Source organism: Pseudoalteromonas sp. SWYJZ19 (assembly GCF_015864375.1).
Taxonomy (GTDB): domain Bacteria; phylum Pseudomonadota; class Gammaproteobacteria; order Enterobacterales; family Alteromonadaceae; genus Pseudoalteromonas; species Pseudoalteromonas arctica.
On sequence record NZ_JADYXI010000016.1, the window covers coordinates 1 to 111,353 of the forward strand.

Sequence of the window (111,353 nt, forward strand, 5' to 3'; positions counted from 1 at the left end):
AAGTAACCAATGACTAAGCATAAAAATACCCTCATAATCAAAAGATGATAAGGGTATTGTGAAGCAACCAAAAGATCGGTCAACCGATCAAAAATACCTTAACTGATCGGTGTTAACTTTTTAAGTGGCTTTATTGTTTTTAATTTTTGTGAATTTACGAATAAGGAAGGCTCACTTGTACGTTTAAGCCGCCCTCTATTTTGTTATGTAAACTTATATGCCCCTGGTGCGCTTCTGCTATTTCTCTGCATAAGGCTAGCCCTAAACCACTCCCCGTACTTTTTGTAGAATAAAAGGGCACTAAAGCATTTGCCATTACTTGCTCGCTCATTCCTTTGCCGCAGTCGCTCACATTTATAACACAAGCTTGGGGTACAAATTCGACCTGAATATGTATTTCATTGGAGTTGGAGCCTGACTCGTGTGAATTTTTTAATAGGTTTATGAGCAGCTGCTCGAGTTGGGCTTGATCAGCTTGTAATTCATTGTGTGAATTTTTTATTTCGTAGCTAAATTGCCAGTGATTTTTTAAATTATTGAGTGTGTTTTGCCAGTTAATCCGTGTTTTTTGTGGCTGAGGTAATTTAGCAAACTTGCCATAGCCTTGTACAAATTCAGTTAAATGACTAATTCGCTCATCAATAGTTGCAAATACACGGGCAAGGCGGGGCTCATCAACTTTATTTGCGAGCAATTGTGCGCTGTGTAACATGGACGACATAGGGCCGAGTGAATTATTCAATTCGTGGCTGATAATGCGTATTACCTTTTTCCACACGGCAACTTCTTGGCGACTAAGCTCACGGGTTAATTGTTTAAATATATATAAATGATGCTTTTGGTTATTGAGTAAAAACTCCCCGGTGGCTAAATGCCAAGTTTGCGAGTCTTGATTCTCTATTTCTATATTAAAGAGGCCATCAACACCGTGCTCTATAGCTGCTATTAATTGCAGGGGCGAATTTTCGAGCAATTTACTTAGCTGCATACCTTCAAGGCGGGTTGCGCTATTAAATAAACTACGGCTAATTAAATTACTAAATACCACCGTATTATTATCATTGACCAGTAATAACGCTTGCGGCGAGCTTTGCAATACTTTATCAAGCATTAACTCGCGCTGGTAAATCCATTGTTTTTCTTGGCGAAGCTGTTTAGCGGTTTGATTATAAAGTCGGCATAGTTTTCCAAGTTCATCATTACTTTTATACGCTAGTAAGCTGGAGAGCTCACCATCTTTAAAATTAAGCAACCCGGTTTCGAGCGATTGCATGCCAAGCTTTATTGGTTTGGTGAGAGCTCTTGAAAGCAAGGTGCTAAATGCAAGCGTTAGTAATATTAAAAACAGAGTGTAGTACATATCAAAACCACTAAGTGCGGCAATAATAAAAACAGGCAGTGCGCTACAAAGTGCGCAAATTAACACAACCTTTTGGCTTAGGGTAAAGTGGCTAATAATGTTTGGCATTAATAATCAATACCCATTTTTTGTAATCGACGATAAAGAGCTTGTCGGCTTAAACCAAATTCACGGGCCACTTTGGCTATAACACCTTGATGAGCGCGCATTGCGTGTTCTATTTCCTGTTTGGTCGGTTCTGCTTTTGCTTCTTGTTGAGCAGTAACCGATGACGAAAGTGCAAAGTCATCGACTGTAAGCGCACCTGTTGGTTTTAGCACCGCTACACGTTTACAAGCATTTTCTAGCTCTCGAACGTTACCTGGCCATTTATAATGTTGAAGTGCTTGCTCTGTGTTTATAGTCAGCTCTCGGTGAGGTAAAAAATGGCTAATAAGTGCTAAAACATCATCTTGCCTTTCGCTAAGGGCAGGCACATTGAGTTCAATTACATTAAGGCGATAATATAAGTCTTCCCTAAATCGACCTTGTTCAATTGCTTGTAGTAAGTTTTCGTTAGTAGCCGATATTACTCGCACATTTACTTTTTGTGTTTGTGTTGAGCCTAAACGTTCAAACTCGCCGGTTTGTACTACGCGTAGTAATTTTATTTGTCCTGAGAGTGGTAAATTACCAATTTCATCTAAAAATAACGTACCGCCATCAGCTGCTTCAAATCGACCAATACGTTGTTTAGTTATCCCCGTGTATGCGCCAGCTTCAGCGCCAAAAAGTTCGGCTTCTATAAGTTCTTGTGGTAGTGCGCCTGCGTTTACCTTAATAAAAGGTTGCGATACAAGTGGGGAGTTTTTTTGAATGATATGCGCAATGCACTCTTTACCACTTCCATTAGGGCCTGTAATTAATGCAGATATATCAGATTTAGCTACTTGTAGCGCCATAGTGACCAGTCGTTCCATAGCCGTGCTTTTAAATATTAGCCCGGCAAGGTCTGCGCTTTTAAATGTACCTTCACGCTCTTGTTGATGGCGATTATGTGTCGCCACTATTTTTTTAGCACTGCCTAGCTCTATTAAGTTACTGATACAAACTAGTAGTTTTGCATCATCCCAGGGTTTTGGTAAGTAATCGGCAGCACCGGCTTTTACAAGCTCAATAGCGGTAGCAAGTTCGGTCCAGGCTGTAATAAGTATAATAGGGAGGTGTGGGTTTATTTCTCGTAGTTCATAAAACAACGTTTTACCTTCTTCGCCAGAGGTTGTGTCGCTGGTAAAGTTCATGTCTTGAATTACAAGCTCAATTCGCTGATAGCGAACTATTTGCAGAGCATCAAACGGGTTTGTTGCAGTCACTACCGAAAAGTCGTGGATCTCGAGCAACAATGAAAGTGCATCGAGTACTGCTTGGTTATCATCAACAATGAGTATTTTATGAGTCATAGGTTATTTTTATAATTTTTTAATGGCTACACTGCCTTACTAATCAGTGTAGCATAGTGATTTTTACATGATTTAGTAACCTAAACTCTGGATAATAAATCTACCTCAAGCGGATTCTAGGTTAAATTGTGCGAGTTGCGATACTGGGCGAAATATTAGCAGCGCGTTTAGCCGGCCCTAATACCGCAAGTAAGCTCATTAATAATACGACAATGGCGGTAACGGCTATATAGCTTGGCGGTAGTGCGGCTACAGAAAAATACTGCATTAACATTTTCCCAAGTAGTATTGCTGTTACCACACCTAAGGCTAAACCTAGGCTACAAATTAATGCATTTTCTACTAAAAAGTAGCTAACAATAGCTGACTTTCTTGCACCAAGTGCTCTGCGTGTGCCAATTTGCTTAGTACGTTTGCTAATATTAAATAAGGTTAAGCCAAAAATACCGAGAGCGGTTATAAGCACTAAAATAGTGATTAATACTATGAGCATGCGCATCATGAGGCGGTCTTTAGCGGTATACTCATTTTTTAATTCATCAAGTCCTTTAATGTTATTAATAACGCGTTTGCTGTAATTTTCGAGCATGGCATTTTCTATTTCTTTCATTACAGCTGCTCGCTGACCAGGCTCTGTACGAACGGCAACTTGTGCATAACTTGCTGCTTTAATATAAGGAATAAACGCAAGATTATCGGGTTTACTGTCTTTGAGCCACGGGCCTTTCATGTTTCCGATCACGCCAATAACTTTAAGTGGTAGGTCACCAAAATAAACTATTTTTCCTAAACCATCTCCATCAGGGTAGAGCTCATCAAGTAAGGCTTTAGTGACTATAGTGACGTTGGTGCGCTTTTGTGTAATTTCGTTTGTAACTAGCACTTCATCTTCGGTAAAGTTTCGCCCTGCAATTAAGTTAACGCCGTAGGTATTAATTGCGTGGTCATCTATAAAAAAATAAGCAGTTCTTACACTTAGGCCTTCTTGTGGAGCGGGTTGTAAATTAAAGCTCGAAGCGCTGCCACTGCCTGATAGCGGGATACTACTGCTTAATGCGGCATCAACTACGCCTGGCATTTTTCTAAGCATGCTTTCATCAAGCTCAAACTGCTGGCTTAAGTTAATATCAGTACCAAAGGTCATTACATTAAACTTAAATATATCTTGCTCAGGGTAGCCCGTTTCTTGATTTAAATAGCTAATTCTGTCTTGAATGATAAATGCAGCATTACTGACTATAGCTGTGGTAATTGCAATTTGAATTAGCAGTAATACAGCGCCCACCTTTGAGCGGCATAAGGCGTTAAATATAGGTTTTATTTCTAACATTGTTAAATTCCTTATTGGCTCTTAAGATAAATAGCAGGATTGGTTTTACACACTAACCAAGCTGGGTACAAACCAGCCAAAATGCAGGTTGTAATTGCAATCAATGGGGCGCTCAATAGCATGGTCAAATCCATTGTTGCTAAGTTTTCATAGTAGTCGTAGCTTTGCACTACGCCCATTAAGCCAAGTTGTGCTAGTACAATTCCTAGCATGCCACCTATAAAGCCAAGCATGGCGACCTCAACTAAGTGCTGTAAAAATATTTGCCTTTTACTAGCGCCTAATGCGCGTCTTACACCTACTTCTGGCGCTCTGCGTAAAAACTTGGCTAAAAGTAAACCTAAAATATTGGCTAAGCAGACACCTAAGAACATAAAGCTCAGGCCCACTAAAATTTTATTGTCTTCGGTGACGACGTTGTTGTATTGCATCCATTGGTTTACATCGCGAAGTTTATACTCAAGTTCTTTACGATTAAATCGACCACGTTTTTGTTGTTCTTGCATATAGGCTAATAAGTAATTTTGATAGGCTTGTTTTTGTTCAAGCGTATTTAGCTCTGCCCAAAACTGGATCCATACTTGCTCAGATTGCAGTTTATCTGCAAAGGTTGGTGTGTTTTCGTGTTTCCATCCATTGCTATTGCCCCAACTTACGAGCTCTTTTGCCTTTATTAAGCTAAAGGGCATAAATAATTCTTCTACTTGATTAAATGCACCGTTATTTAAATCATAATATTTAATATTGAGAGGCCAATGGTTAATAACACCAACTACTTGATAGCTTGCATCATCTAAGTAAATCAGTTCTCCGACGGAGTTTTGTCCTGCAAATAGTTTATCGTTTATCTCTTGGGTAATAACAACCACAGGTGCGGCTGAGTTTTCTTGCTCTTTGCTCCAAGCCCCTCCGTATAGAAATGACAAATTAAACATGCTAAAAAAGTCAGGCGTTGTCATGCGAGCATTACCTATAAAAGGTTTTATTTTGTCGGAGTCTAAATAAACTGAAAAGCCGGTACGCATCATAGCCACTTTTTTCTCTGACGTGGGTGCGTTTAATAAGTTCTCTGCATCTTGATAGGTCAATTGCAGTGGCATGTTATCTTCTGTCCACCACGTACTACCATCGTCCATTGTTTGTAATTGCACACTGTAAAGTTGGCTGCTTTTTTCTGGAATAGGATCGGCCGACATCATGTGATAAACACTAAGGCTGGTCATTGTTATGCCTATACCTATCGCAATGGCAAGTACCATTAAAAAGCTAACCAATGGGGTGCGCTTGAAGCTGCGCCAACTTAAATCTAAATAATGAATAAACATTAGTTAAACCCCCGATGCTGTTTTTATAGTTTGCGCGCCCTGATAAAGCGTAAAGTCGGCAAGTTGTCCATCAACTACTTGAATATTACGCGGAGCACGGCGGGCTAATTCGCTATCATGAGTTACCATTACAATAGTGGCACCGTCGCGATTGATTTGTTCAAGTAACTCCATAACTTGGCGAGCCATTAAGCTGTCAAGGTTACCTGTTGGCTCATCGGCAAGTAAAAAACGAGGTTCACCAGCAAGCGCACGGGCTATTGCCACACGTTGTTGCTGGCCACCAGAGAGTTGTTGAGGTAAGTGTTTAGCGCGAGATGCTAAGCCAACTTGTTCAAGGCATTGCTCAATTCGACGTTTTCGCTCATTTGCTTTAATCCCTCTGTAGCGAAGAGGAACTTCTATGTTTTCATATAAATTTAAATCGGGGATCAAATTAAAGCCTTGGAATATAAAGCCAATTTTTTGATTACGTAAATCAGCACGTTGGTTATCGTTTAGGCTGCCAACATTAACGCCATCCAGCAGGTATTCACCTTCGTTAAAAGGCTCGAGCATACCTGCAATATTTAAAAAGGTTGTTTTTCCTGAGCCGCTAGGACCAGTAACAGCAATAAATTCGCCTTCGTTTACTTGCAGATTAAAATCTCGAAGCGCATGGGTTTGTACCATTTCTGTTTGGTATACTTTACTTACATTGTTCATTTGTAACATCGTTGTTCCTAATTATTTTTAGCGTTGGTTGAGAACGTCTGTTTAATTTAATAAAATCGTGTTGGCTTGCTTAAAGTCGCTGTAGCTTGAAATAATAATTTCATCGTTTTCTTTTAGTCCACTTAAAAGCTCAACCGCATTAATGCTGGTGGCGCCTATTGTAATAGGTATACGCTTTGCGATATTGCCATCGACTTTATAAGCTATAATTCCGCCTTGCTGCATAAATGCACCACGCTTTACTTGCATTACACCTTCTCGGTTGTCGAGTAAAATACGTGCAGTTAAGCGTTGGTTCTGACGAATGTTGTTAGTAACACCTTTAAACCGGACGCGTGCTGTTACTTCACGATTATTAACTTCTGGTGATATGGCGGATAAATTCCCCATCACTGTTTCATTGCCTAACTTAAGCTCTACTTCCATACCGAGCCCTAATTCGTTTGCGTAACTTTCAGGAACTTGGAGTTCGGCTTCAAAATTACTTAAGTCGACGAGAGTCATAAGAGGTTGGCTTTGCGTCACTGCGGCTTTTTGTTGCACTAATAGGTTACCCACGATCCCTGTAACGGTAGCCTTAATAGATAGGTTGCTTACTTTTCGGATTAAGTCATCAACAATAAGTTGTTGGCGGGTCACATCACTTTTAGCAGCTTGTAGTTCAAAAGCGAGCGTGTCTTTGGCAAGCAATACCTCTTGCTGCGCATGCTTATAGGAGAGCTTAGCTCGGGATAAATCATCAACTGCTTTTTCTAGATCAATTTGGCTAATTAAGTGCTTTTGTATTGATAACTGTGCGCGACGATTTTCGCGCTCAGCGGCGTTAAGCTCAACCTCTGCCATATCGAGTGTTTTATTTAAAGTGAGTGTTTGGCGTCTTGCTTGCAAATGCTGCCTTTGCTGCTCGCCTTCAAGTCTTTTAAGTACAGATTCCTGTTGCTTTAATTCATTAGTTAACTCAGGGCTTTGCAGCAGGGCAAGTGTGTTGCCTTGCTTTACTGTATCGCCGGCCTTTACTTTTAAATCTATAAATCCCCGTTCTGGACTGTAGATTTTAGGAGCATTAGCAGCAACAATTTTACCACTGGCGGCAATGTCTCGAATGAGCGCTTTAACATGTACTTTTGCAATCTGTACTTTTGAGCGGCTAATAGAGCTTTTAGCGCTATGGCTCGTTAAAAAAATATAAGCAATTGCAGAGACCACAATGAAAACAATCGCAGTGATTATCGCGTATTTTTTATAGCTTATAGGTGCCTTTACTTTTATGTCTTGTGCGCTGGTATCTTTAATCATTTAATTTCCCCTAAATTGCTTTTATGTATTTTTCGCACAGCAGTAATAAAGCTGCTGTGCAAATAGCGGCAATAGGAGAGAGTAAAAATAAGCTTAGAGTAAACATAGTAATTCCAATTAGCGATTATATATAAAGCTATACGATTAATATGCCAACTATTATCTTATTGATATTTAAGTGATTTTATTTTTTTGTTATTGAAATTCATGTCCGCGGACAGTTTATGTGTCCGCATCGGACATAGTTTTAAATAAAAATTCACTATTAACGTACAAAAAATGACATGAACTTTCATAACTATACTAATGAGCAGCAATAATCGGGGATGTTAAGCCATTAAAGTAATGAAATAGCATAAAACTATCTAAATGTTAACTGAATAGCCCCTCTAGTGCTGAATACTTATTCACTTTCGGTTACCTTTACGTTTACGTAAGCTGGCGCGCTGAAGGCTCGTGTTTTTTACAATATGTTAAACTTGACACCAGTGTCATGAAAAAATAGTGGTTAAAATAACGCTAAATGTTAAAAATAATGATAAAAAGAAATCTTGCTATGAAGTGAGAAATATTCAAGAATGTGAATATGTATTCAAAGTGCTATTGACTCTATTTAAGATAGAGGCTAGTTTTGTCCGTCTGTTAGCAAATCGTCGAGCAGTTCATCCACGCTAACAGTGCAGCAAGGGGAGGGGTCTATGTTATACGACTCAAAGTTAGAAAAAGAAAATTGTGGCTTTGGCTTAATAGCTCAAGTTAATGGTCAAGCTAGTCATAGGCTTATTCGTACTGCTATTACGGGGCTTGATCGCATGCAGCACCGTGGTGGTATATCTGCCGATGGTAAAACAGGTGATGGCTGTGGTTTATTATTACAAAAACCAGATAGCTTTTTCCGTGCTATTGCTAGTGAACATAACTGGCACTTAGGCAAAAACTACGCAGTGGGTATGATATTTTTAAATTCAGACCCTGTTTTAGCACAAGCTGCAAAACAAATACTTAGCGAAGAATTAGAAAAAGAAACGTTAAATATTTTAGGTTGGCGCGTTGTGCCAACTGACCCATCTATGTTGGGTCCTATTGCTGTACAGCAATTACCAGGTTTTGAACAAATTTTTGTTAGCGCGCCAGAAGGTTGGCGTTCTAAAGACTTAGAGCGTCGCTTATATGTAGCACGCCGCCGCGCTGAAAAGCGCATTGTTGATGACGAAGCTTTCTATATCGCAAGTCTATCTGGTTTGGTAACTATCTATAAAGGCTTAATGATGCCTGCAGATTTACCAAATTTTTACCTAGATTTAGCTGATATTCGTATGACGAGTGCGATTTGTGTTTTCCATCAGCGCTTTTCTACTAATACTCAGCCGCGTTGGCCTTTAGCTCAACCTTTCCGCTATTTAGCACACAATGGTGAAATTAATACTATTGAAGGTAACCGCCAGTGGGCACGCGCACGTTCATACAAGTTTGCGTCACCGCTTATTCCTGATTTACAAAGCGCAGCGCCGTTTGTAAACGAAACCGGTTCTGATTCATCAAGCCTAGATAATATGCTTGAGCTATTTTTAGCTGGTGGCATGGATTTATTCCGCGCTATGCGTATGCTCGTGCCACCTGCATGGCAGAAAAACCGTGCAATGGACGACGATTTACGTGCATTTTACGACTTTAACTCTATGCATATGGAACCATGGGATGGCCCGGCAGGTATTGTTATGTCGGATGGTCGTTTTGCGGCTTGTAACCTTGACCGTAATGGACTTCGCCCAGCGCGTTATGTAATTACACAAGATGGCTTTATTACGCTTGCATCAGAAGTGGGTATTTGGGATTACACTGCCGATGAAGTAGTTGAAAAAGGCCGTGTTGGTCCAGGTGAATTATTAGTTATTGATACTAAGCTTGGCAAAATTTGGCACTCAGATGAAATCGATCAAGATTTAAAGTCTCGCCATCCTTACAAGTCATGGCTTGAGGAGAACGTTAAGCGTTTAGTCCCATTTGAAGAGCTGACTGAACAAGACGCGGGTAATCGCTCATTTGATGACGAAACGCTAGCTAAATATCAAAAAATGTTTGGTTATACCAACGAAGAGCTTGATAGTGTTATTCGTGTAATGGGTGAAAACGGCCAAGAAGCAACCGGCTCAATGGGTGATGACACGCCATTTGCAGTGCTTAGTGAAGGGCATCGTTCGCTTTATGATTACTTCCGCCAAAAATTTGCGCAAGTAACAAACCCACCTATCGATCCACTGCGTGAAAACCATGTAATGTCGCTTGCGACATGTATTGGTAGTGAGCAAAACGTATTTAACGAAACAACAGGCCACGCTAAGCGCCTACAGTTTGATACGCCAATTTTAATGTACGCAGACATGCAGCAGCTATTAAATGCTGATGAAGCGCATTACAGCTACTGTAAAATTGATATTACCTACACAGTTGAAGAAGGTTTAGAAAATGCGGTAACGCGTATTTGTGACCAAGCACAAGAAAAAGCAGCCGCTGGTTGTATCATGCTTATTTTAACTGACCGTAACTTTGATGAAGCAAATTTGCCGATTCCAGCAGCTATGGCTGTAGGTGCGGTACAAAAACGATTAGTTGATAACAATCTTCGCTGTGAATCAAACATTATCATTGAAACCGGTAGCGTGCGTGATGCGCATCAGTTTGCTGTGTTATTAGGCTTTGGTGCTACGGCAATTTATCCATACCTTGCGTATGAATCGTTAGTTGCGATGAGCGACAGCAAAATTATTAATAAGTCGTATTGCGAAGTAACTCTTGCTTACCGTAAAGCCATTAACAAGGGCTTATACAAAATCATGTCTAAAATGGGCATAAGTACGGTTGCGTCATATCGCTGCTCAATGTTGTTTGAAGCGGTTGGTTTATCTGACGCTATTGTACAAATGTGCTTTAAAGGTGTGGCAAGTCGCATACAGGGCGCATGCTTTACCGACTTTGATGACGATCAGCAAGGCTTACACAAACTCGCTCTAAGTAAGCGTAAATTATTAAGCCACGGCGGCTTGTTTAAGTACGTACATGGCGGCGAGTATCATGCTTATAATCCTGATGTAATCCAAACCCTGCAAAAAGCAGTTCGTTCTGGTGAATATAGTGATTACAGTGAATATGCAAAACTTGTTAATACGCGTCCTATTGCCACTTTACGTGACATGCTTGCGCTTAAAATTCCAGAGCAAGGCATTAGCATCGATGATGTAGAGCCTGCAGAAAACCTATACAAGCGTTTCGATTCAGCAGCAATGAGTATTGGTGCATTATCGCCAGAAGCGCATGAGGCTCTAGCAATTGCAATGAACCGCTTAGGCGGTTGTTCAAACTCTGGTGAAGGCGGCGAAGATAAGCTGCGTTATGGTACCGAGAAAAACTCGCGTATTAAACAAGTTGCTTCAGGTCGATTTGGCGTAACGCCGCATTATTTACGCAGTGCTGACGTTATTCAAATTAAAGTAGCGCAAGGTGCAAAACCAGGCGAAGGCGGTCAATTACCGGGTGAAAAAGTAACTCCATACATTGCTAAACTTCGTTATTCGGTTCCCGGTGTTACGTTAATTTCGCCACCACCACATCACGATATTTATTCAATTGAAGATTTAGCGCAGCTAATTTTCGATTTGAAACAAGTAAACCCTAAAGCGCTAATTTCTGTAAAACTGGTTTCAGAACCAGGCGTAGGAACCATTGCAACGGGTGTTGCTAAAGCGTATGCCGATTTAATTACTATTTCTGGCTATGATGGTGGTACAGGCGCAAGCCCACTTACTTCAGTTAAATATGCAGGTAGCCCATGGGAGCTAGGACTTGCAGAAACGCAGCAAGCTCTTGTTGAAAATGGACTGCGTCATCGTATTCGCTTGCAAACAGATGGTGGCTTAAAAACGGGTTTAGATATAATTAAAGCGGCAATTTTAGGTGCAGAAAGTTTTGGCTTTGGTACCGGCCCAATGGTTGCGCTTGGTTGTAAATACTTACGAATTTGCCATTTAAACAACTGTGCGACCGGTGTTGCAACACAAGACGAAACACTTCGTCAAAAGCATTACCACGGCTTACCAGAAATGGCGATGAACTACTTTAAGTTTATAGCGCAAGAAGCACGTGAAATCATGGCAAGCTTGGGTGTTGTAAACTTAACTGATTTAATCGGTCGTTTAGATTTGCTTGAAGCAATTGAAGGCAAAACAGCAAAACAGAAGAAAATTGATTTATCTTCAGTAATTGCTCAGCCTAATAACCCAACTGGCGAAACGCTTTATTGTAGTGCGCCTAATAGCTCACATTATTTAGGAAAACTTAATGAGAGCCTACTTGCTAAGGCGCAAGACGCAATTGATGCTTCAAGCGGTATTTCACTAGTAAGTCGTATTTGTAATACGGACAGATCGGTAGGTGCAATGCTTTCTGGCTATATTGCTGATAAATATGGCAACCAAGGTATGGCGGCAGATCCTGTAGCAATTGAGCTACATGGTACTGCGGGTCAATCATTTGGTGTTTGGAATGCCGGTGGCCTTGAAATGACACTGGTTGGCGATGCAAACGATTACGTAGGTAAAGGCATGGCGGGTGGCAAGTTAGTTATTCGTCCACCACTTGGCTCGTCGTTCGAAAGTCACAAAGCCACAATTGCAGGCAACACATGTTTATACGGTGCAACAGGCGGCAAACTGTTTGCTGCAGGTTGTGCAGGCGAGCGCTTTGCAGTTCGTAACTCAGGTGTGCAAGCGGTTGTTGAAGGTGTAGGTGACAACTGTTGTGAATACATGACGGGCGGCGTTGTATGTGTACTGGGCAATGTAGGTGTTAACTTTGGTGCGGGTATGACAGGTGGTTTTGCTTATATTTTAGATGAGCGAAATGATTTTGAAAAACGCATTAATCCAGAGCTTGTCGAAATAGTAACACTAGACGAATTAACGTCGCATCAAGAACATTTACGCGGCTTAATTGCTGAGCATTTAGAGCTTACGGGTTCGTGCAGAGCAGAAAGTATTTTGGCTAACTTTGAATTGTACTTACCTATGTTCAAATTAGTAAAACCAATATCAAGTGACGTAAAAAGTTTACTCGGGCATCGCGCTCGCAGTAGTGCCGAACTACGTGTTCAGGCGCAATAAGGGGGCAGTATGAGCGAAAATGTATATCAATTTATAGACGTGCAGCGTGTAGACCCACGCAAAAAACCAATCTCGTCACGTAAAAAATCTTTCGTAGAAATTTACGAACCCTTTTCAGAGAATCAGGTTAACTCACAAGCTGACCGTTGTTTAGATTGTGGTAACCCATACTGTGAGTGGAAATGTCCAGTACATAACTACATTCCACAATGGCTAAAGTTAATACGCACAGGCCGTATTATAGAGGCGGCAGAGCTTTCTCATCGTACAAATAGCTTACCAGAGGTTTGTGGGCGTGTTTGCCCACAAGACCGCTTGTGTGAAGGCTCGTGTACGCTCGATGAAGAGTTTGGTGCGGTTACAATTGGTAATATTGAAAAATACATTACTGATGAGGCATTTAAAATGGGCTGGAAGCCTGATATGTCTTATGTAACATGGACTGACAAAAAAGTAGCCATTATTGGTGCGGGCCCTGCAGGTTTAGGGTGTGCTGATATTTTAGTGCGTAACGGTGTTAAACCAGTGGTGTTTGATCGTCACCCAGAAATAGGTGGACTACTCACATTTGGTATTCCTTCTTTTAAACTTGAAAAATCAGTAATGCAAAAGCGCCGTGAAATTTTCACTGAAATGGGCGTAGAATTTAAGTTAAATGTTGAAGTAGGTGTTGATATTACACTTGACCAAATTTTAGCTGATTACGACGCTGTGTTTTTAGGGGTTGGTACGTATCAGAGTATGCGTGCAGGTCTTGAAAATGAAGATGCAGCGGGTGTTCACGATGCATTGCCGTTTTTGATTGGTAACACGAACCGTGTAATGGGCTACGACGAGACAAAACAACCGTGTATTGATATGGCTAATCAAAAAGTAGTTGTACTTGGCGGTGGTGATACAGCGATGGACTGTGTGCGTACGTCTATTCGACAAAATGCTGCAAAAGTAACGTGTGCTTATCGTCGTGATAAAGAAAATATGCCAGGCTCTAAACGTGAAGTTAAAAACGCGAAAGAAGAAGGCGTTATATTTACGTATAACGTTCAGCCTAAAGGCATTGTACTGAACGATAAAGGTAAAGTGACCGGCGTTAAAATGGTTAAAACTAAATTAGGTGAACCTGACGCAAAAGGCAGAAGCCGTGCTGAAGAAGTACCTGGTTCAGAACATGTTATTGAAGCTGATCAAGTTATTATGGCGTTTGGTTTCCAGCCTCACAAAATGGATTGGTTAGAAAAATACGATGTAGAAATAAACAACTGGGGCGGTATTAACGCACCAGAACAAGGTGAGTTTACACATCAAACTACTAACCCTAAAATATTTGCTGGTGGCGACATTGTACGTGGTTCAGATTTAGTGGTAACTGCTATTTTTGAAGGACGTAACGCTGCAGAAGGTATTATGGATTACTTAAAAGTTTAATTTTTCGTGTTAAAATAACGATATTTAAAGCAAGCCAAGTGGCTTGCTTTTTTATTTGTTTTATCCAAATGTAATGTCAACATAATTAGTGACAAATGGGGCTATATTTATACCACCTTTTGTATGGCTTTCTTGAACAACACCTTTTGTTAGTAACTTCATGTAGAAACCTTATATAGTAACTTTCAAAGAAACTGCTTTGCCATTATGGGTTGTTCTTTATAAGCCAAATGCGATTTCTTTAGGTATCTACTAAGCGGCTTTCAGGACTCGTTTCATATATATAAACGTTATCGACACTTCTTTCTTCTATGTCGTTTATATACTCTAATACCAATTCGCTTAATTAAGTGATCTATTTTGAGATAACAAAATTATGTCGATAATGAGGCTAAAGTTTCGCTACTTAGGTGTTCTCGGCAATTACCTCTACATTGCTTTGTATTCATGCAGTCGTATCTCGAAAGTTTTAACGCAGTTAGCGCCAAGTTCAATCCTTGAAATTGATTGAGTATTATCGCGGATTTGTATAGTGCGTGTATTTTTTGTAGCGGCACTTTTATTGATTAATGTGTTGTTGACTCGGTCCAGGCACAATTCATAGAATAGTTACTACCATCTTTAACTGTGCAGGTTTATATTATTTTTTGACTACCAGTCAGTTCGATTATTGCAGGAATAAAAGGGCGTACTTATATAATTTAGCAAATGGTATTAGTGCCAAGCAATTTAATATCGTAAAAATGTACTTACCTGAGATAAATGCAAGAGGCTAAAAATATGTGCACAATTGTCAGTGCTAATTACTAACCTTAATAGTTGATTTAAATATAAAGTAGGTTCATTATTGCACGCTGTTTACGGTTTGCTTACTTTATATCTATAAGTTTGCTTTTATACATTAATAAATAAATAGAAATTATGTACGAATATTCAAACAATTTAGAAAGGAAGCTCATTGTTCGGTTCTTTTCCTCAATAGGCTTTATAGCAACGTTTTCGATGGCTAGCTTAGCATTTATTAACAGCAGCTATTTATTAGCATTTACTTTGGTTGTTTCTTCGTTTGTTTACTTATCTGCGTTTAATATAGGTAGAGGTGTAGAGAAGTCTGCAACTGTAATTTTATATAACCTGTATGCACTTATGTTTTATCTTGTACTTACAGGAGGAGCACAAGGTACAGGGCCTATATGGATATTTATAGTGTCTCCTGTTACTTATTCAATTCGAGGGCTTAAACGAGGGACGTTTGATATTGTTTTATTTTTATCGGCAATTGTTCTCGGTTTCTATTGCGCTGATACATTTAATATATATGACTACAATCCTGAGCAGTTTCCAGTCAGAATCATACTCGCTTTTATAATTGTTGCATCGCTGAGTGGTTATTACGAATTTTCAAGAGAAAAATACAGCAGTAAATTAATTGCTTTAAGCCAAAAAAATGAATTTTTAGCAACTATAGATCCACTCACTAATCTGCCAAACCGTCGTTTCACTATGAATAAGCTTATAGCTTTTAAAAATGAGCTTAAAAATAATAATATTCCGTTTGTAATATTATTAGCTGATGTAGATAATTTTAAAAAAATTAATGATCAATTCGGCCATGATTTTGGCGATGAAGCTCTTATCCATTTAGCCAAAACATTTGAAAATAATATTCCGCAAAATGCGATTGCTTCACGTTGGGGCGGTGAGGAGTTTTTAATTGTGATTCCAAATGTAACCGTTGATGATGGCGAGCTCGTTGCAGAAAAAATCCATAATGCCCTTAAAGCTTCAGCTGTAAGCTTATTTTCAGATAGTGTAAATATAACGCTAAGCATTGGCATCACAGCTGCAAACGCTGAACGCTCAATTGACCTAGATATTAAGCATGCTGATGAACTACTTTATAAAGCAAAAGAGCAAGGTAAAAACAGAACGTGCTCTTTTTAAATGTTTATTTACTTTAATCCATTGAAAACGAATCAAGGGATGGCCTTATTTTAGCCTTTCTACGTTTTAAGCTCATGTAGCATATTACAATACACGCAATCTGCATTGTAATTAAAACCCAATAACTAACACCTAAATCACTTAGTCCATTTATTTTTTCGCTAGTAAAGTAATAGGCCACAACGATTAGTTGAAAAACTAAAAAGCTATTTAAAAACTTAAATAAACGTTGTTTAAAACAAGTATGTTTATATTTACTAAATATAATTAAACAGGTGCTTAGTACTAATAACAACCAACTTAAAATTATACAAAAATCAACTAAAGTACTGTGCATTATTTAATCCTTGAAGACGTTATTTACTAACACATTAGGCGTGAGCCATTATTAGTTCTTTAGCATTTGCTTTAGCTGTTTTGCTTATGTTATCGCCGCCAAGTAAACGGGCTATTTCATTAATACGGCCATCTTTATTTAAAGGCAGCATATGAGTAAACGTTTCGCCTTGTGCTATTTCTTTAGCTACAAAAAATTGCTGATGTGCACTACTGGCAACTTGCGGTAAATGAGTAACACAAATTACTTGAGTTGATTTACCTAATTGGCGTAATAACTTACCTACAGCAGATGCCGTTGGGCCAGAAATACCTACATCAACTTCATCAAAAATAAGCGTTGGGGTTGTTACTTTTTGGGCAATAATTACCTGTATAGCAAGACTTATACGAGAAAGCTCACCACCTGATGCTACTTTAGCTAATGGTTGAAGTGGTTGTCCCGGATTAGTTGATACTAAAAACGAGACATTATCAAAGCCTAGGCTGTTTGGTGTACGATTACTCTCTTGAGTTAAGGCTATTTCAAAAACACCGTTTTCCATTGATAAGTTAGCCATGCTTTCACTTATTAGTGTGTTAAGTGTATTAGCATACTCGCAGCGGCTTTTACTTAATTCATCAGCAGTTTGCTTGTAACTAAGTAACGCGCTTTCTATTTCTGACTCAAGCTGCTCCAGACGATTACTATTATTACTTATTGACTCAAGTTCTTGAGCAATCGATTGATGAAACTCAACTAACTGCTGTGGTTTTATATGATGCTTACGCGCTAAATCCATCGCTCCACTTAGCCTATTTTCTACTTCAACTAAGCGTGCCGGGTCTAAATCTGCTTGCTCAGTGTAATTGCGCACTTCGCGGCTTGCTTCTTCAACTTGTACAGCGGCTTCGCTAAGCATAGCAGCTACGCTTGCTAAACTTTCGTCATATTGAGCCAGTTCGGTAAATTGTTGAGCGCTGTGCTGTAGTAATGAGCAAGCGTTTTGCTCATCACTTTCATATAAGTGTTGTAACTCACGTTGGCACGATTCTAATATTGTTTGGCTATTGCTTAGTTTGTAATGCTCAGCCTCAATTAAATCAAACTCATTTTCTTGTAATGCAAATTCATCAAGCTCGGCAACTTGATACTCTAACAATTGTTTTTGCGCTGCTTGTTGCTGCTGTTGTTGTTCTAAGTGTTTAAATTCTTTTTGTAAGTTAGCAAACTGTTTATAGTTTTTATTTACTGAGTTTACTAAGTGGTGATGCCCTGCATAGGCATCTAAAAGCTGTAACTGATGCTCAGCTTTTAATAAATATTGGTGGGCATGTTGTCCATGAATAGATATTAAATATTGACCAAGTTCTTTTAATTGTGATGCGGTAACTGCACTACCATTAATATAGCTTTTACTACGGCCATTTTTACAAACAACACGACGTAATAAGCACTCGTTGTCAGAAGTGCTTAGCATATGTTGCTCTAAAAATGCTTGAGCAAGCGGTAGAACTGTTAAGTCAAATTGTGCACATACTTCTGCTTTATCAGAGCTTGGGCGAACTGCTGATGCTTCAGCGCGCTCACCTAAGCATAGCGATAAGGCATCAATAGCAATAGATTTACCAGCACCTGTCTCACCTGTGATCGCAGTCATACCGCTGCGCCATTCTGTGCTTAAATTACTTACGATTGCAAAATTTTTAACTTCTAAACCAATTAACATACTGTTTATCCATCCAGTCAATTAACTGTTAATTTATACAGTGTTTTGGTTTTTTGCAAATTAATTTTTTATTATTTAAGCAACACTTACATCTTGAGTAAACTGTGTATCGGAAGTTTGGGAAGATGCATCAATTTGATCATCAACAATATCAGTAGGTTGTATACTCTCTTCGGTTTTAAGCAGAGCAATGAGGGGAGGTAATGTATTAATATAAAAACTCTTATTGTATAAAATGCCTTGCTGGGGCAACTCAGATACAAAGTACTGTATATTATCAATCAATGGTTGAATTATATTTGTTTGATTGATTTTAATTAACTCGTTGGACAACGTATTAATTAGTAGGTCGGCGGTATCTTCAAGCTGTTGCAAGTTCTCGTCTGTATGTGATTGAACAACAAAAAAATTATTTACAATAGCTTGAATGCGAGGAACGTATTTTGGGCGAATTATTTTAGCATCAAGTAGATCATTAAGCTTTGCTTTAAGGCGCGTATTTACATGCGAAACACGTTCATTAAATAGCTTTTTTCTAGCTTCTATCGCTTTTTTACGGTTACTCTCAATTTTGAGGTAACTGTATAAAAGTGTAATTAATAGCAGTAAAGCAAAGAATACTACATAAGTCATTGCTACTCGTTCCTAAATTAGTTGATTATTATTTTAAGTCGCCATTTTGCTTTATAGTACCAAATTTGGCAATAAGAATAGGGCGTGTTGACCTTTCAGGATTAAGATTTGTTCAATCTAGGGGCGATTTAATCGCGGCGAGAGGTTTGAAACCTAGTGGGCTAAGTAAAAACCGAACAACAAAGAGTCAATCGCCCCTAGAAAGAACCCTTAGGGCAGCGCATGTTTGGCCTTTATGCTGTGTTATCGCCTATTTATGGGGAATAACCACACTACATAGGCTCTGCCTTGCCTAAATACCAAATATACAGCTGCAAATTTAACCTCGAAAGATAAACAGGTCCTAGTACAAACGACTACCCCAATTCAGTTTTGTACGTAAAACGTTGTAGTAAGAGTAATTTTTTGGATGAATTAAGCGCAATTGTTTATCGGCTTTTTTAATTACTACCTCATCGCCGGGTAATACGGCTAGCACTACGTGGCTGTCGCAGCTTACCTGTAGGCTATCTGTATTTTCTAGGCTTAGCTTTAAACGAACTTCATTATCGGCATCTACCACTAAAGGTCTGCTAGATAAGGTATGAGGAAACATAGGTACTAACGATATAGCATTTAGTTCTGGCGTTAATATTGGACCGCCACCTGAAAGTGAATACGCCGTAGAGCCTGTCGGGGTTGATACTATTAAACCATCGGAGCGCTGAGAAAACACAAAGTCATTATTTATAAAAGCTTCAAATTCAATCATGTGCGCTACTTTATCGGCATGAAGTACCGCTTCGTTAACGGCTGAGTTTGCACTTTTTAATTCGTTGTGGCGATATACTTCTACTTCTAATAAAAAACGTTTTTCTTCAAGATACTCACCACTGAGTACTTGCTCTAAGCTCGCTTCAAACCCTTCGGGGTTTAAATCAGTTAAAAAGCCAAGGTTGCCTCTATTTACACCAATTACAGCAATGTTAAAGCGCGCAAGTACGCGAGCTGCGCCAAGCATGTTACCGTCACCGCCTACAACAATGGCTAAATCGGCTTGTTCACCTAAGTCGACTAACTTAACAAGTTTGTCATGCGGAATATCGTCTAACTGACTCCCTGTGCGTTTTTCTACTATTACCTCAAAGCCAAGCGCAAGTAAAAAGGTATGTAAACGCTGCAGAGTAGCCGCTGCTCCCGGATGATTAGGTTTGCCAATTAGGCCTATGGTGTTAAAAGGAGAGTCCATAATGTACGCACAAAGAGATTTAATAATTGTAGAGTAACTCAAAACAGAAGTGTTTGAAAATACAGATTATAGCAATATTATAAACCATCAGTTTTATTCACTGTGAGTTAGCCGCACGACTTGAAAAAGAACTAAACGCCCCGATATCTCTTTCATGCAACAAGATGTAGATACCATGAAACTAAACCCACGAGATCAGCAAATTTTTTCAGCTGTTATGAACATGTACTGTAATGGTGAAGGCTTGCCTGTTCCATCAACAAAAATTGCCAAGCTCAAAGGCATGGCTGTGTGTTCGGCTACGGTTCGTAATGCTATGGCTCGCTTAGAAAAAGTGGGCTTATTGTATTCACCTCATACATCCGCAGGGCGAGTGCCGACAAATGAAGGGTTTGATTATTGGTTTGACGAATTTTTTGTGCTTGCTGATATTGCTAATTATTGGCAACCACAGCAGTCACAACTCGTTGAGCTAGCGCATGGTTTGAGCCAAAAATACCAAGTATGTTGTTGTGTTGGTTTACCTCAAGCCAGTTCACAGCAAGTGTTTAGAGTAGAAGTGCTTGATTTTGATTCTACCGACTGGCTTATTTTATTAATAGATAGGGCAGGGCAGAGTCACAATATTTGTATTGATAAACCTCATGATTCGTCAGACTCTGTTCGTTATCAATTTGCCACTTGGTTGAACACTGTATTTAGCCAACAAACCTTAATGGAAGGTTTGTACCGTATGCAAGCTATGGCAAATACAGCGCCTCGAAATTGTCATGATTCGCTTAATCAATGGACGCGACAACTAAGCCAAAAATTAGGCTCAGATAATAGTATTGTTGTTGGTGAAAATTACCTCTACAAACAAATCGATTGCGAACAAAGTTTAAATATTGGTGTTTCGTTTTTAAATTATGTAGAAGATAAGCTTGCTTTTAAAAATGGTGTATCGGTACTTAATAGCGAAAAATTACCTTTTACTGAGTGCGATGAATTAATTGTAATAAGCGTGCCGTACTTTAAAAATCAAGAATATCAAAGCCGTTTTTGTATAATTTGTCCTAAATCAGCGCAGATTGAAGAAATAATTCAAGAATTTAAATTAATTGAGGCATCTAACTCTTGAATCTTTTTATTCAATCCCCATAATTACCGCAGTTGTAAAGAATTGGAGCACGTATTTTATGTCTGAGCAGACACAAAACCCTGAGCAAGAAGTAGAATTAAACGAAGAAATTTCTAAAATGCAGGCTGATGTAGAAGCAGCAGTAGAAGCCGCTGATCAGCATGCAGAACAAGAACAAAGCCCTGAAGCAGAAATTGCGATGTTATATGCAGAGCTTGAAGCTGCAAAGCAAACAATTGCTGATCAAAAAGACGGTGTTGTTCGTGCCGCAGCAGATGTAGATAATATTCGTCGTCGTGCAGCACAAGATGTAGAAAAAGCGCATAAATTTGCACTAGAAAAATTTGCTAACGAATTACTACCTGTAATTGATAACCTTGAACGTGCTATTGAATTTTCTGATAAAGAAAATGAGACACTAAAGCCGTTGCTTGAAGGTATCGATATGACGGTTAAGAGCTTTAATGACGCTGTTTCTAAATTTGGTGTTGAAATTGTAAACCCACAAGGTGAGCAGTTTAATCCAGATTTTCATCAAGCAATGTCAATCCAACCAAGTAACGATGTAACACCTAATACAGTACTTGCTGTTATGCAAAAAGGTTACACATTGAATGGTCGTTTATTACGCCCTGCAATGGTTATGGTTTCTAAAGCTGCTGACGCTTAATTAATTTAAGGTTATTAGCTTTGATAAAAATGCCTCATATTGAGGCATTTTTTTTGTCTTTTTTATAGTGAATTAGCTGTACGAGCATAGTGAGTAATACAGCACTAAACATTAAACTTGAAAATGGCACTGCGCTTTTTGCGTGCATAATGGCGAGTAGCGGGCCAACTAATGCACCACTACCAAAACGAAGTGTGCCAATTACGGCCGTTGCTGTACCTGTGTTTCTTTCAAACTTCATTAATATTAGCGAATCAGCATTACTTGCAGTGACACCTAAACTCATCATTAATGGCGCAATAGCAGCCACAATATAATAAAGTGATAAGTGCAATAAGCTAAATGTTAACAGCGCAAGCCCCGATACAAACCCACATACAAGCCCAATATAGAGCATTTTTCGAGAGCCCAGCCTTGGTACAATTCGCGTATTTAAAAAGTTACCAAACATAAGCGCCATTACATTAAACGCAAATAACACACCAAATAACTGTTCTGATACTTCATATAAATCTAAATAAATAAATGGTACTGAGGTCAAAAAGCAAAAAAATCCAAACGATACAAACATAGAACTGAGTATATCCGCACGTGCGTCTTTATTACTCAGTACTGTTTTATAGCTATCAAAAAATAGAGCGAGGCCTTTTTTCTCATTTTTATGAATAGGTATATCTATTAAATACACTTGTACAAACGCTAATATTAAAAAGCTATATCCAGCAAGAACCAAAAATATGGTTGACCAAACAGAAAATCCTAAAATAAACGAACCAACAGAGGGGGCTACTAACGGTGCTACCATCATGATCATCGACACATACGACATTCCCTTAGCTGTATTTTGCTGATAAATATGGCGAATAATACCCGGTACGACTACGGTTGCTGCCGCTCCGGTAAATGCTTGCACTGCTCTAAGAGTCCAAAACGCATGGATTTCGGTTGTAAATGCGAGTGCAAGTGAGCTTGCGCCAAATAGGGTTAAGCCAATACGTGCGAGCTTACGGCGGCCAATTTGATCGGCAATAGGGCCAAAAAATAACATCCCCAATGAATAACCCGCTAAGTAAATACTCAACGATATTTGTACATTTGGCATATTAGTTTGTAAATCGCTTGCAATTACCAGCATGGCGGGCAAATACATATCAATAGCCAAAGGAGTAATCGCCACGATACTGGCTAATAAAGGCAATAAAATACGGGTATTAAAAGACGAGGCTGAGGCGTCCATGTGTAAACTCAACAATCACTAAAAACAAGGGCTATAGTGTAACAGGGCATTGTATTTGGATAAACTTAGTTTGCCTGCTAAGTTTATCGTCTTATCGCATCCTTTTAATATAAAGGTATATAAAGCAAATATTTTAAATTGGTACTGTGTTTGCTATTCTACAAGCAATAAAAAATTCATTACTTAAGAGAATTATCATGAAAAAACTAGTACTTGCAGTATTAGCGACAGCCGTTTTAGTCGGTTGTAAAACGTCACCAACAGGACGCACTCAAATAGCGCTTTACTCAGATCAACAAATGAGTGAAATGGGCACTGCTAGTTTTGCAGATATGAAAAAAAGCCAACCAATTAATAAAGATGCAAAAACAAATGCATATGTAAATTGCATTGCTGAAAAAGTAGTGGCTGTATTACCAAAAGAATACGCGTCGCAAAATTGGGAAGTAGTTGTATTTGAAGATGAATCTGCTAATGCATTTGCACTACCTGGTGGTTACATTGGGGTGCATACAGGCTTATTAAAAATAGCCACCAATCAAGACCAACTAGCAACAGTGCTAGGGCACGAAGTAGGGCACGTAATTGCTGAGCATTCTAATGAACGTGTTTCACAAAGCTCTATTTTAGATACCGGTATGCAACTTGGTAGTGCAGCACTTGAAATGGGTAACATTCAATACCGTAATGAAATTATGCAGGGTCTAGGCTTAGGCGCACAGTATGGTGTTGTTTTGCCATTTAGCCGTTCGCACGAGTCAGAAGCTGATGAAATTGGCTTAGATTTAATGGCTGAAGCAGGCTTTAATCCACAAGAATCAGTAACCCTTTGGCAAAATATGAGTGCAGCAGGTAGTGGTACAACACCTGAGTTTTTATCAACTCACCCAGCGCCAAGCAGTCGTATTAAAGACTTACAAGCACAAATGAGTAAAGCACTTAGTGAGCAAAGTACAGCTAAAGCACAGGGTAAAAACCCACAATGTAAGCTGTAATACCAACCTGCATAAATCTTTGATCAATTTAACGAATTAAATTGCACTATAATGTCGTTAAAAATTTTTTATTTAGAACAACTAGATACAAAAATTTTTGCCTAGTTCTAGCGTAATTTTCTTAACGTTAAATAGACCCCATATATAAGCAGATTGGTATAATTTAGTTTAATTACTAAATAAAAACCCCTGTGAGTAATTACTTACAGGGGTTTTTGTATTCAGTACTCACCTTTATTTAGTTGTAAGCGCTTTTTGTAATACATTTTTAAAGCGTTCAAAATCTTCAATGTGCGGCAGGTGCCCTAAGTTATCTAGTTCGAATAATTGTGCGTCAGGAATAAGTGATGCAGCATGTTTACCTAACTTATCGTATCGACCAAGCTCGTAATCAACATCCTCTTTTTTCCAGTTACGGCCTGGACCGGTTCTATCGCGTGTACCAATAATTAATTTAACCGGCACAGTTAAATCTTTAAATTCGGTTATTACAGGTTGAGTGAAAATCATATCGTATGTTTTTGCATTCACCCATGCCATTTGTTCTTTATCTGGGCCTTGTATTTGCCCTGTTATAAAGTCAGTTAAGGCTGAATATGTTGTATTCCACTTACCATCGTAGTAATTTTTTTGCTGATATTTTTTTACACCTTCCGGTGTTTTTGAAAGCTCGTTTTTATAGAAAAAATTAGTATCTTTATAATCAACATACTGCAAGTAGTTTTCAAGCCCAATAGGGTTTAATAAAATTAGCTTTTTAGTGGCGTTTGGGTACATTAATACAAAACGACTCGCTAGCATCCCGCCCATAGAGTGCCCAAGTACAATCGACTCTTTAATATTAAGTGAATCTATTAACGCGTGAGTATGATGAGCAAGCGTCGCAAACGAATACTGGTAATTAGTTGGCTTAGACGACTTGCCAAAACCAATTTGATCAGGGATTAATACCCCATAACCTAAAGATTGCAGGTATTGCGCAGTTGTAGTCCAGTAGTCGGCGTTAAAATTTTTGCCATGCATAAGTGTAACTGTAGGCATATCGGCTTTAGTTGGCTTTAAGTAAATATAAGCCATTTTTAATGATTGTTTTTGCGACTCAAGTGCAAAGTAATTTACCTTAAAATCGTATTCGTAATTGCTTAATAGTGCATCATAAGAAAGGGCGGATGTATCTTGAGAAGGGCCAGCTAAGGCATTGTTTGTTAGTACTAATAAAGTAGAGAAACAAATAACTTTAATCGACGACATTCAGTAACTCCTATTAAAGGCGAGCGCTTGGCTTAAAAGTTGGCTTAAAAAGAAGTACAACAATAACTAAGTATTTAAACCTGTTCAATTGAATGTTTTAGGTTAACCAAAAAAGCGGAGCTAAAAGTATAGCTCCGCTTAAAATTCATATTATTTAAAATGGATACGAGGTGTTTAAAAAGTCCACTCAACATGTATTTGCGGAACCGATTCAGTGACTTCAGTACCTAGTTTATTGTGCCAGTACTGAAGCTCCATACCCAATAGGAGTGTGTTTTCTTTCATTTGAAGAGAGTGGCCCATATCCCACACTAAAATAGGCTGTGCGAGTATCCAAGCTTCTACATCGTTGCCAAACTCATCTTCACGCTCAGCAATGTACTCAGCGTGGCCTTTAAAGCTAAACTTTTGCGAGCCAATGGTAAAAGGGTATTCAAACGCTACATCAAGCATCCAGCTATTTGTTTCAATAGGTGCGCCGCCTTTAGCCACACCTTCACTGTCATCAATGTAGGCAGTTACTAAAGTTTGAAAAAAGTTAAACCCAGGTACATCCCAGCTTAATTTTACACCTGGTAGATACTTCATTACTTTTGCATCACCAGCAACGTTAATACCGCCCGTTAAGCCAACATCTAATAATGCGCCAGAGCCAATTTGCTTACCAGTAATGGCAGACAAGCTAACGGTTGAGTACCACTCCCCATAAAAGTCACTATCTTGGTAGCCATCAGTTGTATCGTCTTTACTGTAATCAATAAAAAAGAAGTTATCGCCGTAGTCATGACCAGAGGCATGTTGGATTGAATACACAGTAGTATCAGACTCTTGCTTAGAAAATGGATTTTTTTGGCTACCATTATTTATATGTACTGCTGTACTGCTCCAATTGGCAGCAAAAGCAGATGATGATAAAGCAAGAGAAGTAAGGGTAATAAAAGGGAGTAATTTTTTAAATTTCATAACTGTTTAATAACTATAATTTTAGTGACACGCGGAAGCGAAGATTATAGCAGAAGAGATTGATTAGTTGATCGCTAATTTAACACATGTTGCAGCCTACTTAATAAGCTGCAACATGCACTAAATCAATTTATTATGCTTTATTACGACGTAAACAAATAATAGCAATTGCAGTAAAGGCTAAAATAAAGCAGTAATAAGAAGACGTTGATACTTCCCACGGACTAATTTTAAAGGTTGCACCTAACAATAGTGCTTGAGCGCCATAAGGCAGTGAGCCTTGCGTTACACAAGCAAAAATATCAAGTAAACTTGCAGAGCGTTTTCCGGTTATTTCACCGTCGTCGGCAAGCTTTTTAGCAATAGGGCCAGCAACAATAATAGATACGGTGTTATTAGCAATACACATATTACTTGTCATAACGAGTGCGGCAATACCTAATTGGTCGGCCACTTTACGATGCCATTTTGCAATGATTTTAGTAATTGCTTGAATTTTTTGAGCAATGTAATCAAGGCCACCATTAATACGAATGAATTCAGATAAGCCACCAATAAACATTGATAGTAAAAATATTTCCTGCATATCGGTAAAGCCTTTGTAAATATCTTTTACAAAGCTTGCGCCTTCATAGCTTCCTGTAAAGCCCATTAATGCAGCAAAAATAATACCGCTAAACAACACCACAAATACGTTTAGGCCAGCAACTGCTAACACTAAAATAAAGGCATACGGAAGTACTAACCAAATATCGTAATCCTTGGTTTCAACAACTTGCGCTGCGGGTGTTAAATAAAACAACAAGCCAATAGTTAGTATTGCAGCAGGGACTGCAATTTTAAGATTTTCTTTAAACTTATCTTTCATTTCACAGCCCTGTGTACGTGTGGCTGCAATAGTCGTGTCTGAAATAATTGATAAGTTATCGCCAAACATAGCGCCTGATACAATCGTACCTGCCATTAATGCTGGATCTATACCTGTTTTAATAGACACCGCATAAGCAATAGGGCCAATAGCACCAATTGTTCCCATGGAGGTGCCCATAGCTGTAGATACTACAGCAGCAATTAAAAATAATCCTGGGAGCAACAAAGCGGGAGGAATAAGTGATAAACCTGCATTTACTACCGCATCAACACCACCGGTTGCACTAGCCACGGCTGAAAACGCACCTGCAAGTAGGTAGATTAAACACATGGTTATAATATTATTGTGCCCAGCACCTTTAATAAAAGTATCAACGCATTCGTTTACCGTGCCCTTGTTTAAAATAAACGCAAGCATAATGGCGGGTAGTATAGCTACGGGAGCAGGAAGTTGATAAAAAGCGTAATCAACCCCTTGCGATTGCAAGTACAAACCAGAGCCTAAAAATAGTGCTACAAAGGTCAGTAGGGGAAGTAAAGAAAGTATAGCTTTGTTTTTATTAAATGATGGCTGCATCATATTCCTCGTAAACAGTTTAGTAATACAACAGCCAAAAACTCCTCTTTTAGCTGAATTTAGCGAGTCACTCTTATTTTATTAATTAAGAAGACCGCAGCGCCCGCAAGCCAAAGACCAAATCGACGCGAAAGAGAAGTTTAAATGTATAGATGGCTAAAGTAAACTGGTATTGTTATTATTATTAAATTAAAAGGTCACCTGACTATTGCATGACTTTTAGATAATATCTACAAAGTAACGCTATTTTCAGCGATTAATATTTGTCCAACTGCATAAAAATGCCCAAGCGCGTATTTGCAATGCTTCGGATATATACTCAGATTAGTAAAAAATGGATTTAAATTAAATTAGGTAAAAACAATGACTACAAATCGAATAGGCGTTTTTGGTGCTAATGGCAGAATGGGCTTAGCTCTATTAGAAGCAGCGACAATTAAAGAGCAAACACAACTTACAGGTGCATACGTTCGTGGTAGTTCATCGTTATTAGGCATTAATGTAAATCAAGTAAATAGCGCAGCCGACAACAGTGTTAGCTTTAGCGAAGAAACCACAATAGATAATGTAGATGTTTTAATCGACTTTACGCTTCCTGCAGGTATGAAAAATCATTTAAAAACCGCTGTAGCACAAAAAATTCCTATGGTTATTGGTACAACGGGTTTAACAACCGAGGATATGGTGCTACTGCACGATGCAGCCAAACATATTCCAATTGTATTTGCCCGAAACTACAGTGTTGGCGTAAATGTACTATTAAACCTAGTACAAACAGCGGCAACTAAGTTTGGTGACGACTTAGATATCGAAATATTTGAAGCGCATCATCGTCATAAAATAGATGCACCATCAGGCACAGCACTCGCCATTGGTGAATCAATTGCACAAGCTAAAGGCTGGGATCACGACGAAGTTGCTGTATACAACCGCAGCCAAGTGGAAACAGCTAAATCGCAAAATGAGATTGGTTATTCGGTACTAAGAGGGGGCGATATAGTAGGTGAACACACTGCATACTTCGCTACAATGGGCGAAAGGCTTGAATTAACCCACAAAGCAAGTTCAAGAATGACGTTCGCTCTAGGTGCTGTAAGGGCTGCAAGCTGGTTGAGAAACAAACCTGCAGGACTTTATGATATGCAAGATGTGCTAGATCTTAAGTAGTTTAGTTACTTTTTTAACTGTTTGGGTCTAATTTCACCTACAGTGACTTGTTTGTAACAATTTACTAAAAAGTGTTAGACCTAAATAGCAACTTCATGTAATATGCAGCCAATTTGCCAAAAATTACTAAATGCGTGTTTCCAATTATACCCAAATGGCTAGTAAATCCTGGGTTTCAGTGGGAATAAAAATAGTTTTAGGCAAGAAAAAATGATTGAAGGTTTAGCGTTTTATATCGGCATCATTTAAGACTGCGTAAAACTATTTAAGCTCACAAAAATCTAGTTTTGACGATCCCTCTGGGTATTGGCGGGGTGTTAAGCAATTGCTTACTCCCGTTTTTTACTGTTAGGAGGTTTAACTTGACTAAATCCGCTCTGTTAGTCCTAGAAGACGGCACAGTGTTTCGCGGTACTGCAATCGGCGCTGACGGCATGTCAGTCGGTGAAGTAGTATTCAATACGTCTATGACTGGTTATCAAGAAATTTTGACTGATCCATCATACGCGGAACAAATCGTAACTTTGACGTACCCACATATCGGTAATACGGGTACCAACAGCGAAGACGAAGAAGCGAATCAAATTTGGGCTAAAGGCCTAGTGATCCGTGATTTGCCACTGCTAGCAAGTAATTTTCGTAACGAGCAATCGTTAGATGATTACTTAAAAGAACGTAATATTTTAGGTATTGCGGACATCGACACCAGAAAGTTAACTCGAATTTTGCGTGATAAAGGCGCACAAAACGGGTGTATTATTGCTGGCGACGAGCTAGACGAAAGTAAAGCGCTACAAGCCGCGCAAGCCTTCCCAGGCTTAAAAGGTATGGATTTAGCAAAAGTTGTCTCAACCAAGGAAAATTTTGAGTGGCGCGAATCAAGCTGGACATTAGGCGAAGGATTTAAAACTCTTGATGCTGCTGATGAAAAGTTTCATGTTGTTACCTACGACTTCGGTGTAAAGCGTAATATTTTACGTATGCTTGTAGACCGTGGTTGTAAACTTACAGTAGTACCAGCGCAAACCTCTGCCGCTGACGTACTGGCTTTAAACCCTGATGGTATCTTCCTATCTAATGGCCCTGGCGATCCTGAGCCATGTACTTACGCTATTGATGCAATTAAAACCTTTTTAGAAACCGACACACCAATTTTTGGTATCTGTTTAGGTCATCAGTTATTAGCCCTTGCCTCAGGTGCTAAAACAGAAAAAATGAAATTTGGCCACCACGGCGCTAACCACCCAGTTAAAGACCTAGACCGCGATGTAGTTATGATCACAGCTCAAAACCATGGTTTTGCAGCGCAAGAGTCAAGCCTGCCAAGTACGCTTCGTGCCACGCACAAATCGTTATTTGACGGAACGCTTCAAGGTATTCATCGTACAGATAAACCTGCGTTTAGCTTCCAGGGTCACCCTGAAGCAAGCCCTGGTCCGCACGATGCAGCCCCATTATTTGACCACTTCATCGATTTGATGCAAGCGCGTAAACACTAATTTAACTGGAGTAATAATGCCAAAACGTACCGACATAAAAAGCATTCTTATCTTAGGCGCAGGCCCAATTGTAATTGGTCAAGCTTGTGAATTTGACTACTCTGGTGCTCAAGCGTGTAAAGCACTTAGAGAAGAAGGCTACAGAGTTATATTAGTTAACTCAAACCCTGCAACTATCATGACCGACCCTGATATGGCCGATGCAACATACATCGAACCAATTCACTGGGAAGTGGTAGAAAAAATTATTGAAAAAGAAAAGCCAGATGCAGTACTGCCTACAATGGGTGGTCAAACGGCATTAAACTGTGCGCTTGAACTAGACAAGCACGGTGTATTGGCTAAACATGGTGTTGAACTAATTGGTGCAACGGCTGATGCAATCGACAAAGCAGAAAACCGTGAACGCTTTGACGTAGCAATGAAAAATATTGGTCTTGAATGTCCTCGTGCTGAGATTGCTCACTCTATGGATGAAGCCAAAGACATCATAACGCGCATTGGTTTACCATGTATTATCAGGCCTTCTTTTACTATGGGCGGCACCGGTGGCGGTGTAGCGTATAACTTAGAAGAGTTTGAAGAAATTTGTGAACGTGGCTTAGATTTATCGCCAACGAACGAATTACTAATTGATGAATCACTGATTGGTTGGAAAGAGTACGAAACAGAAGTTGTACGTGATAAAAACGACAACTGTATTATTGTTTGTACCATTGAAAACTTTGACCCTATGGGTGTTCACACTGGCGATTCAATCACCGTTGCACCAGCGCAAACGCTAACCGACAAAGAATACCAAATTATGCGTAACGCCTCTATGGCAGTATTACGTGAAATTGGTGTAGAAACTGGCGGTTCTAACGTGCAGTTTGGTATTAATCCTGAAGATGGCCGTATGGTTATCATTGAGATGAACCCACGTGTATCACGTTCATCTGCATTAGCATCAAAAGCAACGGGTTTCCCAATTGCTAAAATTGCAGCAAAACTAGCAGTAGGTTATACGCTTGACGAGCTTCAAAACGACATTACTGGTGGCAAAACTCCCGCGTCTTTTGAGCCTTCAATCGATTACGTTGTTACAAAAATTCCTCGCTTTAACTTTGAAAAATTTGCCGGTGCAAACGACCGTTTAACTACGCAAATGAAATCAGTTGGCGAAGTAATGGCGATTGGTCGTAATCAACAAGAGTCATTACACAAAGCATTACGCGGTCTTGAAGTGGGCGCTACGGGATTTAACCCAATAGTGGCGCTTGATGACCCTAAAGCAAAAGAAAAAATCATCCGCGAACTACGCGAGCCAGGCGCTGAGCGTATTTGGTACATTGCCGATGCAATGCGCCATGGCATGAGCGTTGATGATGTTTACGAACTGACTAAAGTTAACCGTTGGTTCTTAGTACAAATAGAAGACATTTTAAAAGACGAAGCAAAAATAGCGAAAGTAGGCATGGCGGGTTTAAATGCTGACTTCCTACGTAAGCTTAAACGTAAAGGCTTTGCAGATCCGCGTATAGCAGAAATTGCAGGTGTATCTGAAGCTGAAATTCGTAAAAAGCGTCATTTATTAAATATTGTACCAGTATACAAACGTGTTGATACGTGTGCAGCTGAATTTAGCTCAGACACGGCTTACATGTATTCAACTTACGATGAAGAGTGTGAAGCTAACCCAACTGATCGTGATAAAATCATGGTTATTGGTGGCGGTCCTAACCGTATCGGTCAAGGTATTGAGTTTGATTACTGTTGTGTACATGCCTCGCTTGCGCTTCGCGAAGACGGCTATGAAACCATCATGGTTAACTGTAACCCTGAAACGGTTTCTACTGATTACGATACTTCGGATCGTTTATACTTCGAACCAATTACACTTGAAGACGTACTTGAGATTGTACGTGTTGAAAAGCCAAAAGGCGTTATCGTACAGTACGGTGGCCAAACACCACTTAAGCTAGCGCGAGAGCTTGAAGCGAATGGTGTACCAGTGATTGGTACTTCACCTGATGCGATTGACCGTGCAGAAGACCGCGAACGTTTCCAACAACTTGTTGAGCGTTTAAACTTACTTCAGCCAGAAAATGCAACAGTAACTTCAACCGAAGAAGCCTTACTTAAATCAGTTGAAATTGGCTTTCCATTAGTTGTACGCCCGTCGTACGTACTAGGTGGTCGTGCAATGGAAATTGTATACGACGAAGATGATTTACGTCGCTACATGACCGAAGCTGTACAAGCATCAAACGAAGCACCTGTATTACTGGACCGTTTCTTAGATAACGCGATTGAAGTTGACGTTGACGCAATTTGTGACGGCGAGCAAGTAATTATCGGCGGTATTATGGAGCACATTGAGCAAGCGGGTGTTCACTCGGGTGACTCAGCCTGTTCATTACCAGCACATTCTTTATCACAAGAAGTGCAAGATGTAATGCGCAAGCAAGTAACCGACATGGCGCTTGAACTTGGTGTTGTTGGCTTGATGAATACACAGTTTGCAGTAAAAGAAGACAAAGTGTACTTAATCGAAGTTAACCCGCGTGCTGCACGTACTGTACCGTTTGTATCAAAAGCAACCGGTGTGGCGCTTGCAAAAGTAGCTGCACGTTGTATGGCTGGTCAGTCTTTAGCAAGCCAAGGTATTACTAAAGAAGTGATCCCTCCTTACTACAGCGTTAAAGAAGTTGTTTTACCATTTGCTAAGTTTCAGGGTGTGGATCCAATCCGTGGTCCTGAGATGCGTTCAACAGGTGAAGTGATGGGTGTTGGTGATACTTTCGCCGAAGCATTCGCAAAAGCACAATTAGGTGCAAGCAACACTTTACCACGCGGTGGTCGCGCGCTATTATCTGTTCGTAATAGCGATAAGCCACGTATTGTTGAATTAGCCAAAATCATGACCGACTTAGGTTTTGAACTTGACGCAACTGGTGGCACGGCACAAGCTCTTGAAGAAGCTGGCATTGAAGTACGACGTGTAAACAAAGTATATGAAGGCCGCCCGCATATTCTTGATTATATCAAGAATAAAGAGTACAGCTATATCGTTAATACCACCGAAGGTCGCCAAGCGATCGAAGATTCGAAGGTGTTACGTCGTGGTGCATTGCAAAATAAAACCAACTATACGACAACCTTGAACGCGGCATTCGCTAACTGTACTGCTAATAAAGCAGATGACCGCAGCAAAGTGACGTCAGTTCAAGAGCTACATCTGCGATTGAACTAAGGAAATGTGCCAAGGCCAACTAGGGCCTTGGTGTTAAGTGAGAAAAGTATGCAATCAATTCCGATGACAGTTCGTGGCGCAGATTTACTGCGTAAAGAGCTTAACGAATTAAAAACAGTTACCCGTCCTAAAATCGTAAGTGATATTGCGGTTGCACGTGAACATGGTGACTTAAAAGAAAACGCTGAATACCACGCTGCGCGTGAGCAACAGGGTTTTTGTGAAGGGCGTATTCAAGAAATTGAAGCTAAACTTTCAAATGTTCAAATTATCGACGTAACTAAAATGCCAAATACCGGTAGAGTTATTTTTGGCACTACGGTAACTATTGTAAATATAGAAACCGATGCTGAAGTAAAATACCGTATTGTGGGCGATGACGAAGCAAATATTAAAAACAACTTAATATCTGTTAACTCACCGATTGCACGTGGCTTAATTGGTAAACAAATGGACGACGCAGTGTCTATTCAAACGCCAAAAGGTATTGTTGAGTTCGAAATCATTGAAGTTGAGTATCTTTAACGCATAACTCACTTTAACGTTTTTAAATAAAAACCGATGTAATTACATCGGTTTTTTTATGTCTGTAATTTAGCCTTTAATGGTAGGCGCGTTTGTACAGTATTCATATTATATAAATATGGTCTATGTTGGTATAGTAGGTACTTATATCAATTTATTAAAAACATGAGTATTTAGCGCATCAAATAACTCGCTGATTTAATGTAATTGGTATTAACGTATTCTCTAAAAAGGAAAATATATGGCTAATATACTTTACCCAGCGCCTTTAAAAGTAGGATCAAAAATAGCAATTTGTTCACTTTCATCAGGCCTTAAAGAAAAGTACCATGCACGGTTAGACATTGTTATTAATGGATTAAAACATCGAGGATATGATGTTGTTGAAGGAGAGTTTTTACGCCAAAGCAAACCGCATGGACAGCTTAACGCTAAAGCGCACGCACAGCAGTTAATGGGTTTTTTATTAGATGATGAGATAGATGCAATTATGCCTCCATTTGGTGGCGAGCTTGCAATGGAAATACTGCCCCTACTTGATTTTAATGCAATTAAAGAAGCAAAGCCTAAATGGTTAGTTGGGTTCTCTGATGTAAGCACCATTGCATGCGCACTCACGGCAAAATGCCAATGGGCAACACTACACAGCGCTAATCTTATGCAGTTACATCCTGACGAAAAAAGTCCTTATTGCCTGCAAATATTTGAAACACTAAGTTATGAAGCAGGTAGCAAATTTGAGCAAGCCCCGTCATCGCATTATCAAAAAAATAGACCTGATTACGTACAAAACCCAAATGCATTGTTTGAACACACAGAAGTTACTCAGTGGCAGTGTTTAAATTACTTTGATGCACGCACTATTGAAATGTCGGGTCGCTTATTTGGTGGCTGTTTAGATACAGTCGGCTTATTACTCGACTCTCCATTTTTGGCACTACATGAATTTAAAAAACACAGTGCACCCGAAGGGCTTATTTTATACCTAGAAAACTCAGAGTTGACGCCAACAACCGTTGCACGGTTTTTACTTTCATTAAAATTAGCAGGTATATTTGACGATATAAACGGTATTATTATTGGTCGCAGCGTGATCACTCAAGGTCAAGATGCTTCTTTTGATTACCGTCACGCGCTTGATGTTGCACTAGGTGGGTGTTTATTTCCTGTGATTATTGATGCCGATATTGGTCATGCTCCACCTAACTTAAATTTAGTAAACGGCGCTACTTGTACAATCACCGCTGACATAAATGAAGGTAAAGTAGTCAAAGCCTCATTAAATACCGAGCTTTGTTAGAAGTTTATTCACTTACCTTTGATAAGTAATTAAGTTAAAGGGTATAATAAGCCCGCTTTTATAGCGCTTTAGCTATAAAAGTACATTCTCAGGGCGGGGCGAAATTCCCCACCGGCGGTATGTCTAATGTTATTTATAACTTAGACGAGCCCGCGAGCGCTTTATTTAACCTAGGTTAAGTAAAGGTCAAGCAGATCTGGTGAGATGCCAGAGCCGACGGTTACAGTCCGGATGAAAGAGAATATGGCTTATTATACTAATACCAATTTTATTAAAGACACGATCATTGTATCGCGTTAAGTGAGCTATTTTTTAGCGCTATAATAGGTTACTAATTTAATGCCGTTGGTATAACAGTGTGCGCTGCTTTTTGCTGCGTGCTTTTTGTTATTTTATTTAAGCTATTTTGGTAGTGATCGTTTTAAATTTAAAGCGATATATTACTGATCCTTTCACAGTCCTGAATCTATTATTTTTTTATTTGGAATATAATGATGATTCAGTCTCTACTTACTCAATTCGGCGAAAGCCATATCCGCGTACAAAGCGCAATTGCTGCACTACAGCAAGGGCAAGGCGTACTTGTTGTTGATGATGAAAACCGTGAAAATGAAGGCGACTTTGTATTTTCAGCTGAGCATTTAACGACTTCTCAAATGGCCGAAATGATCCGCGAAGGCAGCGGTATTGTTTGCTTATGCATGGGGGAGGAGCGCATTAAACAGCTCGACTTACCGCAAATGGTAACCCACAACACCAGTCAAAATAACACCGCTTATACAGTCACTATTGAAGCTAAGCATGGCGTTACAACAGGCGTGTCTGCTGCTGATAGAGTGACTACTATTAAAGCTGCTACAGCCGATAATGCAAAACCAAGTGATTTATCGCGCCCTGGGCATGTATTTGGTTTAAAAGCACAAACGGGCGGAGTATTAGTTCGTCGTGGTCATACCGAAGCATCCGTTGATTTAATGCAGCTTGCCGGCTTAAAACCATTTGGCGTAATTTGCGAACTAACAAATCCAGATGGTTCAATGGCGCGCTTACCTGAGGTGAGTGATTATGCTAATAAACATAATATGACCGTGGTTTCTATTGAAGATTTAGTGCAATACATTCAGGCTGCGCAGCTTCAAGTAAGTTAAACTGCTTTAAAGCAAAAAACCACTTATTTAAATAAGTGGTTTTTTAATATTGTTATCATTTAAGTTTATAACGTATTACTTATAAAACCTGAATAACTTGCTCTTTTGCTAAGCGAGATTTAGGTAATTTAGCATTATAATCCTCAGCGCTATCGTGATAGCCAAGTACTAATGCCACGTCGCATACGTAACCATCAAGTTCTTTTTCAAAAACTTCGCCAATCAGCTCGGCATCTACGCCTTCCATTGGAGTAGAGTCAACACCTAAGCGTGCAGCTGCATGCATAGTGTTACCCAGTGCAATGTAAGTTTGTGCTTTAGTCCACTCTTCATTACCGCCTTGCTCATCAGTATTCATATCAACAAACGCGTAAGCACCAAAAGCTTGTTCGCGATTTTCTGCTTTAGTACGACCATTTTTAATATCTGCATCAATTACTTGTGCGTAATCATCGCGGGTATATTTAGGGTTGTGAGCAAATAATATTATATGCGAAGCTGTTTTAATGTGTGGCTGGTTAAATGCAAATTTATTAGCAAATGTACTATGCATACGCTCTTTAGCCTCATCTGATTCAATTACGATGAATTTCCAAGGCTGCGAGTTAATAGATGAAGGAGACAGGCGCATAGCTTCGTAAATAACGGCTAAATCGTCTTGAGATACACGTTTCGTTGCATCATAACGTTTTGCTGTGTAGCGCTTTTCTAAGTCATTAATAATAGGGTGAGTCATTAGTTTTTCCATTGAGTAGGTGTTTTACCAGTATTTACTATGTTGAGTCAGTTTTAGTAAAAACAAACCCTTTTAAAAATTTATTACAAAAATAATATCGTGCTTTTAAATCACTCTACTTACTTAATACAATCGATATATCTACGTAACGTAAGGCTTATCAATATAGCTATGTGCGGATAGTAGAGGATTATTACAATATGATAAACAGGTATATGGTTGAATCATTATCAAATATTATTAGGTAATAGTTTCTTTAATAAATATAAATACAGCAAAAGCCACCCCGAAATATTGGCTGGAGACGCCAATTGCATTGGCGCCTTTAATCAATTCAGGTATAAATAAGGCGTGTAATATTTATAGAATTAAAAACCTTCCAACACTATTTTGCCAATAGAGCGACCTTCTTCAAGTTCTGTGTGTGCAATACGCAGGTTAGCCGCATTTATAGTGCCTAAATTTTTACCAATCGTGGTTTGAATGTAGCCTTGGTCAATCAAATCGGCAACATGATTTAATAACTTACTTTGCTCAATTAAATCTTTGGCATTAAACATTGAGCGGGCAAACATAAATTCCCAATGTAGAGATAAACTCTTCATTTTTAATTTGCTAACATCTAATGACTCAGGATCGTCAATCATTGCAATTTTACCAAATGGTGCAAGTACCTCTGTATACGCTTCAAAGTAAGTATCAGTACTATGCAGGCTTGCTACATGTGTTACCGAGCCAATGTTTAATGCGTCAATTTGAGCAGGTAATGGTTTTGTATGGTCAACGACATAATCTGCGCCTAGTTTTTTAACCCATGCTTGAGAGCTTTCGCGCGATGCAGTGGTAATCACCGTTGCGCCAGTAATCGCTTTAGCAAGTTGAATAAAAATAGAGCCAACGCCGCCTGCGGCACCTGTTACTAAAATAACCTCTTCTGATTTTGTTGTTGCATCAGCAGCTTGTTTTACAATGTTTAAATGCTCAAATAATAATTCGTACGCTGTTATTGCAGTAAGGGGTAATGCAGCCGCTTCAGCATCGTTTAAGCTCTGCGGTTTAAATCCTACAATGCGCTCATCCACTAATTGAAATTCTGCATTACTACCTGGGCGAGTAATGTCACCTGCGTAATAAACCGCATCACCGAGTTTAAATGCCGTTACAGCATCGCCGATTGCAACAACTTCACCAACTGCATCCCAACCAATAACTTTTACTTCACCATCAGCAGGGGGCATAGATGCACGCACTTTGTAATCTGCTGGGTTAACTGCAATTGCTTTAACTTTAATTAATAAGTCGCGACCTGTTGCAACTGGCTGTGGTAATTCAACATCAATTAACGATTCAGGATTAGAAACAGGAAGAGATTTTTTATAACCAATGGCTTTCATAATAAATGTCCTAATTTGTTTACGTATAAGGTGCAAGCCATGCTTTGGCTAGCTGATGGATATATAATAGACCTTGCTTTAATGTAGATAAACCGCATAATCGTTGAATCATTATCAAATATAAATAGATAATATGAACATAGAAGATTTAAAACTTATTTTAAAAGTAGCTGAGTTTAGAAGTATTACGCTCGCAGCGGCTAAGTTAGATATGCGTACAGCCACAGCAAGCGCCGCTATTAAACGCGTGGAGTCAGCGCTTGGTAGCGAGCTGTTTGTTCGTACCACACGTCATTTAAGGTTGTCGGCTGCTGGGGAGCGCTACATACCACAATGTGAACAGGCTTTGGCAGTGCTTGAGCTCGCAAAGCAAAACCTTAAAGGTGAACACGACGAAATAGAAGGCGAATTGCGTGTTGCACTTTCATCTGACTTAGGGCGTAACTTGGTGATCCCATGGATTGATGAACTCATGGACACTTATCCAAAGCTAAGTTTAAGAACCCATATAAGTGATAGCAATATCGACTTTTACCGTGACTCAGTTGATATAGCGCTTCGTTATGGCTCGCCTAATGATGCAAGCGTTTATGGTTTTAAAATTTGTAACGTACCGCGCTTGTTGTGTGCTAGCGAAGAATACCTGCTACAAAATGGAAGCCCTGTGCATCCCGATGATTTAGCGTCGCATCAAGGTTTGTTTTATCAGTTGCAGGATATTATAAATAATACGTGGGAATTCAGTGATGGTGAGTCAAAATATAAAGTTAAAATGGATGGCAGGCGCGCCTCAAACGATGGCGATTTAGTCAGGCGCTGGTGCGTTGCGGGTAAGGGCTTAGCTGTAAAGTCGGCACTTGATATAGCTGACGATTTACTTAATGACAGGGTAGTTACTGTTATGCCAAATTATCAATATGTTAATGGTGAACTTTGGCTTATTTGCCCAAGTAGGCAGTCAATAACCCCAGCGGTGCGTTTACTACGTGATGCATGCAGAGCAAAATCCCAAGCTATTTTGCAACAGTTGGTAAATAAAGGAATTATTAATAAAAGCGTACTGAGCTAATTAAGGAAGAGTTATGCAAGTTGATGATATTAGAATTTTTATTCCCTGTAAAAATTATGGACAATCTCAGCGCTTTTATAAAGCGCTTGGATTTAAGATTGAAGATGCCTCAAATGATTTATGTGTGTGCCTTTGGCGAATGTACGTTCTTTTTACAGCGTTATTATAATAAAACGTTTGCTGAAAACTTAATGCTGCAACTTTGTGTGTTAAATATAGATGAAGCATACGAACTCATTAGTAACCTAAACGGTTTTGATATCCGCTTTGAGGGTATAAAAAAAGAACCTTGGGGTAGCGTTATTTACTTATGGGGACCATCGGGTGAGCTTTGGCACGTAACTGAATTAAATTAAAAATAAAAAGGAATAAATGTGAGATTTAATAAATATATAATCATTTTTATGGCGACCTTACTGGCTTCTTGTAGTTCGTTTGTGAGCAACAATACAGGTAAAAATACGCAATCTAGTAGCTTAATGGATTTCTTATATCCTGATCAACAAAGTCGCTCTACCTATAAACCTGAAATACCTGTTTTAAAACTCCCTGTTACTGTTGGAATTGCATTTGTACCGTCTAAAAACTGGCAGCCAGACGGGTTAGAGACCCAAAACCAAGTTGAGTTACTCGAAAAAGTAAAAAAGTCATTTCTACAATATGATTACATTGACCGCATTGAAGTTATACCAAGTACCTATTTAAAAGGAGGTGAAGGCTTTGCAACACTCGAGCAAGTCGGGAGGCTTTACGATGTAGATGTAATGGCACTGGTTTCATATGATCAAGTTACGCAATCTTATGAAAATAATGCAGCCTTACTTTATTGGACAATAGTGGGTATGTACGTTATTCCAGGTAATGAAAATACAATTCAAACCTTTGTGGATACAGCTGTTTTTGATATTAAAAGTAGAAAAATGCTATTTAGAGCACCAGGTATAAGTAAACTTGAAAAAAGAACAACAGCAATAGGTATTGATGAAACGTTATCTGAAAAGTCGGCTGAAGGTTTTAATCTAGCGGTTAGTGATATGAGTACTAATTTAGATGCAGAACTAGCAAGGTTTAAAACACGTGTTAAAGAAGAAAAAATTGCAAAAGTCGAAAATAAAGATGGCTCTAGTAGCGGTGGCTCTTTGAGTATTTATTTACTCGTTTTGTTGTCGTTATTAGTTATGCGTAGCAAAAAAATTTAAAGTTGATAAAAAACTAAGTATTTTTAATAATGCCACCGGCTTAGAGCTGGTGGCATTATTTTTTATTCGCTAACTTAGCTTAACTTTTTATCAAAAAACTCAACGGTACGTTGCCATGCAAGCTCGGCATTGTCTTTATCATAACGACCTGTAGAGTCGTTATGAAATCCATGATTTGCCCCTTTGTACATATGCATAGTGTATTCAACATTATTAGCTTTTAAGTCTTGTTCGTACTGTGGCCACGACGCGTTTACACGTTTATCTAGCTCGCCTAATTGAATCATTAATGGTGCTTTAATATTTTTACGTAAACTTTCGCTGGCAGGAGTGCCGTAAAAAGGTACGCCGGCACTGAGTAAGTTGCTATCTACTGCCGCTAAGTAATTAACAATGTAGCCACCAAAACAAAAACCGACAGCGCCTAACTTACCGTTACTGTTAGCATGCGATTTTAAAAAGTGCGCTGCGGCAACAAAATCGTTTTGAATTTTAGCGCGATCCATTGTTTTTTGCATAGCACGACCCTCATCGTCGTTACCAGGATAGCCACCTAGTGGAAATAACGCATCGGGTGCAAACGCAATAAAGCCTACCTTAGCTAAGCGCCTTGCTACATCTTTTACGTAAGGGTTTAATCCACGGTTTTCGTGTACCACAAGTACAACAGGGAGCTTACCTTCTACGTTTTTAGGTACGGCTAAATATCCCTTGCCCTTACCATATCCGTCTGGTGAATCGAATTCTTCGTACGTTGCCGTAATATCGTCATCATTAAACGAGACTTGCTCAGCAAGCGCGTAATTAGGTAATAGCGCTGATGTAAGTACAGCCATCGAAAAACCAAGCGCAGCTAAACCACCGAGTTTTTTCATAAACGTACGTCGGTCCATTAAACCGTGTGCGTATTCGTCATACCAATCAAAGGCTTCTTGAGGGATGTGATCTGATTGCGAGGTATTCATGGCTGTTCCTTAATTTTATTATGTTTATTTATTATTTAAATACCATAACGTATTAGGGATAAAAAACGAGCAATATTTCTCTCAATTATTAGGACTTTTGATGGAGTCTATGTGCTAAAAAATAAGTAATAGAAGGAAATAGGTGAATATCATTTTTAAGATAAAAATAAAAAGCTCGGCATAGAGTATGCCGAGCTTTTTTGGTTGGGATATTACTTAATTTAGCTATTAGTAGGCGCTGGTTGGGCATCTACAAGTGGCGGCTTGCCACGCATTTTACGTACTAATCGCTTAGCATCTTCTAGCGCAACGTACTGGCACGGTATAAGTATCAGTGTAATTACGGTGGCAAATAACACACCAAAGGCAAGTGATACGGCCATTGGGATAACTATTTTAGCTTGTAAACTCGTTTCAAAAATAATTGGCATTACCCCAATAAAGGTTGTGATTGAAGTCAGTAGTATCGCTCTAAAGCGACGTGCACCGGCTTGCATTACAGCGTCTTTAGTTGCGACACCTTCGGCGCGTGCTTTGTTTACAAAATCAACCATAACGAGGGAGTCATTTACAACCACACCCGCTACAGCAATAATCCCAAACATCGATAAGCTACTCATGGTCATACCTAAAATCATATGCCCAAACATAGCGCCAACTACACCAAACGGAATAACCGACATAATAATAAGTGGCTGCGAGTAAGAACGAAGTGGAATCGCTAATAACGCAAATATAATCATCATTGATATACCAAAATCACGAAGCTGCTCTGAGGCGCTGTCCATCTCTTCTTGAATGCGCCCAGCTACATCACTCGTAACCCCAGGGTAGCTTTTAAGTAGTGTAGGTAAGTATTCATCACGAATTTCTTCTGCAATAGCAAAGGGTTCGGCTTGGTCGGTATTTACCGCAGCCCATACGTTTACAGTACGTTTAGAGTTTTCGCGGCGAATACGGTTTACACCGTCAACTAGTTTAACTTCGGCTACTTCACTTAGCGGAACTTCAGCGCCAGTAGGTGTAATAATACGCACACTTGCAATGTCACTTATTGAGTTACGTTCGTCTTCTGGGTAGCGGATCATGACTTTAATTTCTTCGCCTTCACGCAATATTCGCTGCGCTTCTAAGCCGTAGTAACTAAAGCTTACTTGCGATGCGACATCAGCAAGCGTTAAACCCATGCTGTAAGCGAGTGGTTTTAAATCAAGTTGTACTTCGTCAGTGGCGCTTTGCATTGAGTCGTTTACGTCGCCAACACCTTCGATTGTTTGTAATTTGGCTTTTAATTTACCTGCCACTTCTTTTAGTTCGTCAGCATTTTTGCCTTCAAGTTTAAAGCTAACGTCGCCATCATCTCGACCGCCATTCATTATACTGTCTTGAATGGTCATGGTCTTAACGCCAGGTAAAGCGGGCATTTGTTCGCGCCATAATGCACTTAGGGCAAAGGTGTCGATAGGACGCAAATCAGGCTCTACTAAAATGGCCATAATGTTTGCTTGCGTTCTGCCGCGCAGACTTACCGATAAATCGCGGATCATCGGTTTACCGTATTGCTCTTGTAATTGTTGATCGACCTTTAACAAAACGCCTTCTATTTTACGTGCGGTTTCAAGCGTTGCTTGCTCAGACGAAGCAAGGTTCATTTCTATATCAATACGCGGAAAGTCGTGCGGTATTTTAGGGTTTGGTACAAATTTAACTAAACCACCTGCAAACATACCTGCGCTTACAATAAGCAAACACATAAAGCCAACAATTACGGTATAGCGATAGTGAATACAGCGGCCAACAAAAGGAAGGTAGTAGTTGTTCACAAAGCCTTTTAAGCCACTATCAATCACCATACGTAAGCGGTGTAATAGATTTTTAGGATTTGGTTTACGTGGGTTCATTGCTGCAATGTGCGCAGGTAAAATAAGCTTTGATTCTATGAGTGAAAAAATCAAACATAAAATAATAACGCCACCAATTGCCTTAGAAAAAGCAGCGCCAGGGCCTGTTGCCATTGTTTGTGGTAAAAATGCCGCAATGGTCGTTAGTACACCAAAGGTTGCTGGCATCGCAACACGTTTAACACCACGTACAACATTATCAAGAGTGTGGCCGTACTTTTCAATTTCGGCGCTGGCTGACTCGCCCACAACTATGGCGTCATCAACAACAATCCCGAGTACAAGTATAAAGGCAAAAAGAGAGGCTAGGTTAATAGTTACGTCTAAAAAGCCAATAGGCATAAACAAAAAGGCGCCTAAAAACGAAACCGGTAAGCCCATCATTACCCAAAATGCTAAGCGTAGCGGTAAAAATAGTGCCAGCACTATCATTACTAACAAGCCACCCCAAATCATGTTATCGACCATCATATCGAGTCGACCTTCAAGGTAGTAGGTTAAATCAACAATAGGGGAGAGCTTAACGCCTGCAGGTAAAAGTGGCTCTTTAGTGGCCATGTAGCTTTTAAGGACTTTTGCTACATCGGTAATGTCTTGATCTTTTGATGCGTTAACTTCAAACGAGAGTGAATTTTTACCATTGTATTTTGAATACTGTAAGCCTTCTTCAAAGCCATCATTAATAGTTGCAACATCGCCTAAGTAAATTTGTGCGCCATCAGCAAGGGTAATAAGTGGGAGCCTTTCAAACTCAAAGCCACGGTAGGCTTGTTTTTCTACACGCATCGAAATATAACCGTTTTCAGAGCGTATTTGCCCCGCCGACATATTTGCCGAAAAGCTTTGCACAGCGCCTGCAATATCTCTAAATGTTAAGCCATATTCGCGCAGTTTATCTGGGCTGACTTCTATACCAATTTCGTACTCTAAACCGCCGTTAAAATTAACCAGGTTAACGTGAGGCAGCGCTTGTAACTCATCTTTTATATCGTTGCCAAGCTCTTTTAACTGGTAGTTACTCATGTCGCCATAAAGCGCGAGTATCATTACCTCTTGCTCAAACTTATCACGGCGAACAACAGGGCGTTCCATTCCTGCAGGAAAGGTATTTATTGAATCAACTTGTACTTTAATTTCATCAAGTACTTCTTGTGGATTGTATTGCTCTTCTATTTCAATCCACGCTTGAGAAAAACCACGATTAGAGTAGGTAATTAGGCGTTTAATGCCTTCAAGACCTTCAAGGTTTTCTTCAACTTTAATCGTAATTCCTTCTTCAACCTCTTGCGGGGCAGCCCCAGGATAAACTGCTTGTACGCTTATCCAGTTGCTTTCAAATTGTGGGAACATTTGTTTGCGAATGGTCATCGCCATTAAAAGACCGCCCACTAATATAAATATCATTAGTAGGTTGGCAGCAACGGGATTTCGGGCAAACCATGCTATTAACCCTGTTTCACGAGTGTTCATGATTATTCCTCTTTCAGCGCAAGTTGAGTTACATCAGTTTTATCAGGCGCAATATCTTCAACTTTTACTGCCATACCTTCAGTTGGATACTCAAGCGCTGAGGTAACAATTTGCTCGCCATTTTTTAGCCCTTGGCTGGCTATAATCATGCCGTTTTGTTCGCGTATAATATTGAGAGTTTTAAACGATAATGTTAAATCGTCATTTAAAATTACAATTTTATTATCTTTAACTAAGTGGTGCGCAACAATAATTGCGTTATCAAGCGGGCGACCTTCAATGGTAGCATTAATGTACGAACCAAAACGAAGAGGGCGCGTTTTATCGCCGTAAGGTGTTGCCAGTTGTGCTACCAAATAGCTCATGCGGCTTGTTTGATCAACCACACCTTCGGTGCGAATTACTTTGGCTTGCCACATTGTTTGCTTACCCGCGTATTCTGCGTTAAATGTAACATTTGAGCCTACGCCGCCATTTTTTAAATATTGCAGTTCTTGGTCGGCAACGGGTAAACGTACCTCTGCAACTGAGGTTGCACTCAATGCACCAAAACTATTACCTGGGTTTACTACTGAACCTAAGCTAATTGTGCGCTCGTTAATAATGGCATCGTACGGGGCTTTAATATAAGTACGTTCAAGGTTGCGGCTTGCACGTTTAACACTTGCTTGAGCAGAGCGGTAACGCGCGAGCTTTTCGGCCAGTTGTGGTTTACGTAAATAAAGCTCTGATGCAATAGCATCGCTAGAGTCGGATTTAATACGTTCCCATTCTGCTTTCGCTACATGCGCTTGTGCGCGTTCTATTTCAAGTGCTGAGCTTGCTTGAGCTAAACCTGCTTGCGCTTCGATAAAGTCAGCCTCGTAATCATTTGCATCAATTCGTGCTAAAATATCGCCTTGCTTTACAAACGCGCCTTCAACAAATTGATCTGACACCAAAATAACTTGCCCACTTACTTGTGCTATTAATTCGGTACGATCTTTTGGTTTTACTATGCCGTACGATTTAACATCGAGCGTTATAGAATCTAAGAGTATGCTTTGGGTCGCAACTAAAGGTCGAATGTCTTGCTCAGGCTTTTCTTCTGGTGGCTTTTTCATGGCCATAAAGGCGAAAGCTAAAGCAATACCGCCTGCTAAAACTGCAATTGGGAGTATTATTTGTTTTGTAGTAGCCACAAGGCATTCCTTCATAATTGGTGGTGACAGAGCAATAATACGCAATAAAGTGTTTACAAGGCGTTTTAAGATGTAACAAAGCATTACATATGTGTATTGCAACTTAGCGTGTGGCTAATTACGTTCTTAAAAAGGAATAAAAGTAAGTGTTTTTTATACAGAGGATATTATGAAAACAGAATCAATGACTTGCAGATTAGGCTGCGGTGCATGCTGTATTGCGCCAAGTATTAGCTCCCCAATACCAGGAATGCCAAACGGTAAAAAGGCCGGAGAGCGCTGTATTCAGCTAGATGAACGTAATTTATGTAAGTTATTTGGTGATTCAAGCCGACCTAAAGTATGTAGTGATTTTAGCGCCACGCTTGATGTGTGCGGGTCAACAAATGCACAAGCTCTAGCGCTTATTACAGAGCTTGAAGAGCTAACTTAATCCTCGTTTTTAATACACATCTATTTACAATATATTATTAATAAAAATCTTCATAAGGTTATTAAAAGCAGTCGTTAATTTATTTAATGGCGAAATATTAGACATATTTAATTTTGTTGCTAATATAGGAAATTGTAAGATACTTTTTATAAATCTCATTTATAGGTGATTTCGTTCAATCTTAATTTTTAAAAGGAAAGAAAAATGAAAAATTTACTTACAGCATTTACATTAGGTGTGACTTTATTAGGTTGTTCAAACTTACCCATTAAAACCGATATTAAAGAAGGCCACTTTAGACTCGAAAACTTTAAAAGAGAGCAGGGAGTAGATCTAGAATATGTCCACTTGATGTGCTTTAACAAAAAACCTACACAATGGGCTGAACCAAAGCAGTATATCAGTGGTGAGCATGATTTATGGGTAAAGGCGAGTGTTTCAAACCCTGATGTTTTAAATAGTCAAAAAGAAGCTTTTGTTAATTTTAACGTTAATTTAGATTCTGATAAAAGCTACATGCTAAATAGAAAAAGGGAAGGGGATAAAATATCAATCTGGATACAAGAAGTTGAAACCGGTACGGTTGTTTCGCAGGTTCTTACAGATGAGCTTAGTCGCCCTTTACAAATTGATAATGAGCTAAGAAAAAGACAATGTCGTTCTGGTTCAATATAAGCTGAGTAATCAAAGCTCTTAATATTTAGTATGTCGTTTATTCTTTGCTAAATATTTATTCAAAGACCTGTTTTAAATAAACAGGTCTTTGAATGTGATAGCTCAATTCTACCAACGATACGTTGCGCTTAACGTATATTGCTCACCTCGCCCTGGTGTACCAGGTATCTCTTCAAACGATTCACCCAATAAGTTATCTGCTGCTAAAGTAATAAATAAGTTTTTTAGCATTGGCGGCGTAATTTTTAACGTTAAATGGGTAAATAAAGCATCGTCGTCACTACCGCGCAGCGCATTTTCGTGCTGTTTGCGCCACTCGTTATCTATTCTAAACTGCAATATATCAGTAGGATTCCAAACTGCGCCGAGTGTTAGGCGGTGATCAGGAAAGTTTAATGCGTAAAAACTAGCATCAATATCTGCCGCACCGTAATTTTCTGATTTATGAAGGTAGGTGTAACTCGCTACAATTTCGGTTGTTTCAAAGTGTTTAGTTGCTAAGAACTCAATGCCCGTTGTATTTATATCTACAGGGTTTGCAAATCGCGCAGAGCTTGAGTCAAAATTAAACGTCCAATCGGTTAAGTTGTCATCTTTACGATAAAAAATAGCCGAATTAAGTTGCCAAGTTTGCTCATCAACTAATAAACCTAGCTCTAGGCTTTTAGTCGTTTCGCGCTCAAGGGTGTAATTACTTCTAAATAAACCACCTGAATCACTGCCGCCAATGGCGGTATAACCCGCTACTTGGCTCGCCTGCGCGTACGACAAATAAACTGTGCGATCAAAACCGTTACTGTTTTGTGTATTGAGCGTTACATCACCAATAAGTGACAGTTCAGAGTCGTCTCTATTTGTATCGTCAAACGCAGCACCTAAGCGAAATGTAAGTTGTTTATTACCCTCAAGTGCCATTTTATATTCTGGCAATACACTCACTTTATAATAGTTACGCGAGGTGAAATTATTTTCAAGCGTGGTCGATTCAATTGAATCGTCAATAAACTGCATTGAGTAATTTACAGCAAATACATCACTTTGAGCATGACGCCCTGATAACCCTAACGACTTAACTTCACTTTTGTGAAATGCCTCAAATGAGTTGGGGTTTTCGCGAGAGTAAATATAGTGATCGTTGTGCTTACGGTAATAAGCCGACACTTCAAAATTACTATCCTGCGCATAATTTTGCTTGTGGTTTAGCATTAATAAGCGCGTTTCTAGGTCTTCGGTTTCGTTAACACCAAATGGGGTGTATAAATTTGGCCAACCAAAAAACTTATCTTGAGCACCAAAAAATAAATCTGTTTGAGATTGCGAGCCTAATAATTGAACACGACCAGCTGTACGCGTAAAATCGTGATCGCCAAAATCTATTGTTCCATCACTTTGCGAATGAGAATACTCCCCCTCAAAACCAAGCGTGTAGTTATTTAAGCTATCTAACTTAGTACTTTTTGCGCCATGAATGCTTTGTAAATTAAAGTCATTAGTGCCAGTACCAAGCGATATGCTGCCACCGGTAACAATTGGCTTCCAACCAAACGATACTGTGCCCACAGAGCTATTCATACCGTAAAGCGCGTTATCGGCACCTGTTAAAATAGCGGGGCCGGTAAGCATTTGCGGTGCAATAGGAATTTCAGCAAAGTAATGACCAGACTGTGGGTCAAGTAAAGTAGCACTACCAACTCTAAAGCCGGTATTTTCAAAAATACCGCCGCGTATAGTTACATCAGCCTGCGCTTCAGCCATATTACGTGATTGCAAATCAACACGCGGGTCGTACTCTAAATTAGATATTGGAGAGTCAAATGTACCTACAGGGAGTTTATTTGCAGTGGGCGATGCCTCAACGGTTATTTGTTCGATTGCTGATGATTCTTCAGTTTTGTTAGTTACAGCTTCGCCGTAAGCAAAACTGCTCACGCTGCATAGCATTGCAGGAAGTATAAAGTGGGGGATACGTTTCATGTTGTGTGTCTCATCTTTTTATATGCAGTTACGGTAACAATTAAACGCTAAACACATTTTTAAGGCGTGATAAAATAGCTAAATTGAACAACTGCGATTTTGAGCGCGATTGTACATTAATATCTTAAAAACTGCATTTGATACTCATTCGCAACGTTAACTAATTTGGTAAAATCTATGATTAATAAAGAACAGCTAAACACAATTTACTTTGCAGGCGGCTGCCTATGGGGTGTGCAAGAATTTATAAAGCATTTACCGGGTGTAATTAACACTGAAGCTGGACGTGCCAATGGCACAAGTACCGATACGCAAGGTGAGTACGATGGTTATGCAGAGTGCGTAAAAGTCACGTTTGATTCTGAAGTTGTTAGCCTTAATATGCTTTTTGACTACTTTTTTGAAATTATCGACCCATACAGCATTAATAAGCAAGGCGACGATGTAGGCCCCAAATACCGAACTGCCATTTATAGCAAAAGCCAAGATTATTTAAAGGTCGCTAGCAATTATATAAGGCAGCGAAGTGATGCCGATAAAATTGTGGTAGGGGTAGAGCTGCTAACTAACTACGTGCCAAGCGATCCTGAGCATCAAGACCGCTTAACTAATCACCCTGATGATTATTGCCATATACCGCTTGAGTTATTGCATAAGTATAAATCGTAAATTTAACACGGTGTTTTTTGTAGACGTGCAGCTTGCTGACGTGACGAGCGCAGCTCGTAATTTAGATTGGAGTGAGCGCATACAGATAAGTAATTAGAAGCTGCGCTTCTCGCGCAAGCAAGCTTAGCGCCTACCGGTAAAATTTAACACAGTGTTTTTTTGTAGACGTGCAGCTTGCTGACGTGGCGAGCGTAGCTCGTAATTTAGATTGGAGTAAGCGCATACAGATAAGTAATTAGAAGCTGCGCTTCTTGCGCAAGCAAGCTTAGCGCCTACCGGTAAAGTTTAACACGGTGTTTTTTGTAGACGTGCAGCTTGCTGACGTGACGAGCGTAGCTCGTAATTACTTTATTTTAAAAGTCCCAAAAACAAAGACCCACAAAAAAGCTCACATAACGTGAGCTTTTTAAAAACGAGCTAAAACTTACTGCTGCTTTTGCGGCGGGAAGTTACTTAAAATTTCGCTCACTGTTTTATTAATTGATGCTTCACGTTGTTCTGGCGATTGATTTTTCTTTAATCGACCTTCTTTCGCGCCGCGCCATACTAGCTGGTTTGATTCGCGGTCTACAATATCAATAATGAGTGTACCCACTTCGTATTCACGCGCAGTTGTATCACGTTGAAAACCAGTACCCCAATAACCCCAATGCGGGCGGTAGTTTACATTAAATGTATCTACTTCAAGCTCTTTATCTACCGATGCATGATAGTTAACAAGTACATCAGCTTGTGCTGCATCAACTAAGCTCATACCTAGTGTTTGGCTCAGCTCTGCGTTAACGGCAGTGCGAACACGTTTTTCCATTAGGCCATTAATTTGATAGTTGCTTGTGTCTTTAGTTAAGCTCGCGTTTTCTACCCAAGCAAATGTTTTAAAATTACTAAAGTTGGCTGATTTATCGTAATCCCAATCAGGGGTTTGTGTACAGGCTGTAAGTAGTGCTAGCGCTGCAACAATAAGTATATTTTTCATTACGTTTGCTCCAATAAAATGCATTAATTTAAAATAACACACATAGTTTAAATGTGTATTATTTAAACGTCCTAAATATTAGTCTAATTGTTAGGGCTGAACGACTAATTAACCTCTGTTAATTAGTCATCAGTAAATCTTTAATGTTCAACTTCAATCCAATCTTTTTCATCCACCCAGTTTTGTGCACCGTCTTTTACTGAGCGAATAGGCACAATATAGTCACAACTTATTTGCGGCTTAACTGAGGCAAATATAGGCACAAAACCAAAGCTTAGTGCGGTTTCTATAATTGCTTTTTGGTTTTGTGGGTCAATGTCGGCCGCTTCATCTATATAAATAGGTATACGGTATAGGTTTTGTTCTTGGTCACTCAATAAGTAACGAATAAACAACATGCCACACAATAACTTAATAGTAATACGTGTGCCGTTTGAGCCTGCTGAATCTATTTTTTCAAAGTGTTCGGTTTCACCTGCGCGGTTAACCACTTCAAATCGAATATCAAATAAATCTGTAAGCGTTAAACCTGCTTTATCTGAAGCGAGTTTAATTAAGTGATCTTTCGCTTCGTTTACTGCGCTTTCGCTGTACGGTTCTTGGCTCAGTAAATCAAGCGTGTCGCCTTGTTCAAACTGGTGCGACGTGCTGATAATGGTATCTATACTATCAACCAGCATTTTGCGCGGTATGACGTTAATTTTAAACGCTTGCAGGTTTGAAATACGGTGCTGGCTTATGCCTTTATTAAAGCTGTTCATTTCCCGGCGAAGTCGGTCTAAATCTTCCCGCAAGCCTTTTATAGTCGCGGCCACTTCTGTAAGTGCAACGCGTGCTTGGCGCTCAACAGCATCGCGTTCGTTATCAATGTTATGAAACGCGCTTATTAGCTTTTGGTATTTAGTGTATTCGTCGTTTTCGTTGTCGAATTTAGTAATACCCGCGTTATATACATGCAAATAAGTGTTGCGTACGTTTATGTCAAAATTACGCAGCTCTTGGCAGTCTTTATTAAAATGATGAACAAGGTCGCTTAAGTTATCAAAGTCGACTGTAATATCAATCATGTACGGGGTTACTTTACCGCTGTATAAATCAAGAGTGTGATCAATTCGCTCGCTCTTAACTTGGCGTAAGCGCTCAGTTTGGCGATTAATTTGCTCTTGTTTAGATTTAATTAACGAGCGTCTGTCAGCAATTGAGCCACTATTTTTTTGAATATCTTGCAGGTAGTCGTCAACTTGTTCGCGCTCAGCTAATAACTGCTCTTTTAGCATGGCTTGCGCTTCAACCGACTGCTGCATTATATCAAACTGTTCTAAGCGTTTTAGGGCGCTCTCAGCGCTCATTAGTTCATCGTATAGCGCGTCTTTTTCTTTTTGCTTGTCGGCAACGTTTGCTGCAACATCGCGTTGTTGTTTAAATTCTTTAAGTGAATGCTCAAGTGCACTGAGCTGAGCGGTTAATTGCTCTTTGTTTTCGCCGCTTTGCATTTGCACAGGCGAGAGCTTTTTAAGCTTAATGCTCGCACCTGGCAGAGTTAGTACACCGCCTTTAACGTTTTCGCTAAGTAGCGATAAAAATTCACCAAACGCATCTTCGTCATCAATGGTTATATCGCCATTAGTGGTGGTCGCAAATGAGAGAATATCAGGGTTTAAAATCCGCGATATTTCTTCTACTTCTTTTAACGAGAGATCTTCGCGCATACGGGTAAACAAATTAAACTCAAGGTTTTTAAGTTGCAGCTTTAAGCTCTTAATTTGTTTTTGTGTTTCGCTAATGCGGTAGTCAAGCGTGTGTAGGCTTTGCCCTTGTGCGCTGGTTATAGAGTGCGAAAGCGACTCGTAATCTTGCTTTAACTGAGTCAGGCTGGTTTTAAGGGTGGCTTTATTTACCAGTTCAAATTCGCTTTTAAGCGCATCGTAATCTAAAAACCACTGCTCAATTTGTGTTTGTCTGCGCTCTATGTCGCGCGATTGCTGTACGTATAGGCTTTGCTTTTGCTCAAACTCGTGTTTTTCGTGCTCTATATCTTCAAGCGCTATACCCAGCTCATTAAGTTGCGACTCTTGATAAGTATTAAAATCAATCAGTGCTTGGTCAATTTTAGGTGCATACGCCGCTAATTTACCTTTAAGCACGGTTTGGTTTTCAAGCATTGATTCAAGCGCGGCTATTGGCTCTTGCATTGACTCAAGGGCTTTTAGTTCGCGTTTTGAGCGATTTACTTTATCAAACGAGCGGCGCCATACTTCATAAAAGTCGACCTTAGAGTTCGACATATGGCGTTCAAACACGCGTAGCATAAAGCGTTTTACGTCGCTTGCGCCTAATTTGTGTAAGTTAAGAATACGTCTAAATATTTCTTTATAAATAGAAGAGTCTTGCACATTATTAAGCGGGATCATTTTTAGGTTTATGTCGCCGTCAAAAGGCGTTGCGCCGCCAGTCAATAGCGCGTTGAGCTCTTGTGCTTTAAGCTCAATAGGATTGTAATTAAGCGATTTTAAATGGTTGAACAGCTTGGTAAATTTAATAATAGTTTTACCTTGCGTGTACTGCTCTAAATCAAGCTTTCCTTGATAACAAAAGTACTGATGCGCGTAACCGGCAATTTTACCAAGTCCCGCAACGCCTATTACTACCGAGCCATGAGGCAAGTTAGCTTCTAGTAAAATGTACGACTGATCGGATGAAAAATAAAACTTTCGGGTTTCATCTAAATCGTGTCCGTCCCATTCTGTTAAGCGTAAATCGTTAATAAGCGGAAACTGCAGGGCGTTAATAACCGAGCTTTTACCTGTGTTATTGGGCGCGCAAATAGAGCTGCTTTTATCAAGCGGGATCACACATTTTGCATAGCCTGCGGTGTTAAGTAGGGCGAGTTTACTTAGTCCGTATAGATTTTTCATTCCTCGTCCTCTGTAATATAGGTTTCTTCGTTTACTTCCATGAGTGCATCTATGTAGCGGTGAATTGGCGCTTGTAGCATAAAGCCGCCTTCTACTTCGCGGGCTAAACCTAAGCGCACCATGCGCAGGTAAACATCTTTACGTAAATCAGATCCCGAAAATATCTCAAGCTGATCAAACAAGTGTTTGTTAATTTGCACCAGCGTTTGCATAAGCTCTAAATCGTTTACGTCGTCAAACAATGCGCGCATTGGGTCTTTACCCGTATTGGCGTAGTGTTCAATTAAAATGTAAATAGTGAGCGCGATAGCGCGAGATATCTTGCCCATATTTGGTGTGCTTTCGTCGCTACCAAAATAATAAAATCCACGGCTGTCGCGTTTTAAATCGTTACCTAGGGCTGTAAATAGGGCGGTGTAGTCTTCTATGTGTTGGTCAAGCTCTTGCCACATTACGTTGTCTTGCTCGCAAATGTGATAACCCGCTACTAATTTTTTATTAATGGTTTGTAGATGGGTTAGCTCGTCTAAGTTTATGTGTGTCATGGTTTATTTACCTGCCTTTGAATCTGGCTGAGGCTCTGAATTAAATGGATATAAAGAAAAGTGCTGACCGGCAATTTTTACGCGGGCTTTTTCATCGCTTTGAATTATTTTAATATCGCTGTCGCTGACTAATTTTTGATACAAAAATAGCATTTCGTCGGCATCGAGATCTGGGTAGCTTTCGTCTAAAAATTGCAGCAAGGGCTGCGGTTTTTTGCGTTTTTTATTAAAGCGCTTAGCAAAGCTGGTTTTAACATCGTTGTAGTCAGGAATATTAGGCGTAACAAATGCAGGCACGTCTTGCTGGTCAGGCAATTGGTATTCTTCGTGTTCAAATTCAACCAAGCTTGCCATGTAAGCCACAATATGGCGTTGCTGACCAAGCGAATATCGCTGTGCGTCGCTTACAAAATGTGGCTGCACAGCACTTAACATGTTGTCTACGCCATTTTTACGCACAAGCCCAAGTACTTTGGCTGCTTGGCGAGTAATTAAGTTATTACGGCGTAACTCTTCGCGCAGCGGCATAAGCATATCGGCACTTTTACGTAAGCTTTCTCTACCCACTAAATGCATTTCGAGTATGCGTGTACGTAATTGCTCCAGCATGCGTTTGTCGTTGTAGGCTTTACCTGAGCGCTCAATGTGCAGTATTTGTTTACTTATTTGCTCTTCAATGAGGGTAAAACATGCATGAAACTCACCACGAATATCAACCATTTCAAGCATTGGCTCTATGTATTCGTCAAAGGCTTCTATTACCGCTTTATAACGCTTTTGCAGCGATTGCACCGCATTATTAGATTTAGCTTGTTCAACAATATTTAAAATGGCGTTTTCGTTGTGCGCATAGAGCTTCATTATTTTACGCACCCGATCATCCATAATACGGCTATAGCGGCGTAAATCGTCAAAGTCTTCTATTTCGCCAGCGTTATCTAGGCGATTACCTAAACGTGCAAGGTCGTCGACTAATACGCTAATTTCTTGCGCTAAGCCTAAATGTTCTTCTTGCAGTAAAAACGTAGCAAAGTCGGCAATGGCACGATTTATTTCAAGCTGCGATGATTTAGCCAGTGGAATTAAAATATCTTGGTTTAACAAACGATTTGTTTCTTTATAAATACGCTCGTTTGACCATGTAGGCTGTTTTTGTTTAATGGCGTTTTGTACGTCTTTCAGGCTAAAGTCAGCCATTTTAAAACGTTTAAATAATAGCTCTAATACACCCCAATGTTCGGTTATGGTGTTTAGTAGCTTTTTAGCTGGGATCATAAGAGGTTACAACATCCTAGTATTTTATTATTGAGTATTCTGTTCATACTCATTATTACGTATTTTTAATTAACCTTGTCTGTATATAGTATTCGTTTTTAAGACCATTTAATAATAGTTTTTGCATAGAGGCAGTGCTAAAATTCGCGCCGAAAATAGGCACATGAAATGGAACGTTATTTGTGTGTTCTTTAAAACTATATCAAAGGTTGTTTAACTACCATGGTTTCCTCGATTATTCTAACCCTGATAGCGATTGCATTTTTACTGATCGTTATAGAAGATATAATCCATGTTAATAAAGCTAAAACCACGCTGTTTTTTGGTACGCTTTGCTGGATTCTTCTTTTTATATACCCTCTTCACGGGCAAAGCCCCGATACGATTCAACACCTCCTAAACGAAAATATTTTAGAAATTGCCTCTCTATGGTTATTTTTAATGGCTGCAATGACCTTTGTCGCGTATTTAAATTCAAAGGGGTTTATAGAAAATATTGTGCACCGTGTTATGCCAAAAAGTATTAGCGAAAAAAAGCTGATGTTTTTGGTGGGTGGTTTTGCATTCTTGTTTTCGTCGATTTCAGACAACGTAACAGCCACGCTTATATCGCTTGCGGTTGTTATGTCGTTAAAACTTGAACCTAAAAAACTCATTAAATACGCCACGCTTATTGTGTTTGGGGTTAACTCAGGCGGGGTATCGTTAATAACCGGTGACGTAACCACACTGATGATATTTTTAGATGGCAAAGTAACCATAGCTCATTTATTGCTGCTTATAGCGCCAGCACTTGCAAGCGTTATGCTGTTAGCTGCGCTACTGTCTATCGGTATGAAAGGGCGAGTTGAATTTGCCGGTGCGGGTAAAACCCGCATTGAAAAAACCGACATTACCATTGCTGTTATATTTTTATCTACCGTAGTGAGCACACTTACGCTTAGCGTAATTTACAGCGTACCGCCTTTACTCACCTTTTTGTTTGGCTTATCAGTTATGTTTTTAGTGGCGCAATTTTTAATGCGTAAAAAAGACATTAACAAAGACATAATCGATTTTGTTCGCGATATAGAATACGACACATTATTGTTTTTTGTAGGTGTACTTTTACTTGTAGGTGCATTAAAAGAAATTGGCATGTTGAGTAAATTTACCGACCTATACACGGTAATGGCGCCAGAGTACGCAAACTACTTAATGGGCATATTATCAGCAGGGGTCGATAACGTACCACTTACTGCTGCATTATTAAAAGCCGATATAGTAATGAGTCAACAACATTGGTTGTCGTTTACTTATGCAACGGGCGTGGGCGGTTCAATGCTTATCATTGGCTCTGCTGCGGGTATTATTGCCATGAGTAAAGTTAAAGCGCTTACCTTTATGAGCTACTTGCGTTTATCGCTGCATTTATTAATTTGTTACACGGTTGGATATGCAGGCTCTTATTACATGGGCAGTTTTATTTAACTCATAAATTATTAAATGCTTGACAGCTAGACGTCTAAACGATAACTTTCAAAGCCCCGCTACTTAGTGGGGTTTTGTTTTATTAGCCACTGGTTAATAAAGCATTCAGAAGAGGTGCGATACTTAGGTACTTAATGTTAGGCGACGAAAGCCGATGATCATTAAGGAGGGAAGTACTCGCCGAGGAAAATAATGGTACGTCGTCATTATTTTTCGGTTTATGGGGCTGAATCCTCAAAACTGTCACCAATATAGGTGGAGAGCTTCTGGCAGTGGACTTATCTTCAAGCATTCCTTTGCCAAGTTCTTCTTGTTTTATTGCGATTTGGATATCGCGAAAGGAGACTAAATGACTACCCAATCAGCGCCACAAACAGTGCCTCAAACAGAGTTAAGCGCAAAGTCAGATTACATCGTTGCCAAATTTGGCGGAACAAGTGTTGCAAATTTTGAAGCGATGAGTCGCTGTAGCGAAATTATTGTTGCAGATAAAAGCGTACGTATTGTTGCCGTGAGCGCTAGCGCCGGCGTAACTAACCACTTAGTTGCACTGTGTAAATCAAGTATTACCTCAAGTGAGCGCCAAGAGCACATAAACGGTGTGCTTGCTATTCAACAAACTATTTTAGATGAGTTATCGCTTGATGCCGATTTAGCAGTTGGCTTTAACGAAACTCTAAAAGCATTTCAAACATTGGCTCAAGAGTCACTAATAACCGATAAACAACACGATGAGCTACTTAGCTTTGGTGAGCGTTTATCGTCGTATTTGTTTGCTCAGGTGCTGCGTTTAAATGGCTTAAACGCCGATCGATTTGATGTACGCAAGGTGCTTAAAACCGACAGCCAATTTAGCAAAGCAACGCCCAATGTTGCAGCCACAGCGCAAGCCGCTAAAGAACATTTAATCCCGTTATTAGACACTCAAGTAATTGTGACTCAGGGCTTTGTTGGCAGCGACGAATATGGCCAAACAACAACGCTTGGACGTGGTGGTTCAGACTACAGCGCTGCACTTTTAGCTGAAGCAATTAATGCTAAAAGTGTGCATATTTGGACCGACGTAGTGGGCATTTTTAGCACCGACCCGCGTTTGTGCGCAAAAGCGACGCCTATTGCACGTTTAAGTTTTGACGAAGCCGCCGAAATGGCGACCTTTGGCGCAAAAGTATTACACCCAGCAACTATTTTACCAGCAAGCCGTAGTCACATTAACGTATTTGTGGGTTCTAGTCGCGAGCCTGAGCGTGGCGGTACGTGGATTGAGCGCGAAAAGTCGCAGCAACCAGGTATACGCGCAGTAACGCAACGTAAAAACCAAATATTGCTTACGCTTAAAAGCCCAGAAATGCTACTAGCAAGCGGCTTTTTAGCACGCGTATTTACACTATTAAGTGAATACAATATATCGGTCGATTTGGTAACCACATCAGAAATCAGCGTAGCTATAACCCTTGATAACGCGCAAAACGCCTCGCGCCCAGAGCTCGATCAAGAATGCCTAGATAAGCTTGCAGAATTTTGCCATGTTTCGGTAGAAAACAACCTAACATTGGTGGCACTTATTGGCTCTGAGATTCAATTACGCCAACACGAAATGAACTTAATGAGTGTACTAAAAGACTTTAACATTCGACTAATTTGCCACGGTGCTAGTAAGCACAACCTGTGCTTTTTAGTAGAGCAAACTGAGTCAGATAACGTAGTACAGTCTATTCATAGCCGTTTATTAGAAAACGATTTTGCTGCTTAAATAATTTTACTATTAAGAAGCGGTTATTCAGGAAAGCGATTTATTAAAGTTACCTAGTAAAATCAGTTAATAAAGTTACTTAACAAAATTACTTAACAAAGTCGGTCAATAAAAAGCATCGCCAGTCGGTGCTTTTTTTATGCACCACACTTACATCAAAACAAACATTGCTGTCACTGCTATCAACTACAGTAACGCGATTACTGCTAGCACTCAGCTTTGCACTATTTAATTCGTCAAACACATTGGGGCTAAGTAGTTTTGCAATAGGGCGGCTGGTGGCTTTAGCAAGTGACTCTTTTAATGTCCAAATTCTAAAAAACGTATCTGCTTGGGCTTGGGTATTAGTGGGCTCGGTAATAAGTGAAATTTCATCTTGATGATAAAAATGCTTAGCGAGCTTTTCAAACGGGCGCTTTAGGCTTATTTTTTCAATATCAAAACCAAACTCGCTTTTATCAAAATTTAGCGCGACCCCAACTAAACCATGCGAATGCGAAATACAGGTATTAATAACATCACTACTCACATGTATTTGCAGCTTTGAGCTTTCCTCGTCAAATTCTGTACTCATTTTATTAAGGGCTACGTGCGCATGTTGCGGCTGCGTTATTTTAATAAGGTGTTTTAACAATAACCGCGTCGCTAAATACTCTTGCTTAGCTTGAGGGCTTTTGCGACGGTTTATAATGGTTAACTCAAATAGGCTTAAGCAATCGGGCAAATTAAAGTCACTAAGCTCAAGTGTTTTAGCATTAAATAATAAAATACTGTTACTCGCTAAAGACAAATTTGCCAATTGAGTTGAAGTAATACTCAAGGTGTTTTTAAAATAGTGTTCAGTCATAAAAGCCCTAAAGCAAAAGAAGTCGCTGATATTGTGAGCGGTTAGTGCCACTAATAAAGGCTGGGTACAATTTTATTACTCAGCTGGCATGAAATATGGTTTAATTCACAATAATCAAAATAATAACAGATTTGTAGATGTATGGCACAAGTGCGTGATGGGTTTCAAAGCCGACTTGGTTTTGTTTTAGCCGCTGCTGGCGCAGCAGTGGGTTTGGGTAATATTTGGGGTTTTCCTACGCAAGCGGCCAACCATGGTGGCGGTGCATTTTTACTGGTTTACTTTATTGTTATATTTTTGCTTGCGCTTCCTGCGCTGTATACCGAACTTTATTTAGGTCACAAAGCACAAGCTAACCCGGTAAAAGCATTGGGCGATGCATGGCAAAACACTAACCGTAAGGTTGGTGCTGCAGCAGGTTATATAGGCCTTGCGGGCGCAGTTGTTATGCTAAGTTTTTACTCAATAGTAGCAGGGTGGATGCTCTCGTACGCTATTGAACCCATAACAACCTTTTTTGGGTTTACAGGCGCAAGCGAGTTTTTACATAGCGACTCAGTGCTGCGTAATTTTGTATTTACGCCGCTTATGCTTATTTTAACTGCCAGTATTATTTTAAAAGGTGTTAAATCGGGAATCGAAACCTGGTCGCGCCGTTTAATGCCACTGTTGCTCGTATTGCTTGTTGGTTTAATTGCCTATATTGCAACACTTGATGGCGCAAGCGAAGGCTTTGCCGCGTATTTAATTCCTGATTTTAGCCAAATACTCGACCCTAATTTAATTATTGCCGCAATGGGGCAAGCGTTCTTTTCGCTCTCACTAGGTGTAGGCTGTATGATGATTTACGGCTCGTACTTACAACCAGATGCTAATTTACCAAAGCTCACCGCAGGTGTTGCTTTACTTGATACCAGTGTGGCGTTTTTAGCGGGGTTACTTATTATTCCTGCTATTTATGTTGCGCAGCACAACGGTGTTGAAGTATTTAGTGGCGGAAAGCTTATTGGCGAAGGGCAACTTATTTTTGCTATTTTACCTGCGCTATTTAGCACTATGGGCGAAATTGGCTTATTAGTCGGTTTATTGTTTTTTGTATTAATGTCTATCGCATCGGTTACGTCAACTATATCGACCACCGAAATTCCGGTCGCGTTTTTAGTCGAAAACCATAACGTTAGCCGCACCAAAGCAACATGGGCAGTTAGCGCCGTTGTACTTGTGTGTGCAAGCGCCATTATATTAAATTTTGATTGGTTATTTGGCTTAGTCATTATGCTATTTACCCAATACCAATTACCGCTTATGGGCTTGTTTTACTTTATTACGGTAGGTTGGATGTGGCAGCGTGGTAATAAATTACATCAAGCAACAACAGGCGTACATTACTGGTTTGCTCAGTATATTCGTTTTGTTTGCCCAATATTAATGACCTTGGTATTTGCAAACGTCGCGTTTGGCTAAGCTCTATTTAAAGTGAATTTTTAAACAAAAAAGCGAATAGGGCTCACCTTATTCGCTTTTTTTGTACCTGTTATTTAGGTATAGCCAAGAACTTTATAAAACCTCATTAGTTAGAGGCTTACCTTCATTTACTTCCAGCGCGTTAAGTAGGGTTGTATTTGCTATTTCGGTGAGTGCTTCTTGGGTAAAAAAGCCCTGATGCCCCGTTACTAAAACATTTTTAAAGCTCACTAAACGCGAAAATATATCGTCTTGGTTTATTTCGTCGCTATGATTTTTAAAAAATAGCTCCGACTCTTGCTCGTATACGTCGAGCCCCAAGTAGCCTAGTTTTTTAGTTTTAAGCGCGCTAATACACGCGTTACTATCAAGCAGTGCGCCTCGTGAGGTATTAATAAGCATAACGCCGGTTTTCATTTTGCTAAACGCCTCGTCATTTATTAAATGATGAGTTTGCTCGGTAAGTGGGCAATGCAAAGAAATCACATCGCTTTGGCTAAGCAAGGTGTTTATATCGGTAATAGTATAATTGCCAGGTTGTTCGTAGGGGTCGCACACTAATACTTTAGCGCCAAAGCCATTTAAAATGTTACACAGCGCAAGGCCAATTTTACCGCAGCCCACAATACCCACGGTTTTATTGTGCAAGTTAAAACCGAGTAATCCGTTTAAATCAAAATTATCTTCGCGAACGCGGTTATACGCTTTATGGGTTTTACGGCTAAGCGTTAGCATAAGTGCTATGCAGTGCTCAGCTACTGCTTCTGGGCTGTATGCTGGTACGCGTAATACCTTTAATTTATGTGCTTTTGCTGCAGGTAAATCAACGTTATTAAACCCTGCACAACGCAGCAAAATAGTGTTTATGCCTTGGCTTGCCAGTTGCTCAATAACAGCGGCGTTTACGGTGTCGTTAACAAACACGCATATGGCATCAAACCCATTTGCTAAAATAGCTGTTTGTTCGCTCAGGGCTTGCTCAAAATACGTTATTTTTATATCACAGTGATCGCGTGTACTTTGTTCAAAAAAAGGTAGTTCGTACTTTTGAGTACTAAAAAAAGCAATGTTCATGGTAATAGCCTCGACGCTTAAGGAGTATTATTTATTACTAATACAATAAACTACTTTATAAACCTGTGCTTTAGTAACACGCATTTTATTGATTTAAATTAAGCCTTGAGCGGAGCCTTACTTGAGGTAAACAAAGGTATTTTTGAAGATACCTTTTTACCATCTTTAGCTGCGCTTAACTTTGCAGCTTGCAGTAAGTTGCTTTCTATCACTTGTATAAGTGTTTCGGGTTTAGTGCGCGGTGCATAGCGTGCAACAAGTTGCCCTTGTGAGTTAATTAAAAACTTAGTGAAATTCCACTTAATAGCACGGTTTTGCGAAATACCCCGCGTATGCGATTTTAAGTAATTAAACAAGGGGTGCGTTTCTGGTCCGTTTACCATTACCTTACCAAATACCTCAAACGAGGTATTAAATTGCTCTTGGTAAAAGTCTTTAATGGCTAAGTTATCAAGCGGCTCATTTTGGCCAAACTGGTTGCACGGAAACGCAAGCACAGTAAAACCATGGCCTCTGTATTGCTGATAGAGCTTTTCGAGCGCGTTTAATTGCACCGAAAAATTACACTTACACGCTGTATTAACAATAAGTACGGTTTTTCCCTGTAACTGGCTAAGAGAAAAATTTTCGCTGTTAAAAAGTGGTGCATTAAATTGATAAATACTGTCCATAGGTTACCTACTTACCTTTCCCGCTTAAGGAAATTTTATAAAGACTTTCATTCGCTTTTTCATCGACCGGTTGACATAATCGAGGTCTAGTTTCTAAGTTATCAGTTTAATAGGTCATTTTTATGTCAATGAAAGTCGCATTTATAGGTTTAGGCGTAATGGGTTACCCAATGGCGGGGCATTTAGCAAAAGCAGGGCACAGCGTATGCGTTTATAACCGCACTCAAGCTAAAGCACAAGCGTGGACTGCAGAACATTCAGGAAGCTTTGCATCAACCCCGCGCGAAGCTGCAAGCAATGCCGACATCGTATTTATGTGTGTTGGTAACGATGACGATTTACGCTCAGTAGTGTATGGCGACGATGGCGTGTTAGCGGGCATGTTGCCGCACACTATTTTAGTTGATCACACCACAACGTCTGCCGAAGTAGCTCGCGAAGTTGCAGCAAAAGCGACTCTGCAAAATATCGACTTTATAGATGCACCGGTATCGGGCGGACAAGCAGGCGCCGAAAATGGCGTATTAACGGTTATGGCGGGTGGCAGTGAAGCTGTATTTGCTAAAGTGCAGCCAGTTATGGCGGCGTTTAGTCGTTTTAGCCAACTGTTAGGCGGCGTTGGCTCGGGACAACTTTGTAAAATGGTTAATCAAATTTGTATTGCTGGTGTAGTGCAAGGTTTAGCCGAAGGCTTACATTTTGCCAAGCAAGCTGGGCTTGATGGTGAAAAAGTTATAGAAACCATTTCTAAAGGTGCAGCCGGTTCGTGGCAAATGGAAAACCGCTACAAAACAATGTGGGCGGGTGAATATGAGTTTGGTTTTGCCGTAGATTGGATGCGTAAAGATTTAGGCATTGCACTCGATGAAGCTAAAAACAACGGCGCTACACTACCAATGACCGCAACGGTCGATCAATACTACGCCGACGTACAAGCACTCGGCGGCGGCAGATACGACACCTCAAGTTTACTAGCACGCATTGAAGCACTGCATAAAAAGTAACGCTGTAGATACCATCTCTCATTTTAAGCTTCAAGGTCGTATTTAACTTTCTTGGAGCTTAAACGCTTCTTGGTTTTTTATTACACCAAAACATATATGAATTAGCTTTCGCATATTTGCACACACAGCTTGCATCGGTGTTTTACCATTATTTATTAACGTTAACTTGTGTCTCTTTATTGTTTTATTCCATTGCCCTGCGACAATTGCGGCCATATAAAGTTTACATCGAATTCTGGCTGGCCCAAGTTTACTGATTGATGTTCGCCCTTTTAATTTACCCGATTCATTATGCCGTGGAATTAATCCGCAATAAGCCGCCGCTTCTTTGGCTTTATTGAATTTTTTAGCCGCAAACAAATACGTCAGCTCTCTCGATAATACGGGCCCAATGCCAGGGATAGACTCAAGTAGTTTTCTGTTTCTTTTTAAATCAGGTTCATTATCTATGTGGTTATCAATGTCAGATTTAAGCTGTTTAATTTCATCGTCTAAAAACGCGATAGTCACTTTTATTGATTGGCAAACACGTGCTGAAACGTTACTGAATTCACTTGCTTCTAATCGGTTCGCTTCTCGTTGTCGGTTACTCTCAAGCGCATCTAAACGACGGATAAGGGCTTTAAGCTCTCTAACCTCTAATGCTTCAGGTTGCCAATAACTAACGACTGCGTGCTTAGCACTGCCGTAATGGGCAAGCATTGTTGCATCAGATTTGTCTGTTTTGTGAATTATGTTTAAAGCGTCTGCATACTTTTTAGCTTTACCAGGATTCGCTAAAATAATATTAAAGCCTCGCTCGTGTAAAAAATACATTAGCGCCTCATGATAAACACCCGTTGGTTCGAGTGTGATAACGAGCTCATTAGCAGCGCTTTTTGTTGTATTTAAAAGCCATTTTTCTATTGTTACAAAGTCTTGGCGCTTGTTTTTAAAGACTTTTGTTTTAATCTTGTTTGTAAGTTGGTCTCTCAACCACGATAAATCAATCTTCTCTTTACTAATATCAATGCCGATAAACATCATCTCTACTTACTCCCCTTGTACATACAGCATCTACTTAAAAAAGTGTGCTTGGATACCATTCAGTTTCTGAGAATAGAAAGTCAGGACTTTATCTACGGAGCAGTATTAAATACTAGACGCAAAGGCAAGCTCACTGACTTCGATGTGATAAATGATAGCTAATCATTTATCAATGAGAGATACAAGACGCGAAGCTTGCTTGCGTGACGGGCAAAGCCCGTAAAGTGACTTATTCACAAAGAGGTTTAGAGGCGCTGCGCTTTTAGAGGCAGTGATAGATAAAAAAGATTGTTGTTGGTCTTTATATTTTCTCATTCGCTTCTCTTTGTGAAATAGATTTTACTTTGCGTGTAGTGGTACAAATATTTATAAACAAAAAAACGCGACACTTTATTGCTAAAGTGTCGCGTTTTTAATGCGTTATACACACAAACTTAAAGCAAATTACATGCTTTGTGCGTAGTTATACAGCGCCTTTAAAATTGTAAGATTTTTTTCGCTGTCGTCATGTTCATGCGCTAGGTTTTCAAGGGTGATCATAAAATCTTGCGCGTTAATCGACGGTTGATCTTCCCCGTGCATTAACTTGTTTTGGCAATACTGACGCCATTGATCAAGCTCTTGCTGGTTTAGTGTTTCAGGCCAATTACGAGCGCGGTATCTAAACAATAACGTATTAAACTTTTTATCTTCAAAATCTAAATTCAACCCTGCCAAATCATCTGGCTTGGCATCACGAATAATCGCAAATTTAGCCTTGTCGGCATGGCTTGTAAACCTATCGTAAAGTAAGTAATCAACGTTAGTAGTGGCGCTGTAATCGCCTTGCTCGTTAAATACCTCAGTTACTTTATCGCGAAGGTCGGTATTGGCTTTTAAAATAGCTAAGTTAGCTAAGCATTGCTCGCGATCAATCCCAAGTCGAGCGGCGTTTTCAGGCAATAACGTTTTAGCAGGCGCTAAAATAGGGCACTTGTTTAAATGCACCAGTTTTAAGCCAACGGGTAAATCGCCCTCGGCCAAATCTAAGCGCTTGGTGTATAAACGTTTACGTAATTCTTCTACATTTAAATCAATAAGTACTTGCGGGCTTTGGGTTAAATCAAAACAAATAACCGCATTTTTATTAACCGGATGAAAGCTCATTGGTGCAACCCAGCTTGTACAGCCTTGCGTTGCTGGTATGCGCGACGTGGTATGCACCAGCGGCGTCATGTTAAATACATCAACTAACTCAGCAAGCGCTTTTTTACCACGCAAACCAAAAAAGAAGTTATACAGCTTTGGCTGTTTTTCTTTTATTAGTTTAGCCAGTGCAATAGTGGCGGTTACATCGCTTAGCGCATCGTGTGCTGCGGCGTGTTCAATACCATTAGCTACGGTTAAATGCTCTAGCTTAAAGCTTGGGCTGCCGTCTTCTTTTAATGGCCATTCAATGCCTTCAGGGCGCAGCGCGTAACAAGCGCGTACCAAATCAATAATATCCCAGCGGCTATTATTATTTTTGTATTCACGCTCGTATGGGTCGTAAAAGTTACGGTAAAAGCTATAACGGCTTACTTCGTCATCAAACCGAATACTGTTATAACCGGCAACACAGGTGTTTGGCACACTAAATTCGGCATGAATTTTTGCTATAAACTCAGCTTCAACTAAGCCTTTTTTCATCGCCACTTGTGGCGTAATACCTGTAATTAAACACGCCTCAGGGTGAGGCAAGTAATCCGCTTGCGGCTTACAATATTCAATAAGCGGCTCGCCAATAATATTTAAATCAAGATCGGTACGAACACCCGCAAATTGGCTCGGCTTATCCTTTTGTGGGCTTGCCCCCCACGTTTCGTAGTCGTGCCAATAGATTGTTGCTTGATTCGCTTGATAACTTTCATTATTCATTCTATGTCTTAGCCCTTTGAATTTGCGGGTTATTAGCGCTGCTCAGTTTCTTTTTGTATTTTCGAGTTTCTTGTAAGTGGCGCGTTGTGTGTATAGTTTCGTGTATAAATTTTCTGCTAACTGTGTATAAAAAATTAAATGGCGATAAGGGATACCAAATTAAGAAAGCTGCTAGGTAAAAATCAAATACCTTGTGTATTATCGCATAGAGATAGTTTAAGTGTAAGGTTATCAGCTAAGGGGACAGTCACTTGGCAGTATCGCTGTTGTTACATGGTTCACCAAACGTTACCGTGTATCGTGAATTGCGCCGCATACCAAAAGGCAAAGCAATACTTACACGTTTGTTTAATAACGTGCATAACGTAATTACCGACACTAATTTAAAAACTCGTTTAATCGAATGGACTAGGCAACTCAAAGGTAAAGCAGAGAAAATTGGAGCTAAGGCTAGCACCAACGTCGGCGTAGCCGACCTATCTTGGTCTAGTGGTAATTAACTGTACGCCTATAGCCGTGGGCTCTAGCGCGGAGTTAATACTTGATATGGTGGGGGGTGACAAAAAATGACCTCGAAGAGGTTAAAAAGGATCTAATTGAAGGGAAAAGGATCGCGAGGAACGACCATATTTACCAAGTCAAAGATGGCCAATTACAGGTATTAGACGAAAACGTCCAATTAAAACAAAACAAGCAACTCGATATTGAATACCGAGCAAAAACATTTGCCCAAAAATCGGGTAGCTGGCACGTAACAAATGAGTACTGGCAACAAGCCCGCAAACTTGTAGACCTTGCTTATCAATATGCAGAGCTAGAAGGACGCCAAGCACTTAATACAACTTTAATCGAAAACGGCCTAGTCACTATTGGCGATTGGGACTTAGTTACTTTAGTAAAACAAGGCATCGCATCGCATCTGTAATCAGCGATTGTTGGATACTGGATTTAATAGGGTAAGAGAGAAAATGACTATTCAAATTTCAAAAGTATTCATGCTAAGGGCATGTATTAGTTGCCAGGCGTTTTGCCCAAAATGCTATGCAGAGGATCAGCGCAGCCCGTTTATTACTAAATTAGATAAGCCAAAGCCTAAAACCCAATACGGTCAATGTGGAAAAACAAATAACAGCGTATTTGCTTCTGAAATTTGCACCGGCTACCAGCAAGAACCTAACGCCGATGTATTTGCAGTAACCAATAGACCACAACCAAAATAACAGGAAATATTTTGATACGCTGTTACTATTGGCCTAAGTGTACCCGTGAACAAGTTAATTCACGGGTACACTTAGAAGTGAGAAACTAGGTTAGTTATTAAAATAAGGAATAACGATTTTGAAGGAAAAGTTCAAAAATTTTTGGAGCAAATATAGACTACTATTAGCAATAACATTTACATTTTTTACAATCATTTTGGCCTTTATCGGTGGTTATAAAATATTAGTTAGTGCTAAAAGCCATGTAGAGTTTTGGCCTGCGTTAGGTAGCTGGGTTGGTGGAGTCGCAACGGTATATGCGGTAATTGTAGCTATAACTACATATAACGCTAATAAGAAAGAAAATCAAAGAGTTCAGTTGTTTAACGTGAAAGCAGAATTAAATTTTGAGTTATTACAGGATGTGCAAGCTGACATTTACCAAAACTTAGAGGTATTACTAGCCATAATACTTAAAATGAGAAGAGGTAAAAAAATTACTAAACATGATAAAGAGCAATTAGTTACAAAGCAAAAAAGCTTACTTATGTATAGAAATAAAGTGATCAGTAAAACTAATGTGTTAAATAAGTTAAAAGGGTTAAATACAAGGTATGAGTCAAAGTACAAAGATAATATGTGTACTCTGAATAACATTTTATGGGTTAATTACTTACTTATAAAACTCATTAAGTATAATAATATTGAAGAATTAGAAGAGGAATTTAATGATCTTAAAACTTCTTGTAAGTTTTGCGGTGATTATATAGTTGATAATTACTACGAGAAAGACAACCTAATCGCTAATGGTTTTAGTCATCATATTTACATAAAAAACCTGATGGTAACTATAAGAAACTATTACAACTTAATGCCCAATTAATTCTAATTGCTCTTCACACGGTAGGTTTTTAATAAGCGATGCCGCTAATTGCGCAGTGGTTTTACAAGGTGGATTTAAGAAGTGATCAAACGATTGGGTAATGCGGAACGTAGCCCCGCACTCTTTTGTATTGGTACACGAGCAATATAAATTAACTACATGGGCGCTTTGCTTTTCGCGTGACGTAATTGTTGCTTTAGCTTCGCAATTTGGACAAGTAACCCCGCGCCATAATATTCACCAACCGTTAAAAAATGCACTGTCATTATACACAGTGGTTGGTTGCATGACAAATAACCATTTGGCTATTAGCTGAGAATCAAAAAGCTAAAAAAATTCACTCCTCCTCGCCTTCCGCTTTCGAGCAAAAAACGCGTCAAATTGACAACCTCAGTGACGCGTCATTAATCGCCAGCTAGCCTAGCGAAAGGATCTGTTAGTAACTTTAAAAAAGATCGCTTTGTCAAAAAGTGACAATAAAGTGACAACAAAAAGCTGGTGAATAACTCCCACATAAATTCTATAGCTTGATATAGCACAAATTGTTAATCTACTCTGACAATATAATAAAATTATACCCGTACAAATCGTAGAGCAGTACTCATGAAAGTTATAATCACCAAAAACTTAAAAGAATTTCAAGTTCGAAACGCACTACACATTATTTATGCTCATCAAAATTTAAATGGTGATGTATATATTGGACAGGCTAAATGCATAGTTAATCGTTGGAATGAGCATATGCAATTAGCCAATTCATTAACTCACCCAGAGAGTAAGCAAAAATTTAAACAAGCGTTACGATATAATAAAAATTGGCGTCACTATATTATTGCAATTGCTAGCAATCAGGAAAAAGCAGATAAAGTGGAGTCCGCAGCAATTGCTTTTTACAAGCCTACACTAAATTCACATCCTGGTAGAAGTTGTGATAAAAATACTAAGTATGATTTTCAATCATTAGTTCCCGATGGCAAAGAAGTGGAGCTAGAAGCAGCTAAAATAGTTAAATACAAAACTCAAGAGCGATTCACAGATAAAGAACGTAAAACGATTCAATGTAAAGCCATCCTTAAAAAGGGGAAGTCGCATATTAGTTTTGAATGTATAGATGATGGTTTTCGCGTTAACGTATCCCATAAAAAGAGGGGCGGTTTTAAAGAAGAGGACCTTGTGACTATTTCTTTTGCAGCAAAAGGAAAGTCTTTTTATACTACAACGGACTATAGTGATATTAAGTTAGCAGTTGAAAAATAGCGAACTTTGTACTTTTAGAAATAGAATAGTGGACTTCCCATAGTTTTGTTAGGCAATAAAATGAGTATCAGAACAGATAGAACACCAATACACTGGAATTATTTCTTAGCCATAGAGGAAGATATTGCAGATCTTACACGTTGGATTGAGTTTCATGAATCAAATTTCAAGTGTTTTTCGATTCAGTTAGCGAGAGTTTTGATGGTTGCCTCTGCTGAAGCTGATGTAATAGCAAAAAAACTAGCTGATAATATTAAACCAGAGAGCGGGGCTAGGAATATAAGGGATTATCAAAAAATAATTATGGATGCTTACCCAAAATTTGATACTCATACAGTCGAAATACCTAGGTATGGACTATCATTCACTCCTTGGTCTAATTGGGGTCAGCCAGATACTTCACCGTTATGGTGGATGGCAAATAATAAGGTAAAACACGACCGGTCAAATTGTTTTGATCAAGCATCATTAGAAAATGTATTAAACTCTGTTGCTGGGTTATTTGTATTAATTGCCATTTATTATCAAAGCCAAACCAGTAGCGTGACGCCGGCTCCTTCATTATTTGAACCATCTAGTTTCGCACTAGTGGATGGGGATTGGTTGGTTTTTCGCAGAGGCTAATAAAAGGAAATAACACAAGCGTTGATGTCATTGGATAAAACCTATTGGTTATCTAAACAAAAATAGAGTTGTTTATTATTTATCTAAGCATTTTAATCTGCGCAATTTGTACTAATAAGAAATACGCTAGCTCCTAACTAGCGCATTTATTCCCTTTGCCTTTACTGCCCAAAACGCTCGAAACAATCGCATTAGCCCAAGCGTTGAAACGGCAATACCTACAATCACAAACTCAAAGTACAAGGGCACGCCTTTGTAGCCCATGGCCTGCCAGCCTTTGCGCATATAAGGTTGCATATCGGGGATAAAATGGCACACAAACAACCCCAAAAAGAATAGAATGATCACTTCATCCATAATGGTTTTGTCGCGTTTTTTTAAAACCAGTAAGTCATAATCAGCGTCGTTTTGTTCGGCCTGCATACAGCGTTTTGCTTTGGCGTTAAACTGCGCAATTTTAAAGTTGTTTTCAGCACGTGCTACGTCAGCGGCCATTTCAGCCGCAATACGTTTACGCTCAACATAACCGCCGGTTAAATCGGCTATAGGGTCAGTGATGAACGAAACCAGTGCTTTTAACCATCCCATTATTTAATCCCCCGTATAAATTTAATAAAGCTTTTAGGGTCTTTACTAAACGATTTAATTAGCTTGTCGAAGCCTTCTAAAATGTGTGGAGCTGCATATGCTGTTACGCCAATCACACCCGTTTTTAGACTTTCGTCAAAGCCGCGCCATTCACAAAACATAGCGGCTAAGTACGCTGCAAAAATAGCAATGAGCACGTTCATACAGTAATGAAAAAACGTAAATTGCTTTTTGCTTAAATACATTTGAATAGCGGCTGCTAAAAAACTCAACATAAATAAACGCCCCCATTGTTTTATAATCTCTGTTACATCTATTCAGCTCATGTGGCTTCCTTAGCTGTTGGGTTTAAGTATGAATACTCAGGCTCTTTAAATTCAATATGTTGTGCGGCGGGTAGGTAGTTATTAATGACTAATACATCTTGCTGCAGTTGTACAACTTCGTTGTTGTAATACGCGCGGGTAATTTCGTCTAAATCACCAAAGCCTGGGCATCACCGGATGATTATCCGCTAAGCGCTTGGTGCCTTAACAGCTTGTTTGGTGGATAAATGATGTTGTAGTCAAAGGCTTTAAGTCTGAAGCTGTTAGGCAAAAATTAAGTTACTTGTACGCACTAAGTAAAGAGCGGGTTCGGTTGCCGATTGTATAAATACCAATTGCCGTAAATTAGTAATTTGGCATTAGACTAAAGTCTATAGATTAGATTTATTCACTTATTAGGTTTGTTTTAATCGTTTGTCGGTTTGGTGTTAATTCTCTAAAGTTCAATTGTCGGCAACAAGCACGGCTTAACTAATCAGGAATATAACCATGAAAACATTTATCAAAACTATCGCTCTTAGCTCACTATTAACATGTTCAGCTGCTGCAATGGCTGAGCAAAGTGATTACAAATTAATGGTTATTGAAACTGCAACAGCGCCACAGCCACTTGAGCAATCATTTAATAGCTGCGCACTGAATGTTAAGTCAAAAAATTACGCTGAGGCTGAAGCAATTTGTACTAAAGCAATTGCGCTTTTAAAAGACGCAGATGGCCCTAAATTTAAAGTACGCCAACTTACATCGTTTGCATTAAGTAACCGTGGTGTTGCACGTTTAAAAGCGAACAACGACACTGCTGGCCTTGCTGATTTATACGAAGCAAACCAAATGTCTACAAGTACAATGGTATCGCACAACTTAACTCGCGCTAAAGAAGAGCTTTCTTTATAAACACTTTATAAAGTGCTTACCAAAAGCATGTTATAAAATAGCGAGAGTAAAAAAGCCCATGTTAGGTTAATTCCTAGCATGGGCTTTTTTGTGTATTTTGTTTTGATATAAACTGAATTTAAGAAATAATAATGCGGTACATCAGTATTTTAGGTACACTTGTTGTCGCTATTTATACAAAAAACTAGCCCTATAAAAAGCGCTAATAAAAAATTTAGTACAAAACTTAGTATAATACTAAACACAAAAACATTCTTCTGCCTTGCTTGAGCGAGGTGTAACTACATATTTACTGAGACTAAACCATGGTATCTGCAACCAGCCTGACGGTGCTTGAAATAAGCGCAATATTTTTATCGATTACTGCGTTACTAAGTTATGTAAACCATCGCTTTATTGGTTTACCAACCACCATTGGCGTGATGGTTATTTCAATGCTTTTATCTATTGGCGCTATATTTTTAGGCTTTTTAGGATTTGATGAAGTAATAGATTACGAAGTAAGTTTACTCGATCAGTTAGATTTTACTGAAGTTTTGCTCGATGGCATGCTTTCAATGCTGCTGTTTGCCGGTGCGTTGCACGTAAATGTTGGTGACTTAAAACGCTATAAATTGCCGATTGGTATTTTGGCTTGTGTGGGTACGCTGTTATCGACCGTTATTATTGCTGCCGCGCTTTATTTTGTAATGCCTTTACTTGGGTTTAACTTGTCGTTTATTTGGTGTTTACTGTTTGGCGCATTAATTTCGCCAACCGATCCTATTGCGGTAATGGGGATTTTACAATCAGCGGGTGCACCAAAAAGTATTGAAACTGTTATAGCGGGTGAGTCGTTATTTAACGATGGTATTGGCGTGGTGATTTTTGTGCTTTTACTGGGTATTTTATCTAGTGGCGATATTCCTACCACGTATTATGTGGCGCATACACTGGCGGTTGAAGCCGGTGGTGGTATTGTTTTTGGTTTGGTGCTGGGTGGTATTTTATATTACTTACTTAAAAGTATTGATAGTTACCAAGAAGAAGTACTACTTACTTTAGCGGGCGTTATTGGTGGTTATGCACTTGCAAGCCATTGGCATTTGTCGGGCCCACTTGCAATGGTAATGATGGGCTTAATGGTGGGTAACCACGGACGAAGCTGGGCTATGAGCGACAAAACACGTCAATATGTTGATTTGTTTTGGGAACTGATTGACGAAATTTTAAATGCTATTTTGTTTGTTTTAATCGGGCTTGAAGTTGTGATGATTGCCTACTCAGGTAACTTATTTATAGCGGCCGGTTTAACTATTATTATTGCGTTGCTAGCACGTCTTATGGTTGTTGGTATAACCACCACTACTTTTGGTAAACAGCTTGAGCTACCTTCGGGCGCTTGGAAAGTATTAACCTGGGGTGGCTTGCGAGGTGGTATTTCGGTAGCACTGGTACTGCAACTACCCGATGGCACTGAACGCGATATTTTATTAGCACTGACTTATGCTGTAGTGGTGTTTTCTATTTTGGTGCAAGGTTTAAGTATTGGTAAGGTTGCTAAAAGCATTCGCTAAATATAAATAGATTAACTATAAATTGAGTTAAATATAATTCATTTAAAAAGCCCGTGAAATAGTTCAATTTCACGGGCTTTTACTGTTCTGAGCAATCAATAATAAAGATGAGCGAAGATTATAAGTACTATTAAAAAGTAAGTGACAACTGAACACCGCTGTAAATATGTTCTTGTGCTTCCCAGTAGTCGCCATCTATTTGGCGTGCTCGGGTAAATGCTTCTATTTTAAATGGCTTAAAGTGATAACCTGCGCCTATACCTGCGTAGCCGTCTATATCGTTGTCCGATTTATCTATTTGGTAGGTGTTATCGCCTCTATCGTTTTTAAAGGCGAGTTCAAACAGATCTAAGCCAAGCTCGGCGTATATAAAAAAATCATTAAAGTAACCAAGCTTCATTCCATTATCCCAGGTAATAAACTCTTCTTGCTCGCCTTGTTTATTATCGATTACTGCCGCGCCAATAGCGCTTGTAAAAATAACCCCAAAGTGACTGTAATTTTGCTTGACCATCATTTCGACACCCACCGATGTAATGCTGCTATCACCATTAAATTCTGATTTTATAAACATACCGCTGTTAGGCGTATTGTTACCAAGTAAAAGCCTTGCATTAGCATTTTGGCTAAATGCTAAAAGCGTGCTTAAAAAAACAAAAAAAAGAAGTGTGTGTTTCAAAAAAGTTAACCCATAAATGATGAAAAGTTACCAGAGCCGTAATTATAAATACATGACTTAGTATTGCATGTAATTAAATGTGTAAATTTGTTTGATTGTTATTCAGCTATGCCAAAGTAAGGTGCTTAAAATAAAACCGACTAAATAAAAGCATAAATAATTATATGTATTTTGAAATGCAAAGTAGCTATTTTAGGCACGTAAGATAGTGCGTAAGTTGTTTAAATATATAGAAAAAACTTAAGCGTATTAGACTAAGGTCTATAGGTTAGTTTTATTCACTTATTAGGTTTGTTTTAATCGTTTGTCGGGGTTGTGTTAATTCTCTAAAGTTCAGTTGTCGGCAACAAGCACGGCTTAACTAATCAGGAATATGACCATGAAACTTACACTTATCAAAACTATCGCTCTTAGCTCACTATTAACATGTTCAGCTGCTGCAATGGCTGATCAAAGTGACTACAAATTAATGGTTATTGAAACTGCAACAGCGCCACAGCCACTTGAGCAATCTTTTAATAGCTGCGCACTGAATGTTAAGTCAAAAAATTATGCGCAAGCGGAAGAAATTTGTACTAAAGCAATTGCACTTTTAAAAGACGCAGATGGCCCTAAATTTAAAGTACGCCAACTTACGTCATTCGCATTAAGCAACCGTGGTGTTGCACGTTTAAAAGCGCATAACGATACAGCTGCACTTGCTGATTTATACGAAGCATCAAAATTGTCTAACAGCACAATGGTATCGCACAATTTAACTCGTGCTAAAGAAGAATTATCGTTATAAAAAACCTTTATAACGTGTTTTATAAAGTGCTTACTAAAGCATGATATAAAATAGCGAGAGTAAAAAAGCCGATGTTGGGTTAAACCCCAACATCGGCTTTTTCGTGTTTATTAACCTTGTATAGTGTTATACCAACCTGCATAAATCTTTGATCAATTTAACGAATTAAATAGCACTATAACGTCGTTAAAAATTTTTTATTTAGAACAACTAGATAAAAAATTTTTGCCTAGTTCTAGCGTAATTTTCTTAACGTTAAATAGACCCCATATATAAGCAGATTGGTATTATTAAAAATAATAAAAATGTATTTTGCTATTTATTGTTTAGTGATTTTCATGTTTTTAACTAACTGTAATTAATAAGTATTTTTACAGGTGCTAGACTAAAGTCTATAGGTTAGATTTATTCACTTATTAGGTTTGTTTTTATCGTTTGTGGTAATTGAGCTAACACTCTAAAGTTCAGTTGTCGGCAACAAGCACGGCTTAACTAATCAGGAATATAATCATGAAATTTACACTTTTAAAAACCATCGCTCTTGGCTCATTATTAACTTGCTCAGCTGCTGCAATGGCTAATCAAGGTGACTATAAATTAATGGTTATTGAAGACTCAGTAACTGCAGCACCTGCATTTGAAAAATCATTTAATAGCTGTGCTTTAAATGTTGAGTCAAAAAACTACGAAGAAGCAGAAGCTATTTGTACACAAGCAATTGCATTACTTAAGCAAAGCCATGGTCCTCGTTTAAAAGTACGTGAACTTACATCGTTTGCATTAAGTAACCGTGGTGTAGCGCGTATAAAATCACAAAAAGACACTGCTGGTATTTCTGATTTATATGAAGCAGTTCAAATTTCTAAAAACTCACTTGTAACGCATAACTTAACTCGTGCTAAAAAAGAGTTATCTTTATAAGAATGCTTGTATAAAGCACTTATAATTTAGCAAGAGTACAAAAGCCCATATTAGGTAGCACCTAATATGGGCTTTTTTGCGTTTAAATGACCGTAGTTATCTATTAAATACACTCCTTTTAATAAAACAGCTTTACTGAATAATAGTGCTCTTAAGAGTGATTTTTATAGCCTTACGTTATTAATTTATATTGGTAAGTACTTGTTACCTAAAGCATAGATCTATAAATATAGAAACATAGGTAAAAATATTACTTTGTAACGTGATTCAACTGTGCAGAAAAACGGGATTGTTTTGTTTAAGTTGTTGTTTTTAATTGATAATAAAATCTAATATCTTTGACTTTAGTCTATTTTTATTTAAAATCGCAGTAATATATATTTTATAGCATTGACGACACGTGGATGCTAATCACTGTTTTGTGATAAATAGCTAGATATATCTTGGTTTTAATTTTTAGTCCCACCTCAATATTACTAAAAATTAAACAGGGAATAGAGTAGTTATTAACTTGCGCAATAAAAATAAAAAGCGCAAATAAAGGGATTTAAAAATGCAATTCAAACTAAAAAAAATAGCTGCCTTGTTATTCGGGGTGAGTATTAGCCTTTCTGTATTTGCCGAAGATATAGAGCTATACGTAAACCATAATGTTAAAACAGACGAAAACCCTCGCGTACTTATTATTTTTGATACATCAGGAAGTATGGGTGGAAAATTACCTAATGGTGGTCCTAAAAAAAATTGATGCTGGTAAAAGCGCAATGACTCAATTAGTAAATGATAATAGCTCGATTGATTTTGGTTTGATGCGTTTCAATGGCAATGATGGTGGCTATGTTATGGCTGGCCTAGGCTCCTCACATGATAAAATATTGGGTCAAATAGAAAAGTTGCCTGCTGGCGGGAATACGCCTATCACTGAGACCTTATGGGAAGCTTACCTATATATGACGGGGCAAACAATTTGGTATGGGCGAAATACTAATAAACGAGATTTTACTATTGAGAGAGAGCAAAGTGGTAGTGATATACCTCGATATGTTTCTCCTTTTGAGCAGCCAGCAGGGGCCGATGAGCGTTGTGATAACTCAATTAGCTTAATATTAATGACTGATGGTGATCCTACACAAGATACCACCCGAAATGATGATATTGAAGCATTATACAAATCTACTTTTGGCTCAAACCCCACTAAAACAAGTAATAGTTATTTAGCCGCTTTAGCTCAGATAATACATGGTACAAGAGATGTTGAGGTGGATTTGTACGACACTACGTCAAAGGTTGCTGATACCGGGCGAGTTTTTACTATCGGTTTTGGTAGTGGCATGAGTACAAATGGTAAAAAATTATTAGAAAAAACCGCTTTATTGGGGGGCGGCGAATACTTACATGCAGATACCTCAACTGAACTCTCTGAAGCGCTTAACAACACAATATCGAAAATACGTGAAGTTAACGATAGTTTTTCATCTCCTACGGTAGCTAGTAATAATGTTGACCAAACACGTAGCCGAGAGTCAATTTACTTTGCAATGTTTTATCCAGAAACAGGTGCACGTTGGAGCGGAAATTTAAAAAAGCTTAAAGTGTCGGGCGCTAATATAGTAGATTCAACGGATAAAATTGCTTTAGATGACAATGGGTTAATCGATGAAAAAGCGCGAACATTTTGGCTACCAACTAATAAGCCTGCAGATGGGAATTTAGTAGCTCAGGGTGGCGTGAATTTACTTTTATCAACTTTAGACCCTGATAACCGTAAAATCTATATAGATAAAACGGGGAGTATTATTGATTTTACTTTTGATAAAGTAAAAGGCATTTTAAATTTAGCGACAAGTACGGTTACCGATTTAGCCCCTGATTTAATCCCTAATATAGGTTTAACTTTAGTGGAAGATGATATTAGCTGGGCACGAGGGGTTGATGTTGATAATGAAGATGGTGATGACTCATCAGTAGATCAACGAAGCAATATTTTTGGCGACCCTTTGCATTCTAAACCGGTATCTATAGATTATGGCGATGGAAGTATTTATATACTTGTTGGCACTAACGCCGGCTTTTTACATATGTTTGAAGACAAAGGCAATACCGTTGAAGAAAAGTGGGCTTTTACACCTGCGGCCCTATTAAAAAACATTCCGGCTTTACGTAGTAATCTTGCAAATACTAAAGTGTATGGCATGGATGGGCCTATAAGTGTGTTCTTTAATAATAAAGGCTCAAACAGCGAAGGTTTAAATGATGGTGTTATTAGAGCAAGTGATAACGATGAAGTATGGGCATTTGCAGGCATGCGCAGAGGCGGTAAAAATTACTACGCCCTGGATATAAGCGACCCAGATAAACCGAAAAAATTATGGAATAAGCCAATAGTTGGTGGCTCTGAAGACTTTAAATATTTAGCACAAACATGGTCTAAACCTCAAATTGCTTATATTAAAGCGTTTGGTGAGGATCCACTGCTGATATTTGGCGCAGGCTACGATACAAACAAAGATAAGGCGATTAGAACGACTGATGAAACTGGGCTAGGTATTTACATTGTTAATGCTAAAACTGGCGAAAAGGTATGGGCACTAACGCCGGAAGAACATGGTTTTACCGGGGAGCACAGTATTGCAGCAGATGTAACTACGCTTGACTCAGATTACGACGGGTATATCGACCGAATTTATGCAACCGATACTGGCGGTAATATTTGGCGTGTAGATATTCCTAGTGACGATGAAAGTGATATTACTCATTTTAAGCTTGCGGAGCTTGGCAGTACATTAGCGTCGCAAGACAGACGTTTCTTTTATAAACCGTTAGTTGCTAGAACGCTGTTTAGTAAAGTTACTAAGACCAATTATGATGGTGAGGTGATTACGACCCGTTTAGATACCCCGTATGACGCAATAGTTATAGGTAGCGGAAATCGTTCAAACCCACTTGCTACTAATGAGCAAGATCAGCTGTATATGATCCGTGATGAAAACACCCTAACAAAAATATTTACTGAATTTCCAGCCCCAATAGTGCCAGATGATTTAATGAAAATGAATGAAGACCCATTTGGTAACGCACTTGATGACGTTGATAAATTTGTTAACCTTGAAGTTAAATTAGCCGAATTTAAAGGGTGGCGATACGAATTAGGGACGGGCGAAAAGTCCCTTGCTGCAGCAACGGTCGTTGGTGGGGTTGCTTACTTTACTTCCTTTACGCCTGCATCTTCATCATCAACTCAAAACCAATGTTCGTTAACGGGTGGCGGTGGTTCGCTTTATGCCTTTCATTTACATTACGGAACGAAGGTTTATGACGATGTGAAATTTGCAACAAGTAATGATGTACCAGATACACCGAAACTATTTTTTGGGGAAGGCCCGTCGTGTGCAGATAATGATGCGGATGGTAAGTGCGATTGGGATGATGAAACGGATGTAACGCAAGTTAGTCAGTTTTATTTAATAGGCCCTGGGGTTAAAGGTTCTGATAAGCCGATAAAAGCTATTGAAATACTTGGACCAAATTTAAATGTTGAAGGTGGAAAAGTTAAGCTAGTAAATGGCGCTCAACCAATTGGTTTTGGCTTTAAAACTCAACAAACGTATATTTATAAACGTGAAGAAAACGATAGTCAGGCACATTAAAAACACGATGTTATAAACATAAGCCACCTTAATTAGGTGGCTTTTTAATTTTAAGAGCGAATCAAAAATGCTGATGGTTTGCTTATATAATTGTTTTATAGTCATCGAAGCCCTCTAAACCAACCCATGTATGATACACATTCGTTTACAAAATACTGCCTATCACTCAAGCCCTTTATTTTAGGTACCTGTAGTCCATATTAGTCAACAATAGTTGGTCTTAGTTATATTTAATTAACAAATGTAATGGCTAAATCTAACATTCCATGCAAGGATATAGGTACAGGGCATGTTAACTTGTTGCCATCCTCTATAAATATTTAATAAATTTCAGTTGTTTAAATTTATATCAACCTGCATAAATATTTGCCTCGTTTTAGCGTGATTTTCTTAACGTTAAATAGATCCCATATATAAGCAGATTGGTATTACTTATTTGTTATTAAAGTAACTTATTTAATTTATAACAATATGATTAATAATAATTAAAGTGCAAAAAAGGAAGTCTTTGTATGTTTTTAAAAAAAGTCAGTTAGCTATTTCATTAGCGCTTACGCTAGGCCTTGTTGGGTGTGGTGGTGGCGGTGATAAAGCGGCCGTTGTAGAGCCAATAGTAGCCAAGCCTGATCCTGTAAAAGTAGAACCAGTAGAAGTAACAACTATTTCTCTTACTGGTAAGGTTATTGATGGCTATGTATCTGGTGCAATAGTATGGCTAGATATTGATGGTGATGGTACTTTTGATGAGCAAACAGAACCTTCTGTAGTCTCTGAAGAATCGGGTAATTATAGTTTTAATTTTACAGAAGAGCAGGCGCTGTGTGTGCCGTATTCAACTATGTATGTAGATGTACCCGTTGGCGCAATTGACGAGGATTTAGGGGAGGTAACACAAGCGTATCAAATGTCATTTCCGCCCTCAATTGAAGTGTTGACTGATGAAGACATTCGAAATATATCACCTTTAACAACCGTTATCTGGGAGCAGTTGAGTCTTCAATTACAAAAAACTGGTAGCAATAATTTAAGTTGTGATGCACTTAAAGAAAATACTGAGTTGCTTGCAAATGTTCAAAGCGAAATAACGAATGTTATGCAAAATTTGGTTGCTCATTATAATTTGACGACAGAGCAAATTTACTCAGATTTTATTGCCAATAATGACAGTGATGCGTACGACAGAGCACAAGCGATTGTTAAGGGATTAAAAGCTGCCTATAAATATAAGCAAGAACTAGATGCTCAGTTTCCTGACGCAGAAGAAGTAAGAGCAGTGATTTATCAAGACACAGCGAAAGATGATGAGTATGAGTTTGAAAATGCATGGTACAGAGACAAGGTTATTTTTGCAGGCGCTGAGCTTATTTATGAGCAAGTAAAGCTTCAAAATACAGACGAACTAGACAAAATTGACGTTATTTTGTCTCGACTGAATTCAGCAGATACGCCTTGGGGCGAAGAGTCGTTAAATGGAAAACTAAGAGTTAGAGACGATGTTTACATTAACGCTGATCGTACTTACCGATGCTCTAGCATTGAGAACGTTAGTTTTGAGAAAAGTAATGTGCTTTATAGCGTTGATAATACAAGCCCATCGGTTAACTTTCCAACAGCAGATGAATGCGTTAGTGCTAATTTAGATACACCGTTCGAGCGAGGTTTTAGCATTAGCTATACTGAGTCGGGATCGTATTACCAAACTGACTTTGCCTTTAGAGAGGAAAATGCCGACTTTCAAACATTATCTGATTGGGTAAATGTTAAAGACAAAGCTGCTGATTTAGAAACTCAAGATTTAGTGACCGTACTCGCTGCTATGCCCTATAAGTTTGATGACGAAACATCTATTGATGCTAGCTTTTGGCGTAAATACAAAACCACAGACAACGTACGTATTTTTAAAACAATTGAAGGACAATGGTTTAGAGATACCCGCCAAGAAGATGGAACAATGCTGCATGAGTGCGGTGAAAATGGTGTTGATTGGGCTCCATGCGAATAATGTAAAAAGCACTTTAATAAATATTTAGCTTAGTGCCAGTCAGTTAATAACTGACTGGCATTTTTTTGTTTAAAAAAGCTCACTTTTACGTACGGTTATAACTATATACTTGATGAACTCTATTTTTAATCTGTTTTTTACTAAGGTTTGCTGTAAAATCACCCGCTTAACATTTGTGTAGCAATATTTACAACTGTTATTGCTCGTTAAATATTCAAACCAATTTAAGTAGAGCTTATGATTTTTTATATTAGTGGATTAAGTTTACTGGTTATTATTTTATGCGTATCGCTTTATGTAATTTACAGCAATGTGCATAAAAGTCGGGTAAGAAAATCCAAAGAATACAACGTACTGTTTGATAAAGACACGATAGTGGATGATTTAATCACTCAACTAACAGAAAAAAATCAAACACAAGAAAACCAAGATAAAACAGCTAAAGGTAAAAAAGAGATCCTCGAAACATTTGTTGAGTTACATCGCTCTGGTAGCTTTTGCGCACACTTGAGTGAACAGGAAATTATTTACTTTGTTAAAAAGAAATTAAACATGGAGAGTAATAAAAATGGATAGCGAAAAAGCAGTCCCAGCAGTAAAAAGTGACTCATTTATGAATCGATTTGGTCGTCGTAATGTAATTGTTGTTTCATCAATTGTTGTTGTATTAGCCGTAATTGCAACGCTTACATCGCAAGTTATTTCGTGGAATGAAGCAGATGAGCGTTTAGTACATCAATCTGCTTTTACAGGTAACTTAACCGTAATAAATCAAGCCGGCCCTTATTTAAAAGCGTTTGGTACTACATCGGCTTATAAAAAAGTAATTTCGATTAACTTTACGGGCGATGCCGGTGCAACAGCAAGCGCAATTGTACCGCTAATACCTATTCGATTTTTAGATACCACAACAGGTGGCGCACGAGGTGTTTCACGTTTTAGATTACCAGGCAATGTACCAGCAGCTGAATCGGGTGCTTTACGTGGTTTACTTAAAATACACGAAGAGTTTGGTTCACAAGAAACATTAATATCTAATTTATTAATGCGCGCAACCACTGAAAATGTAAAAGCGTCGGCGCGTATGATGTCGGTAGAGCAACATTACTCTGGTGGTAATGGCCAATTAAGCCAAGATTTTGCTGATCAATTAACAAACGGTATTTTTGTTACTGAACAAATTATTAGTACCGGTGAGCGCGATAAATCTGACGATTTAGGTAATTTAAGTAAACAGCAACGTGTCACTATTAATATTAAAATGGACGACGAAGGTAATACACTGCGTAATGCACCTATTTTAGGCGCTTATGGTATTACAGTCGTTGATGCCAGCATTATTGATATTGACTACGAAAGCAAAGTAAACGCTCGCCTTGAGGCGCAAAAGCAAGCCGCTGCTGATGAAGCACTAGCACGTCAAAACCTTAAAAAAGCTGAGCAACAAGCACGTACTGAAGTGGCTTTAGGTGAACAAGCAATTGCTAAGCAACGTGCTGAATCTGAAAAGCTAAAAATAAAAGAGCAAATTGATGCTGAGCGAATTAAGGCAAATGCTATTATTTCTGCGCAGCAACGAGTGGCTGTAAAAGCGGAGCTTGCAAAAGAACAAGAAGAGATTTTAAAGCAACAACGCTTAGAAGCATTAGGTATGGACGTTTTAGCTGAGGCTCGTTTAAGAGCTAAGTCTGCTGCACTTGATCCTAAGTATGTATTTGATGAAACGCTAAAAGCAGAAGTTAAAATTCAAACTGCTTTATTTACAAGCTTAGGTAATAGCCGTTTAGTGCCTGAAATTGTAATAGGCGCAGGCCAAGGCGAGCAAAGTAATGGCTCTGAATTTATGCGTTTATTAGCCGCTGACGCTGCATTGAGTCTTAAAAAGCGTTTAGAAAAAGATAAAAAATAAACGTTAGTTAAGTATTGTACAAATAATAAAAACGTTGGCTGACTTACATCGGCCAGCGTTTTTTATTGCGTAAATTTTGTTATTGTACTGTTTAGGTAAGCCTTGAGGCTTATTAAACATGTATTTAGGTAATAAAAGGTAAATAGTGAGCAGTTATGGATTCGAACAGTAATCAGTTTATTTTAGATTTAGGACAAGAGCATATTACCATTCAGCGACGATATGAAGCACTGGGAGCGTTTAACGATTTTTTGATTGCAGTGTGGTTTTTAATTGGCAGTTTTTTCTTTTTAAATGATGCATTAGTGCAAAGTGGCACATGGTTGTTTATAGCGGGCAGTGCTCAATTGCTTATAAAACCTGTTTTGAAGTTGATCAGCTTAGTACATGTTAGTCGGGTATTTCATTCAAATAAAACACCATAAATAAAACCATAAATACGACTCATGATGAGTTCAGTTATTATGGCTAATAATTTACCAGTATAAGTTATTTAAATATCAAGGATAGAAAAGTGAAAGTACTAAAGTGGATTGCAATTGGAGTAGCCGTTTTATTAGTTATAGGCTTACTAATTCCCGAAAAAATAAGGATCCCGGTACAAGGTGCCACAAATAAAGATTGGAACCATAATACGTTTTGGTACGAGCCTTGGGGTAGGTCGGGTGTGCACAAAGGAATTGATATTTTTGGCATAAAGAACACTCCTGTAGTTGCCTCAACAAACGGTGTGGTTATATTTGCAGGTGAGCTAACTCGAGGCGGTAAGGTGGTTGCAGTACTTGGACCTAAATGGCGCGTGCATTATTTTGCACATTTAAATGACTACTCAGTAAGCACAGGTGATGTAGTAAGCATAAACAGTCAAATTGGCTTGCTGGGCGATACCGGAAACGCCGCAGGGAAGCAGCCTCATGTGCATTATTCTATTTTATCGTTAGTGCCCATGCCATGGCTTTATACAACGCAAAGCCAAGGCTGGAAAAAGATGTTTTTTTTAAGTCCACACGATAAATTAAAAACTAATTAGCCTGCAACAGGCGTTTTACCTGCGCGAATATTTTTAATGCTTTTAATAAACATATAAATACAGGTAGTGATCAAACAGCCTGCTAAATAAAACACAATACCGTTGGGTGCATCAGATAAATTTGCAGCAAGCATAGGGCCAAATACCGAACCAATACTGTAACTTAAAAGCATAACCTCAGTTGCCGAGACTATTTTTGCCATTGGCAATGAGTCGCACGCAAGTGTTATGGCAATTGGGTAAAGTGCAAAGCTGCACGCGCCTAGTATTAAGTAGCTCACTATTAATCCTGCTAAAGTGTTTGCTTGTAATATACCCACAGCACCGGCTGCGCCTACTAAACAAAACATACCCATCAATAAGCTTTTTTCAAGCCGAGTAGATAAGTAACTCACAAGCGGCTGCACGACCATGCCGCCTAAAATAATAACCGCCATAAGTGTGCCTGTGTACTGAGCTTGATCAGCTTTTGCTGAAATATAAACCGGCATTAAGCCGTAAATAGGGCCCAGTAATAAGCCTGAAGCTAAGCATCCGAGCATTGCAGGGTGGCTTAGTGTTTTTATTTCTTTTAGTGGTAGTTTTTCAAGGTGCTGTTTTTCGGGCTGACCTTTGGTTATTAATAAAGGGGCTAAAATAGCTAAAAATAATAGCGAGGCTACAAATAAATAAGGCGTTGAACCTTCGGTGCCAAGCGGCCCTATAGCAAGCTGACCAACGGCGCTGCCCCCATAAAGTGAGGTCATGTATAAGCCCAAACGTTTAGCACGCGACTTTGCTGTATTGGTCATTAATAACCAAGACTCAACAACTACAAACACACCGGCAACAGCAACACCTGCTACAAATCGTGCAATTAACCAGTTAACGGTATTTGGCAGTGCAAGTTGTGCAAGCACACTTACTATTAATAAACTTAAAAATAATATAAAAGCGAATCGATGACCTATTTTTACCACCACGCGTTCAATGGTTGTAGCGCCAACAAGTAAGCCAAAGTAAAAAATGCTCGCAAGCCAAGGCGCTAGGTTTTCATCAAGTTTAAATGCGGGTAACGACAGCGGAATAAGGCTCATTAAAAAGCCGGATGCGATAGCAAAAAATGACAGCCCGATAACGGGTGCTAAAGGGTTATTAGAGGTGCTTGTGGCGGCTGATTCGGCCATTTGTGTTTATCGACTCTTGAAGGTAAATAACCACTGTTTTAAAGTTTGAGAGGTTACTTTAATAATAAAATTTGCGCGAATTTAGAGCCAAATTAAAAATAAGTAAAGTGATATTTTATTAAACAATATAAATAAACTTTAAAACGATCGTTTTGGTAAATTATCGGATCTATTATGCTTTTTATTGTAGTGTTTTTATGTAGATATTGTTTTATATTTGTGAGCATTTATGTCTGAATAGAGTTTTTTGTAATGCGAACAGACAGGCACATATCGCATGCTGCACGTAACTTTTTAAAGTTTGCGCAGCAGCACGTAGAGCAATATTTAGATATGCAGTGGGTGCGTAACGAGTTACATAACTTAGATTTAAACTAGATTTAAATTAGGTATAAAGTTAATTAATGTCGGGTGTTGAGTCTCTTAAAATAAGCTTTGGCTGAAACACGTGCTTTACTGTTATGCCGCTTTTTTTATAAATGTCTTTAAGTACTAAGTTAGCCGCAGCTCTGCCCATTTCGGGAACTGGGTTATCTATTGTAGTCAGTGTTGGGTAGAGGTAATTGGTAAAAATTACGTTATCGAACCCAATAATGGCTAAATCTTTTGGTAAGTTAAAACCGTGTTCGCGGGCGTATTTCATAGCACCCGATGCCATTTCGTCATTGGCACATACTAGGGCGGTTATTTGCGCTTTATTTTGAATAAAATGCCTTAAGCCGTCGCTTCCGCCGGTTTCTTTAAAGTCGCCTACATAATATAAGTTTTCGTCAAAGGTTAGGTTGTATTCTGCTAGGGCTTTTTTGTGGCCTTTTAAACGGTTTGATGCATCTTCTTTAAACTGCGGGCCTGCTATGTACGCAATGTTTTTATGACCTTTGTTGATCATGGCTTTGGTGGCTAAGTAGCCGCCCATTACGTTGTCGAGGCTAATGCAGTTTTCTTCAATTTCTTTAACGTAGCGGCTCATTAAGTAAATAGGGGTTTTACCTTTACTCAGCTCAATTAGGTAATCATTTGATACTGCCTCTACGTGGGCAATAATAGCGTCGCAATTACGGCCTATTAAAAATTCAAAGCCGCTTTTTTCTTTTTTCTCATCACTATGCCCAGGGGTAATAATAACGTGTTTACCGGCAATACGGAGATGTTCTTCAATGGCTGACATCATTTGACCAAAAAACGGACCATCCAACTCAGAAACTAAAATACCGACGCTGTTTGTAGTGCTAGACGCCAAAGAGCGAGCAATAGAACTTGGCTGATAGCCTAGCTCTTTCATTGCTTCTAATACCTTTTTTTTAGTTTTTTTGCTTACGTAGTCGTTGTCGTTAAGCACCCTTGAAACAGTTGATAAAGACACACCTGCCATTTCTGATACTTGATAAATTGTCGCCATTGATGTCCTAGCTTATATGTGTTTTTACTCGCGCTTTATAAAAACATAAAGCGCGAAGGGTCATTAAAAGTTAATTTACACATTACTGCGTCTAATTGCTAAGTCTTCTGTTATTTTTTGCGTCATCGCTGAGGTTAGTGGATAAATAAGCATCAATGCGGCACCTAAAAAAGCAAATGCGGCAGGTATCCAGCTCATAAGTAATTGCATACCAGGTAGAGCTTGCGTAATTGTTAGCTCATCCATGCCGTTATAGCCATAGCCTGCAAGTACCACTAATACTAATGCACCTGCAAAACCACCCCCAGTTTTTTGCACAAATGTACCCGCTGAATAAATTAAGCCTGTAGCGCGGCGTTTGTTTTTCCACTCGGAGTAATCGGCTGAATCGCCAAGCATACTAAAAAATAATGTAGGCATCATCGCGGCAAAAAATTCAGCGGCGCAACCAAAGGTAAATACAGCAACCAGGTTATCGCTAGGGACCCAGTAAAATGCGGTAGTGAGTATGCCGCTTAGCATTAACGATGCAATAAAGAGGTTTCGTTTACCCATTATTTCGGCCAGTTTACCTGTGGCAAGTGCGCCTAATATAGATACAACCAACAAGGCGATGAAATACTGCCCAGCCATGAGTTCATTAGCTACGTGGTACTTAAAGTAGTACGCAATTACACCGTATTTTATGCCGTTAAACATCATGGTTAAAAAACCAATGCCGAGTAATACCAGCCAAGGTTTGTTGGTTAGAAGATCAACCATATCGCGCTGTGAACCCGTTAAGCTTTGCTTATCTTTATTGAGTAATTTTTTAATAACGAATGTCATTGCTGCCATAACAAGGGCAAAAAATACGCCACTGTATAAATCGCGGTAATAAAAAAACAAGGTGGTAGCAAGCAAAGGTAGGATTATAAATGGCAGGCTTTTAGTTAAATCAAATAACTCTGATTTTAAATTCCCTTCATTTGAGGCGTGCGGTGTTACACGCTCTTTAGTGGTAGCAAACGTTATAACCATTAAAATAATAAGTAAGCTGGCAAATAAGTACATAGTAAGCTGATAGCCTTTGGCATCGTCGCCGCCACCAAAAAACGCCACTAGCTCAGGTAAAAAACCCATCACTAATAAACCACCAGTAAAGGCACCAGCAAACCTAAAACCAGAGAGCTTTGTGCGTTCTGTATCGTCTGGTGTCATTACGCCCATAAGTGCCGAGTAGGGTACGTTACTTACGGTGTAAGCAAGCGTTAAACCTATGTAGGTTACGTAAGCATAAATAAGTTTATTGGTGGTGCTAAAGTCGGGTGTGGTAAAACACAGCACCATAAACAAGCCCAAAAACGGTGCTGAGTAGAGTATCCACGGTCGAAACTTACCAAAGCGCGACTGCGTTCTGTCGGCAATCATACCCATAATAATATCGGTTACGCCATCAGATAGTCTTACAACCAAAAATAACATGGCAGCGGCTGCAGCCGATATGCCAAATGTATCGGTGTAAAACACCGCTAAATAAGCAAGCGCACCGCGCCATACTAAGTTAGCGCCGGCATCGCCCATGGCGTAACCGACTTTTTCGTATAAAGGGAGTTTGTTCACAGTGTGTGTTCTTATTGTTATAAGCCGATAATTTATCGGCTTGTTATGAGTTTAGTGTACGCTTTACCACTGGCTTTAACAGTTCGTTTTTGTGTGTTGTAGTCTACATGTACTATACCAAAGCGTTTTAAATATCCTTCTGCCCATTCAAAGTTATCCATTAGGCTCCACGCAAAATAACCATCTACTTTTACGCCTAGTTCTGCTGCGTTATGTAGGGCATTTAAATGCTCGTGGTAATATTCAATACGGTCGTTATCTTTTACTTCACCGTCTTTAAATTCGTCAGCCATGGCTGCACCGTTTTCGGTAATATAAATAGGCGGTAGGGTGTATTTTTCGTTCAACGATACAAGTAATTCTGTCAGCGCTTTAGGATAAATTTCCCAACCAATATCGGTCATTGGCGCTTTATGTGGCAGTTCGTGATAAAAGTCGGTTTCGCTTGCTTGATAATGCATGCGGGTATAAAAGTTAACCCCTAGGTAATCTAGTGGTTGAGCAATTATTTCCATGTCGCCTTCTAAAATATCAGGGCGGTGGGCTTTAGGTAATTGCGAAATTATATCTGGGTACTTACCTTGCATTACAGGCTGCATATACCATTGGTTTATGTAGTCATCAGCAAATGCAGTGGCTTTTAAATCTTCTTCGCTTTGGGTAACTGAATAGCAAGGCGTAAAGTTAAGCACAATACCGTTTAGCGTATTTGGGCTATTTTTAGCAAGTACTTGCATAGCCAAACCGTGACCTAGTAATAAGTGGTGCGCGGCTTTACGACCAAATTCGCGACCTACAATACCCGGAGCATGTACGCCAATTTCGTAGCCTAAAAATGAGCTGCAAAACGGTTCGTTTAAGGTGGCGTACGAGTGCACACGTTCCCCAAATGCTTTGGTAATTAAATCTGTGTAATGGGCAAATTCGTAAGCGGTGTTACGGTTTAGCCAGCCACCTTCGTCTTCAATGTGTTGTGGTAAATCCCAGTGGTACAGCGTTACAAAAGCTTTAATGTTACGGCGTTTTAGCTCATCTAAAATGTTGGTATAAAACTTAACGCCGGTAGGGTTTAAGTGACCGCTTTTAGTCATTACGCGTGGCCAAGAAATAGAAAGTCTGTAAGCGTCTACGCCTAATGACTCTATTAGGTCTATATCGTCTTTCCAGCGAGTGTAGTGCTCGCAAGCTATATCGCCATTTGAATTATCGACTATTTTGCCTTCTTTACTGCAAAAGGTATCCCAAATACATGGCAAGCGATCAGCTGCGCCGCCTTCAATTTGAAATGAGGCCGTAGCTACACCATAAGTAAAGTTTTTGGCTAAAAGTGGTGAGCCACTAGGTAAAGATAATTGTTTCATTAAGAGAAAACCTCTGCTTCTTTGTAGTAAATTTTGCTTTTATTTATAGTTTATAAATTGCATTGATGGAAGCGCTTCCATATTTAATTTGATTAATCACTAAGGATGGTATTTAATAACTTTAAGGAAGCGCTTCCATATTTAGGTTAGTGGCTATTGCTAAGTAGGTCAATAGTTAAATTTAAATAACAAATAGGCGCTGCACAAAAACACACTGACACAACACAGGGCTATAAAAATGAAAAAAAGCTTAAACACTAACAGGTTACGAATGCTGCCTATTTTAATAGGCGGATTATGCGTTTTAAGTGCGTGTAATAAACAAGAAGCTAACGTTGATAATAACCAAAGCGCGGTAGCCAAAAATGCTGAGCATGAGCAAGGTGATTTATCACTTTGGCCAACGCTTAAAAGTAAGGTAGTAAAAACTCCTGAAATTGAAAAAACAATTGCTCAGTATTTAAAAACAATGACGCTTGAGCAAAAAGTAGCGCAGATGATCCAACCTGAAATCCGCGATATAACCGCTGCAGACATGCGCAAATATGGTTTTGGTTCTTATTTAAATGGCGGTGGCTCTTTTCCGAGTGCGAATAAACATGCAACGCCTGCCGATTGGATAAAGCTTGCTGAGAGTATGTATCAGGCATCGGTTGATGACTCAATTGATGGCAGTAAAATTCCAACTATGTGGGGTACTGATGCGGTACATGGTCATAATAATGTGATTGGCGCTACGTTATTTCCGCACAATATTGGCTTAGGTGCTGCTAATAACCCCGCATTAATTGAGCGCATTGCAGCAGCTACTGCAATAGAGGTAATGGCAACAGGCATAGACTGGGTGTTTGCACCGACTGTTGCGGTTGTGCGCGACGACCGATGGGGCCGAACGTACGAAGGCTACTCAGAAGACCCTGCAATTGTACGTGAGTATTCAGCCGCAATTGTAAACGGATTGCAAGGCAGAGCCGATGAGGACTTTTTAAGTGATAAACGCGTAATTAGTACCGTTAAGCACTTTTTAGGCGATGGCGGCACGGTAGATGGTGACGATCAGGGTGACAACATTGATAGCGAAGAGACGTTATATAACATTCATGCGCAAGGTTATATTGGCGGCCTAACAGCGGGTAGCCAGTCGGTTATGGCATCGTTTAATAGCTGGAATGGCAAAAAGAATCACGGTAATAAATATCTACTTACAGATGTACTAAAAACAAAAATGGGTTTTGATGGCTTTGTTGTAGGCGATTGGAACGGGCACGGGCAAGTTGCCGGCTGTACAAATGAAAGTTGCCCGCAAGCTGTTAATGCAGGGCTTGATATTTTTATGGTGCCAACGGGTGCCTGGAAGCCGCTTTATGAAAATACAATTAAACAAGTAAAAGCGGGCGCAATAACAATGGCGAGAATAGATGACGCCGTAGCACGTATTTTACGCGTTAAATTACGCGCGGGTTTATTTGATAAACCAAGCCCTGCAAATCGAAAATATTCAGGTAAGTTAGAACTAATAGGTGCGCCTGCACATCGCGATATTGCACGCCAAGCCGTACAAGAGTCGTTAGTACTGCTTAAAAACAACAACCATTTATTACCGCTTAACCCATCAAGCAACATACTTATAGCAGGCGATGCTGCCGATAACATAGGCAAGCAATCGGGCGGTTGGAGTATTACGTGGCAGGGAACTAATAATCAAAATGCAGATTTCCCTGGGGCAACGTCTATTTATGCGGGGCTAAAAACGCAAATAGAGGCTGCTGGCGGTAACGCTATTTTAAGCCCAACGGGTGAATTTAATACCAAACCCGATGTAGCCATTGTTGTATTTGGTGAAGAACCATACGCAGAGGGGCATGGCGATAAAGACAACCTTGAGTTTGAACGTAACAATAAACGCTCTCTTAAAATATTAAAAACATTAAAGCAGCAAGGTATTGCGGTGGTATCGGTGTTTATATCGGGCAGACCAATGTGGGTTAACAGCGAGCTAAACGCGTCAGATGCATTTGTAGCAGCATGGCTTCCTGGCACTGAAGGACAAGGCATTGCAGATGTTTTACTAGCGGATGCAAGTGGGCAGGTACAATACGACTTTAAAGGTAAATTGTCGTTCTCGTGGCCTAAATCACCACTTCAAACCGCAGTAAATAAGGGCGATGCTGATTACTCACCATTATTACCCTATGGCTTTGGCTTAACGTATAAAGATGAAAGTACGCTTGGCAATAATCTAAATGAAGACTCAGGTGTTGATATTAGTAACCTTGCGCCGCTATCTATATTTAATGGTAGCTTTAAAACACCGTGGCGTTTGTTTTTAAATTCAAACAGCGAGCAGCACCAAGTAGCAAGTAACAGTGTAAAGCTTGGCGGCATTACTTATCGCACTGAAGACAAAGCGATTCAAGAAGATGCGATGCAATTTAATTTTGATGGTACTGCAGCCAGCTACATCGAAATTAATAGTAACTTTACCGAAGACAAAGTGGCCTACATTGAAGCAAATTCGGCCCTTAGCTTTAGCTATAAAGTAAACCAAATCCCTAGCTCACAGACATACCTTGCAATGAAATGCGAACAAGGTTGTGGTGGCGAGCTTGATATTACCAATGAGCTTAAAAATGCTGATTTAAATACATGGCAAACCATGAGTATAGATTTAACGTGTTTTGCTAAAAAGGGCGTTGATTTTGCCAGAGTAACCAGCCCTTTTATTATTAAAACGGCAGGAGAGCTTAGCGTTTCAGTTGCAGATATTAGCTTTGAACCACAAAGCGCTAAAAGCGCCGTGGTTAAGTGTGAATAATAAAACGTAAAAGTTGTTGTGTGTACCCAAAGCCCTATTAAGGGCTTTTTTTATAAAAAATATTTATGCTGGGCAATACTGCTTTAAAAACTCATGATGAGGTGGTAATTGGCTTACGCGTTGTTCTATTTGTTGCTTAATACCGTGTAAAAAACGGGTGAGTTCTTCATCGCTCATCATGCTGGCTATTAAGTGATGTTGATTAGGCTCAATACCTTGACCAAGCATAACTTGAACCCACGAATCGACTCTAAAAATATCGCCATCGTCTAAAAATACACGGCCAGTTTGCTTAAACAAATCAATTTTGTGCTGAAGTGTTTTTGGCACTTCCATGGCACTACAATGCTGCCAAAACTCACTGTCATCGCGATTAGTTACTTTGTAGTGCAGCACAATAAAGTCGCGAATATTTTCAATTTCGCTTTTAAGCTGTTTGTTGTATTCGTCAATGGCGTGATTGGTAATGCCATTAAACGGAAATAAACGCATAAAGCGAATAATACCCGACATAATTAAGTGAATGCTGGTGGACTCAAGTGGCTCTACAAAACCGCTGGCAAGGCCAAGCGCTAGGCAGTTTTTGTTCCAGCCTTTTAAGCGCCGCCCTGTTTTAAATTTAATAACACGGGGCTCTGTAAGCGGCTCACCTTCAATGTTATTTAATAATAGCGCTTTGGCTTGCTCGTCATCCATATATTGGCTGCAATAAACTAATCCGTTGCCTACACGGTTTTGCAGCGGTATACGCCATTGCCAGCCGCTTTTATGGGCAATAGATCGGGTAAGTGGCAATACGGTCTCGTTGGTTGATTTTGTTTGCACCGCAATGGCGCTGTTACAAGGTAGTAAATGCGACCAGTCTTCGTAGCCCGTATGCAATGCTTGCTCTATTAATAAGCCTCTAAAGCCGGTGCAATCAATAAAAAAGTCGCCGTTAATGTGCTCGCCATTATTTAAAATCAATGATTCTATATGGCCTGTTTTAGTATTTTTTATTACTTTTTGTATTTTACCTTCAATGCGTTTTACACCTAGTGGCTCTGAAAATTCACGTAAAAACTGCGCGTAACGCGTGGCATCCATATGGTAAGCATAGTTAATGGGGTTTTGCTGATTAAACGCAAATTTACCCGCTTTGGCGGCTTGTAGTTCGTAACAGTAATCGCCAAATGGGTTGTTTATTCCAAGTGCTTTACCTTGCAGCCAAAAGTGATGAAATTCACCCGCCCAGCATTCTTTACCGGTAGCGCCAAACGAGTGAATATAATGGGTGTTTTCATCGCCCCAGTTTTCAAAGCTAATACCTAATTTAAAACTGGCTTGGGTCGCTTTCATAAATGCTTGCTCGTTTATACCTAGCAATTTATGAAATGTACGAATTGGCGGAATTGTTGCCTCGCCAACGCCCACGGTGCCAATATCGTCAGATTCAACAAGGGTTATGTTTATATTGTTGCCAACTAATTTGGCAAGTGCCGCTGCGGCCATCCAACCTGCAGTGCCGCCCCCAGCAATTACTACGTTTTTAACAGCGTTTGTTTTAGTCATTATGTGGCTGCCCATTATTTGATAAAAGGTGATTTAAAAGCGCGCGATTACTTGGCAGTCCATTTAAGCACTGCGCTATTTTTTCGCGATTTTGCTGATAATAGTAATCCCCAGCACGTGGGTCGTTAAATGTATTTTGTGCAGATACTGTTTGTGTATTAAAGCCCATGCCATATAAAACGTATTGATAACTGCTTGATGAAAACACTTCTTCGTTCTCAATAAAATCAAAGCGGCTAGGGGGTTGAAATTGCCAAAGTTTAAGTAAATTTTGCAGGCGCTCGGGCGCGGTATTTAAATTACTAATATCTTGCCAATAAGGAGTGTCGTCGCGCTCGCTTAGCACATAATGAAGTTTTAAAAACTCAATAACGCGCTGCCAACGAGTGCTAAAACGATCATTAAAACGCGTTTCAAGCTGACTCATGTGGGTGCGGTTTTGCGGAAGTTGCTCGCTTATCATGCTAATTGAAAGCTCAACCATAGCAAGAGCTGACGCTTCAAGCGGCTCTAAAAAACCAGCAGACATACCCACGGCAACACAGTTTTTAATCCAAAATTTTTGCCTGTAACCAGGATTGAATTTTAATACGCGGTAGATAAGCTGCTCAGCTTGTTGCTCACTGGTGCTTTTGGCTATGTAGCTTTTTAGTGTATTTGTTGCGCTTTCATCACTTTGATATTTACTACTAAATACATAACCTGTACCACGGCGCGTTGGCAGGGCTATATCCCAAACCCAGCCGTTACTTTGCGCTGTAGATAGCGTTGCAGAGGCAATTGGCTGTTCGGTGTTTGCATTAGGTATTTGCGCCGCAACAGCGCTGTTATTAAATAAAATATGATCTTGCGCTATAAACTCACTATTAAAATGCTCCCCAATTAAACGAGCACGAGAGCCTGAGCAATCTATAAATAAATCACCTATTATATCGCCATTATTATTTGTTTTTAATGAGGCAATATAGCCATGATCGTCGTTAATAACCTCGGTTACATCGTCAGTAATATGCGTAACGTTTAGGTTTTTAACACAGTGATTTTTTAAAAACTCAGCAAATTTACCCGCATCTAAATGATAGCCATAGTTGGTAACCGCTGCGTATTCGGGTGTTTGTAATTGCTTTGGTGCAAGTGCGGCTTGGCATACAAAGCTTTGCATATTAACAACGTCGGCAAATTTTTGGTTAGGTGCAATACGTTGCCAGCTGGCGTGTAAATTGGTTTGCTCGTAGCCTTGTGGATTCATAAAAGGGTGGTAGTAGTTTTCTCCCTCGCTGAGGTTACGCCAATTTATAAATTTAGAACCTTGCTTAAATGATGCGTCGCACTGGGTTATAAAATCAATTTCTTTAATGCCAATACGTTGTAGCGTGTTACGCATTGACGGCCACGTGCCTTCGCCCACGCCTAGTATAGGCACATTTGCCGACTCGATTAATGTAATACTAAGGTGCGGGTGTTCAGCGGCTAATAAGCCTGCGCTTAGCCAACCGGCAGTGCCACCACCTAAAACGACTATTTTTGCTATTGATTTGGTCATGACTTAACACCCTAAAATTGATAACAATTAAACTAGCATTAATACTGTTTTAAATACAAAAAAGCCGCTAGTAAAAACTAACGGCTTTACTTTGTATTACCTTTAGAAGTTGTAACGCATACCAATGTTGTAACGTGCGCCTAGCTGCTGTAGGTTCCATAACTGTGCTGACGTACGGCCATGTTCGCGGCTGTTTTGCTCAGTAATGTTAATGCCTTCAACAAAAAACGAGAGTTTTTCGCTGTAGTTGTACGCAACATTAAAGTCGATTTGATAATATTCTTCAGTAAAGCCTGGCTCGTTAATATAACGCGCTGCGCTATTTAAAAACTTATCACGCCAGTTGTAAGCAATACGTGCTTGAAAATCGTCGTTTTCGTACATTGCTATAAAGTTAGCTGTATCGCTTAGACCCACTAGTGCAAATTGTGTAGTAGTAGGGTCAGCGTTTACATCGAAGTCTATGTCGCCATTAACAGTGGTGTAGTTTGCTTGCACACCAAAGCCGCTTTCACCAAAAAAGTGCTGAAAGGCAACTTCAAAACCATCAATAGTGGCATTTTTATTGTTTGTAGGTACTTGTGCTGTAAATTCTAGTAATGGGTCATCACCATTTGCAATTACATCGTAAGCGGCTTCAAACTCTTCGTAGGTCATTGAGTCAAAATCAACGTTGTTTTCTGTTGCTGCAACCATTTGAAATAAGTTTGAATCAGTTACTGCAAGTCCGCGAGATTCTAGCTCGGCAATGGCAGCTTGTGCGCGAGGGCCCGCTGTTGCATCGCGTAATCCGTAGTAGTTTTGTGTCATTGGTGATAAACCAATAAAATTTTCGATGTCTTTCGTGTAGTAACCTACCGACACATAGCTTGTTTCTGCAAAGTACCATTCAGCCGATACATCAATATTATCTGATTCAAGTGGTACTAAACCAGGGTTACCTGTTGATGCTGTTGCCTGTGACGAACCAGCGAGCAGAGTCGGACCACTTGGTACACCCACGGTTGCTGCAGAGCTTAAGTTATCGTAAGTTGGGCGTGCAATAGTGGTGCTATAAGAAAAACGTGCTTTTACGTTTTCAATTACTTCTATGTCAAAGTCAAAGCTTGGTAAAAAGTGATCGTAGCTAGATTTAAGCGAAAAATCTTCTTTGTCAGAACCAAAGCGTACGTTGAAGTCGTTATTACCTTCCCACGCTACTGCGTTAGGTAAATCGATATTAGCCGTTGAGGTAATGTCGGTAGACTCTTGGCGCGCGCCAATAACAACGTTGTATGGCATATCGCCAATGTAACCGTTGTAAGTAAATTGCACGAACGCGGCTGTTATATCTTCTTCAATGGTACGGTTAGTTGCAAATGCGCCATCGGCTGCAAAATTAAAGCCGTATTCTTCACCTGCCCAGTAGCCAATTTGCGATGCGCTGCCTGTGAATCCCTGATTATACGAGCCTGATGTATCGTAGTCGTCAAATTCGGCTAAAAAGTTTGTTGGATTTAGGTAGCCATCAGGTAGTTCGCCTGGGTTTTCTATACCCCAGTTACCCATTGTATTACGTGTAAGCGATTGTAGTGAATGGCTTTCCATAGAGCGAGACTCTATACCAAAGTCAATTGCGCCGTTTTCAATTTCGTATTTACCATGAATTCTAAATTCTGTTACTTCAGACTCTTGGCGAGCAAAATTAGAATCTAAAATAGACGTTCCCACATCAGAGGCATCTAATGTGTTATTACAATTTAAATTGTCTCGGCGGCAATCATCAAAATCGATACTCATTGATGGAAGCTCGCGGCTAAAATCAACTTCTTGTGCGTTAACTACGTTTGCGCCTAAGCCTGCGTTTACCCAGCTGCCGTAAGCTGCATCTGGTTTACTAGTTGCTTTTGAATTGTGCGCATCAAACATAAAGCTCAATTCTGAATTGAAATAGTACTCAACGTTTAAACCAATAGAATCGTTTTGATTAACTTGGTTTAGCTCTTGAAACGCTAAACCTAAATCGCGTGTTTGCTGATCGCGACGTTCTTCTCGGTAGTAAATAGGGGTTTTTACTGTGTTATCGTCAAACGTTAGCGCGCTTTTGTAATTATCCATCCATATTGATTGCTCAGCACGGGCTTCGAATAAGTCTTGCTTAGAATATGTGTAATCAAGCGTGGCTGTTAAATCGTCAATTGGGCTGTACTGCAGCGTTAATTGTGCGTTTGTACGAGTACGTTCTCTGTCGGCAATGGTGTAGCGCAAATCTGATGGCATTGAATAAAGCTGGCCAACAGCGGGTGCATTAGTTAAAACAATATCGTCTGCAGCTTGTGGGATTGTGCCGTCAAAAGCAGATGTATTCCATTGATTTACAAACGCACCTGTTGATGAGCTATCGCGCTGTTGCATGCTTGCAGTTAACGAGGCACCAAATTTAGCTTCACTGTCGGTCCAGCTAATTAAGCCCGAAAGCTCTGGTGTTATGTCATCACCAACACGGTTTGTTGAGTCGTGTAATGCTTTTACACCTACGCTTGAAATAAAGCCTGGATTGTCGAGTGGGCGAGCCGTATTTATATTAATTGTTGCGCCAATACCACCTGATGCAATACTTGCTTTACCCGTTTTATATACTTCAACCGATTTAACGCTATCAGACGCTAAGTTTGCAAAGTCAAAAGCACGAGAGCTGGGTGTACCACCGCCTGAAGGCAATGATGCTGCCGGCATAGTACGACCGTTTAGGGTTACCATATTGTAGTCGGGGCCAAAACCACGAACAGTTACTTTAGAGCCTTCACCATTCGAACGATCAATCGACACACCTGTAATACGCTGTAGCGACTCGGCTAAGTTGGTATCGGGGAATTTACCAATATCTTCAGCTGATATTGCATCTACAACACCTGCGGCGTCGCGTTTTAACCGAGTTGACTCTTTAATACTGCTTTTAAAACCAGTAACTTGAATTACTTCAACATCTGTATTTGCTTCTTGTGCATATACAGGTAAAGAGATTGATGCGCCTAAAATCAGAGATAGGCTGGTCGCTATCTTTGTTTTTCTTACAATATGGTTGGACATTCGGTTTCCCTCGCACTTTTATCATTATTATTAACAGCTGTATGGGGCTGTTATTGTGTAATTATAAACATTGTCAAATGTATGGAAGCGCTTCCAGAAAAGTTCATTTAACTGAGCTTTGTGGAAGCGCTTCCAGAAATGCTAGTTTAAATTTTAAATAGGGTCAACTATTGTTTTAATAAAATGAGACTAAATTGTTTTTAAAATGTATGTTTTTTAGATTTAATTTTATTTAAATTATAAATTACAGGTGGTTATAAAAAACCGTTTTAAATAGTTGTGTAACAACATTTTATTATAAGAAAACCGGTTATTGATTCATTTAGTTATTTAAACACTTTAATAAGGTGTTTAAATCAGCTTTTAGTAAGGGCTAAAATTAATAAGTAGGCCGTTGGTCACTCAACTAGGACAAAACTTAAATTACTTATTACACTCAGCCATAGACTCAACTTAAAACACTATTTATAGGTATTAATAATTATGAGCAATGTAAAACAAGGATTAGCTGCAACCGCTTTAATTATGGCGTCGTTTAGTAGTATTGGCGCGCAGCAATGTAGTGATGTAAGTTTGCAAATTTTAGGCTCGGGCGGCCCTGAGCTTAACGATGGTCGCGCATCAACAAGTTACCTTATTTGGCACGAAAATAAAGCCAGAGTGTTAGTTGACGTAGGCTCTGGTGCCAGTATTGGGTTTGATAAAGCAGGTGCAAAATTTAGTGATGTTGATGCCATTTTATTAAGCCATTTACACACTGATCATGCTGGCGATTTACCTAGTTTTATAAAAGGCAGTTACTTTACATCACGCGATAAAACACTTGCGATATTTGGCCCCCAGGGCAACCGTGTAATGGCTTCTACTAATGAATATGCACAAGCGTTACTAGGTAAGCAGGGCGCATTTAGATACTTAAGTGATTACGTAGAAGGTAATGAAAACTACAAATTAGATATTCGTTCTGTTGCATCAACAAAACAAAATGAATTTAAACAATCACTACAAAGTGATTTGGCTGTTAATGCAATGACAGTTAACCATGGACCTATTCCGGCTTTAGCGTGGAAAGTGAGTATAGCAGGGTGCGAACTTGTGTTTGCAGGCGACATGACCGACAAGTTCGGCACATTTACTGACTTTGCTAAAAATGCCGATGTAGTGGTTATGCACAACGCAATTGATGAAAACGCATCAGACGGGGCTAAAAATTTACACATTACCCCAAGTCAAATCACTAAGGTACTAATTGAGGCTGCACCTAAAACGGCGGTTCTATCTCATTTTATGAATCGGTCATTAAAAAATCAGCAATTGTTTAAAAAATCGTTAATTAAATCACTAAAAAGTAACGTAGTTTTTGCAGAAGATGGTTTAAAAATAAACTTATAAAGTATTGAGCATAAGAGTGTTGCGGGTCGCTAGTTTTATCGCTATTTTAAAGGCTCTCTCATAGATGGATTTTATTATGCGCATTAAATTTTTAGCGAGCTTTTATTCTTTCTTCTTGTTTGCACTGTTTGGTTGTGACGACCAAAGTATGGCAATGCAAGATAGCCCTCAGCTAAATAATAATGTAAGTAACTTACCCTCTGATCTTAAAGTAAGCACACCTCCAGCAGCTCAAACAAACGAACCCGCTTTAGTGGTCGGTATGCTGGCAACACATTGTAAAAGTAATGAAGCAGCCTACATTAACGCAAAAATGCATAAAGTTGTGCGTAACCCAGATGAAAGTACAGCCTACAAGTTAGAACCTACCGATAAAGTGCTTTCTATTTGTGTTGCAAAAGATGACTCGTCGCTTAGTTATCGATTTGGTAGAGTTAATGACATAGGGCTTGAAAAAGAAGCAACACCGGATGCACCATTTGGTAGTTACTACAGGCAAGTAGGGCGTATTGGCGAGAGTATTTTATTTTTCAGTAACGGCGAATATCATTATTATATTATTAACTCAGGCGGTATGGGCAGCGGTGTAACCGTTAATGTTTATAAAAACGATACATTAATAACTGAGCTGTTTTCGGGTAATGATCCTTACGATGATTTTGTTATAGCAACCGATTTAAATTTCCCTAAAAAATTGGTTATCGAAAAACAGCCATTTAATAAGCAAATGCAGTAAATAATGACTCCACAGCAGCAAAACGTTATAGAGCAAGGGCATTGGTTTAAAAACCGTAGCGCTTATTTAAAAAGCTTTTTATTAACGCAGGGCAAAACGCTCTCGCTAAAAGCTCAGCAATCATTATTTTTGCGAGGTGATAAGCACGATGGAATTTATGCAGTGCTTAGCGGCGTGGTGCGTATTAGTGGCGTAAGTAACGAAGGCAAAGAAGCCGTATTGAGCTTTATTGATTCATCATTGTGGTTTGGCGAAGTTACCTTGTTTGATGGTGGCCTGCGTACTCATGACGTATATGCACAAACTGACGTTGTGCTTTTTTACGTTCCCCAACGCGAGCTTGAACAGCTATTAAACGAACAGCCACAATATTGGCAAGAGTTTGGTTTATTGCTGGCACAAAAGTTACGCCTAATGTTTACCTCAATGGAAGATCACGCATTACTAAGTGCTGAGCAAAAAGTATGCAATCGACTTTTAATGCTCAGCGAGCATACAGAGCACTTAACACCACTTGTTTTATCTCAGCAGCAACTTGCTGATATGACCTACCTAACGCGCCAAACTATTAATCAAATACTGCAACAGCTTGTTAGCCTACAAGCTATCAGCTTGGGGTATCAACGTATTACTATTTTAGATAAACAAAAGTTACAGGCACGCGCTGAAAAAGCTTAAATAGAGACTGTTTTATTTAGTTGGAACCAAAATTGCTGGATAACACCTAAGGCAATAATGGATTTGAGCTAATGACAACAATAACCTTTAAAAATCAATACAGTAACTATAACTCTCCAACAGTAAATAAAGCGGCAGTTTCAAGCGAAGTTGCGGCAATTAATCCCCTCCCTAACGAAAAAACAAGTGATGCTAAAGGCATTACCTCAGCACCTAAAGATCAAACCTTTTTAGAAAGTGCTCAAGAAGCGCTTGTTTATCAGCGCTTAGGTGTAAACAAAGATAAAATAGATGAGTTAAAAGCAGCAATAGAAGAGCTCATTAAAGAACAGCAAAGTGAGGGCGCAGACCCTAGCGCAATTGCTGATAAAATAGAGGAACTTCAAAAAATGCTTGAGTAAGAGTATCAAAAAGGGCGCGAGCGAACGGATATGAAAGGTGAGCATGAGCCGGGTAAAATAATTTCTGCATTTGTTTAATTTACAAAATGTCGGATACCTGACATTGTTGCTGTGCTTACTTTTGCTAAAGTAAGTTTTATATATAAAAATAAAGGCAAAACAATGAAAACACTTCAACAGCAACTTGGTAAATATGGTTTGTATCATCGTTCTAAGCGTAATGTACTAACGCACTTTATTGGTATTCCGCTCATTGTATTTGCAGCGTTGTGTTTACTAGCGCGCATTCAAATACCCCTTGGTAGCTTTGTAATTGATGGCGCACAACTTTTTGTATTAGCGTCGGTTGTTTATTATTTTATGCTGAGCTTTTCGCTTGGCTTTATTATGGCCGTGATATTCACTTTACTCCTTGTTGGTGCTCAGCCTATTGCGGCAATGGCGTTTTGGCCTTGGTTGAGTATTGGCGTAGGTGTGTTTGTATTTGGCTGGGTATTACAGTTTATTGGGCACTATTACGAAGGTAAAAAACCGGCGTTTGTAGATGATCTAATTGGCTTAATTATTGGCCCTTTGTACGTAACTGTTGAGCTACTATTTTTAATGGGTTTTTATAAAACATTAGAAGATGAAGTAAACGCAATAGCAGGTCCTACAAAGGCTTAACTAATAAAAATTAATTACAGGTGCTTATGCAATATAATAATAAAACAGTGTGGATCACCGGCGCATCGTCAGGGATTGGTAAAGAGCTTGCTATACAATTTGCAGAGCTTGGAGCGCGCGTTATTTTATCGGCGCGTAATGTAGATAAACTCAATGATTTAAAAGCTACCCTTAAAGGCGAAGGGCACTTAATTGTGCCGCTTGATTTAGCCCAGCCAGAGCTGGTACTAAGCACAATAACTGCGAAAATGAGCGAGCTTCCTGCAATTGATATTTTAATTAATAACGGCGGCGTATCGCAGCGTAGCTTATTTTTAGAAAACGACTTTAACGTGTATCGCCAATTAATGGAGGTTAATTACTTTGGCTTAATTGCACTGACTAAAGCCGTATTGCCTACTATGGTGGCAAGGCGCAGTGGCTCAATTGTGTCTATTAGTAGTGTGGCGGGTAAAGTAGGTTCAAAATTTAGAACAGGTTATTCGGGTTCTAAATATGCGGTTGTTGGCTTTATGGATTGCCTACGTGCAGAAGTAGCACAACATAATATTCATTGTTTAACAATTTGCCCAGGCTCTATTAAAACAGCGATTGCGCATAACTCACTAAACGAGCAAGGCATAGCGCAAAATAAACCAGAAAAGTCGATAGAAAATGGCATGGATGTAAGCGTAGCTGCTAAAAAAATGATTAACGCCATTAGTAATAAAAAAGACGAAGTGAATGTGGGTAAAGGTTTAAGTGGTTGGGCGCCTACAATTAAACGCTTTTTTCCAACTTTGTTTAATAGGCTAAGCGCAAAAACAAACTATAGGTAGCATCGTTTATTTCAAAGGCGTAAAATGCCGTAAATTTGATCAATTTAGACAAGGATTCTAAATGAAGTATTTATGGCTGAGCCTATTTTTTATTGTATTAATTTGGTCTGGTATCAACCCAAAAGATCAATTTACATGGCTGCTTGAAGTTATTCCCGCAATTATTGGTTTAGTGCTGCTAGCAAGCACTTATAGCCACTTTAAACTTACCCCTATTTTATACACCTTTATTTTAGCGCATTGTATTGTGCTGATGATTGGCGGGCATTACACCTACGCCGAAGTCCCTTTGTTCGATAACCTATTTGGTAGCGAGCGTAATAACTACGACAAAGTAGGGCACTTTTTTCAAGGTTTTGTACCTGCGCTGCTAGCACGCGAAATTTTGCTACGCAAAAAAGTAGTAAATGGTCGAGGCTGGTTAATCACCTTTGTTATTTCGGTATGTTTAGCATTTAGCGCGTTTTACGAATTAATAGAGTGGTGGGTTGCAGTACTAAGCGGCGAAGACGCAGAAGCGTTTTTAGGCACGCAAGGCTACGTGTGGGATACCCAATCAGATATGGGGCTGGCGTTATTTGGGGCTATTTGCTCGTTATTGCTGCTTTCAAAAGTACACGACAAACAGCTTAAAAGCGTTAAAGATTATTTATAAAAACGCTTATAGAAACATCTATACAAATATTGATTAAAACTTGAGATAGGTGTTCTTTATGTGCTCCAGGGCGTGTTGTTTTTATTTTTTGATCTGAGACGCAGTTTGCTGTTGTATTACTCTATTCGTGTATAAACGCATAATAACTTCGAATATAAATGCGATAAAGAAAATTGAAAGAATGTAATAAACAATATGAGGCATTGCTTTAGATGAATACGCAATGGCAAAAAGTGCTGCGCCAAAAGAGCCGACAACAGCTGCAATAACACAGGATATTTTCGCTTTAGTTTCTTTAACTTTAAATAAGTGACCGGTGTGAGTAAAACCTTGGATCAATAATACAGAGATAGCCGCTATACTGGCAATTTGACTTAAATCTAATAATAAAATCATTGGCACAATAAGAATTGCTGAGATTAATAACCCTTCTGTATTATTAAAAACATGATATTCATATTGTTTAGGCAAGCTACCTTCCTTTGCTAACGTATAACCAATTTGTGTAACAGCATATAATGTGGCATTGATCGCTGATGCGGTGGCAAGTAAGGCTGTAATGGCTATAATCTTGAATCCCCATTCGCCTAATGCAGGGCGAACAGCTTCAGCTAAAGCATAATCCTTATCTTGCAGAATAGTTGCCAATGATAAATTACCAAACACAGCAACAGAAACAGCTATATAAAGAACAGTAACAAGTAAAATTGCAATAACCATGGCTTTTAGCATAGTTTTTTCTGGGCTTTGCATATCTTCAACACTATTGGTAATTACGCTAAACCCTTGAAAGGCAAAAAATGTTAAACCTAAGGCATAAAAAACATTTAAAGTATCGGGTGCATTAGTTAACGATAATCGTGCGGGTTGAATGTAAAATAATGCTAATACAGTAAAAATAATTAAAGCGAATAGTTTAATAATCACAATAAGATTTTCAGCTTTGGCGACAATTGATGCACCAATAAAATTTACGATAACGAAAAAAGACAACACACTAACTGAAAAAATATTAATGAATAAATGAGTATCCTCTTTTGGAAAGTAGGTCGCGGCATAGGTTCCAAAAGATTTGCATACAGCAGCTATTGCTACTAATTGAGCAAAATAAAAGAGCACCCCAAGAGCACCAGAAAATACGCCTTCGCCGTAACCGTGAATAAGATATTCAACAATCCCACCTCGGCTAGGGTAGCGAACAGCAAGTTTACTTAATGAATAGCCACAAAATAACGCGATAATTGCTGCAATTGCAAAAGACATAGTAACTAAATTTCCCGCAATTACACCCGCTTCTCCAATAACGATAAAAATACCAGCGCCAACCATTGAGCCAATACCCAAAAATATCGCACTCCATAAACCAAATGCTTTCTTTTCTGTTGGTTGCTCTATTTTTTGTATCATTATTACTGCCTTTTTATATAGCTCACTATTAAGAAATAAATCAGATTCGAAAAGCAGTGAGCCTTACTAAACGGAGGAAAGAACATGGCCTCGCCTGAATCGATTTATTATAAAGCTATTGGTATATTTTACCTTTGTGCTTTAACCAACCACCAACATGATATCCATTGGGATCTTTATGAGTCCAATGTACTACGCCCCCCTTTTTATTCCACTCATACTCACCATAAAATTGAACAGTATCACCTTTTGAAAGCAAATTAATTTTTGGCGCAAGATCAATGTTATGTGCAATTAAAATAGTAATGCCTGTACTTAATTTAAGAATAAACTTTTGATGACGCGAGCCATTATTATCGTCGTTTAATATACGAATAACGATTCCAGAGCCCTGTACTTGAACGTTACTTTGATGATTTTTGTATGCTTCATTCAGGGATGTAGCATTTGCAAAATTTGACCAGTGTAAAAAAGTAAAACCGAGTAAAATATATATTAATAACTTACGCATACACTAAACCTTCCTTAGTTCTATAATGCCACTAAAGTGACTGAAATATTTGAAGTACAAACAGCATACAGATAAAAATATCCATTTTTAATGGAGGTTATCTGTAGAGGCTTCCAATATATTCATAACAGCTTATTAAATCCAACGTTAAGGCGTTATACCCCCAAAACGGCTTAGATTACATTGTTCAATAATTCCACTTAAAAACATTATTGTAAATAGGTATTTATACGAGTGATAAAATAAGTTTTTTGTTGTTTTACTTGAGGATAATTAGAAAGTACTAAAGACGTCCTGAAAGAGGGAAGGGGAGTTTGAGATTTAATTTTCTAAACGTATCCACCGGCTTTTAAAGCAAGGCGAATACGTTTTGACATATGCATTTATTTAGCTTTTTTAGCCTCAAGAACTTCTATTTCACTCCAAATTTTTTCGGCTTCGGCGCTTAACATGGCGTAACTCTTAATATCGCCTTTACGCTGTGCTTGCATACCTTGTTCTAATTTTGCGTCGTACTCTTTGCGTAATTTTTTTGTTGGATCTGACTTAAATATCGAAAACATGGTGACTCTCTTAATTACTTTAATATATTTACTTAATCAGTATACATACGATGCAACGAAGAAAATCGATTCTTAAAAATATAAATTAGTTGGCACCTAAAAATTGAATAATTACTCTATTGGGGTTGAAAACTAAAAATTTCAGCGTACACTTGTGCGCTGAAGTTTGAGCGTACACGTGTAAGTTCAAACGTTAAGTATTTTACGATCCAAGAGATTAATAGTGATGATAATTAAAGTATTAAACCAATTTTCAAAATGGTTTTTACACCATCAAAGTTTTGCAGGCTACATAGAGCCAATAATGCAGGTGTTTAAACCTGCATGGCGTGCAGGGCAGTTTAGAGCGCAAGTAGTTAATACGACGGTGCTTGATGGCGGCTTTTTAAGTGTGCAACTTAAGCCAAGTAAACATTGGCAGGCACATACGTCAGGGCAGCATATAAGTTTAACGCTTGAAATTAATGGGCGATTATTAACACGCGTGTTTACCGTGGCCTCAAGCGCTCAACAATTTAAAAATACAGGTTTGGTGCGTTTACTAATCAAAACAAATGCGCAAGGGCGCTTTACAGGCTTACTCAGTAGCGCATTAAAGGCGGGTTTGTGGTGCAATATTTCTGCGCCAACCGGCGACTTTGTATTTAAAAACACGCATACACCGGCTACTTTTGTTGCGGGTGGGTCGGGTATAACACCTATGCTGGCTATGCTTGATGATTACTTAAGCCAAACTACTCAAAAAGTGTCGTTAGTGTATTACGCAAAAGCCACTGAGCATCAATGTGTTGATGAGCTGAGTAAGTTTGCGGCGCAATTTGAGCATTTTTCGTTTTTATTATTAACGCGTGAGCAATCAAGCGATATAACCAGCAATATTAAGCCGTGGGAAAACCCAGATATTTACTGCTGTGGCCCAGCGCAATTTATGCAAACGGTGAGCGATTTTGCTAAAACGCATAAGCTAAATTACTACCAAGAAGCCTTTGGTTTGGCGCTGCCTAGCTTAAACGACGACAGCCAATTTAATGTAAAAATTAACGCCAGTGCCCATGTTGTATCGGGCAACGATGTTTTACTACCTCAGTTTGAAGCAAAACAATTGCCGGTTAAACGTGGTTGCGGCATTGGTATTTGCCATCAATGCCAATGTATTAAAAAGTCAGGCGTGGTACGTAATTTAAAAACAGGTGAATTGAGTGACAACGGCGAGCAGTTAATACAACTTTGCGTAAGCCAACCTGTTAGTGATTTGGAGTTACAATTATGAAAAACATTAATTATGACATGCTCGCAAGCGAGCTAGATGCCATTAAAATGGACACCCTTGGCAAAGTAGGTCAACAAGATGCTGACTACATTCGCTCTGTTGTACGCAAACAGCGAATGTGTGAATGGAGCGGGCGAATTTTACTCATGCTTGGTTTTATTCAGCCCTTATTGTGGGTTGCAGGTGTATTGTTATTAGCGCTTGCTAAAATTTTAGACAATATGGAAATTGGCCACAATGTAATGCATGGTCAATACGATTGGATGAACGACAAGCAACTTAACTCACAGCATTATGAGTGGGACATAGCGTGCGACGGGCAAAGTTGGCACCGCGTTCATAATTTTGAACACCATACGTATACTAATATTATTGGTAAAGACAGAGACTTTGGTTATGGCTTGTTGCGTTTAAGCGATGATTTTAAATGGCGTTTTAAAAATGTATGGCAGTTTTTTACGTATATTAATTTAAGTGTGTTATTTCAGTGGGGCGTGTCGTATCACGAGTTGGCTGCAGAGCGTGTTTTTATTGGTAAAAAGAAAGAAAACCGCGAAGGGCTTGTATCACACTCTACATTAAAGCAGCGCTTTTTTAGTAAAGGCGCTCGCCAATTAATTAAAGATTATGCGATATTTCCGTTACTTGCAGGGCCTTTATTTTTATGGGTATTGGTCGGTAATTTAGTAGCTAACTTAATCCGTAATTTATGGACATCGACCATAATATTTTGTGGTCACTTTACTGAAGAAACGCAAACTTTTAAACAAGAAGACTGCGTAAACGAAACCCAAGGGCAGTGGTATTACCGCCAAGTGTTGGGTTCGTCTAATATTAAAGGGCCGCATTGGTTTCATGTTTTAACAGGGCATTTGAGCTGCCAAATAGAGCATCACTTATTTCCTGATATGCCGTCTTCGCGCTATCAAGAAGTTGCACCTCAAGTACAAGCCGTTTTGAAAAAACACGGCATTGATTACCATACAGGTAGTTTTTTTAAACAGTACACCTCGGTGTTAAAACGTATTATTAAATATTCGTTTAAATAAACATGTTTTAATTAACGAACGAAAAAATCGGTCTGTGTAATTACACTGACCGATTTTTTTGTTTATTGCACTCAATACGGTTGATTAGTAAACAGCACTTGCAAAAAATTCTCATAGTTAATTAAAAAAGCCTTACTTTAGCTATGGTTAAATAGCGTGTGATTGTCATACAATGGAGGAAAATAGACCACACAAGAGAGATTAAAATGGCCGCATTTGGTACCGTGTTTATGCCGCAGATGATTCAAGCTCGTTTTTCTGATAATAAATGGAGCGAAAGCTCAATTGTCCCTTCCGATAAACTTGAACTTCATGCTGGTGCGCACGTTCTTCATTATTCAAGTACATGTTTTGAAGGCTTAAAAGCCTTTCGCCATGAAGATGGTTCTGTTTATCTTTTTAGAATGGATGCAAACATTGCACGCATGCAACAAAGCTCAGCGCTATTAAGCTTACCGAGTTTTGACAGTGATATGCTAAAAACGATGATTATCGATATTATGCGTGAATACGCAGATGAAACGCCATTACCGCCGGGTTCTATGTATATTCGCCCAACACACATTGGTACTGAGGCGGCAATTGGTAAAGCAGCTGCGCCATCAATGAGCTCGCTTTTATACACGTTACTATCGCCAGTAGGTGATTACTTTGCAGGTGGTGCAACTGCACTACGCGTACTACTAGAAGAAGATGGTATGCGCTGCGCGCCGCACATGGGCATGGTAAAAAGTGGTGGTAACTACGCCAGTGCTCTAGCACCTATTAGCGCTGCACGTATAAAGTATCAAGCAGATCAAATTTTATTTTGCCCAGGTGGCGACGTACAAGAAACCGGTGCTGCTAACTTTATACTTATTGATGGCAACGAAATTATTACTAAAGCGCTCGATAGCACGTTTTTACATGGTGTAACGCGTAATAGTATTTTAACCATAGCCAAAGATTTAGGTATGACGGTAAGCGAGCGTAACTTTAGCGTTACTGAGCTACTAGAGCGTGCTGCTAAACCAGGTACTGAAGCGGCGCTTTCGGGCACTGCAGCTGTACTAACTGCTGTGGGTACATTTATTCATAACGATAAAGAATACAAAGTAGGTACTGGCGAGCCAGGCCCAACGACTGCGCGCCTTCGCCAAGCATTGAACGATATTCAATGGGGTAAAAGTGAAGACAAGCACGGCTGGTTAACTAAAATCTAATTATAGATTTAATAGCAACTCGCATTAAAAAGCCACCTAATCGGTTAACACCGATCAGTTAAGGTATTTTTGATCGGTTGACCGATCTTTTGGTTGCTTCACAATACCCTTATCATCTTTTGATTATGAGGGTATTTTTATGCTTAGTCATTGGTTACTTGAT

The 111,353-nt window shown here is 39.3% G+C and carries 89 protein-coding genes, 5 pseudogenes and 2 riboswitches; of the genes and pseudogenes, 51 read left to right on the plus strand and 43 right to left on the minus strand.

Going from position 1 to position 111,353, the window contains the following annotated elements; genetic code table 11:
• Positions 1 to 154 precede the first annotated feature (154 nt).
• The 6 genes from I6F45_RS15150 to I6F45_RS15175 form a co-directional block, all read right to left on the minus strand.
• Positions 155 to 1,468 carry a sensor histidine kinase gene (locus I6F45_RS15150; protein ID WP_024592689.1) on the minus strand — a complete coding sequence of 438 codons (1,314 nt, stop codon included), beginning with the start codon at positions 1,466 to 1,468 and terminating at the stop codon, positions 155 to 157.
• A complete protein-coding gene (locus I6F45_RS15155) occupies positions 1,468 to 2,799 on the minus strand; it encodes a sigma-54-dependent transcriptional regulator (RefSeq protein ID WP_024590831.1) in 1,332 nt (443 codons plus the stop codon). The genes I6F45_RS15150 and I6F45_RS15155 overlap by 1 nt, the downstream gene beginning before the upstream one ends.
• A 121-nt stretch (positions 2,800 to 2,920) precedes the next feature.
• Positions 2,921 to 4,129, minus strand: a complete 1,209-nt coding sequence (locus I6F45_RS15160; protein WP_165740305.1) for an ABC transporter permease — start codon at positions 4,127 to 4,129, stop codon at positions 2,921 to 2,923.
• A gap of 11 nt (positions 4,130 to 4,140) precedes the next feature.
• The gene (locus I6F45_RS15165) at positions 4,141 to 5,454 is read right to left on the minus strand and encodes an ABC transporter permease (protein WP_165740303.1); all 1,314 of its coding nucleotides are present in this window, start codon (positions 5,452 to 5,454) and stop codon (positions 4,141 to 4,143) included.
• A 3-nt stretch (positions 5,455 to 5,457) separates the two neighbouring features.
• On the minus strand, positions 5,458 to 6,168 hold the full coding sequence (locus I6F45_RS15170; protein ID WP_004335374.1) for an ABC transporter ATP-binding protein: 711 nt from the start codon (positions 6,166 to 6,168) through the stop codon (positions 5,458 to 5,460).
• Between the two features lie 42 nt (positions 6,169 to 6,210).
• Positions 6,211 to 7,464: an efflux RND transporter periplasmic adaptor subunit gene (locus tag I6F45_RS15175; protein WP_197118869.1), complete on the minus strand. Its 1,254-nt coding sequence runs from the start codon at positions 7,462 to 7,464 to the stop codon at positions 6,211 to 6,213.
• A gap of 698 nt (positions 7,465 to 8,162) precedes the next feature.
• On the opposite strand from I6F45_RS15175, the gene gltB reads away from it, so the two are divergent.
• From gltB to I6F45_RS15190, 3 genes are all read left to right on the plus strand, one after another.
• Positions 8,163 to 12,620 carry a glutamate synthase large subunit gene (gene gltB, locus I6F45_RS15180; protein ID WP_197160978.1) on the plus strand — a complete coding sequence of 1,486 codons (4,458 nt, stop codon included), beginning with the start codon at positions 8,163 to 8,165 and terminating at the stop codon, positions 12,618 to 12,620.
• 9 nt (positions 12,621 to 12,629) lie between these two features.
• Positions 12,630 to 14,045 carry an FAD-dependent oxidoreductase gene (locus I6F45_RS15185; RefSeq protein ID WP_007584567.1) on the plus strand — a complete coding sequence of 472 codons (1,416 nt, stop codon included), beginning with the start codon at positions 12,630 to 12,632 and terminating at the stop codon, positions 14,043 to 14,045.
• Positions 14,046 to 14,966: 921 nt separating this feature from the next.
• A complete protein-coding gene (locus I6F45_RS15190) occupies positions 14,967 to 15,989 on the plus strand; it encodes a GGDEF domain-containing protein (RefSeq protein ID WP_231609677.1) in 1,023 nt (340 codons plus the stop codon).
• A gap of 371 nt (positions 15,990 to 16,360) precedes the next feature.
• On the opposite strand, the gene recN is transcribed toward I6F45_RS15190, so the two are convergent.
• The 3 genes from recN to nadK all read right to left on the minus strand — a co-directional run bounded on the left by recN (position 16,361) and on the right by nadK (position 19,895).
• Positions 16,361 to 18,034: a DNA repair protein RecN gene (recN, locus tag I6F45_RS15195; protein ID WP_197160980.1), complete on the minus strand. Its 1,674-nt coding sequence runs from the start codon at positions 18,032 to 18,034 to the stop codon at positions 16,361 to 16,363.
• Positions 18,035 to 18,109: 75 nt separating this feature from the next.
• The gene (locus I6F45_RS15200; protein ID WP_007584558.1) at positions 18,110 to 18,667 is read right to left on the minus strand and encodes a hypothetical protein; all 558 of its coding nucleotides are present in this window, start codon (positions 18,665 to 18,667) and stop codon (positions 18,110 to 18,112) included.
• Positions 18,668 to 19,010: 343 nt separating this feature from the next.
• Positions 19,011 to 19,895, minus strand: coding sequence for an NAD(+) kinase (gene nadK, locus I6F45_RS15205; RefSeq protein ID WP_004335384.1), 885 nt, complete (start codon positions 19,893 to 19,895; stop codon positions 19,011 to 19,013).
• Between the two features lie 154 nt (positions 19,896 to 20,049).
• On the opposite strand from nadK, the gene I6F45_RS15210 reads away from it, so the two are divergent.
• Positions 20,050 to 21,015, plus strand: a complete 966-nt coding sequence (locus I6F45_RS15210; protein WP_024590838.1) for an HrcA family transcriptional regulator — start codon at positions 20,050 to 20,052, stop codon at positions 21,013 to 21,015.
• Positions 21,016 to 21,073: 58 nt separating this feature from the next.
• A complete protein-coding gene (grpE, locus tag I6F45_RS15215) occupies positions 21,074 to 21,685 on the plus strand; it encodes a nucleotide exchange factor GrpE (protein WP_007375833.1) in 612 nt (203 codons plus the stop codon).
• Positions 21,686 to 21,719: 34 nt separating this feature from the next.
• Here the strand turns inward: grpE and I6F45_RS15220 are convergent, their stop codons facing one another.
• Complete coding sequence (locus I6F45_RS15220; protein ID WP_010553412.1) at positions 21,720 to 22,922, minus strand: Bcr/CflA family efflux MFS transporter; 1,203 nt, start codon at positions 22,920 to 22,922, stop codon at positions 21,720 to 21,722.
• A 197-nt stretch (positions 22,923 to 23,119) separates the two neighbouring features.
• Between I6F45_RS15220 and I6F45_RS15225 the strand changes: the two genes are divergently transcribed.
• Positions 23,120 to 23,917, plus strand: coding sequence for a M48 family metallopeptidase (locus I6F45_RS15225; RefSeq protein ID WP_010553413.1), 798 nt, complete (start codon positions 23,120 to 23,122; stop codon positions 23,915 to 23,917).
• Between the two features lie 234 nt (positions 23,918 to 24,151).
• On the opposite strand, the gene I6F45_RS15230 is transcribed toward I6F45_RS15225, so the two are convergent.
• The 3 genes from I6F45_RS15230 to I6F45_RS15240 form a co-directional block, all read right to left on the minus strand.
• The gene (locus I6F45_RS15230; RefSeq protein WP_197118865.1) at positions 24,152 to 25,168 is read right to left on the minus strand and encodes an alpha/beta fold hydrolase; all 1,017 of its coding nucleotides are present in this window, start codon (positions 25,166 to 25,168) and stop codon (positions 24,152 to 24,154) included.
• A 174-nt stretch (positions 25,169 to 25,342) separates the two neighbouring features.
• The gene (locus tag I6F45_RS15235) at positions 25,343 to 26,131 is read right to left on the minus strand and encodes a nucleoside-binding protein (RefSeq protein WP_197118864.1); all 789 of its coding nucleotides are present in this window, start codon (positions 26,129 to 26,131) and stop codon (positions 25,343 to 25,345) included.
• 133 nt (positions 26,132 to 26,264) lie between these two features.
• On the minus strand, positions 26,265 to 27,578 hold the full coding sequence (locus I6F45_RS15240) for a Na+/H+ antiporter NhaC family protein (RefSeq protein WP_197118901.1): 1,314 nt from the start codon (positions 27,576 to 27,578) through the stop codon (positions 26,265 to 26,267).
• 363 nt (positions 27,579 to 27,941) lie between these two features.
• Here I6F45_RS15240 and dapB point away from each other — a divergent pair, with 363 nt between their 5' ends.
• The 6 genes from dapB to ribB all read left to right on the plus strand — a co-directional run bounded on the left by dapB (position 27,942) and on the right by ribB (position 36,452).
• A complete protein-coding gene (dapB, locus tag I6F45_RS15245; protein WP_165741050.1) occupies positions 27,942 to 28,745 on the plus strand; it encodes a 4-hydroxy-tetrahydrodipicolinate reductase in 804 nt (267 codons plus the stop codon).
• A 362-nt stretch (positions 28,746 to 29,107) separates the two neighbouring features.
• Positions 29,108 to 30,244 (plus strand): glutamine-hydrolyzing carbamoyl-phosphate synthase small subunit, encoded by a 1,137-nt coding sequence (gene carA / locus I6F45_RS15250; protein ID WP_165741051.1) that lies wholly within the window; start codon positions 29,108 to 29,110, stop codon positions 30,242 to 30,244.
• 16 nt (positions 30,245 to 30,260) lie between these two features.
• Entirely contained in the window at positions 30,261 to 33,479 is a 3,219-nt protein-coding gene (carB, locus tag I6F45_RS15255; protein ID WP_121955296.1) for a carbamoyl-phosphate synthase large subunit, read from the plus strand.
• Between the two features lie 48 nt (positions 33,480 to 33,527).
• Positions 33,528 to 34,004 carry a transcription elongation factor GreA gene (gene greA / locus I6F45_RS15260; protein ID WP_010553419.1) on the plus strand — a complete coding sequence of 159 codons (477 nt, stop codon included), beginning with the start codon at positions 33,528 to 33,530 and terminating at the stop codon, positions 34,002 to 34,004.
• Between the two features lie 241 nt (positions 34,005 to 34,245).
• Positions 34,246 to 35,304, plus strand: a complete 1,059-nt coding sequence (locus I6F45_RS15265; protein WP_024590847.1) for a S66 family peptidase — start codon at positions 34,246 to 34,248, stop codon at positions 35,302 to 35,304.
• Positions 35,305 to 35,384: 80 nt separating this feature from the next.
• Positions 35,385 to 35,551: riboswitch (FMN riboswitch) on the plus strand.
• Between the two features lie 247 nt (positions 35,552 to 35,798).
• Entirely contained in the window at positions 35,799 to 36,452 is a 654-nt protein-coding gene (ribB, locus tag I6F45_RS15270) for a 3,4-dihydroxy-2-butanone-4-phosphate synthase (RefSeq protein ID WP_197151119.1), read from the plus strand.
• 79 nt (positions 36,453 to 36,531) lie between these two features.
• On the opposite strand, the gene I6F45_RS15275 is transcribed toward ribB, so the two are convergent.
• On the minus strand, positions 36,532 to 37,188 hold the full coding sequence (locus I6F45_RS15275) for a nitroreductase family protein (RefSeq protein WP_165741009.1): 657 nt from the start codon (positions 37,186 to 37,188) through the stop codon (positions 36,532 to 36,534).
• Between the two features lie 368 nt (positions 37,189 to 37,556).
• Entirely contained in the window at positions 37,557 to 38,582 is a 1,026-nt protein-coding gene (locus tag I6F45_RS15280) for a zinc-binding alcohol dehydrogenase family protein (protein WP_197160982.1), read from the minus strand.
• A gap of 133 nt (positions 38,583 to 38,715) precedes the next feature.
• On the opposite strand from I6F45_RS15280, the gene I6F45_RS15285 reads away from it, so the two are divergent.
• The 3 genes and pseudogenes from I6F45_RS15285 (at position 38,716) to rhlP (ending at position 40,850) form a co-directional block, all read left to right on the plus strand.
• The gene (locus tag I6F45_RS15285) at positions 38,716 to 39,651 is read left to right on the plus strand and encodes a LysR family transcriptional regulator (protein ID WP_197160984.1); all 936 of its coding nucleotides are present in this window, start codon (positions 38,716 to 38,718) and stop codon (positions 39,649 to 39,651) included.
• Positions 39,652 to 39,664: 13 nt separating this feature from the next.
• Positions 39,665 to 40,007, plus strand: a pseudogene (locus tag I6F45_RS15290) (lactoylglutathione lyase).
• A 48-nt stretch (positions 40,008 to 40,055) separates the two neighbouring features.
• On the plus strand, positions 40,056 to 40,850 hold the full coding sequence (gene rhlP / locus I6F45_RS15295) for a rhombotarget lipoprotein (protein ID WP_050582150.1): 795 nt from the start codon (positions 40,056 to 40,058) through the stop codon (positions 40,848 to 40,850).
• Between the two features lie 74 nt (positions 40,851 to 40,924).
• Here rhlP and I6F45_RS15300 read toward each other — a convergent pair whose 3' ends face one another.
• The 3 genes from I6F45_RS15300 to I6F45_RS15310 form a co-directional block, all read right to left on the minus strand.
• Positions 40,925 to 41,815, minus strand: coding sequence for a dienelactone hydrolase family protein (locus tag I6F45_RS15300; protein WP_197160986.1), 891 nt, complete (start codon positions 41,813 to 41,815; stop codon positions 40,925 to 40,927).
• Between the two features lie 221 nt (positions 41,816 to 42,036).
• On the minus strand, positions 42,037 to 45,186 hold the full coding sequence (locus tag I6F45_RS15305) for an efflux RND transporter permease subunit (RefSeq protein ID WP_197118858.1): 3,150 nt from the start codon (positions 45,184 to 45,186) through the stop codon (positions 42,037 to 42,039).
• A 2-nt stretch (positions 45,187 to 45,188) separates the two neighbouring features.
• The gene (locus I6F45_RS15310; protein WP_197118857.1) at positions 45,189 to 46,367 is read right to left on the minus strand and encodes an efflux RND transporter periplasmic adaptor subunit; all 1,179 of its coding nucleotides are present in this window, start codon (positions 46,365 to 46,367) and stop codon (positions 45,189 to 45,191) included.
• Between the two features lie 169 nt (positions 46,368 to 46,536).
• On the opposite strand from I6F45_RS15310, the gene I6F45_RS15315 reads away from it, so the two are divergent.
• Both I6F45_RS15315 and I6F45_RS15320 read left to right on the plus strand, forming a co-directional pair.
• Positions 46,537 to 46,800, plus strand: a complete 264-nt coding sequence (locus tag I6F45_RS15315; protein ID WP_165741452.1) for a YkgJ family cysteine cluster protein — start codon at positions 46,537 to 46,539, stop codon at positions 46,798 to 46,800.
• 204 nt (positions 46,801 to 47,004) lie between these two features.
• Positions 47,005 to 47,475: a hypothetical protein gene (locus I6F45_RS15320; RefSeq protein ID WP_165739874.1), complete on the plus strand. Its 471-nt coding sequence runs from the start codon at positions 47,005 to 47,007 to the stop codon at positions 47,473 to 47,475.
• 108 nt (positions 47,476 to 47,583) lie between these two features.
• Here I6F45_RS15320 and I6F45_RS15325 read toward each other — a convergent pair whose 3' ends face one another.
• Positions 47,584 to 49,449: a TonB-dependent receptor plug domain-containing protein gene (locus I6F45_RS15325; protein WP_197160988.1), complete on the minus strand. Its 1,866-nt coding sequence runs from the start codon at positions 49,447 to 49,449 to the stop codon at positions 47,584 to 47,586.
• A gap of 177 nt (positions 49,450 to 49,626) precedes the next feature.
• On the opposite strand from I6F45_RS15325, the gene I6F45_RS15330 reads away from it, so the two are divergent.
• Positions 49,627 to 50,118, plus strand: coding sequence for a peptide-methionine (S)-S-oxide reductase (locus I6F45_RS15330; RefSeq protein ID WP_231609679.1), 492 nt, complete (start codon positions 49,627 to 49,629; stop codon positions 50,116 to 50,118).
• 424 nt (positions 50,119 to 50,542) lie between these two features.
• On the opposite strand, the gene I6F45_RS15335 is transcribed toward I6F45_RS15330, so the two are convergent.
• From I6F45_RS15335 to I6F45_RS15350, 4 genes are all read right to left on the minus strand, one after another.
• Positions 50,543 to 51,094: a DUF4136 domain-containing protein gene (locus I6F45_RS15335; protein WP_197160990.1), complete on the minus strand. Its 552-nt coding sequence runs from the start codon at positions 51,092 to 51,094 to the stop codon at positions 50,543 to 50,545.
• 140 nt (positions 51,095 to 51,234) lie between these two features.
• Positions 51,235 to 54,009: an ATPase gene (locus tag I6F45_RS15340; RefSeq protein ID WP_165739880.1), complete on the minus strand. Its 2,775-nt coding sequence runs from the start codon at positions 54,007 to 54,009 to the stop codon at positions 51,235 to 51,237.
• On the minus strand, positions 54,006 to 54,554 hold the full coding sequence (locus I6F45_RS15345) for a condensin complex protein MksE (protein WP_165728258.1): 549 nt from the start codon (positions 54,552 to 54,554) through the stop codon (positions 54,006 to 54,008). Before I6F45_RS15345 ends, I6F45_RS15340 begins: the two co-directional genes overlap by 4 nt.
• 3 nt (positions 54,555 to 54,557) lie before the next feature.
• Positions 54,558 to 55,829, minus strand: a complete 1,272-nt coding sequence (locus I6F45_RS15350; RefSeq protein WP_197160992.1) for a hypothetical protein — start codon at positions 55,827 to 55,829, stop codon at positions 54,558 to 54,560.
• Between the two features lie 222 nt (positions 55,830 to 56,051).
• Between I6F45_RS15350 and nhaD the strand changes: the two genes are divergently transcribed.
• Together nhaD and lysC are read left to right on the plus strand one after the other, a co-directional pair.
• On the plus strand, positions 56,052 to 57,299 hold the full coding sequence (gene nhaD, locus I6F45_RS15355; protein WP_197161002.1) for a sodium:proton antiporter NhaD: 1,248 nt from the start codon (positions 56,052 to 56,054) through the stop codon (positions 57,297 to 57,299).
• Positions 57,300 to 57,400: 101 nt separating this feature from the next.
• A riboswitch (Lysine riboswitch) is annotated at positions 57,401 to 57,573 on the plus strand.
• Between the two features lie 75 nt (positions 57,574 to 57,648).
• A complete protein-coding gene (gene lysC / locus I6F45_RS15360; protein ID WP_197161004.1) occupies positions 57,649 to 59,052 on the plus strand; it encodes a lysine-sensitive aspartokinase 3 in 1,404 nt (467 codons plus the stop codon).
• An 88-nt stretch (positions 59,053 to 59,140) separates the two neighbouring features.
• Here the strand turns inward: lysC and I6F45_RS15365 are convergent, their stop codons facing one another.
• Positions 59,141 to 59,899, minus strand: a complete 759-nt coding sequence (locus I6F45_RS15365; RefSeq protein WP_197161006.1) for a 4'-phosphopantetheinyl transferase family protein — start codon at positions 59,897 to 59,899, stop codon at positions 59,141 to 59,143.
• A gap of 141 nt (positions 59,900 to 60,040) precedes the next feature.
• Between I6F45_RS15365 and I6F45_RS15370 the strand changes: the two genes are divergently transcribed.
• Entirely contained in the window at positions 60,041 to 61,363 is a 1,323-nt protein-coding gene (locus I6F45_RS15370) for a sodium-dependent transporter (protein ID WP_197161008.1), read from the plus strand.
• 93 nt (positions 61,364 to 61,456) lie between these two features.
• On the opposite strand, the gene I6F45_RS15375 is transcribed toward I6F45_RS15370, so the two are convergent.
• Both I6F45_RS15375 and I6F45_RS15380 read right to left on the minus strand, forming a co-directional pair.
• The gene (locus I6F45_RS15375; RefSeq protein ID WP_197161010.1) at positions 61,457 to 62,437 is read right to left on the minus strand and encodes a 2-hydroxyacid dehydrogenase; all 981 of its coding nucleotides are present in this window, start codon (positions 62,435 to 62,437) and stop codon (positions 61,457 to 61,459) included.
• A 98-nt stretch (positions 62,438 to 62,535) separates the two neighbouring features.
• Complete coding sequence (locus I6F45_RS15380) at positions 62,536 to 63,108, minus strand: glutathione peroxidase (protein ID WP_197161012.1); 573 nt, start codon at positions 63,106 to 63,108, stop codon at positions 62,536 to 62,538.
• A gap of 122 nt (positions 63,109 to 63,230) precedes the next feature.
• Between I6F45_RS15380 and I6F45_RS15385 the strand changes: the two genes are divergently transcribed.
• A complete protein-coding gene (locus I6F45_RS15385; RefSeq protein WP_197161015.1) occupies positions 63,231 to 64,112 on the plus strand; it encodes an NAD(P)-dependent oxidoreductase in 882 nt (293 codons plus the stop codon).
• 42 nt (positions 64,113 to 64,154) lie between these two features.
• On the opposite strand, the gene I6F45_RS15390 is transcribed toward I6F45_RS15385, so the two are convergent.
• Entirely contained in the window at positions 64,155 to 65,138 is a 984-nt protein-coding gene (locus I6F45_RS15390; protein ID WP_197161017.1) for an IS110 family transposase, read from the minus strand.
• Between the two features lie 444 nt (positions 65,139 to 65,582).
• Positions 65,583 to 67,034 (minus strand): exodeoxyribonuclease I, encoded by a 1,452-nt coding sequence (gene sbcB, locus I6F45_RS15395; RefSeq protein ID WP_197161019.1) that lies wholly within the window; start codon positions 67,032 to 67,034, stop codon positions 65,583 to 65,585.
• Between the two features lie 251 nt (positions 67,035 to 67,285).
• Between sbcB and I6F45_RS15400 the strand changes: the two genes are divergently transcribed.
• From I6F45_RS15400 to I6F45_RS15415, 4 genes are all read left to right on the plus strand, one after another.
• The gene (locus tag I6F45_RS15400) at positions 67,286 to 67,534 is read left to right on the plus strand and encodes a hypothetical protein (RefSeq protein WP_197161021.1); all 249 of its coding nucleotides are present in this window, start codon (positions 67,286 to 67,288) and stop codon (positions 67,532 to 67,534) included.
• A gap of 56 nt (positions 67,535 to 67,590) precedes the next feature.
• Positions 67,591 to 67,959: a hypothetical protein gene (locus I6F45_RS15405; protein ID WP_197161023.1), complete on the plus strand. Its 369-nt coding sequence runs from the start codon at positions 67,591 to 67,593 to the stop codon at positions 67,957 to 67,959.
• A 43-nt stretch (positions 67,960 to 68,002) separates the two neighbouring features.
• Positions 68,003 to 68,254 (plus strand): hypothetical protein, encoded by a 252-nt coding sequence (locus I6F45_RS15410; protein ID WP_197161025.1) that lies wholly within the window; start codon positions 68,003 to 68,005, stop codon positions 68,252 to 68,254.
• A 118-nt stretch (positions 68,255 to 68,372) separates the two neighbouring features.
• Complete coding sequence (locus tag I6F45_RS15415; protein WP_197161027.1) at positions 68,373 to 69,116, plus strand: hypothetical protein; 744 nt, start codon at positions 68,373 to 68,375, stop codon at positions 69,114 to 69,116.
• Here the strand turns inward: I6F45_RS15415 and I6F45_RS15420 are convergent.
• Positions 69,102 to 69,305, minus strand: coding sequence for an ogr/Delta-like zinc finger family protein (locus I6F45_RS15420; protein WP_331460669.1), 204 nt, complete (start codon positions 69,303 to 69,305; stop codon positions 69,102 to 69,104). The genes I6F45_RS15415 and I6F45_RS15420 overlap by 15 nt on opposite strands.
• Here I6F45_RS15420 and I6F45_RS21420 point away from each other — a divergent pair.
• The 3 genes from I6F45_RS21420 to I6F45_RS15430 all read left to right on the plus strand — a co-directional run bounded on the left by I6F45_RS21420 (position 69,217) and on the right by I6F45_RS15430 (position 70,997).
• Complete coding sequence (locus I6F45_RS21420) at positions 69,217 to 69,432, plus strand: hypothetical protein (RefSeq protein ID WP_231609680.1); 216 nt, start codon at positions 69,217 to 69,219, stop codon at positions 69,430 to 69,432. The two genes, I6F45_RS15420 and I6F45_RS21420, sit on opposite strands and share 89 nt — an antisense overlap.
• Positions 69,433 to 69,719: 287 nt before the next feature.
• A complete protein-coding gene (locus I6F45_RS15425) occupies positions 69,720 to 70,373 on the plus strand; it encodes a GIY-YIG nuclease family protein (RefSeq protein ID WP_197161029.1) in 654 nt (217 codons plus the stop codon).
• A gap of 60 nt (positions 70,374 to 70,433) precedes the next feature.
• Entirely contained in the window at positions 70,434 to 70,997 is a 564-nt protein-coding gene (locus I6F45_RS15430; protein ID WP_197161030.1) for a hypothetical protein, read from the plus strand.
• A gap of 126 nt (positions 70,998 to 71,123) precedes the next feature.
• Here the strand turns inward: I6F45_RS15430 and I6F45_RS15435 are convergent, their stop codons facing one another.
• From I6F45_RS15435 to I6F45_RS21425, 3 genes and pseudogenes are all read right to left on the minus strand, one after another.
• Complete coding sequence (locus I6F45_RS15435) at positions 71,124 to 71,585, minus strand: hypothetical protein (protein ID WP_197161031.1); 462 nt, start codon at positions 71,583 to 71,585, stop codon at positions 71,124 to 71,126.
• Positions 71,585 to 71,860 (minus strand): phage holin family protein, encoded by a 276-nt coding sequence (locus tag I6F45_RS15440; RefSeq protein ID WP_197161032.1) that lies wholly within the window; start codon positions 71,858 to 71,860, stop codon positions 71,585 to 71,587. Before I6F45_RS15440 ends, I6F45_RS15435 begins: the two co-directional genes overlap by 1 nt.
• 47 nt (positions 71,861 to 71,907) lie before the next feature.
• Positions 71,908 to 72,078 (minus strand): annotated as a pseudogene (locus I6F45_RS21425) (phage portal protein); the annotation flags it as partial.
• 322 nt (positions 72,079 to 72,400) lie between these two features.
• Here I6F45_RS21425 and I6F45_RS15445 point away from each other — a divergent pair.
• Both I6F45_RS15445 and I6F45_RS15450 read left to right on the plus strand, forming a co-directional pair.
• Positions 72,401 to 72,805, plus strand: coding sequence for a hypothetical protein (locus I6F45_RS15445; RefSeq protein WP_024596464.1), 405 nt, complete (start codon positions 72,401 to 72,403; stop codon positions 72,803 to 72,805).
• A 305-nt stretch (positions 72,806 to 73,110) separates the two neighbouring features.
• Positions 73,111 to 74,361 carry a cation:proton antiporter gene (locus I6F45_RS15450; protein ID WP_197161034.1) on the plus strand — a complete coding sequence of 417 codons (1,251 nt, stop codon included), beginning with the start codon at positions 73,111 to 73,113 and terminating at the stop codon, positions 74,359 to 74,361.
• 130 nt (positions 74,362 to 74,491) lie between these two features.
• Here I6F45_RS15450 and I6F45_RS15455 read toward each other — a convergent pair whose 3' ends face one another.
• The gene (locus I6F45_RS15455; RefSeq protein ID WP_197161036.1) at positions 74,492 to 75,040 is read right to left on the minus strand and encodes a hypothetical protein; all 549 of its coding nucleotides are present in this window, start codon (positions 75,038 to 75,040) and stop codon (positions 74,492 to 74,494) included.
• Between the two features lie 379 nt (positions 75,041 to 75,419).
• On the opposite strand from I6F45_RS15455, the gene I6F45_RS15460 reads away from it, so the two are divergent.
• From I6F45_RS15460 to I6F45_RS15495, 8 genes and pseudogenes are all read left to right on the plus strand, one after another.
• Positions 75,420 to 75,827, plus strand: a complete 408-nt coding sequence (locus tag I6F45_RS15460) for a hypothetical protein (protein WP_197161038.1) — start codon at positions 75,420 to 75,422, stop codon at positions 75,825 to 75,827.
• A 510-nt stretch (positions 75,828 to 76,337) separates the two neighbouring features.
• Positions 76,338 to 76,748 (plus strand): hypothetical protein, encoded by a 411-nt coding sequence (locus I6F45_RS15465; protein ID WP_165727704.1) that lies wholly within the window; start codon positions 76,338 to 76,340, stop codon positions 76,746 to 76,748.
• Between the two features lie 553 nt (positions 76,749 to 77,301).
• Positions 77,302 to 80,395: pseudogene (locus I6F45_RS15470) on the plus strand (PilC/PilY family type IV pilus protein).
• A gap of 508 nt (positions 80,396 to 80,903) precedes the next feature.
• Positions 80,904 to 82,397 carry a hypothetical protein gene (locus tag I6F45_RS15475; RefSeq protein ID WP_197161040.1) on the plus strand — a complete coding sequence of 498 codons (1,494 nt, stop codon included), beginning with the start codon at positions 80,904 to 80,906 and terminating at the stop codon, positions 82,395 to 82,397.
• Between the two features lie 237 nt (positions 82,398 to 82,634).
• Entirely contained in the window at positions 82,635 to 82,973 is a 339-nt protein-coding gene (locus tag I6F45_RS15480; protein WP_197161042.1) for a methanolan biosynthesis protein EpsI, read from the plus strand.
• Positions 82,966 to 84,306, plus strand: a complete 1,341-nt coding sequence (locus tag I6F45_RS15485; RefSeq protein ID WP_197161044.1) for an SPFH domain-containing protein — start codon at positions 82,966 to 82,968, stop codon at positions 84,304 to 84,306. Before I6F45_RS15480 ends, I6F45_RS15485 begins: the two co-directional genes overlap by 8 nt.
• A gap of 155 nt (positions 84,307 to 84,461) precedes the next feature.
• Positions 84,462 to 84,731 (plus strand): YrhK family protein, encoded by a 270-nt coding sequence (locus tag I6F45_RS15490; RefSeq protein WP_007583304.1) that lies wholly within the window; start codon positions 84,462 to 84,464, stop codon positions 84,729 to 84,731.
• An 89-nt stretch (positions 84,732 to 84,820) separates the two neighbouring features.
• Complete coding sequence (locus I6F45_RS15495; protein WP_165727707.1) at positions 84,821 to 85,336, plus strand: M23 family metallopeptidase; 516 nt, start codon at positions 84,821 to 84,823, stop codon at positions 85,334 to 85,336.
• Here I6F45_RS15495 and I6F45_RS15500 read toward each other — a convergent pair.
• A complete protein-coding gene (locus I6F45_RS15500; protein WP_165741115.1) occupies positions 85,333 to 86,502 on the minus strand; it encodes an MFS transporter in 1,170 nt (389 codons plus the stop codon). The genes I6F45_RS15495 and I6F45_RS15500 overlap by 4 nt on opposite strands.
• A 243-nt stretch (positions 86,503 to 86,745) precedes the next feature.
• On the opposite strand from I6F45_RS15500, the pseudogene I6F45_RS15505 reads away from it, so the two are divergent.
• A pseudogene (locus I6F45_RS15505) lies at positions 86,746 to 86,880 on the plus strand (LysR family transcriptional regulator); the annotation flags it as partial.
• Between the two features lie 19 nt (positions 86,881 to 86,899).
• On the opposite strand, the gene I6F45_RS15510 reads toward I6F45_RS15505, so the two are convergent.
• The 3 genes from I6F45_RS15510 to I6F45_RS15520 all read right to left on the minus strand — a co-directional run bounded on the left by I6F45_RS15510 (position 86,900) and on the right by I6F45_RS15520 (position 90,864).
• Positions 86,900 to 87,901, minus strand: a complete 1,002-nt coding sequence (locus I6F45_RS15510; protein WP_197161046.1) for a LacI family DNA-binding transcriptional regulator — start codon at positions 87,899 to 87,901, stop codon at positions 86,900 to 86,902.
• A 75-nt stretch (positions 87,902 to 87,976) separates the two neighbouring features.
• A complete protein-coding gene (locus I6F45_RS15515) occupies positions 87,977 to 89,503 on the minus strand; it encodes an MFS transporter (protein WP_197161048.1) in 1,527 nt (508 codons plus the stop codon).
• 32 nt (positions 89,504 to 89,535) lie between these two features.
• Positions 89,536 to 90,864 (minus strand): GH1 family beta-glucosidase, encoded by a 1,329-nt coding sequence (locus I6F45_RS15520; protein WP_197161050.1) that lies wholly within the window; start codon positions 90,862 to 90,864, stop codon positions 89,536 to 89,538.
• 238 nt (positions 90,865 to 91,102) lie between these two features.
• Between I6F45_RS15520 and I6F45_RS15525 the strand changes: the two genes are divergently transcribed.
• On the plus strand, positions 91,103 to 93,679 hold the full coding sequence (locus I6F45_RS15525) for a glycoside hydrolase family 3 protein (RefSeq protein ID WP_197161052.1): 2,577 nt from the start codon (positions 91,103 to 91,105) through the stop codon (positions 93,677 to 93,679).
• 63 nt (positions 93,680 to 93,742) lie between these two features.
• Here the strand turns inward: I6F45_RS15525 and I6F45_RS15530 are convergent, their stop codons facing one another.
• From I6F45_RS15530 to I6F45_RS15540, 3 genes are all read right to left on the minus strand, one after another.
• The gene (locus tag I6F45_RS15530; protein ID WP_197161054.1) at positions 93,743 to 95,230 is read right to left on the minus strand and encodes a tryptophan halogenase family protein; all 1,488 of its coding nucleotides are present in this window, start codon (positions 95,228 to 95,230) and stop codon (positions 93,743 to 93,745) included.
• Positions 95,223 to 96,773 (minus strand): tryptophan halogenase family protein, encoded by a 1,551-nt coding sequence (locus I6F45_RS15535; RefSeq protein WP_197161056.1) that lies wholly within the window; start codon positions 96,771 to 96,773, stop codon positions 95,223 to 95,225. The genes I6F45_RS15530 and I6F45_RS15535 overlap by 8 nt, the downstream gene beginning before the upstream one ends.
• Positions 96,774 to 96,875: 102 nt before the next feature.
• The gene (locus I6F45_RS15540) at positions 96,876 to 99,842 is read right to left on the minus strand and encodes a TonB-dependent receptor (protein WP_197161058.1); all 2,967 of its coding nucleotides are present in this window, start codon (positions 99,840 to 99,842) and stop codon (positions 96,876 to 96,878) included.
• Between the two features lie 483 nt (positions 99,843 to 100,325).
• Here I6F45_RS15540 and I6F45_RS15545 point away from each other — a divergent pair, with 483 nt between their 5' ends.
• The 7 genes and pseudogenes from I6F45_RS15545 to I6F45_RS15575 all read left to right on the plus strand — a co-directional run bounded on the left by I6F45_RS15545 (position 100,326) and on the right by I6F45_RS15575 (position 105,188).
• The gene (locus I6F45_RS15545) at positions 100,326 to 101,234 is read left to right on the plus strand and encodes an MBL fold metallo-hydrolase (RefSeq protein WP_165727716.1); all 909 of its coding nucleotides are present in this window, start codon (positions 100,326 to 100,328) and stop codon (positions 101,232 to 101,234) included.
• Positions 101,235 to 101,298: 64 nt separating this feature from the next.
• Positions 101,299 to 101,970: a hypothetical protein gene (locus I6F45_RS15550; RefSeq protein ID WP_197161060.1), complete on the plus strand. Its 672-nt coding sequence runs from the start codon at positions 101,299 to 101,301 to the stop codon at positions 101,968 to 101,970.
• 3 nt (positions 101,971 to 101,973) lie between these two features.
• Positions 101,974 to 102,648, plus strand: a complete 675-nt coding sequence (locus I6F45_RS15555) for a Crp/Fnr family transcriptional regulator (RefSeq protein WP_197161062.1) — start codon at positions 101,974 to 101,976, stop codon at positions 102,646 to 102,648.
• A gap of 71 nt (positions 102,649 to 102,719) precedes the next feature.
• Positions 102,720 to 103,127: pseudogene (locus I6F45_RS15560) on the plus strand (hypothetical protein).
• An 84-nt stretch (positions 103,128 to 103,211) separates the two neighbouring features.
• Complete coding sequence (locus tag I6F45_RS15565; protein ID WP_002961846.1) at positions 103,212 to 103,715, plus strand: Mpo1 family 2-hydroxy fatty acid dioxygenase; 504 nt, start codon at positions 103,212 to 103,214, stop codon at positions 103,713 to 103,715.
• A gap of 26 nt (positions 103,716 to 103,741) precedes the next feature.
• Positions 103,742 to 104,533, plus strand: a complete 792-nt coding sequence (locus I6F45_RS15570) for an SDR family oxidoreductase (protein WP_197161064.1) — start codon at positions 103,742 to 103,744, stop codon at positions 104,531 to 104,533.
• A 61-nt stretch (positions 104,534 to 104,594) separates the two neighbouring features.
• The gene (locus tag I6F45_RS15575; protein ID WP_166421671.1) at positions 104,595 to 105,188 is read left to right on the plus strand and encodes a DUF2238 domain-containing protein; all 594 of its coding nucleotides are present in this window, start codon (positions 104,595 to 104,597) and stop codon (positions 105,186 to 105,188) included.
• Between the two features lie 81 nt (positions 105,189 to 105,269).
• On the opposite strand, the gene I6F45_RS15580 is transcribed toward I6F45_RS15575, so the two are convergent.
• The 3 genes from I6F45_RS15580 to I6F45_RS15590 form a co-directional block, all read right to left on the minus strand.
• Positions 105,270 to 106,595 (minus strand): APC family permease, encoded by a 1,326-nt coding sequence (locus I6F45_RS15580; protein WP_197161066.1) that lies wholly within the window; start codon positions 106,593 to 106,595, stop codon positions 105,270 to 105,272.
• A 115-nt stretch (positions 106,596 to 106,710) separates the two neighbouring features.
• A complete protein-coding gene (locus I6F45_RS15585; RefSeq protein WP_197161068.1) occupies positions 106,711 to 107,106 on the minus strand; it encodes a DUF3465 domain-containing protein in 396 nt (131 codons plus the stop codon).
• Between the two features lie 383 nt (positions 107,107 to 107,489).
• Positions 107,490 to 107,669 (minus strand): DUF6435 family protein, encoded by a 180-nt coding sequence (locus I6F45_RS15590; RefSeq protein WP_166421668.1) that lies wholly within the window; start codon positions 107,667 to 107,669, stop codon positions 107,490 to 107,492.
• A gap of 226 nt (positions 107,670 to 107,895) precedes the next feature.
• Between I6F45_RS15590 and I6F45_RS15595 the strand changes: the two genes are divergently transcribed.
• From I6F45_RS15595 to I6F45_RS15605, 3 genes are all read left to right on the plus strand, one after another.
• Positions 107,896 to 108,939 (plus strand): flavin reductase family protein, encoded by a 1,044-nt coding sequence (locus tag I6F45_RS15595; RefSeq protein ID WP_197161073.1) that lies wholly within the window; start codon positions 107,896 to 107,898, stop codon positions 108,937 to 108,939.
• Positions 108,936 to 109,988, plus strand: coding sequence for a fatty acid desaturase family protein (locus tag I6F45_RS15600; RefSeq protein ID WP_197161070.1), 1,053 nt, complete (start codon positions 108,936 to 108,938; stop codon positions 109,986 to 109,988). The genes I6F45_RS15595 and I6F45_RS15600 overlap by 4 nt, the downstream gene beginning before the upstream one ends.
• 200 nt (positions 109,989 to 110,188) lie before the next feature.
• Positions 110,189 to 111,190 carry a branched-chain amino acid aminotransferase gene (locus tag I6F45_RS15605; protein ID WP_272941825.1) on the plus strand — a complete coding sequence of 334 codons (1,002 nt, stop codon included), beginning with the start codon at positions 110,189 to 110,191 and terminating at the stop codon, positions 111,188 to 111,190.
• Positions 111,191 to 111,353 lie beyond the last annotated feature (163 nt).

Bases quoted from the DNA above. Each gene is read 5' to 3' on its own strand.
- I6F45_RS15300 (WP_197160986.1), bottom strand. From the start codon at position 41,815: ATGAATACCTCGCAATCAGATCACATCCCTCAAGAAGCCTTTGATTGG.
- I6F45_RS15545 (WP_165727716.1), top strand. From the start codon at position 100,326: ATGAGCAATGTAAAACAAGGATTAGCTGCAACCGCTTTAATTATGGCG.
- I6F45_RS15480 (WP_197161042.1), top strand. From the start codon at position 82,635: ATGATTTTTTATATTAGTGGATTAAGTTTACTGGTTATTATTTTATGC.
- greA (WP_010553419.1), top strand. From the start codon at position 33,528: ATGCAATCAATTCCGATGACAGTTCGTGGCGCAGATTTACTGCGTAAA.
- I6F45_RS15565 (WP_002961846.1), top strand. From the start codon at position 103,212: ATGAAAACACTTCAACAGCAACTTGGTAAATATGGTTTGTATCATCGT.
- I6F45_RS15345 (WP_165728258.1), bottom strand. From the start codon at position 54,554: ATGACACACATAAACTTAGACGAGCTAACCCATCTACAAACCATTAAT.
- I6F45_RS15390 (WP_197161017.1), bottom strand. From the start codon at position 65,138: ATGATGTTTATCGGCATTGATATTAGTAAAGAGAAGATTGATTTATCG.
- I6F45_RS15585 (WP_197161068.1), bottom strand. From the start codon at position 107,106: ATGCGTAAGTTATTAATATATATTTTACTCGGTTTTACTTTTTTACAC.
- nadK (WP_004335384.1), bottom strand. From the start codon at position 19,895: ATGGACTCTCCTTTTAACACCATAGGCCTAATTGGCAAACCTAATCAT.
- I6F45_RS15315 (WP_165741452.1), top strand. From the start codon at position 46,537: ATGAAAACAGAATCAATGACTTGCAGATTAGGCTGCGGTGCATGCTGT.
- I6F45_RS15240 (WP_197118901.1), bottom strand. From the start codon at position 27,578: ATGCAGCCATCATTTAATAAAAACAAAGCTATACTTTCTTTACTTCCC.
- I6F45_RS15575 (WP_166421671.1), top strand. From the start codon at position 104,595: ATGAAGTATTTATGGCTGAGCCTATTTTTTATTGTATTAATTTGGTCT.
- I6F45_RS15370 (WP_197161008.1), top strand. From the start codon at position 60,041: ATGGCACAAGTGCGTGATGGGTTTCAAAGCCGACTTGGTTTTGTTTTA.
- I6F45_RS15410 (WP_197161025.1), top strand. From the start codon at position 68,003: ATGACTATTCAAATTTCAAAAGTATTCATGCTAAGGGCATGTATTAGT.
- recN (WP_197160980.1), bottom strand. From the start codon at position 18,034: ATGTTAATTGGTTTAGAAGTTAAAAATTTTGCAATCGTAAGTAATTTA.
- I6F45_RS15365 (WP_197161006.1), bottom strand. From the start codon at position 59,899: ATGACTGAACACTATTTTAAAAACACCTTGAGTATTACTTCAACTCAA.
- I6F45_RS15540 (WP_197161058.1), bottom strand. From the start codon at position 99,842: ATGTCCAACCATATTGTAAGAAAAACAAAGATAGCGACCAGCCTATCT.
- lysC (WP_197161004.1), top strand. From the start codon at position 57,649: ATGACTACCCAATCAGCGCCACAAACAGTGCCTCAAACAGAGTTAAGC.
- I6F45_RS15160 (WP_165740305.1), bottom strand. From the start codon at position 4,129: ATGTTAGAAATAAAACCTATATTTAACGCCTTATGCCGCTCAAAGGTG.
- carB (WP_121955296.1), top strand. From the start codon at position 30,261: ATGCCAAAACGTACCGACATAAAAAGCATTCTTATCTTAGGCGCAGGC.
- I6F45_RS15335 (WP_197160990.1), bottom strand. From the start codon at position 51,094: ATGAAAAATATACTTATTGTTGCAGCGCTAGCACTACTTACAGCCTGT.
- I6F45_RS15490 (WP_007583304.1), top strand. From the start codon at position 84,462: ATGGATTCGAACAGTAATCAGTTTATTTTAGATTTAGGACAAGAGCAT.
- I6F45_RS15275 (WP_165741009.1), bottom strand. From the start codon at position 37,188: ATGACTCACCCTATTATTAATGACTTAGAAAAGCGCTACACAGCAAAA.
- I6F45_RS21420 (WP_231609680.1), top strand. From the start codon at position 69,217: ATGCGGAACGTAGCCCCGCACTCTTTTGTATTGGTACACGAGCAATAT.
- I6F45_RS15485 (WP_197161044.1), top strand. From the start codon at position 82,966: ATGGATAGCGAAAAAGCAGTCCCAGCAGTAAAAAGTGACTCATTTATG.
- I6F45_RS15280 (WP_197160982.1), bottom strand. From the start codon at position 38,582: ATGAAAGCCATTGGTTATAAAAAATCTCTTCCTGTTTCTAATCCTGAA.
- I6F45_RS15430 (WP_197161030.1), top strand. From the start codon at position 70,434: ATGAGTATCAGAACAGATAGAACACCAATACACTGGAATTATTTCTTA.
- I6F45_RS15350 (WP_197160992.1), bottom strand. From the start codon at position 55,829: ATGATCCCAGCTAAAAAGCTACTAAACACCATAACCGAACATTGGGGT.
- I6F45_RS15425 (WP_197161029.1), top strand. From the start codon at position 69,720: ATGAAAGTTATAATCACCAAAAACTTAAAAGAATTTCAAGTTCGAAAC.
- I6F45_RS15600 (WP_197161070.1), top strand. From the start codon at position 108,936: ATGAAAAACATTAATTATGACATGCTCGCAAGCGAGCTAGATGCCATT.
- I6F45_RS15265 (WP_024590847.1), top strand. From the start codon at position 34,246: ATGGCTAATATACTTTACCCAGCGCCTTTAAAAGTAGGATCAAAAATA.
- I6F45_RS15175 (WP_197118869.1), bottom strand. From the start codon at position 7,464: ATGATTAAAGATACCAGCGCACAAGACATAAAAGTAAAGGCACCTATA.
- I6F45_RS15535 (WP_197161056.1), bottom strand. From the start codon at position 96,773: ATGACCAAATCAATAGCAAAAATAGTCGTTTTAGGTGGTGGCACTGCC.
- I6F45_RS15385 (WP_197161015.1), top strand. From the start codon at position 63,231: ATGTCAATGAAAGTCGCATTTATAGGTTTAGGCGTAATGGGTTACCCA.
- I6F45_RS15190 (WP_231609677.1), top strand. From the start codon at position 14,967: ATGTACGAATATTCAAACAATTTAGAAAGGAAGCTCATTGTTCGGTTC.
- I6F45_RS15440 (WP_197161032.1), bottom strand. From the start codon at position 71,860: ATGTTGAGTTTTTTAGCAGCCGCTATTCAAATGTATTTAAGCAAAAAG.
- I6F45_RS15330 (WP_231609679.1), top strand. From the start codon at position 49,627: ATGATTAATAAAGAACAGCTAAACACAATTTACTTTGCAGGCGGCTGC.
- I6F45_RS15595 (WP_197161073.1), top strand. From the start codon at position 107,896: ATGATAATTAAAGTATTAAACCAATTTTCAAAATGGTTTTTACACCAT.
- I6F45_RS15590 (WP_166421668.1), bottom strand. From the start codon at position 107,669: ATGTTTTCGATATTTAAGTCAGATCCAACAAAAAAATTACGCAAAGAG.
- I6F45_RS15230 (WP_197118865.1), bottom strand. From the start codon at position 25,168: ATGTCGTCGATTAAAGTTATTTGTTTCTCTACTTTATTAGTACTAACA.
- grpE (WP_007375833.1), top strand. From the start codon at position 21,074: ATGTCTGAGCAGACACAAAACCCTGAGCAAGAAGTAGAATTAAACGAA.
- I6F45_RS15225 (WP_010553413.1), top strand. From the start codon at position 23,120: ATGAAAAAACTAGTACTTGCAGTATTAGCGACAGCCGTTTTAGTCGGT.
- I6F45_RS15375 (WP_197161010.1), bottom strand. From the start codon at position 62,437: ATGAACATTGCTTTTTTTAGTACTCAAAAGTACGAACTACCTTTTTTT.
- I6F45_RS15200 (WP_007584558.1), bottom strand. From the start codon at position 18,667: ATGACTTATGTAGTATTCTTTGCTTTACTGCTATTAATTACACTTTTA.
- I6F45_RS15170 (WP_004335374.1), bottom strand. From the start codon at position 6,168: ATGTTACAAATGAACAATGTAAGTAAAGTATACCAAACAGAAATGGTA.
- I6F45_RS15210 (WP_024590838.1), top strand. From the start codon at position 20,050: ATGCAACAAGATGTAGATACCATGAAACTAAACCCACGAGATCAGCAA.
- I6F45_RS15235 (WP_197118864.1), bottom strand. From the start codon at position 26,131: ATGAAATTTAAAAAATTACTCCCTTTTATTACCCTTACTTCTCTTGCT.
- I6F45_RS15320 (WP_165739874.1), top strand. From the start codon at position 47,005: ATGAAAAATTTACTTACAGCATTTACATTAGGTGTGACTTTATTAGGT.
- gltB (WP_197160978.1), top strand. From the start codon at position 8,163: ATGTTATACGACTCAAAGTTAGAAAAAGAAAATTGTGGCTTTGGCTTA.
- rhlP (WP_050582150.1), top strand. From the start codon at position 40,056: ATGGCGACCTTACTGGCTTCTTGTAGTTCGTTTGTGAGCAACAATACA.
- I6F45_RS15165 (WP_165740303.1), bottom strand. From the start codon at position 5,454: ATGTTTATTCATTATTTAGATTTAAGTTGGCGCAGCTTCAAGCGCACC.
- nhaD (WP_197161002.1), top strand. From the start codon at position 56,052: ATGGTTTCCTCGATTATTCTAACCCTGATAGCGATTGCATTTTTACTG.
- I6F45_RS15325 (WP_197160988.1), bottom strand. From the start codon at position 49,449: ATGAAACGTATCCCCCACTTTATACTTCCTGCAATGCTATGCAGCGTG.
- I6F45_RS15305 (WP_197118858.1), bottom strand. From the start codon at position 45,186: ATGAACACTCGTGAAACAGGGTTAATAGCATGGTTTGCCCGAAATCCC.
- I6F45_RS15550 (WP_197161060.1), top strand. From the start codon at position 101,299: ATGGATTTTATTATGCGCATTAAATTTTTAGCGAGCTTTTATTCTTTC.
- I6F45_RS15340 (WP_165739880.1), bottom strand. From the start codon at position 54,009: ATGAAAAATCTATACGGACTAAGTAAACTCGCCCTACTTAACACCGCA.
- I6F45_RS15465 (WP_165727704.1), top strand. From the start codon at position 76,338: ATGAAATTTACACTTTTAAAAACCATCGCTCTTGGCTCATTATTAACT.
- I6F45_RS15525 (WP_197161052.1), top strand. From the start codon at position 91,103: ATGAAAAAAAGCTTAAACACTAACAGGTTACGAATGCTGCCTATTTTA.
- sbcB (WP_197161019.1), bottom strand. From the start codon at position 67,034: ATGAATAATGAAAGTTATCAAGCGAATCAAGCAACAATCTATTGGCAC.
- I6F45_RS15510 (WP_197161046.1), bottom strand. From the start codon at position 87,901: ATGGCGACAATTTATCAAGTATCAGAAATGGCAGGTGTGTCTTTATCA.
- I6F45_RS15380 (WP_197161012.1), bottom strand. From the start codon at position 63,108: ATGGACAGTATTTATCAATTTAATGCACCACTTTTTAACAGCGAAAAT.
- I6F45_RS15220 (WP_010553412.1), bottom strand. From the start codon at position 22,922: ATGGACGCCTCAGCCTCGTCTTTTAATACCCGTATTTTATTGCCTTTA.
- I6F45_RS15150 (WP_024592689.1), bottom strand. From the start codon at position 1,468: ATGCCAAACATTATTAGCCACTTTACCCTAAGCCAAAAGGTTGTGTTA.
- I6F45_RS15285 (WP_197160984.1), top strand. From the start codon at position 38,716: ATGAACATAGAAGATTTAAAACTTATTTTAAAAGTAGCTGAGTTTAGA.
- I6F45_RS15435 (WP_197161031.1), bottom strand. From the start codon at position 71,585: ATGGGATGGTTAAAAGCACTGGTTTCGTTCATCACTGACCCTATAGCC.
- I6F45_RS15185 (WP_007584567.1), top strand. From the start codon at position 12,630: ATGAGCGAAAATGTATATCAATTTATAGACGTGCAGCGTGTAGACCCA.
- dapB (WP_165741050.1), top strand. From the start codon at position 27,942: ATGACTACAAATCGAATAGGCGTTTTTGGTGCTAATGGCAGAATGGGC.
- I6F45_RS15570 (WP_197161064.1), top strand. From the start codon at position 103,742: ATGCAATATAATAATAAAACAGTGTGGATCACCGGCGCATCGTCAGGG.
- I6F45_RS15520 (WP_197161050.1), bottom strand. From the start codon at position 90,864: ATGAAACAATTATCTTTACCTAGTGGCTCACCACTTTTAGCCAAAAAC.
- I6F45_RS15530 (WP_197161054.1), bottom strand. From the start codon at position 95,230: ATGACTAAAACAAACGCTGTTAAAAACGTAGTAATTGCTGGGGGCGGC.
- I6F45_RS15500 (WP_165741115.1), bottom strand. From the start codon at position 86,502: ATGGCCGAATCAGCCGCCACAAGCACCTCTAATAACCCTTTAGCACCC.
- I6F45_RS15450 (WP_197161034.1), top strand. From the start codon at position 73,111: ATGGTATCTGCAACCAGCCTGACGGTGCTTGAAATAAGCGCAATATTT.
- I6F45_RS15460 (WP_197161038.1), top strand. From the start codon at position 75,420: ATGAAACTTACACTTATCAAAACTATCGCTCTTAGCTCACTATTAACA.
- I6F45_RS15445 (WP_024596464.1), top strand. From the start codon at position 72,401: ATGAAAACATTTATCAAAACTATCGCTCTTAGCTCACTATTAACATGT.
- ribB (WP_197151119.1), top strand. From the start codon at position 35,799: ATGATTCAGTCTCTACTTACTCAATTCGGCGAAAGCCATATCCGCGTA.
- I6F45_RS15580 (WP_197161066.1), bottom strand. From the start codon at position 106,595: ATGATACAAAAAATAGAGCAACCAACAGAAAAGAAAGCATTTGGTTTA.
- I6F45_RS15555 (WP_197161062.1), top strand. From the start codon at position 101,974: ATGACTCCACAGCAGCAAAACGTTATAGAGCAAGGGCATTGGTTTAAA.
- I6F45_RS15155 (WP_024590831.1), bottom strand. From the start codon at position 2,799: ATGACTCATAAAATACTCATTGTTGATGATAACCAAGCAGTACTCGAT.